At 61.1% G+C, this 115,343-nt stretch carries 100 protein-coding genes, 1 tRNA gene and 8 pseudogenes (2 of these 109 only partly in view); 36 read left to right on the forward strand and 73 right to left on the reverse strand.

Going from position 1 to position 115,343, the window contains the following annotated elements; translation table 11 throughout:
• Positions 1-322, reverse strand: the 5' end (the start) of a protein-coding gene (locus FFI97_RS22735) for an ABC transporter ATP-binding protein (protein ID WP_139701201.1). Its footprint begins 695 nt before the window's first position; 322 of the gene's 1,017 nt are visible here — the first part of the coding sequence; it begins with the start codon at positions 320-322; the stop codon falls past the left edge of the window.
• Positions 315-1,301: an ABC transporter ATP-binding protein gene (locus FFI97_RS22740; protein WP_139701200.1), complete on the reverse strand. Its 987-nt coding sequence runs from the start codon at positions 1,299-1,301 to the stop codon at positions 315-317. Before FFI97_RS22740 ends, FFI97_RS22735 begins: the two co-directional genes overlap by 8 nt.
• 332 nt (positions 1,302-1,633) lie before the next feature.
• On the opposite strand from FFI97_RS22740, the gene FFI97_RS22745 reads away from it, so the two are divergent.
• Together FFI97_RS22745 and FFI97_RS34455 are read left to right on the forward strand one after the other, a co-directional pair.
• Positions 1,634-2,020, forward strand: coding sequence for a transposase (locus FFI97_RS22745; RefSeq protein WP_185993687.1), 387 nt, complete (start codon positions 1,634-1,636; stop codon positions 2,018-2,020).
• A 36-nt stretch (positions 2,021-2,056) separates the two neighbouring features.
• Positions 2,057-2,200, forward strand: a pseudogene (locus tag FFI97_RS34455) (IS66 family transposase); the annotation flags it as partial.
• A 292-nt stretch (positions 2,201-2,492) separates the two neighbouring features.
• On the opposite strand, the gene FFI97_RS22755 reads toward FFI97_RS34455, so the two are convergent.
• The 4 genes from FFI97_RS22755 to FFI97_RS22770 form a co-directional block, all read right to left on the reverse strand.
• Positions 2,493-3,365: a MurR/RpiR family transcriptional regulator gene (locus FFI97_RS22755; RefSeq protein ID WP_139701198.1), complete on the reverse strand. Its 873-nt coding sequence runs from the start codon at positions 3,363-3,365 to the stop codon at positions 2,493-2,495.
• A 260-nt stretch (positions 3,366-3,625) separates the two neighbouring features.
• Complete coding sequence (locus FFI97_RS22760) at positions 3,626-4,216, reverse strand: enoyl-CoA hydratase-related protein (protein WP_313906289.1); 591 nt, start codon at positions 4,214-4,216, stop codon at positions 3,626-3,628.
• An 81-nt stretch (positions 4,217-4,297) separates the two neighbouring features.
• Positions 4,298-6,487 carry an acetate--CoA ligase family protein gene (locus FFI97_RS22765; protein WP_139701197.1) on the reverse strand — a complete coding sequence of 730 codons (2,190 nt, stop codon included), beginning with the start codon at positions 6,485-6,487 and terminating at the stop codon, positions 4,298-4,300.
• 1 nt (position 6,488) lies between these two features.
• Positions 6,489-7,268, reverse strand: a complete 780-nt coding sequence (locus FFI97_RS22770) for an enoyl-CoA hydratase/isomerase family protein (RefSeq protein WP_139701196.1) — start codon at positions 7,266-7,268, stop codon at positions 6,489-6,491.
• Between the two features lie 407 nt (positions 7,269-7,675).
• Between FFI97_RS22770 and FFI97_RS22775 the strand changes: the two genes are divergently transcribed.
• Both FFI97_RS22775 and FFI97_RS22780 read left to right on the forward strand, forming a co-directional pair.
• A complete protein-coding gene (locus FFI97_RS22775; protein WP_139701387.1) occupies positions 7,676-8,788 on the forward strand; it encodes a porin in 1,113 nt (370 codons plus the stop codon).
• Positions 8,788-10,485: a gamma-glutamyltransferase gene (locus FFI97_RS22780; RefSeq protein WP_139701195.1), complete on the forward strand. Its 1,698-nt coding sequence runs from the start codon at positions 8,788-8,790 to the stop codon at positions 10,483-10,485. The genes FFI97_RS22775 and FFI97_RS22780 overlap by 1 nt, the downstream gene beginning before the upstream one ends.
• Before the next feature lie 305 nt (positions 10,486-10,790).
• Here the strand turns inward: FFI97_RS22780 and FFI97_RS22785 are convergent, their stop codons facing one another.
• Positions 10,791-11,066, reverse strand: coding sequence for an enolase C-terminal domain-like protein (locus FFI97_RS22785; RefSeq protein ID WP_139701194.1), 276 nt, complete (start codon positions 11,064-11,066; stop codon positions 10,791-10,793).
• Between the two features lie 449 nt (positions 11,067-11,515).
• Here FFI97_RS22785 and FFI97_RS22790 point away from each other — a divergent pair, with 449 nt between their 5' ends.
• The 10 genes from FFI97_RS22790 to FFI97_RS22835 all read left to right on the forward strand — a co-directional run bounded on the left by FFI97_RS22790 (position 11,516) and on the right by FFI97_RS22835 (position 20,479).
• On the forward strand, positions 11,516-12,259 hold the full coding sequence (locus FFI97_RS22790) for a GntR family transcriptional regulator (protein ID WP_139701193.1): 744 nt from the start codon (positions 11,516-11,518) through the stop codon (positions 12,257-12,259).
• On the forward strand, positions 12,256-13,014 hold the full coding sequence (locus tag FFI97_RS22795) for an ABC transporter ATP-binding protein (protein ID WP_139701192.1): 759 nt from the start codon (positions 12,256-12,258) through the stop codon (positions 13,012-13,014). The genes FFI97_RS22790 and FFI97_RS22795 overlap by 4 nt, the downstream gene beginning before the upstream one ends.
• A complete protein-coding gene (locus FFI97_RS22800; RefSeq protein ID WP_139701191.1) occupies positions 13,011-13,859 on the forward strand; it encodes an ABC transporter permease in 849 nt (282 codons plus the stop codon). The genes FFI97_RS22795 and FFI97_RS22800 overlap by 4 nt, the downstream gene beginning before the upstream one ends.
• 5 nt (positions 13,860-13,864) lie before the next feature.
• Entirely contained in the window at positions 13,865-14,848 is a 984-nt protein-coding gene (locus FFI97_RS22805) for an ABC transporter substrate-binding protein (protein WP_139701190.1), read from the forward strand.
• 71 nt (positions 14,849-14,919) lie between these two features.
• Positions 14,920-15,924 (forward strand): zinc-binding dehydrogenase, encoded by a 1,005-nt coding sequence (locus FFI97_RS22810; protein WP_221937718.1) that lies wholly within the window; start codon positions 14,920-14,922, stop codon positions 15,922-15,924.
• A gap of 46 nt (positions 15,925-15,970) precedes the next feature.
• Positions 15,971-16,405, forward strand: coding sequence for a PaaI family thioesterase (locus FFI97_RS22815; RefSeq protein ID WP_139701188.1), 435 nt, complete (start codon positions 15,971-15,973; stop codon positions 16,403-16,405).
• Positions 16,406-16,412: 7 nt separating this feature from the next.
• On the forward strand, positions 16,413-17,204 hold the full coding sequence (locus tag FFI97_RS22820; RefSeq protein ID WP_139701187.1) for a VOC family protein: 792 nt from the start codon (positions 16,413-16,415) through the stop codon (positions 17,202-17,204).
• Positions 17,201-18,769: a class I adenylate-forming enzyme family protein gene (locus FFI97_RS22825; RefSeq protein ID WP_139701186.1), complete on the forward strand. Its 1,569-nt coding sequence runs from the start codon at positions 17,201-17,203 to the stop codon at positions 18,767-18,769. The genes FFI97_RS22820 and FFI97_RS22825 overlap by 4 nt, the downstream gene beginning before the upstream one ends.
• Entirely contained in the window at positions 18,766-18,957 is a 192-nt protein-coding gene (locus FFI97_RS22830) for a hypothetical protein (RefSeq protein ID WP_139701185.1), read from the forward strand. Before FFI97_RS22825 ends, FFI97_RS22830 begins: the two co-directional genes overlap by 4 nt.
• A gap of 874 nt (positions 18,958-19,831) precedes the next feature.
• Positions 19,832-20,479 (forward strand): ABC transporter substrate-binding protein, encoded by a 648-nt coding sequence (locus FFI97_RS22835; RefSeq protein ID WP_260685115.1) that lies wholly within the window; start codon positions 19,832-19,834, stop codon positions 20,477-20,479.
• A 36-nt stretch (positions 20,480-20,515) separates the two neighbouring features.
• Here FFI97_RS22835 and FFI97_RS22840 read toward each other — a convergent pair whose 3' ends face one another.
• Complete coding sequence (locus FFI97_RS22840; protein ID WP_139701184.1) at positions 20,516-21,313, reverse strand: IclR family transcriptional regulator; 798 nt, start codon at positions 21,311-21,313, stop codon at positions 20,516-20,518.
• A gap of 221 nt (positions 21,314-21,534) precedes the next feature.
• Between FFI97_RS22840 and FFI97_RS22845 the strand changes: the two genes are divergently transcribed.
• Together FFI97_RS22845 and FFI97_RS22850 are read left to right on the forward strand one after the other, a co-directional pair.
• Positions 21,535-22,833: an NAD(P)/FAD-dependent oxidoreductase gene (locus FFI97_RS22845; RefSeq protein ID WP_139701183.1), complete on the forward strand. Its 1,299-nt coding sequence runs from the start codon at positions 21,535-21,537 to the stop codon at positions 22,831-22,833.
• A gap of 73 nt (positions 22,834-22,906) precedes the next feature.
• On the forward strand, positions 22,907-23,866 hold the full coding sequence (locus tag FFI97_RS22850; RefSeq protein WP_139701182.1) for an alpha/beta hydrolase: 960 nt from the start codon (positions 22,907-22,909) through the stop codon (positions 23,864-23,866).
• Between the two features lie 120 nt (positions 23,867-23,986).
• Here the strand turns inward: FFI97_RS22850 and FFI97_RS34460 are convergent, their stop codons facing one another.
• Positions 23,987-24,274, reverse strand: a complete 288-nt coding sequence (locus tag FFI97_RS34460) for a transposase (RefSeq protein WP_369632823.1) — start codon at positions 24,272-24,274, stop codon at positions 23,987-23,989.
• A 59-nt stretch (positions 24,275-24,333) separates the two neighbouring features.
• Here FFI97_RS34460 and FFI97_RS22860 point away from each other — a divergent pair, with 59 nt between their 5' ends.
• Together FFI97_RS22860 and FFI97_RS22865 are read left to right on the forward strand one after the other, a co-directional pair.
• Complete coding sequence (locus FFI97_RS22860; protein ID WP_185993689.1) at positions 24,334-25,485, forward strand: porin; 1,152 nt, start codon at positions 24,334-24,336, stop codon at positions 25,483-25,485.
• A gap of 186 nt (positions 25,486-25,671) precedes the next feature.
• Positions 25,672-26,511 (forward strand): tripartite tricarboxylate transporter substrate binding protein, encoded by an 840-nt coding sequence (locus tag FFI97_RS22865; protein ID WP_185993690.1) that lies wholly within the window; start codon positions 25,672-25,674, stop codon positions 26,509-26,511.
• 471 nt (positions 26,512-26,982) lie between these two features.
• On the opposite strand, the pseudogene FFI97_RS22875 reads toward FFI97_RS22865, so the two are convergent.
• A pseudogene (locus FFI97_RS22875) lies at positions 26,983-28,484 on the reverse strand (IS3 family transposase); the annotation flags it as partial.
• Between the two features lie 228 nt (positions 28,485-28,712).
• Between FFI97_RS22875 and FFI97_RS22880 the strand changes: the two are divergent.
• The gene (locus FFI97_RS22880) at positions 28,713-28,934 is read left to right on the forward strand and encodes a hypothetical protein (RefSeq protein WP_139701178.1); all 222 of its coding nucleotides are present in this window, start codon (positions 28,713-28,715) and stop codon (positions 28,932-28,934) included.
• A 25-nt stretch (positions 28,935-28,959) separates the two neighbouring features.
• On the opposite strand, the gene FFI97_RS22885 is transcribed toward FFI97_RS22880, so the two are convergent.
• The 6 genes from FFI97_RS22885 to FFI97_RS22910 form a co-directional block, all read right to left on the reverse strand.
• Positions 28,960-30,264, reverse strand: coding sequence for a CitMHS family transporter (locus FFI97_RS22885; RefSeq protein WP_139701177.1), 1,305 nt, complete (start codon positions 30,262-30,264; stop codon positions 28,960-28,962).
• Between the two features lie 155 nt (positions 30,265-30,419).
• Positions 30,420-31,271, reverse strand: coding sequence for a citryl-CoA lyase (locus FFI97_RS22890; RefSeq protein ID WP_139701176.1), 852 nt, complete (start codon positions 31,269-31,271; stop codon positions 30,420-30,422).
• Positions 31,268-32,470 carry a CaiB/BaiF CoA transferase family protein gene (locus tag FFI97_RS22895; RefSeq protein WP_139701175.1) on the reverse strand — a complete coding sequence of 401 codons (1,203 nt, stop codon included), beginning with the start codon at positions 32,468-32,470 and terminating at the stop codon, positions 31,268-31,270. The genes FFI97_RS22890 and FFI97_RS22895 overlap by 4 nt, the downstream gene beginning before the upstream one ends.
• A 13-nt stretch (positions 32,471-32,483) precedes the next feature.
• The gene (locus FFI97_RS22900) at positions 32,484-33,449 is read right to left on the reverse strand and encodes a tripartite tricarboxylate transporter substrate binding protein (protein ID WP_139701174.1); all 966 of its coding nucleotides are present in this window, start codon (positions 33,447-33,449) and stop codon (positions 32,484-32,486) included.
• 18 nt (positions 33,450-33,467) lie between these two features.
• Positions 33,468-34,490, reverse strand: coding sequence for a Bug family tripartite tricarboxylate transporter substrate binding protein (locus tag FFI97_RS22905; RefSeq protein ID WP_139701173.1), 1,023 nt, complete (start codon positions 34,488-34,490; stop codon positions 33,468-33,470).
• A gap of 41 nt (positions 34,491-34,531) precedes the next feature.
• A complete protein-coding gene (locus FFI97_RS22910) occupies positions 34,532-35,545 on the reverse strand; it encodes an amidohydrolase family protein (RefSeq protein ID WP_139701172.1) in 1,014 nt (337 codons plus the stop codon).
• A gap of 221 nt (positions 35,546-35,766) precedes the next feature.
• On the opposite strand from FFI97_RS22910, the gene FFI97_RS22915 reads away from it, so the two are divergent.
• Positions 35,767-36,555 carry an IclR family transcriptional regulator gene (locus FFI97_RS22915; protein WP_139701386.1) on the forward strand — a complete coding sequence of 263 codons (789 nt, stop codon included), beginning with the start codon at positions 35,767-35,769 and terminating at the stop codon, positions 36,553-36,555.
• Between the two features lie 133 nt (positions 36,556-36,688).
• Here FFI97_RS22915 and FFI97_RS22920 read toward each other — a convergent pair whose 3' ends face one another.
• Both FFI97_RS22920 and FFI97_RS22925 read right to left on the reverse strand, forming a co-directional pair.
• Complete coding sequence (locus FFI97_RS22920) at positions 36,689-37,492, reverse strand: 3-hydroxybutyrate dehydrogenase (RefSeq protein ID WP_139701171.1); 804 nt, start codon at positions 37,490-37,492, stop codon at positions 36,689-36,691.
• Positions 37,489-38,490: an NADPH:quinone reductase gene (locus FFI97_RS22925; protein ID WP_139701170.1), complete on the reverse strand. Its 1,002-nt coding sequence runs from the start codon at positions 38,488-38,490 to the stop codon at positions 37,489-37,491. Before FFI97_RS22925 ends, FFI97_RS22920 begins: the two co-directional genes overlap by 4 nt.
• Before the next feature lie 113 nt (positions 38,491-38,603).
• Here FFI97_RS22925 and FFI97_RS22930 point away from each other — a divergent pair, with 113 nt between their 5' ends.
• On the forward strand, positions 38,604-39,449 hold the full coding sequence (locus FFI97_RS22930) for a LysR family transcriptional regulator (RefSeq protein ID WP_139701169.1): 846 nt from the start codon (positions 38,604-38,606) through the stop codon (positions 39,447-39,449).
• An 82-nt stretch (positions 39,450-39,531) separates the two neighbouring features.
• On the opposite strand, the gene FFI97_RS22935 is transcribed toward FFI97_RS22930, so the two are convergent.
• The 13 genes and pseudogenes from FFI97_RS22935 to argH form a co-directional block, all read right to left on the reverse strand.
• Positions 39,532-40,584 (reverse strand): ABC transporter substrate-binding protein, encoded by a 1,053-nt coding sequence (locus tag FFI97_RS22935; protein ID WP_313906290.1) that lies wholly within the window; start codon positions 40,582-40,584, stop codon positions 39,532-39,534.
• 649 nt (positions 40,585-41,233) lie between these two features.
• Positions 41,234-42,229: an IclR family transcriptional regulator gene (locus FFI97_RS22940; protein ID WP_139701168.1), complete on the reverse strand. Its 996-nt coding sequence runs from the start codon at positions 42,227-42,229 to the stop codon at positions 41,234-41,236.
• A 164-nt stretch (positions 42,230-42,393) separates the two neighbouring features.
• A complete protein-coding gene (locus tag FFI97_RS22945) occupies positions 42,394-44,316 on the reverse strand; it encodes an acyl CoA:acetate/3-ketoacid CoA transferase (RefSeq protein ID WP_139701167.1) in 1,923 nt (640 codons plus the stop codon).
• Between the two features lie 10 nt (positions 44,317-44,326).
• A complete protein-coding gene (locus FFI97_RS22950) occupies positions 44,327-45,109 on the reverse strand; it encodes a 3-hydroxybutyrate dehydrogenase (RefSeq protein WP_139701166.1) in 783 nt (260 codons plus the stop codon).
• Between the two features lie 686 nt (positions 45,110-45,795).
• On the reverse strand, positions 45,796-46,794 hold the full coding sequence (locus FFI97_RS22955; RefSeq protein ID WP_185993691.1) for a branched-chain amino acid ABC transporter permease: 999 nt from the start codon (positions 46,792-46,794) through the stop codon (positions 45,796-45,798).
• Between the two features lie 10 nt (positions 46,795-46,804).
• Entirely contained in the window at positions 46,805-47,680 is an 876-nt protein-coding gene (locus tag FFI97_RS22960) for a branched-chain amino acid ABC transporter permease (protein ID WP_062474069.1), read from the reverse strand.
• Between the two features lie 111 nt (positions 47,681-47,791).
• Positions 47,792-48,988: an ABC transporter substrate-binding protein gene (locus tag FFI97_RS22965; protein ID WP_139701165.1), complete on the reverse strand. Its 1,197-nt coding sequence runs from the start codon at positions 48,986-48,988 to the stop codon at positions 47,792-47,794.
• Positions 48,989-49,028: 40 nt separating this feature from the next.
• Complete coding sequence (locus tag FFI97_RS22970) at positions 49,029-49,736, reverse strand: ABC transporter ATP-binding protein (RefSeq protein WP_062474075.1); 708 nt, start codon at positions 49,734-49,736, stop codon at positions 49,029-49,031.
• A complete protein-coding gene (locus tag FFI97_RS22975) occupies positions 49,736-50,509 on the reverse strand; it encodes an ABC transporter ATP-binding protein (protein WP_139701164.1) in 774 nt (257 codons plus the stop codon). The genes FFI97_RS22970 and FFI97_RS22975 overlap by 1 nt, the downstream gene beginning before the upstream one ends.
• 945 nt (positions 50,510-51,454) lie before the next feature.
• A pseudogene (locus FFI97_RS22980) lies at positions 51,455-52,338 on the reverse strand (IS5 family transposase); the annotation flags it as partial.
• A gap of 138 nt (positions 52,339-52,476) precedes the next feature.
• On the reverse strand, positions 52,477-53,445 hold the full coding sequence (locus FFI97_RS22990) for a Bug family tripartite tricarboxylate transporter substrate binding protein (RefSeq protein WP_139706862.1): 969 nt from the start codon (positions 53,443-53,445) through the stop codon (positions 52,477-52,479).
• A gap of 23 nt (positions 53,446-53,468) precedes the next feature.
• Positions 53,469-54,512, reverse strand: coding sequence for an asparaginase (locus FFI97_RS22995; protein WP_139706865.1), 1,044 nt, complete (start codon positions 54,510-54,512; stop codon positions 53,469-53,471).
• A 144-nt stretch (positions 54,513-54,656) separates the two neighbouring features.
• Positions 54,657-56,189, reverse strand: a complete 1,533-nt coding sequence (gene argH / locus FFI97_RS23000) for an argininosuccinate lyase (protein WP_260685116.1) — start codon at positions 56,187-56,189, stop codon at positions 54,657-54,659.
• Positions 56,190-56,378: 189 nt separating this feature from the next.
• Between argH and FFI97_RS23005 the strand changes: the two genes are divergently transcribed.
• Together FFI97_RS23005 and FFI97_RS23015 are read left to right on the forward strand one after the other, a co-directional pair.
• A complete protein-coding gene (locus FFI97_RS23005; protein ID WP_139706869.1) occupies positions 56,379-57,305 on the forward strand; it encodes a LysR substrate-binding domain-containing protein in 927 nt (308 codons plus the stop codon).
• A 257-nt stretch (positions 57,306-57,562) separates the two neighbouring features.
• A pseudogene (locus FFI97_RS23015) lies at positions 57,563-58,307 on the forward strand (IS3 family transposase); the annotation flags it as partial.
• A gap of 66 nt (positions 58,308-58,373) precedes the next feature.
• On the opposite strand, the pseudogene FFI97_RS23020 reads toward FFI97_RS23015, so the two are convergent.
• From FFI97_RS23020 to FFI97_RS34095, 9 genes and pseudogenes are all read right to left on the reverse strand, one after another.
• Positions 58,374-58,685, reverse strand: a pseudogene (locus tag FFI97_RS23020) (IS3 family transposase); the annotation flags it as partial.
• 71 nt (positions 58,686-58,756) lie between these two features.
• The gene (locus tag FFI97_RS23025; RefSeq protein WP_139706871.1) at positions 58,757-59,212 is read right to left on the reverse strand and encodes an OsmC family protein; all 456 of its coding nucleotides are present in this window, start codon (positions 59,210-59,212) and stop codon (positions 58,757-58,759) included.
• Positions 59,209-60,594, reverse strand: coding sequence for an LLM class flavin-dependent oxidoreductase (locus FFI97_RS23030; RefSeq protein WP_139706873.1), 1,386 nt, complete (start codon positions 60,592-60,594; stop codon positions 59,209-59,211). Before FFI97_RS23030 ends, FFI97_RS23025 begins: the two co-directional genes overlap by 4 nt.
• Positions 60,595-60,597: 3 nt before the next feature.
• A complete protein-coding gene (locus FFI97_RS23035) occupies positions 60,598-61,749 on the reverse strand; it encodes an ABC transporter substrate-binding protein (protein ID WP_144004514.1) in 1,152 nt (383 codons plus the stop codon).
• A gap of 58 nt (positions 61,750-61,807) precedes the next feature.
• Complete coding sequence (locus FFI97_RS23040; RefSeq protein ID WP_139704976.1) at positions 61,808-62,548, reverse strand: ABC transporter ATP-binding protein; 741 nt, start codon at positions 62,546-62,548, stop codon at positions 61,808-61,810.
• On the reverse strand, positions 62,545-63,456 hold the full coding sequence (locus FFI97_RS23045; RefSeq protein WP_185993692.1) for an ABC transporter permease subunit: 912 nt from the start codon (positions 63,454-63,456) through the stop codon (positions 62,545-62,547). The genes FFI97_RS23040 and FFI97_RS23045 overlap by 4 nt, the downstream gene beginning before the upstream one ends.
• Before the next feature lie 572 nt (positions 63,457-64,028).
• Positions 64,029-65,567: an IS3 family transposase gene (locus FFI97_RS23050; protein WP_139704977.1), complete on the reverse strand. Its 1,539-nt coding sequence runs from the start codon at positions 65,565-65,567 to the stop codon at positions 64,029-64,031.
• A 589-nt stretch (positions 65,568-66,156) separates the two neighbouring features.
• A complete protein-coding gene (locus FFI97_RS23055; RefSeq protein ID WP_139704978.1) occupies positions 66,157-66,507 on the reverse strand; it encodes an H-NS family nucleoid-associated regulatory protein in 351 nt (116 codons plus the stop codon).
• An 841-nt stretch (positions 66,508-67,348) separates the two neighbouring features.
• Positions 67,349-67,491 (reverse strand): annotated as a pseudogene (locus tag FFI97_RS34095) (IS701 family transposase); the annotation flags it as partial.
• A 285-nt stretch (positions 67,492-67,776) separates the two neighbouring features.
• On the opposite strand from FFI97_RS34095, the gene FFI97_RS23060 reads away from it, so the two are divergent.
• Complete coding sequence (locus FFI97_RS23060; protein WP_255221068.1) at positions 67,777-68,661, forward strand: JmjC domain-containing protein; 885 nt, start codon at positions 67,777-67,779, stop codon at positions 68,659-68,661.
• 202 nt (positions 68,662-68,863) lie between these two features.
• Here the strand turns inward: FFI97_RS23060 and FFI97_RS23065 are convergent, their stop codons facing one another.
• The 9 genes and pseudogenes from FFI97_RS23065 to FFI97_RS23105 all read right to left on the reverse strand — a co-directional run bounded on the left by FFI97_RS23065 (position 68,864) and on the right by FFI97_RS23105 (position 77,357).
• Positions 68,864-69,304, reverse strand: coding sequence for a hypothetical protein (locus tag FFI97_RS23065; protein ID WP_139704979.1), 441 nt, complete (start codon positions 69,302-69,304; stop codon positions 68,864-68,866).
• Positions 69,305-69,751: 447 nt separating this feature from the next.
• A complete protein-coding gene (locus tag FFI97_RS23070; RefSeq protein WP_185993693.1) occupies positions 69,752-71,212 on the reverse strand; it encodes a restriction endonuclease in 1,461 nt (486 codons plus the stop codon).
• Positions 71,213-71,293: 81 nt separating this feature from the next.
• Positions 71,294-71,377 (reverse strand): annotated as a pseudogene (locus FFI97_RS23075) (SEC-C metal-binding domain-containing protein); the annotation flags it as partial.
• 449 nt (positions 71,378-71,826) lie between these two features.
• Positions 71,827-72,057: a hypothetical protein gene (locus FFI97_RS23080; protein WP_139704981.1), complete on the reverse strand. Its 231-nt coding sequence runs from the start codon at positions 72,055-72,057 to the stop codon at positions 71,827-71,829.
• Between the two features lie 413 nt (positions 72,058-72,470).
• On the reverse strand, positions 72,471-73,694 hold the full coding sequence (locus FFI97_RS23085; protein WP_139704982.1) for an MFS transporter: 1,224 nt from the start codon (positions 73,692-73,694) through the stop codon (positions 72,471-72,473).
• 21 nt (positions 73,695-73,715) lie between these two features.
• A complete protein-coding gene (locus tag FFI97_RS23090) occupies positions 73,716-74,579 on the reverse strand; it encodes an NAD(P)-dependent oxidoreductase (protein WP_139704984.1) in 864 nt (287 codons plus the stop codon).
• A gap of 113 nt (positions 74,580-74,692) precedes the next feature.
• The gene (locus FFI97_RS23095; protein WP_139704986.1) at positions 74,693-75,274 is read right to left on the reverse strand and encodes a TetR/AcrR family transcriptional regulator; all 582 of its coding nucleotides are present in this window, start codon (positions 75,272-75,274) and stop codon (positions 74,693-74,695) included.
• Positions 75,275-75,522: 248 nt separating this feature from the next.
• Positions 75,523-76,122 (reverse strand): UbiX family flavin prenyltransferase, encoded by a 600-nt coding sequence (locus FFI97_RS23100; protein WP_139704988.1) that lies wholly within the window; start codon positions 76,120-76,122, stop codon positions 75,523-75,525.
• Positions 76,119-77,357: a UbiD family decarboxylase gene (locus FFI97_RS23105; RefSeq protein WP_185993694.1), complete on the reverse strand. Its 1,239-nt coding sequence runs from the start codon at positions 77,355-77,357 to the stop codon at positions 76,119-76,121. The genes FFI97_RS23100 and FFI97_RS23105 overlap by 4 nt, the downstream gene beginning before the upstream one ends.
• Before the next feature lie 837 nt (positions 77,358-78,194).
• Here FFI97_RS23105 and FFI97_RS23110 point away from each other — a divergent pair.
• Positions 78,195-78,452 (forward strand): annotated as a pseudogene (locus FFI97_RS23110) (helix-turn-helix domain-containing protein); the annotation flags it as partial.
• 94 nt (positions 78,453-78,546) lie between these two features.
• Here the strand turns inward: FFI97_RS23110 and FFI97_RS23115 are convergent.
• From FFI97_RS23115 to FFI97_RS23155, 9 genes are all read right to left on the reverse strand, one after another.
• Positions 78,547-79,290 (reverse strand): aspartate/glutamate racemase family protein, encoded by a 744-nt coding sequence (locus FFI97_RS23115; protein ID WP_260685118.1) that lies wholly within the window; start codon positions 79,288-79,290, stop codon positions 78,547-78,549.
• The gene (locus FFI97_RS23120; RefSeq protein WP_139704992.1) at positions 79,287-79,964 is read right to left on the reverse strand and encodes an aspartate/glutamate racemase family protein; all 678 of its coding nucleotides are present in this window, start codon (positions 79,962-79,964) and stop codon (positions 79,287-79,289) included. Before FFI97_RS23120 ends, FFI97_RS23115 begins: the two co-directional genes overlap by 4 nt.
• The gene (gene hydA / locus FFI97_RS23125; protein ID WP_260685119.1) at positions 79,961-81,475 is read right to left on the reverse strand and encodes a dihydropyrimidinase; all 1,515 of its coding nucleotides are present in this window, start codon (positions 81,473-81,475) and stop codon (positions 79,961-79,963) included. Before hydA ends, FFI97_RS23120 begins: the two co-directional genes overlap by 4 nt.
• A gap of 19 nt (positions 81,476-81,494) precedes the next feature.
• On the reverse strand, positions 81,495-82,430 hold the full coding sequence (locus FFI97_RS23130; RefSeq protein ID WP_139704994.1) for an N-carbamoyl-D-amino-acid hydrolase: 936 nt from the start codon (positions 82,428-82,430) through the stop codon (positions 81,495-81,497).
• A 61-nt stretch (positions 82,431-82,491) separates the two neighbouring features.
• On the reverse strand, positions 82,492-83,178 hold the full coding sequence (locus FFI97_RS23135) for an amino acid ABC transporter permease (RefSeq protein WP_139704996.1): 687 nt from the start codon (positions 83,176-83,178) through the stop codon (positions 82,492-82,494).
• Positions 83,179-83,195: 17 nt separating this feature from the next.
• On the reverse strand, positions 83,196-83,876 hold the full coding sequence (locus tag FFI97_RS23140; RefSeq protein ID WP_260685120.1) for an amino acid ABC transporter permease: 681 nt from the start codon (positions 83,874-83,876) through the stop codon (positions 83,196-83,198).
• A gap of 16 nt (positions 83,877-83,892) precedes the next feature.
• Positions 83,893-84,651, reverse strand: a complete 759-nt coding sequence (locus FFI97_RS23145; RefSeq protein ID WP_313906291.1) for an amino acid ABC transporter ATP-binding protein — start codon at positions 84,649-84,651, stop codon at positions 83,893-83,895.
• Between the two features lie 50 nt (positions 84,652-84,701).
• Positions 84,702-85,547, reverse strand: a complete 846-nt coding sequence (locus tag FFI97_RS23150; protein WP_139704998.1) for a transporter substrate-binding domain-containing protein — start codon at positions 85,545-85,547, stop codon at positions 84,702-84,704.
• Positions 85,548-85,762: 215 nt separating this feature from the next.
• Complete coding sequence (locus FFI97_RS23155; RefSeq protein WP_139704999.1) at positions 85,763-86,731, reverse strand: LysR family transcriptional regulator; 969 nt, start codon at positions 86,729-86,731, stop codon at positions 85,763-85,765.
• Positions 86,732-87,385: 654 nt separating this feature from the next.
• On the opposite strand from FFI97_RS23155, the gene FFI97_RS23160 reads away from it, so the two are divergent.
• Positions 87,386-88,930, forward strand: a complete 1,545-nt coding sequence (locus FFI97_RS23160; protein WP_139705001.1) for an IS3 family transposase — start codon at positions 87,386-87,388, stop codon at positions 88,928-88,930.
• Positions 88,931-89,040: 110 nt separating this feature from the next.
• Here the strand turns inward: FFI97_RS23160 and FFI97_RS23165 are convergent, their stop codons facing one another.
• Both FFI97_RS23165 and FFI97_RS23170 read right to left on the reverse strand, forming a co-directional pair.
• A complete protein-coding gene (locus FFI97_RS23165) occupies positions 89,041-90,027 on the reverse strand; it encodes a Bug family tripartite tricarboxylate transporter substrate binding protein (RefSeq protein ID WP_139705003.1) in 987 nt (328 codons plus the stop codon).
• Positions 90,028-90,284: 257 nt separating this feature from the next.
• Positions 90,285-91,238 (reverse strand): LysR family transcriptional regulator, encoded by a 954-nt coding sequence (locus FFI97_RS23170; protein WP_139705005.1) that lies wholly within the window; start codon positions 91,236-91,238, stop codon positions 90,285-90,287.
• Positions 91,239-91,493: 255 nt separating this feature from the next.
• Between FFI97_RS23170 and FFI97_RS23175 the strand changes: the two genes are divergently transcribed.
• The 7 genes from FFI97_RS23175 to FFI97_RS23205 all read left to right on the forward strand — a co-directional run bounded on the left by FFI97_RS23175 (position 91,494) and on the right by FFI97_RS23205 (position 98,620).
• Positions 91,494-92,711 carry a M20 aminoacylase family protein gene (locus FFI97_RS23175; RefSeq protein ID WP_139705007.1) on the forward strand — a complete coding sequence of 406 codons (1,218 nt, stop codon included), beginning with the start codon at positions 91,494-91,496 and terminating at the stop codon, positions 92,709-92,711.
• 433 nt (positions 92,712-93,144) lie between these two features.
• Positions 93,145-94,308, forward strand: coding sequence for an aminotransferase class V-fold PLP-dependent enzyme (locus FFI97_RS23180; RefSeq protein ID WP_185993695.1), 1,164 nt, complete (start codon positions 93,145-93,147; stop codon positions 94,306-94,308).
• Positions 94,309-94,487: 179 nt separating this feature from the next.
• Positions 94,488-95,342, forward strand: coding sequence for an ABC transporter substrate-binding protein (locus FFI97_RS23185; RefSeq protein WP_139705012.1), 855 nt, complete (start codon positions 94,488-94,490; stop codon positions 95,340-95,342).
• 122 nt (positions 95,343-95,464) lie between these two features.
• Positions 95,465-96,409 (forward strand): amino acid ABC transporter permease, encoded by a 945-nt coding sequence (locus tag FFI97_RS23190; protein ID WP_095949219.1) that lies wholly within the window; start codon positions 95,465-95,467, stop codon positions 96,407-96,409.
• Positions 96,406-97,209 carry an amino acid ABC transporter ATP-binding protein gene (locus tag FFI97_RS23195; RefSeq protein WP_139705014.1) on the forward strand — a complete coding sequence of 268 codons (804 nt, stop codon included), beginning with the start codon at positions 96,406-96,408 and terminating at the stop codon, positions 97,207-97,209. The genes FFI97_RS23190 and FFI97_RS23195 overlap by 4 nt, the downstream gene beginning before the upstream one ends.
• 65 nt (positions 97,210-97,274) lie before the next feature.
• Complete coding sequence (locus tag FFI97_RS23200) at positions 97,275-98,171, forward strand: DMT family transporter (RefSeq protein ID WP_185993696.1); 897 nt, start codon at positions 97,275-97,277, stop codon at positions 98,169-98,171.
• 68 nt (positions 98,172-98,239) lie between these two features.
• Complete coding sequence (locus tag FFI97_RS23205) at positions 98,240-98,620, forward strand: Rid family detoxifying hydrolase (RefSeq protein WP_139705018.1); 381 nt, start codon at positions 98,240-98,242, stop codon at positions 98,618-98,620.
• 403 nt (positions 98,621-99,023) lie between these two features.
• Here the strand turns inward: FFI97_RS23205 and FFI97_RS23210 are convergent, their stop codons facing one another.
• Genes FFI97_RS23210 through FFI97_RS23250 form a run of 9 tightly spaced genes read right to left on the reverse strand, consistent with a single transcriptional unit; the run spans position 99,024 to position 108,879 of the window.
• Positions 99,024-100,439 carry an enolase C-terminal domain-like protein gene (locus FFI97_RS23210; RefSeq protein ID WP_139705020.1) on the reverse strand — a complete coding sequence of 472 codons (1,416 nt, stop codon included), beginning with the start codon at positions 100,437-100,439 and terminating at the stop codon, positions 99,024-99,026.
• Positions 100,440-100,443: 4 nt separating this feature from the next.
• Entirely contained in the window at positions 100,444-101,427 is a 984-nt protein-coding gene (locus FFI97_RS23215) for an ABC transporter substrate-binding protein (RefSeq protein WP_139705022.1), read from the reverse strand.
• Between the two features lie 30 nt (positions 101,428-101,457).
• The gene (locus FFI97_RS23220; RefSeq protein WP_139705023.1) at positions 101,458-102,222 is read right to left on the reverse strand and encodes an ABC transporter ATP-binding protein; all 765 of its coding nucleotides are present in this window, start codon (positions 102,220-102,222) and stop codon (positions 101,458-101,460) included.
• 2 nt (positions 102,223-102,224) lie between these two features.
• Positions 102,225-103,031, reverse strand: coding sequence for an ABC transporter permease (locus FFI97_RS23225; RefSeq protein WP_221937711.1), 807 nt, complete (start codon positions 103,029-103,031; stop codon positions 102,225-102,227).
• Between the two features lies 1 nt (position 103,032).
• A complete protein-coding gene (locus tag FFI97_RS23230) occupies positions 103,033-104,076 on the reverse strand; it encodes an NAD-dependent epimerase/dehydratase family protein (protein WP_139705025.1) in 1,044 nt (347 codons plus the stop codon).
• A 28-nt stretch (positions 104,077-104,104) separates the two neighbouring features.
• Positions 104,105-105,160: a dihydrodipicolinate synthase family protein gene (locus FFI97_RS23235; RefSeq protein WP_139705027.1), complete on the reverse strand. Its 1,056-nt coding sequence runs from the start codon at positions 105,158-105,160 to the stop codon at positions 104,105-104,107.
• Positions 105,157-106,794 carry an acyl CoA:acetate/3-ketoacid CoA transferase gene (locus FFI97_RS23240; RefSeq protein ID WP_139705029.1) on the reverse strand — a complete coding sequence of 546 codons (1,638 nt, stop codon included), beginning with the start codon at positions 106,792-106,794 and terminating at the stop codon, positions 105,157-105,159. Before FFI97_RS23240 ends, FFI97_RS23235 begins: the two co-directional genes overlap by 4 nt.
• A complete protein-coding gene (locus FFI97_RS23245; protein WP_139705031.1) occupies positions 106,791-107,537 on the reverse strand; it encodes an enoyl-CoA hydratase/isomerase family protein in 747 nt (248 codons plus the stop codon). Before FFI97_RS23245 ends, FFI97_RS23240 begins: the two co-directional genes overlap by 4 nt.
• Position 107,538: 1 nt before the next feature.
• Positions 107,539-108,879: an FAD-dependent oxidoreductase gene (locus tag FFI97_RS23250; protein WP_139705033.1), complete on the reverse strand. Its 1,341-nt coding sequence runs from the start codon at positions 108,877-108,879 to the stop codon at positions 107,539-107,541.
• Between the two features lie 152 nt (positions 108,880-109,031).
• Here FFI97_RS23250 and FFI97_RS23255 point away from each other — a divergent pair, with 152 nt between their 5' ends.
• The gene (locus FFI97_RS23255; RefSeq protein WP_185993697.1) at positions 109,032-109,721 is read left to right on the forward strand and encodes a GntR family transcriptional regulator; all 690 of its coding nucleotides are present in this window, start codon (positions 109,032-109,034) and stop codon (positions 109,719-109,721) included.
• A gap of 311 nt (positions 109,722-110,032) precedes the next feature.
• On the forward strand, positions 110,033-110,173 hold the full coding sequence (locus tag FFI97_RS23260; RefSeq protein WP_221937712.1) for a LysR family transcriptional regulator: 141 nt from the start codon (positions 110,033-110,035) through the stop codon (positions 110,171-110,173).
• A 30-nt stretch (positions 110,174-110,203) separates the two neighbouring features.
• Here FFI97_RS23260 and FFI97_RS23265 read toward each other — a convergent pair whose 3' ends face one another.
• From FFI97_RS23265 to FFI97_RS23280, 4 genes are all read right to left on the reverse strand, one after another.
• Complete coding sequence (locus FFI97_RS23265; RefSeq protein WP_139705036.1) at positions 110,204-112,282, reverse strand: hypothetical protein; 2,079 nt, start codon at positions 112,280-112,282, stop codon at positions 110,204-110,206.
• Complete coding sequence (locus FFI97_RS23270; RefSeq protein ID WP_139705038.1) at positions 112,167-113,381, reverse strand: hypothetical protein; 1,215 nt, start codon at positions 113,379-113,381, stop codon at positions 112,167-112,169. The genes FFI97_RS23265 and FFI97_RS23270 overlap by 116 nt, the downstream gene beginning before the upstream one ends.
• An 864-nt stretch (positions 113,382-114,245) precedes the next feature.
• Positions 114,246-114,320: transfer RNA gene (locus tag FFI97_RS23275), tRNA-Arg, on the reverse strand.
• A gap of 42 nt (positions 114,321-114,362) precedes the next feature.
• Complete coding sequence (locus FFI97_RS23280) at positions 114,363-115,031, reverse strand: TetR family transcriptional regulator (protein WP_139705040.1); 669 nt, start codon at positions 115,029-115,031, stop codon at positions 114,363-114,365.
• A 179-nt stretch (positions 115,032-115,210) separates the two neighbouring features.
• Between FFI97_RS23280 and FFI97_RS23285 the strand changes: the two genes are divergently transcribed.
• On the forward strand, positions 115,211-115,343 hold the 5' portion of the coding sequence (locus FFI97_RS23285; protein ID WP_062481754.1) for an efflux RND transporter periplasmic adaptor subunit. Its footprint extends 1,163 nt past the window's final position; only the first 133 of its 1,296 coding nucleotides appear in the window; the start codon lies at positions 115,211-115,213; its stop codon lies beyond the right edge, outside the window.

Here is a 115,343-nt window from a genome sequence, read left to right on the forward strand (position 1 = left end):
ATGGATCCTGAAGAACAATCTGCATCTGCTTTCGCAGCTCGCGCATGTCTCTGGCGCTTGCGCTGCCCAGATCGCTTCCGTCAAAGCGCACGTGGCCAGAGGTCGGCGTATAGAGCTGAAGGATGCTTCGGGCAAGCGTGGACTTTCCACACCCCGACTCGCCGACGATACCGAGCGTTTCCCCGCTCGCAAGTGTGAAGGAAACGTTTTCGACCGCGTGGAGCCATCGCGTCGGGCGTCCGAGAGCATTTGTTTCGATGGGAAAGCGCTGCGTGAGACTCTCGACTTGAAGGATTTCGCTTTGTGTTGATACGTCAAGCATGGAGCCAGCACCTCACGGAGTCGGTGCCGATCCGCACCAAGGGTGGAGTTTCGCTGCAGCGGTCGTGGACCTGGTCGCAACGATCACGGAACGGGCAGCCCGCTGGGACATGCCGCATCGAAGGCGCACTGCCCGACATCGAAGGCAGGGGCTCGTCAGTGCGCGGAACGTCGACCCGTGGAACCGATCTGAGGAGCCCTTGTGTGTACGGGTGCCTTGGATGGGCAAAGAGTTGAGCCGTCGGTGCCTCCTCGACAATTCTTCCGGCGTACATCACCGCGATTCGGTCTGCCGTTTCGGCCACGACACCGATGTCATGCGTGATCAAGACGACCGCCGTCCCCAGATCACGCTGCAAGTCCGCGATCAAGTCGAGTATTTGAGCCTGCACCGTAACGTCCAGGGCCGTTGTGGGTTCATCGGCGACTAGCACCGCCGGATTGCAGGACAGCGCCATGGCGATCATGACGCGCTGTCGCATACCGCCCGACAGTTCGTGGGGGTATTGCCTCAGCCTGCGCTCAGCATCCGAAATGCCGACCTTGGATAGCATGAGAACTGCATGCTGCGTTGCTTCGCGCCGACCTAAGCTCGTGTGCAGCCGTATCGCTTCCGTCAGCTGGTACCCCACCGTCAGCACAGGGTTCAGCGAGGTCATCGGCTCCTGGAAAATCATCGCGATGCGATGCCCGCGGATCTTCGACAACGCCGCACGCCCCAGGGCGGCAATGCTTTGTCCGTCGAGTCGTATGTCACCTGCCGTGACTGGTGCCATCCCCAACAGCGAAAGAGCGAGCGTGGATTTTCCGGAGCCGGACTCACCCACGATGGCAAATGTCTCGCCAGGCTCGAGATCGAAAGAAACCTCGACGACCGCCTGGATCTGTCCATCCTCGAGGTCATAGCGCACCGACAGATCGCGCACGCTGAGGACGGGGACCGATGGGTCGATGCGTGACGCGTCCTCGCCTGTGGGCATCACAGGTTTCCCTGCTGCTGAGCTGCCTAAGTCGACGCCTGACGCAAGTGCGGTTGAGCGATTCATTTCACACGTGAACATTGGATTTACGGGCCATGTTGTCTCTTCGTTACGGCGAGCATCAAGACTCGCTCACCATTTAACTTAATCCTAGCGCAAAAGAAGCGAATGATTCATTGGTGGAAACCATGAAACAAATGAACCGAGATTCGAGCTGCCGTGGCCCGGTCGGGCGGCAGTGTTGCGGCTGAGCGTGGTGGACTGTTGCGGGTGGTGAGCCAACACTGACAGTCGAGCAGCTGCACTGGCTGCTCGATGGCATCGACCTGGCGGTGGCGCACAAGCATTCGCAGCGCCTGCACATCGCCAGGGCCGGTGGGCTCGCGCACCTGGGGCCTTGGGTTCACGCGCGCCGACCGTTCCTCAAGGCCGAAGACGCCATCCTGAATGCCGCACGTTCACAGGACCGGGTCGCCAGGCAATGCGTGCAGCTCATTGGCAAGCTGTATGTACCGCGCCGAGGCGCTGGCCAAGGACTGGGCCCGGAACGCCGGTTGCGGCTGCGCTCGCGCTATAGCCGCGCGGTCGTGCGCGAGATCGAACGGCTGCTGCTCACGCACCTGCACCGTGTCGCGCCGTCCAGCCTGCTGGGTGAGGCGCTGCACTACCTGCACGAGCAGTGGCCCAAGCTCGTGCGCTTCCTGGACACTGACACCTGACCGCTGAACTCCAACCCGGTGGAGAACACCAGTCAGCCGTTCGTCGGCAGACGCAGCTGGCTATTCGCCGACACCGTGGGCGGCGCAAACGCAAGCGCCAACCTGTACTCGTTGATCGAGATCGCCAAGGCCAACAACATCGAGCCCTACCGCTACCTCGTCGCGCTCTTCAAGAAGCTGCGCTGGCCCAGACGGTGGACGACTACGAGGCTCTGTTGCCCTGGAACATCGTGCTCGGCGAGCTGTAGAACGCGGCTTGCGGATCGGCACCAGCGCCGCGCGCGAGGGTATGGTTGATAGACCGCTTACGCTATGACCACAAGGACGCCAACTTCATGGCCTTCCTCTGCCTGGCAGCTCCTCTGACTTGGGTGCCAGGCCGAATGTCGATTCACCCTAGTGACCTGCCGGAATGCTTCTCAGCCGCCCATTCGGTCGAGGTAAGCGCCAGAAGGCATCTGCAGGGCGCGCTTCACGCGCGCGCGCGCTTGGTCGCCGACGCCTGCACATACGCTCCTGACTCGAAGAGTTGGCGCTCGACGCGTTCGATTTGTTCAACGACTTGAGGGCCAGAGTCTGCGACGAGCTGCTCCAGCAATGCTTCCGTCAGTGCGACGCCCGCCGCAACGGATGGAAAGAACGACGAGCTGTGCACGGCAAAGAGCAAGGTGATGTCAGCCTGAAGCGCCAGAGGTGACGCACTGCTATCAGTCATCGCTATCAGCGTCGCTCCAGCCCTTTTCGCATGGTTGGCGATCTCCAGCGACTCCCGCGAGTACGGCGCAAAACTGGTCACGACGACGGCGTCGCCCTTCTCGATGGGCCTCAGCTGCAGTTCAAGGCCGGAACTCGAGCCGTCAATCAAATGAACGGAATTTCGGAATAGTCGATAGCCATAGAAAAGGGTGTAGGCCACGGGAAAACTGGCCCGAAGACCAGCGATGTGCACGCTCTTGGCCTTCCTCAGTGCCTTCACCGCGTTCCTCAGCTGCGGGCTGGCTCCTTTTTCAGTGGCGTCAATGTTGCCGTGGTGGACAGCAAACAATTCGCTGACAAGATCGTGCGTGCGGCCGCGCCGGGCGACGGTCTTGGCGCGCTGCCCATAAGAGTCATCGTGTAACCCAAGGTCTTCTGCAAACGCTGACTTGAGTTCGGACCAGCCTTCATATCCCAGTTGCTGCGCAAGTCGCACCAAGGTTGTCGGCTGTGCCCCCGCCTTCTCAGCGATGTTTCGCATCGAATTGATGACGACTTCATTGGGGTAGTCGACAATGAATCGCGCTGCGGCCTGCAGGCGCGGCGTTAGGGCTTCAAACTGCTCCAGTAGCTTTTCTCGGGCGCTCATATTCAGGGCGTTCTCCTCGTGTGAATGGAACGAATGCTACACCCACCGACGCGAAGAGTTCATCGGTTCCAGAACGGACCTCACAGCGCGACCAAAGCGCTGAGGCGACCGCTGCAGCTACCGCCCGAAGAATTGGGGGCGCCGCTTCTCGAGCATTGCGCCAACCGCTTCCAAGTGATCCTGGGTGTTGTGGCACATCCCCTGAAAGGCGGCGCACATGTCCAGGAACTCCGGAAACTCCATGCCCTGCGCACTCTTCATCAAGCGCTTCGTGAGACGCAGGCCTGTGGCGGCTTCGCCGCGATCGAATGGGCCAACTCGATAGCACGAGTCATCAGTTTTTCCGGACTCATCACGTCGAGAACGAGCCCAAGCGCCAAAGCCTCTGATGCGCTCACGGATCGCCCCGTGAAACAGAGTTCGGCGGCGCGCTGCTGTCCCACCAATCGTTGCAGGAACCAGGCGCCGCCATCGCCAGGCACGATCCCGATGTTGACGAAGCTCTCGGCCATGACTGCGACGTCGGAGGCCAGCCGGATGTCACACATGCAGGCCAGATCGAAGCCGGCGCCAATGGCTGGTCCATTGATTGCGGCTATTGTCGGCACATCGATGCGACTGAGTGCCAGGGGAATGCGTTGGATGCCGGACCGATAACGCGTCTGAACCTCGTGGACGTCACCAGCAAAGCTGCTTTGCCGGGCGAGCATGTGCTTGATGTTGCCGCCGGCTGAAAAGGCCTTCCCATTGCCCGTGATCACGAGCACTGAAACGCTCTCATCGCGATTGGTCCAGCGAACGTTCTCTTCGATGTCATCAATGAGTCGGGTTCCCGTCAGTTCGTTTCGCACGTCATCCCGATTCAGGGTGAGCGTTGCGACGCGATTGTCAATTGTGAGAAGTGCGTCGTGAAGCGTCGGTAGCTGGTTTACTTAGTTCTCCCGTGAGGTCAACGGCGGTTTCGGATCGAGCAGGATTCGTACATCAAGAACCCTGATCCCCTCTGGGTAAGCCATGACAGGGTTCAGATCCAATTCAGCGATCTCAGGAAACGCTGTGCACAGGCGGGATACGCCAAGCATCAACTGAACCAGTGCGTCCTTGTCAACGGGGCGTGAGCCTCGCACGCCATCGAGAATCTGCGAGGCACGAATTTCCCCAAGCATAGACCGCGCGTCTGTTTCGGTGAGCGGAAGCGATCGAAAGACCACATCGCGCAACACTTCCACCAACACGCCTCCCAGACCGAACATCAGGACGGGGCCGTATAACGGGTCTCGCACGACGCCGATGATGACTTCAACGCCACCAGAGGGGGCCATCGGGGTAACGAGCACACCTGCCACGTTAGGGTTCTCCTGGCCGTGCGCGCGTGCGTACGTCGTCGAATTCGCGAGGATCGTGGCATACGCACCCCGAACCGAGGACGTGTTGCTGATGTTCAGCTTGACGCCACCTGCTTCCGTCTTGTGAACGATGTCACAGGAAACGATCTTCATGGCCACGGGGACTCGACCCATCGATTCGAATGCAACGACCGCATCGTCTGCAGATGAGGCGAGCCGCGCGGCCGTAAACATCTTGACGCCGGCATCTTCCAGCGCTTGGCGCGCCTCGTGCTCCAGGACGACGTGGCGACCCTCGCGCCGGCAGTTCTCGATGACGCCTTGAAAGCTCCCGGACCGGGGCGAGACATCGTTCGCTCCAAGATTCGGGCGACGGCGAGCTTCCCCCCAAGCGGCGAGCGCCTCGAGGCACCGCACCGACAGTTCCAATGAGTCGTGCACAGGGACACCGAGTTCACGGATTATCGACAACGGTCGGGGCCGCTGGTCCGCACCGAGGCTACCGTACAAGCTGTGCACGATCACTGGCTTGCCAGACTCCGTGCAAATGCTCGCCACACGCCTGGACGTCTCGAGCTCCACCTCCGTCAGCGTGTGAGAAAAACGCACGCCATAGCCCCCAAACAATCCTGTAATCAGGAGTGCATCGACGGCTGGATCGGCCATCAGGATGGCCGCGCACTCCGCGAAGAGTGCTGGGTTTGAATCAGTTCCGCCAGCGACATCTACTGGGTTTGCGATAGTCGCAGAGGACGGCAGGATCGCACTCAGGCGCGCCTTTGTGGCATCACTCAGCGTCGCAATCTGCAGGTTCTGTTCCGAGAGGGCGTCAGCTGCGATCGTGGCATGACCGCCACCATCCGCGAGCACGGCAACCCGCCGCCCCGCCATCGGGGGCAAAAGCGACAACGTCTCGGCGAGCGAGAGGATTTCGTCCGACTTGCGCGCCAGCACGGCGCCTGCCTGCTTCAGCACTCCTTCGCTAACGGCGTAGTTACCCGCGAGTGCGCCCGTGTGAGATTGAGCTGACTTGCGCCCGGCGTTGGTGCGGCCTGACTTGTAGATGACGACAGGCTTCTCTCGCGTGATGCGTTGCAGGCTCTCGAGAAATGTCCGACCGTCTTTCAAACCCTCGATGTACGCAACGACTACCTGCGTGTTTTCATCGACACGCAGGAACTCGAGATACTCGTGGAACTGAATGTCCGACTCATTTCCGATGCCGACGTAGATCGATAAGCCGATATAGCCGTTGGCCTGGGCTTCAGTAACGAGTGACAGCGCCATATTCCCGGATTGCGACACCAAGGCTATGCCACCCCGCTTCAGATCCGAGAAGCCGACAATATTCGCCTGCGCATGAGTGTTGAAAATGCCGGACGTATTCGGACCAACAATTCGGACCCCGCATCGCACGGCTTCTTCGACCATCCGCGCCTGAAGTTCCGCGCCTCCCTCACCCGCTTCAGCAAAGCCACCGGCGAGAACGACGGCACCCTTCACACCTCTTGCTCCGCATTGAGCGATGACGTCCGGTAGCGTTCGCGCCGGCGTGCAGATGAGTGCCAAATCAATCGAATCTGGAACGTGCGCCAGAGTGGGGTATGCAATTCTGCCGAGGATCGATACTTCCCGCGGATTGACCGGGTAAATCTCCCCGGGAAATCCGTCGTCGATCAATTTCTGGATTGACCGAAAACCGCGCTTCGTAGGATCTTTTGAAGCACCGACTACCGCAATGGACTTGGGATAGAAAACTGGATACAAGGTGTTCATGTCAGTCTCCGTGGAACACAGGTGCTCGCTTTTCTGCGAACGCGTCGACCCCTTCTTGCCAGTCACGCGTTGTGCTGACAAAGGTCATGCCCTCCAGCTCTGCGCGTAAGGCCGCATCCAACGTTGACTCCGAAGCAAAGTTCAATTGCTCCTTCGCGAGTTGCATTGAGCGCGGCGCCTTAGTGGCCAGTTGACGGCAGAACTGGAGCGCAGATTCGATGAACACCTCATCGTCGAACACGCGATTCGCCAATCCGATCCGTACCGCTTCTTCGCCTCCGATACGCTCACCCAGGAAAACCAGCTCCCGCGCCTTGGCAAGGCCCACAAGCCGCGGCAGCAGCCAGGTGACGCCTCCGCCGAGAAAGTTGCCGATGCTTATCTCCGGAAGACCGATCTGCGCAGTTCTGGACATCACGATGAAGTCCGAAGCGAGCGCGATCTCAGCACCAGCGCCGAGTGCATAGCCATTGACCGCCGAGACAACTGGCTTCTTGAGTTGCAGAAGGCGCTTGCAGAGTAACTGTTCACCTTGCAGGTACTGTCGCCGGTCATACGGCGTACGACCTGCCTTGTGCTCCTTCAGGTCCGCTCCAACGCAAAAGGCGCGGCCGGCTCCGGTGAGCAGGACAACCCGCACTTCGGAATCCCGCTCGGCTTCAACGAGTGCCTCGCCGAGCTCATCGTAGAGCTGCTGCGTGACAGCGTTGAGCCGATGAGGGCGATTGAATCGGATCTGCGCGATCCCGTCGGCAACTGAAAACATGACTGTCTCGTACATCCAAACCTCCGTGTACGTCCCAGTATATGGATCAAATGCTCTGAATGCAACATTCGCGGATCAATTGGTTGATGCGCAGTTTGGGCGCGGGTCATCTGCGCACTGGAAGTGTTGCATCGCGTGATCTAGGTAGAACCACCATGCATCATACGTTTCATAACTCCATAACATGGCGCAAACGTTTGAATCAAAACATTAGTTTTTGGCTCATTTGCTTCACGCGTTCAAGCGCGCCAGAGGGGCACCTTCGCCTGTCTCTCAGGAGCGTTCCGTTAGCCAGCCATCAACTCAACATGAAAGCGCAACCAGTGGACATGAAATTGACGGACCACACGACCACGAACATCAATTCGACGAGAACATCCACCGCCACCGGCCTCGCGAGGTCGGGTTTCAAATGGAATCGTATGCACAAGTCCCTGATCGCGGTGGCGGCCATGACTTTTGCCGGCGCAGCCTTCGCTCAATCGTCGGTGACGATTTTCGGAGTCGTGGACACCAGGGTGGCGTACGGCTCGGGCAGCGTGGCGAACAAAACCCAGTTGGCCAGCTCCGGCATGAATGCCTCGCGTCTGGGCTTTCGCGGCGTAGAAGACTTGGGCGATGGCATGTCGGCTTCATTCTGGCTGGAATCGGCCGTGAACGCCGACGATGGCTCGTTTGGCACAACCAACACTAACAACCAATCCAGCGGTTCCGCTGGTGGCGGCGCAATGGTCTTCGGCAGACGCTCGACGGTGAGCTTGTCCGGCAATTGGGGGGAATTGCGTCTGGGGCGGGACTTCACTCCGCAGTTCTGGAATTTGAGCGAGTTTGATCCCTTCGGGACTACAGGCAACGGCACGACCCAGACACTCAACTCCATCATCACCGGCACAACGCAGGTCCGCGCTTCGAACAGCATCGGCTACTTCCTGCCCAAAGAGACCCTGAATGGCTTTTACGGCCAGGGCATGTACTACCTGGGTGAGAACAACAGCAATGCCGTCAACGTCGTTTGTACCTCGCCTAGAGTTCCCGCTGGCTGTGGTGTCAGCACCAAGAACGACGGCAGCGGCTGGGGCGTGCGACTCGGATTCAAAAGCGGTCCATTCGACGTCGCCGCTGCAACCAGTCGCACCACGAACGCCGCAGGCAGTCCGCGTCAGAGCAATATCGGAGGGCAATGGGACGCGGGAGTGGCGACGATCATGGCCCACTACTCACGGGACAAGGGCGTTGTGAACGGCTCGATGCGCAACGCCAAGGGTTGGCTGGTCGGCGGCTTGGTACCCGTGGGCGCCGGCGACATCCGCATCTCCTACTCTCAGTACGCGGTCAATCTGGCGCCCGCGCCCGATCGAATCACCAAGAAGTGGGCGCTGGGCTACGCATACAACCTGTCTAAGCGCACGGCTCTCTACGTCACGTACGCGCGCCTGAGCAACGGCGGCGGTGCAACACAGGCACTAAACGGCGCGACGACGGCGGCCAACGGCTCTTCGACCGGGTACGACATGGGCATTCGCCACAGGTTCTAATGAAAATGAAAATGGCTGAAGGCAATTGGGATCCCATGGAATCCAACAGTTTCGTAGACGGCGTCCGCGCAGGACTCACTCGTCGTGAACTGGCGGGGGCGCTCGCCATGTTGGCCTCCGCTATCTCCACGGGTGGATGCGCGCAATCGGGAGCATCGACCCAAGGGGCGAGCGCATCCACCACGGCGCCGTTGCACGGCATCGTCGCAGCGGGGGCGAAGCCAGCTGCCGACGCAGGCGCGGCCATACTTTCGGCAGGCGGGAATGCAGTCGATGCCATCGTCGCGACGGCAATTGCAATGGCCGTGGTCGATCCTTCGAACACTAGCATCATGGGGCGGACCCATCTCCTGGTTTTGAATGCGTCCGGTGAGTGTGACGCGATCGACGGCCGCTCCATGGTCCCGGCAGCGTGGCACGCCGGGGACAAAGCGACCGACAGGGCGGGCGTTGTTCCGGTGGGAGGCAACCCACGGAGCTTTGAACATGCCCTGCAGCGATTTGGCCGTCTGACGATGGAACAAGTTTGCGCGCCGGCCATCCGTTTGGCGCGCGATGGCTTCGAGGTGCCTTCGAACTTGGCACGGGTCTGGTCTCGCCGGGTTCCGGTCCTGCAGCGCAACCCCGTGGCGGCGAAGCTCTTCCTCAAAGAGGGCGGCCTGCCGTACAGAGAGGGGGAAGTCTTCCGACAACCGGAATTGGCTGCATCCCTGTCTCTCTATGCGAAGGGTGGCGCGGATCGATTTCTGAATCAGGCACTGACTCGCGACTTAGCACTGTTGCAGGCAGCGGGAAGCAAGCTGACCACGGAAGACTTTCTGGCGTATCGTCCCATCGACGCCGAATACATCCACACTCGGTACCGCGGATGGGATGTCTGGACCATCGGCAGACAAGGCTACGGTTTCCTTGTGGCGCAGACGCTGGAACTTCTTCAGGCGTACGACCTCCGATTGATGAGTGCCGCCGATCGGTGGGCAACCATGCTCGTGGCTCAACAAGTGGCCTTCAAGGGCCAGCGCGATGAAGCTTTGGGATCGAACGCTTCGTCACTTCTGGATCGCAATCGCATCCAAATGCTCGCCCAACGTGTTCGGGCGATTTTGCAGTCGAGCAATGCTTCGGGCCTGTTCGAGCTTCCACCAACCAAACCTGGCATACCTCAGGACACGACTCACATCTCTGTCGTGGACGCGCAAGGCATGGTCGCTTCGATGACGGAATCCATCGGACCGCACTTCGGAACGGGATTCGCGTCGCCTAACGGCTACTTGTTCGCACACAGCTACCAAATGGCAAGTGGCCAGCCCGACCCGGACGGCCGTGACGTCACATCGATGCTGCCGACCATTCTGCGATCGCCCGATGGGACGCTGGTTGCCTTGGGAGCCGCAGGGGCCGACAAGATCCGCGGGGCGGTCTTGCGCGCCATTGTCAACACCGTCGATCTCGGCATGACCGCGCAGCAAGCCGTTGCCGAACCCGCCTGCGTCATCCACAACGGCTATGTGCAGGCTTCGCGGGAACTCGACCCATCAGTGCGGATGCACTTGCAACGAATAGGTGTCACTCCTCGAATGGTAGGACGAAGCGACGGTGATCATTTCGGCGTCCTGCACGTCGCGAAGCGCCATGCCGACGGAAGCTTTTCGGGGGGGGCGGACACCTACTGGGATGGTGGAACAGCGCTCGTTTGATCCCACCACTGCAGCCGCAGCTTCACGGCCCTGGTTAAGAGCTACGGACCGCGCCAGGAGTTCATCACGCCGGAACGTCTATTGATTCCGACGCGAGCTGATTCGTTTTCACATCTGCCGCAGGCGCAGCGGCGATTGAATCTTCTGCTCTTTCGTAGATTGCGACCGGCGCTTGCGTGCCGCCAGCTTGCGGCGATGGCGACCACCTTGCCCTTGAAACTGTCATGCGATCCGATATCGATCAACAACGGCAGGATCCGGATCGATTCCAAGCCCAGGCGCGGAGGGAACAGGCACATGGCCGTTTACCGGCACTGTCGCTCCTCCAAAAGATCTTCCTCGAAATCGCAGTAGAGCCTTTCAAAGATCGGTGTCGAGCGCGTAGCTGCATTGAGATGCAATGTCGCAAGCTGCCCCGGCCCAAAAAGCGCGAAATGAGGGAAAAACTCGATACCCTCGGCTTCACACAGCGCCCGCACCTTCACCAGTTCAGTATTGGTGCGCCCCCCCCGCAGGGTGATGCAACAACGCCGTGCAGGTCCAATGCCTTGCAAAGACGCCGACCAATGCAATGGCTTCAAGCACCGCTCCACCATCGAATCAACGACAGTCCCGGAGAAAGGCCGTCCCAGCGGCTCAAGGCTGAGCAGGCAGCACACGCAGGGACTCAGTCGCCCAGCATGAGATGGTCGCGGTCGGACTTGAACGTCACATCAGTCGGCAACCGATGAAGCTCACGCGCTGCCCTACGCGCAAGTCCTGCTTCCAGTTGATCTCCTGCGGCGGTATCAGCAGCTCCGCAGACAGTGCCTGCGGAATTGGCCACCGGTGACTGCAGCGCCTCCGGAGATCCATCACCAATAGGGCTTCCACGCCGGCCATCGCGTGAGCTGCTCACAGAATGAATTTTCCACATAAGAACGAACGGATTCGTTCGTTAGATTTCAACGAGGCGGCTACTACGCTCTGAGCCCTCTTGTGGTGAACGCAGAACTTCTCTGTGAGCCGCTCACGGAGAAGTTCTGAGCCCATGCCCTCGCCCTTCACCCTTCCATTGCGCTCCGAGCCCGCCCCTTCCCAGGAAGGAGACAGCCAGGGCGCAGCCGCCTACGCGCTGATCCGCCGCGACATCCTGTCCTGCCGGCTGATGCCGGGCGTGACCGTGACGGAAGCCGAGCTGATGGACAGCTACACATTGGGCAAGAACAGCTGCCGCATCGCGCTCACGCGGTTGACCCACGAGCGACTAGTCCGTTCGCGACCCCGCAAAGGCTTCCAGATCGCCCCGATCACGGTGAAGGATGTCGAGGAGGTCTTCGCCCTGCGAGCGCAGCTCGAACCGATGGCCGCAAGGCTCGCCGTGGGCCGCGTCGACACGCAGTTGCTCCACCGACTCGAAGCCGCCTGCCGCGTCGAGCATGTGGCACCGCTGCACGAACGCATCGACGTGTTCATGGACGCCAACAAGCAGTTCCACCTGGCCATCGCCGCCGCCGCCGGCAACGACCGCCTGCTGCGCACGCTGTCCTCTCTGATGGACGAGATGTCTCGGCTGGTGGCCTTGGGCTTCAATGTACAGCGCGTCAAGCCCGAGATTAAGCACGACCACAACGCAATGATCCAGGCCTTCGACGAAGGTGACGGCAAGCGGGCCGAGCTCATCGCGCGCAGGCACATCGAGACCTTCCAGGCGCAGACGCTGGAGAAGGTGTATGCCAGTCTGTCGCAGGCGGGCGCCTACCTTCCCTTTCAGGCCGCGAGGAAGGCGCCGTGAGCGCGCTTGTACGGGACGAGGCCCCGGCGCTGGAAGCCAGGGGCATCGGCAAGCGCTACGGCCGCCTCGACGTGCTCGCCGGTATCGACCTCGCGGTGTATCCGGGCGAAGTGCTCGCGCTGGTCGGACCTTCGGGCTGCGGCAAGAGCTCGCTGCTCAACATCCTCTCCGGCCTCCTGCCACCCGACGCTGGCACCCTGGCCATCGCGGGTGTTCCTGCCAAGAGTTTCAGGCACTGGGAGCGCATCGCCTACATGTTCCAGGAAGACCGGTTGCTGCCCTGGCGCAGCGTACGCGACAACGTCGCCTTCGGCCTCGAGGCCACGCAAGCGAACGGCGCCGAGCGCCTGCGCCGCGCCAGCGAGGCCCTGCGCAAGGTCGGTCTGGAAGCGGTGGCCGATGCCTGGCCACACGAACTGTCCGGCGGCATGCGCAGCCGAGTGGCGCTCGCGCGCAGCCTGGCGGTGCAGCCCTCGGTGCTACTGATGGATGAACCCTTCTCGAAGCTCGATCCGCAAACCCGCTCGCAGATGCACTCGGAATTGCTTCGCCTCCAACGTGGCAGCGGCGCGACGGTCGTCTTCGTCACCCACGACATGGAAGAAGCTGTGGTGCTGGCGGACCGCATCGTGCGGCTCGCGCCGAACCCTGGCCGTATCGTGGAGGTCGTGGACCTCACCGGGCTGACGCGTCCGCGCGTGCCGGTCGACCCCGCAGTCACGGAGCAGATCCGGCTGCTGAGGATGCGGGGATGAGCTCTACCTTCCCTAGGCGCTTCCTGACGCTGCTCGCACAGCGCCTGCTGCTGGCTGGCGTGATCCTGCTGGCCTGGTGGTGGGGCGCGCAGCACCTGCCCTCCTTCGTGCTTCCAGGGCCGGACAAGGTAACGCAGGCGCTGTTCGCGCTCTGGAACAGCGAGACCTTCGGCCGGGACGTCGTCGCCACCTGCCGGCGCGTGCTGCTGGGCTTTGGCATCGCAACGGTCGTCGGCACGCTGCTGGGCCTAGCCCTCGGCGCAAGCCGGGCGCTGGCGCGCTTCTTCGAGCCCTTGCTGGCCGTCTTCAACACGGTGTCCTCCGCCATCTGGGCGATCTTCGCAATCATCTGGTTCGGCATCTCGGACGCGACCACCGTTTTCGTGGTGTTCATGACGGCGATGCCCTTGATCCTTACCAGCGTCTGGCAAGGTGCGCAGACAGTGGAGCCGCAGTACGTGGACCTGGCGCGCAGCTTCCGCATGTCGCGCGCGCAGGTGCTGCGCAAGATCTACGGGCCGAGCATCTTGCCGCACTTCTTTTCCGGCGCGCGCTTGGCCTTCGGTTTCGGTTGGCGCGTCTCCCTCGTGGCCGAGACCATCGGCTCCTCGGACGGCATCGGCTACCGGCTGCGCCAGGCCGCCGACCTGGTGCAGACCGATCAGGTCTTCGCGTGGACCGTGCTGCTGGTCGCGCTGATGCTGGTGATTGAAGGCGGGCTGCTCAAGCCCGCCGAACGCTGGCTGTTCCGCTGGAAATCCGCCTCGAAGGGGTCGCGCTCCGCCGTGCCTTCGCCTTCTTCTCCTGCTTCCTCCCCCTCCCCGGTCCCAAGTTCTCAAGGATGAATCCCATGCGCAAGCTCTTCGCCGCGACCCTGCTCGCGGCGGCCACACTCACCTCCTTCGCGGCCCAGGCCGCCGACAAGGTCCGCATCGGCTACTGGACCAGTGGCGTCAGCCTCGGCTACGGTGCGGTGCTGGAGTCGAAGGATTTCCTCGCCAGGCGCGGCATCGATGCCGAGTTCGTACATTTCCCAGACGTCAACGCGCCGCTGCGCGCGCTCGCCTCGGGCTCCATCGACCTCGCCTTTGGCGCGCCGCTGGCCGGCGTGTTCGGCACGGCCGCGACTGGAGTGCCCGTGCGCATCTTTGCGGCCACGCAGCCGGCCGACGTGCAGTTCGTGGTGCCGGAGGACTCGCCCATCCGCTCCATCGCCGAATTCAAGGGCAAGAAGATCGGCATGTCGCCCGCGGGTTCGTCGGTGGCGGTGATCGCCGGCGCGGTGCTGGCCGGCAACTACCAGATCAAGCCCAACGAGTTCTCGCTGGTCGGCGGCAACGAGTCGCGGCTCGCCCAGTTCCTGGCGCAAAAGCAGGTCGACGGCGCGGCACTGCGCTCGGTCACCGTGGCGCAGCTGGGTGGCGAGCTCAAGCTGCGGCGCCTCGGCAGCTTCGCGGATGAGTGGAAGAAGCTCACGCGCTCGGACGCCCTGCCCTACATCGGCGTCGGCGCCGTGCGCGCGGAACTGGTGGACAAGCAGCCCGAGGTGGTCGCACGCGTCATCGCCGCCTTGCGCGACACCCTGGCCTGGGGCAACACGCACCGCGACGAGGTGGTGCAGATCCTCCAGAAGAAGGCCAACCTCCCGGCCGAAGACGCGCGGGCCTACGTCGCACTTTGGAACGCGATGAACCGCGTCGGCCTCGAGCCGGAGGACATCGCGACCCTGCGACGCGAGCATGCCGTCTTCGTCGAGTCCGGCCTGGTGAAGGGCGAACTCAAGGACGAGCTTTTCATCACCGCGCCCTATGAACAGTCGAAGACGCTGAAGTAAGCGACCTCGTCAGCCACCTCGCCCGACACAGCCATTCAACCAAGGAACCTTTCATGAGCAACCCCACCACCATGCGTGCTCTCGTGCTCGACGCGCACGGCGCCCTCGACCAACTGCGCGTCGTCACCGACAGACCGGTACCCCGCGCCCAGGCCGGCCACGTGGTCGTGCGCGTCGGTGCCTCGTCCTTCAACTACCACGACGTCTTCACCGTTCAGGGCATGCCCGGCATCAAGGTGCCGCTGCCGGTGGTCATCGGCCTGGACCTGGCAGGCACGATCACCGAGGTGGGCGACGGCGTCTCCGACTGGGCGCCTGGCGATCGCGTGCTGGTCAACCCGCTCAAGCCCGGCGTCGGCCTGATGGGCGAGATGATCGATGGCGGCATGGCCGAGTACGCGCTAGCCGATGCATCGCAGCTGATCGCGCTGCCCGACGAGGTGAGCTTCGAGCAGGCCGCGGCACTGCCGGTGGCCTACGGCACAGCGCATCGCATGCTGTTCACCCACCGCACCGTCAAGGCCGGGGACAAGGTGCTGGTGCTGGGCGCAAGCGGCGGCGTTGGCACAGCCACCGTGCTGCTGGCCAAGCTGCTCGGCGCGGAGGTGATCGCCGCCGCCGGCAGCGATGAGAAGGCGCAGCGCCTGCTCGCGCTGGGCGCGGACCACGTCGTCAACTACCGCGAGACCGATTTCTCCAAGTGGGTCATCGCGAAGTACGGCAAGCCGCAGCGGCGCACCCACGAAGGCGGTGTCGACGTGGTCGTCAATTTCACCGGCGGCGACACCTGGCTGCCCTCCATCAAGAGCCTGAAGCGTGGCGGCACCCTGCTCGTGTGCGGTGCCACCGCGGGCCACGACCCGCGCGAGGACCTGCGCTATGTCTGGAGCTTCGAACTCAATATCAAGGGCTCGAACAGCTTCTACGAAGACAACCTCAAGGCCCTGCTCGCGCTGGTGGCCGAAGGCCGGCTCGACCCCGTCATCGACCGGGTGCTGCCGCTGGAGCGGGCTGCCGAAGGCCTGGCTCTGATCCGCGATCGCGCTGTGCTCGGCAAGGTCGTCGTCGCGCCATGAGTCACCCCAATTGCGGCTTCCTTTCCCTCTTTCTCCGGACCCAACAATGACCGACACCGCATCCCCCGCGCTCCCCAGTGCCGAAGACATTCAGGCCCGTCTACAGCGCGGCCCCTACCACCAATGGCTGGGCCTTCAGGTCCAGTCCGTTGCGCATGGCGAAATCGCCCTGACAGCGAAGTTCCGCGACGAATGGGTGGTCAATCCCGAAGGCGGCTACATCCATGGCGGCATCCTCGCCGCGCTGGTGGACCTGACGGCCGACTGGGCACTGGTCTCGCACACCGGCAAGGGCGTGCCGACCATCGATCTGCGCGTCGACTACCACCGCGCCGCGCGCGGCGACCTGCGCGCGACCGGCAAGGTGATCAAGCTTGGCCGGCAGTTCTCGGTGGCCGAGGCCCAGGTGTTCGACGGCGAAGGCCAACTGGTGGCGAGCGGGCGCGGTGTGTATGCGACGCCGGCGCCGGCCAAGACCTGAGCCGCGCATGCCAGGGAGCTCCCTCGACCACCTGGTCGTCAACACCCGCTTCGAGACCAACGCCGCGCAGGCCCTGTTCGCAGACTTGGGCTTCACGCTGACGCCACGCGGCCACCACACCCTGGGCTCGATCAACCACCTCGTGGTCTTTCCCCAGGCCTACCTGGAACTGATCGGACTGCCGCAAGGCGGCGGCCGGCTGCGACAGGAGATCCTCGACAGCCCGGTTGGCATCGACGGTCTCGTGCTGGCCAGCCGCGATGCCGAGGCCTCGCACGCGGCGCTGGCCGCCGCCGGCTTCGCCGTGTCGCCTGTGCAGCACTTCTCGCGGCCGGTGGAGATCGACGGCCAGACGCACGACGCACGCTTCTCGACCGTGCGCCTGCTGCCGGGGCAGTTGCCCGCCGGCCGCGTCTACGTCTGCCAGCACCATACGCCGGAGCTCTTGTGGCGGCCCGAATGGACCGCTCATGCCAACGGTGTGCGCGGCATCGCCGGCCTGGCCATCGTCGGGCCCGCGCCGCTGCGGCTGCGCGGCGACTACGCCCGGCTCGGACCGTTGACGCCGGACTTCTCGACGGATTTCCTGGACCGCGCCGAGTTCGACGCGCGCTACGGCGCGCTGGCGTCGTTCTTGCCAGCGCGCGAAGACTTCTTCGGCGCGATTCGCCTCGCGGGTGGGGACCCGGCTGCGATGGCGGCCCGGGCCACGGCGATGGCGCTGCCGGCCGCGCAGACCCGCGACGGCCTGGCCATCGCGCTACCCCGCTTTCACACCGTGCTGGAGTTCAGCGCGTGAGCATCGAAGAAAGCCTCAACCTCGGCTGCGTGATCGACAGCGCCGCCGACCCGGAACGCGTGGCCTTCATCGGGCTCGACGCGGCCGGCCGCGCCACCGAGCACCGCTTCGGCGACATCGACGACCGCGCCAATGCCGTCGCCCGCGCCTTGCTAGCGCAGGGCCATGCGCCACAGGAGCGCATCGCGCTGTTGGCGGCCAACTCGGTCGACTACGTGGTCTCGCTCCTGGGCATCCTGCGGGCCGGGCTGGTCGCGGTGCCGGTCAATTTCAAGCTGCCGGCCCCGCTGATCACCTTCGTGCTACGGGACAGCGGCGCACAGCTGGTGCTGTGCGATGCCGAACGCAGGGCCCAGGTGCCCGAGGGACTGCCGGCGCTGGTCTTCGGCACGCAGGCCTTCGACGCGTGGCGCGCTCCCGGCGCACTAGCGCCGCACGTGTCGGTACCGCATGTCCCGGCGCCCGAAGATCTGGCCCTGCTGCTCTACACCTCTGGCTCCACCGGACAGCCCAAGGGGGTGCGGCTGAGCCACGCGAGCCATCGCTGGGTGGTGCGGACGCGCCGCGCGGCGACGCCACTGGCCGGCGAGCGCGTGCTCGTCGCGGCGCCGCTGTATCACATGAACGCGCTCGCGCTGGTGCTGCTCACCATGGCATCCCATACCACGAGCGTGCTGCTGCCGCAGTTCAACACGACAGCCTACATCGGCGCCATCGACCGCTACCACTGCACCTGGCTCACAGCAGTGCCGCCGATGATCGCGATGATGCTGCGCGAACGGAGCGCTCTCGCGGCGGCCGACCTGTCCTCGGTGCGCGTCGTGCGCATGGGGTCCGCGCCAATCAGTCCCGGTCTGCTGGAGCAGATCCGCAGCCTTCTGCCCAACGCGCGCATCATCAACGCCTACGGCACCACCGAAGGCGGCCCGGTCGTCTTCGGCCCACATCCCCTGGGCCTGCCCACGCCACCACTCGCGGTCGGCTTTCCGCATCCGCAGGTGGAGGTACGGCTGGCCGACGACGCGGGGGCAGAACGCGACGAGGGCGTGCTGGAGATCCGCAGCCCCGGCCTGATGCAGGGCTACCACCAGCGGTTCGATCTCTCGCCCTTCACCGCGGACGGCTTCTACATCACCGGCGACGTTTTCCGGCGCGACGACGAGGGCTTCTACACCTTCGTCGGGCGGCGCGACGACATGTTCGTGAGCGGCGGCGAGAACCTCTACCCCGGAGAGATAGAGAAGGTGCTGGAACGCCATCCGGCCGTGCAGCAAGCCAGCATCGTTGCGCTGCCGGACGAGATCAAGGGCACCAAGCCGGTCGCCTTCGTCGTGCCGCGCGCGGGCGTTGCGGCGGTGAACGAGGAGACGCTCAAAGCGTTCTCGCTGCAGCACCTCGCGGCCTACCAGCACCCGCGCCGTATCTGGTTCACGGAGAGCCTGCCGCTGGCCGCTACCCAGAAGATCGACCGCGCCGCGCTGGTGCGGGAGGCTCTGCGCCGCAGCAGCGCCACGCAAGCGGCGCCCATCGATATGCCATTCGCATCCGACCATGGGAAACCATGACGCATCCATCCATCCGCTCCTCGGCCCTGCCAGCCACGCTCTTCGCCGGCATGCTGCTGGCCGCCACACCGAGCCACGCGCTCGACGAGGTCACCGTCGCCCTCGCGATCCCGTCCACCATGCATGACGACGCGTCCTACGCCGCGGCCCAAGCCTGGGCTCCTACAAGGAGCCCAATCTGGCGGTGACGATCATCGTAGTCTAGGGCGCTGGCGCGCGGCCCCGTAGATCGCCGACAAGCGCAGGCCTTCGGCTATCCGACCTGCGAGCCCGTAATGGCTGGCTATTTCTCCGGCAAGGCGCCTTGCCGCTGCGCTATTTCTACAACGGCGTGCCAGCGACCACAATGGAGTTCAGCTGAGCAGCGGCTTCCAGGCGCTTCGCACCGGCCGCGTCGATGCACTCAACTTCCATCGCAGTTTGGACTAGTCACAGGAACGCAGGCTGTAGTTGCGTTTCACCACGCTCAGTCAACCCTCCAGTCGTTCCGACCGAATACCAACAGGCAACTGCTGTCAAAGAGTGAGAGGCTTGGTGGCGGCACGCCGGTCCCGCCACCTGCGCCGTGCCCGTGCCCGTGCCGTTGATACGCGGTAGCGCGTTGAACTGGAAAGACCCGGCCGGCACTTGGCCGCATTACTAGCGGATGGTTGCAGCGGAGTTCGCGAAAGCATGTCAGGCCGTCCTTGCGGTTGCCGTTGACCCGGAGCCCGTAGGGGCGAATGCGCTGGAATCCCTTCGGCTGGTCGTGTTGGATCCTTGTTTTTCGGGATGGCGACCTATCCAGCGTCGAGCATCACCAAGTCGGCATGGTGACCGACCTTGAGCACGCTGCAGCCGCACATATCGAAGCTGCGTGTTGCGAGGCCCATTCTGTATCGCCTTCTTGCCGATTCAGGCTCTTCCCCGATGCCTAATTTTTAGCGCGCCCGGCGCGAAAAACGATGCTTGGAAGCAACGCGGTGGGCTCCTAACATTCGCTCCCGCTGGCCCTTCAACGTGACGAAGACAACACGCAGGGTCACGCTCTCCGCTCCCAATTCTTCTACAAGGGAATCCGCCATGGCCAATCTCCGGGACCCCGGTCGCCGAAGCCTTCTCAAGACCTCGCTCGTTGCCGGGGGCCTCTCGTTCGGCAGCATGCTGTCGTTCGACACCTTCGCGCAGGGCAAGGCGCGCATCAACATGCAGCTCGGCTGGATCCCCAGCATCAACCAGATCGGCGAGGTAGTGGCCAAGCGGCTGGGCTTCTACGACCAGGAAGGCATCGAGTTCGCCATCCAGCCCGGTGGACCGAACATCGATGGCGTGGCCATCGTGGCTTCTGGCCGCTATGAGGTGGGCCAGGTTTCGTCCAGCCCCTCGGTAATGTTGGCCGTCTCGCAGGGCCTGCCGATCAAGTGCTTCGCTGTCGGCGCCCAGAAGCATCCGTTCACCTTCTTCTCACTGGCCAAGAATCCCGTGCACAAACCCGCCGACCTGATCGGCAAGAAGGTCGGCATCCCCTCAACCGCGGCCATCCTGCTGCGCGCCCTGCTGGCGAAGAACAAGATCGCCGAGAAGGACGTCACCATCATCACGGTCGGCTCCGACATGGTGCCGCTGCTGACCGGCGAAGTCGACGTCGGATGCTGCAGGCAGGCGTGCTCAATAGCACCGCGACGGGGCCCTGCTTGGGCAATGCACGCGCAATTGTCTGGACGCTTATAGGGCGAGGGGCCTTGGAATGAAAATAGACGAACGCCCTCAGCCTAGGGCACGCACAGAATTGCTCAGGGTGCGCGCACAAGCCAGCAGCGAGGGCCCCAAGCGGCTCTCAGCCTCCTCGCGCGTCCAGCGGCTGGTGGGGGCCACGATATGCACGGCAGCCACAGGCCGGCCGTGGCTGTCGATCACAGGAGCACCCAGCGTCATGTCACCCAGGAACAGTTCTTCGCGATTGATGGCGTAGCCACGCTCGCGCGCCTGGGTCAACTCGGCCAGAATGGCCGACTCATCGGTGATCGTGAAGCGCGTGTGAACGGCACGCTCGCTCGCGCGCAACAGCGCCAAGGCCTCCGCATCGGGCAGCGCGCTGAGCCAGGCCCGGCCCGATGCCGTGCAGTACATGGGGATGCGGCTACCGATGGGCATGTGCACCGGTACAAACTGGGCGCTGACGAAGCGCGCCACATAGACCATCTCCAGCCCGTCGGGCTCGGTGAGGCAGGTGGTCTCGGTCGTCACGGTGGCGAGCTCCGAGAGATAGGGATTGGCCAGATCAATCAGCGTGTTGGCTGCCAGGTAGTTGTAGCCGATGCGCATCACGCGCGGTGCGAGCAAGTAGCGACGCGTCTGCGGATGCTTTCGCACAAAACCTAGTTGTTCCAGGGTGAAGACCATCCGTTGCGCCGAGCTCTTGCTGATGCCCGCCGCCGCCGCCACGTCAGCCAGCGTCATGCTGCGCCGCTGCGCACTGAAGGCGCAGAGCACGGCCAGCCCCTTTTCTAGCGACTGATTGAACAAGGGGTTCGCGTCTTCTTCGGGCGATTGCGGCGTGCTCATGTGAGAAGCATAGCAGACGCCATTTTAAATATCGCATATCGATATTATTGAATCTTTTAGTGGTTTTTACGTATTTTTATCAGCCTCGCATGTAGTGATGATTGATTCATGCGATTTGAATTTTTGACTGATGAGGCAACGAAGCACTCACCCAGCAACGAGCCCATGGACATGCCTGTGCAACCGGCCTTCCTGCGTCATGCGCCGGACGGAGATACGGCATGAGTGCCCCCTCCATCGGCTCGCACCCCGACGCCCCCTCGCTGTGGGCCGCCACAGCACCCCAAGCCCCCAACACACCCGCGCTCAGTGCCCCCTCGTCAACCGACGTGCTTGTGATTGGCGCGGGGTACACGGGCCTATCCGCCGCATTGCACCTGGCTGAGGACGGAGCCAGCGTGTGCGTTCTAGATGCGCACGAGCCCGGCTGGGGCGCCTCAGGGCGCAACGGCGGGCAAGTAAACCCCACGCTCAAGCACGACCCCGACGACTTGGTGCGCGTCTACGGTGCTGCGCGCGCCGAGCCGCTGATTGACGCCGTCTCCCACTCGGCCGACCTCGTATACAAGCTGATCGAGCGCCACGCCATCGACTGCGCCCCCGTGCGAGCCGGCTGGCTACAGGTGGGCTACACCCAGCAGGCGATAGACGGTATGCACGCTCGCGCCCAGCAATGGGAGCGGCGTGGCGTGCGCGTGGAGACGTTGGGCCGCTCGGCCGTGGCCGCACGCATCGGCACTCCGGCCTTCGCGGGTGGCTGGCTCGACGGACGCGCCGGCAGCATTCAGCCATTGGCCTATGTGCGCGGCCTGGTGCGCGCGGCACAGGCGCAGGGTGTGCAAGTGCACGGAGGCTCGCCCGTGGTGGCACTGCAGCGCCAGGGCACCGGCTGGGTCGCCACCACGGCCCAAGGCCACCGCGTGCAGGCGCAACAGGTGGTGTTGGGCACCAACGGCTATACCGACGGACTATGGCCGGGGCTGGCCCGCACAGTGCTCGCCGCCAACAGCTTCATCGTGGCCACACGGCCGCTCGGCAAGGCGGGTGAGCACATCCTGCCCGGCGGCGAAACGGGCTCGACCTCGCAGCGACTGCTGCTGTACTTCCGCAAGGATGCGCAGGGCCGGCTGCTGATGGGCGGACGCGGTCACTTCAACGACCCGCGGGGCCCCGGCGACTTCGCGCACCTGGAGCGCGCGGTAGCGCTGATGTTCCCCGGCCTCGGGCCTCTGCAGTACGAGTATCGCTGGGCCGGGCGCGTTGCCATCACACGCGATTTCATGCCGCACCTGCACCAGCCCGCGCCGGGCATCACCATGGCACTGGGCTACAACGGGCGCGGCATCGCCCTCGCCACGAGCCTAGGCCGGCACGTGGCAGCCTTGGCAGCGGGCGGCGGCGCGGCGGCCTGCCCCTTCCCGATCACGCCCGTGCAGCCCCTTCCGCTGCACGGGCTGCAGCGCTTCTACATCGCTGCCGGGGTGGCCTGCTACAGCCTGCTGGACCGCATCTGGACGTGAGTGAACTCCGGTCTTGGAAGAGCCCGGGATCTATCTTCCCCTACACAAGAAACGACCTCAACTGGAGCTTTGAATGTACGAATATGCAGGACTAGACCTCGCTCTTGGCTATGCGGCCCATCTGGATCGAATGCAACAGCTAGCACGAGACAATCCACTGCAGGGCCTACCCGGCGTCCGTCTTCGGTACGACATGCTTGGAGAGCGCTATGTCTACCCAAGGCCCGCAGGCATGCGGGTGCGCAATACATTCATTGTGCTGAAAGGCAGGGAGATTCCACTTCGAGTCTATTGGCCTGCCACCGAAGAACCACCGCCTGTCATCCTCTATATGCATGGAGGCGGCTTCGTCGCAGGGAGCCACGATTCGCACGACATGATCGTGGCGCAGCTTGCTCAGGCAACAGGCGCGGCGATCGTTAGTGTGCATTACCGGCGAACGCCCGAGAACCCCTTCCCAGCGGCTCATGAAGATTGCTGGGAAGCTTTGAATTGGACGCACGCCCAAGGAACAACACTTGGATGGGATTCATCGCGGATGGCCGTTGCCGGCGACAGCGCGGGCGGACTGCTTTCCACTGCCATGTGCATGCTCGCAAAGAGAAAGGGAGGACCGCGCCTCCGCTGCCAAGCACTGGTCTATGGCGTCTTTGACATGAATACGGAGCGCCCGTACTACCGTACCGCCAAGGACACTTCGCTCTTCTACGATTCAATATGCACGCTAGTTCCTGCGTACCTCGGTTCGCAGCCTGGAGTCGCAACTGATTCTCTTGCAGTACCGCTGCGCGCGTCTATCGACGAGTTGCGAGGATTACCACCGGCATATTTCCTGAACGCTCAATACGACCCTCTGCTGGAGGAGGAAGGTGAATACGCGGCATTGCTTAAGCAGGCCGATGTCCTCACCACAGTAGAAATAGTCCCCGGAACTATGCACGGCATGTTACGGGCGATGGACGTGTGCCCCAGGGTAAGGGATGCGTTTGACCGTCTGGCGCTGGCGCTACGTCAGCATCTGGGAACAGCATAGCCCCCGCATTACAGCGGCTGACTGAGCCAAGTACTCATAGACGCTCCAAAGCCTTGGAACACCGAGGCGCCACCTTTCTTCGCTTCAGTTCAAAACACACGGTGCCATTGCGCGGTGTGCTTATTGATCGGTACCACGACAATGACATTGACACTGCGCAGCTTGCATCCAGAGCTTCTGGATGCTTTTGAGCCTATCACGCGCTGTCGCGCGCAGCTCGCCGAAGTCGGCGAGACAGCAGTTGGCCAGGACATGCGGCTTGAGCCATGCCCACAGGTATTCCACCGGATTGAGGTCAGACGCGTACGGCTGCAAGAGCACGATCTGGATATGGACACCCAGACAGCCAAAGTAGTCGTACCCCAGCCGACTGCGGTGCGCCTTCAAGACGTCCCAAATGATAAGCACTGGCTGCTTCAAGCATGACCTGTCAGATTACTCGCCCTAAAAAAACCAGGAGACATTCAATGAAAGACACGCCGATGAGACACCATCCCCCCCTTTCTGCGGCCAGCTTTGCAGTTGCAGCGATATGTCTTTCGCCTGCCGCAAATGCACAATCAAGCGTGGCGCTATATGGCATCTTAGATGCAGGGTTCGTCGTCGCCGATCGTGGTCACGGCGTCAAAATCACCCAAGTCAGCTCCGGCATTCTCTCAGGCTCTCGTTGGGGCGTACGAGGGGTCGAAGATCTAGGTGCGGGACTGAAAGCGCTGTTCACGCTCGAAACGGGACTTGACCTAGATACCGGCACCCTTAAAGCCTTCAGTCCACAGCCTTCCAGCGCCACTCCAACCGCACCAAACGGCGCTGTCTTTACTGGGGGCTTCAATCGTCGCTCATTTGTCGGGCTCGACACACCTATCGGCGAGTTTCATTTCGGCCGTGACTATGCGCCGTTCTTTCATGCCGTACTAAAGGCTGACACGATGTCGCTTGGACTGTTCGGCAACCTACAAAGCAGCGTCAGCATCACTGGGTCATCGGAGCGATGGGTACGTTTTAGCAATGGGGTGAATTACCTCAGCCCGAACCTTGGCGGTTTGCGCGTCCGGGCCGCATACAGTTTTGGGGAAAACACTGGCGCACCCGGAACAGCACCAAAGGGCGCAAGCAATGCGTGGGGCCTCGGAGCTGAGTACTCAATGGGGGATCTTGAACTCGTTGGATCATATCAAGCGCTGCAACTCGCCAACACCGCCGGAATGCCCGTCGCATTCACAGGGAACACAACGACTGTGCGGAATTGGCTCCTCGGCGCTCGTTACACGAACGGCGATTTCGCGGCTACGACTGGGCACTGGCGTGGTTCTTCGCCGTGGAATGGCCGCACTAGCTGGATAGGAGTTGCCTACTCAATGGGAAACCACACCGTATCGACACAGGTTCAGAGCCTGAGCCAAGCCAATCCCGCAGGATCTAAGCGAGAGGCCACCGTGATCGGTCTAGGCTACACCTATAGTCTCAGCCGCCGAACCACGCTCTATGCAACTTGGGGGCGTAGCATAAACAACGCAACGGCCTCCGTAGCCGTGCTTGCAGCAGATGTGTCCATCGCTCCAACAGCGGCCGGAGCGGATCCCAAAGCAACGGCCATCGGCGTTCGCCATACTTTTTGAATGGCTCAGACTTTCAAATTACCTCTAGAGACAAGAATGAACTCTGTTCGCAGAAGAACCATGTTACGCATGAGCGCGGCACTAGTAGCTCCAGTGACTATCTTTGTGTCATCCGCAAATGCGCAGAGCTCTACCAACTATCCAAACCGCCCAATAAGGGTCGTTGTTGGATTTACCGCGGGTGGGATGACCGACCTTGTAGCGCGCACAATCGCACTAAAGTGGGGCGAGCGGCTGGGGCAGCCTATGGTCATCGATAACCGTCCCGGCGCCAACAACGTCATCGCAACCACTTCGGTCGCAAATGCCCCCGCGGACGGCTACACCCTCCAGTTTGTAGGTGCCGGTCATGCACTCAATGCCGCCTTGTACAAAAATCTCCCTTACAACTCCGTTACCAGTTTTGAGCCAATCGGTACTGCAACAGTAACGAGCCCCATTCTGGTCGTTAGTCCGACTCTGAAAGTGAATAGCGTGCAAGAACTGGTCGCATTGATCAAGGCACACCCAGGAAAATTCAACTACGCATCCGCGAGTACCTCTGCTCAACTAACGATGGAGTTGTTCAAACAGGTCACAGGGACCGATATCGTGCATGTGCCGTATAAAGGGACTGCCGAGACGGTACCAGAGCTCGTAGCTGGACGTGTGCACATTGCCATTGATAGCATAGTTGGTCTATTGCCTACCATCCGGGAAAAGCGCTTGCGCCCGCTCGCTGTAGGAACGCCGACCCGATCGCCGCTCTTGCCTGAGGTTCCGACCTTTGCGGAGATCGGCCTTGGTGGATTTATTGCGCCAGCTTGGACGGGCTTTCTCGCCCCAGCAAAAACGCCATCGGCCATCGTTGCCAAGCTCAACTCTACGCTGAATTCCGCTTTGCAGGATCCCGAAGTGCAGGGCATGCTGGCACAACAAGCGTCCGTAGTGAAGGCCAGCACACCCGAGGAGTTTCGTCAACTGATCGCTGCGGATGCAGTTCGGTGGAATAAGGTGGTGGAAGAGGCAAATATTCCCAGAATATAGTGCGTGCAGTTTCGGTGTCGGCAATGAAATCTGCACAAGTGGTCTTGTTGCGCGCCATCAACACGCAGATGCCTCATGCGACGCGGGAAGAACCGGCCGTACCGGCGTGCAGTGCGGTGGGCGCGGCAACCATTCGTAGAACCTTGCGCGCTCAGGACATCGTGCGTGTGATGCCCGAGCGTAGAGTGTTCCAAACGCCTGTATCCAGTCAGTCCAATCACAAGCGCTACAGCTACACAGCCGCCCATCGGCGCGAAGCAGACCCGCAATACAGTAACCTGACCAACGCCGAATGGGCACTGGTCGCCGATCTCTTCGAGCGTCCAGCGAGAAAGCTTGGAACCGCCGGCTCGCTACGAGCGCCGGCACATGGTCGACGCCTGCTGCTACGTCCTGCATGCAGGCTACGCTCGGCGCCTGTTGCCATTGAGTTTTGCACTGTGGCAGGCAGTCTGCAAGGCATTTGTGCGCTGGATCCAGAGAGCCGAGAGAGATCTTGATTCGCTGTTCGTTGTACCAACGGATGTAGGAGTCCACCGCCTGTATGAACTGTTCGATGGTTGTGGACTGCCAGTTGCGAGGATAGAACAGCTCAGTCTTCAGCCTGCCGAAGAAGCCTTCGCACGCCGCGTTATCTGGCGAGTATCCCTTGCGCCACATCGAGCGAATCAGCTTCGCATCGGCGATGCGCGAGAGCCAGCCTGGCCAGCGATAGTGGGCGCCACGATCGGAGTGAACGACGGGCCGGTCTTCGGTATCGACCACCGTCTCGATGGCCGCGTCCAGCATCGTGTTGACGAGTTCAGCGTCCGGGCGTGTACCGAGCGACCAGCTGACGACCATGCCGTCAAAGCAGTCGATCATGGGGGACAGATACACCTTGCCGGCCGGGATCTGGAACTCCGTGATGTCGGTGAGCCACTTCTCGTTGGGCGCTGCAGCCCCGAAGTCTCGGTTCAGAAGGTTGTCTGGCGCCGGACTGATCTCTCCCAGGTATGAGCCGTACCTGCGCCGCTTCAGTCGGGCAACGACCAGGCTCTCTTGCTTCATCAGCCGCTGCACAACCTTCTCCGAGATGTTCGCGCGCTGCCTGTTCAGGGAAGCCTGCAGCCGACGGTAACCATAGCAGCAGTGGTTGCGCTCGAAGATGTCGGTGAGGGTTCGTCGCACCTCGGCGTACTTGTCCGCTGCATCGAGCCGAGCTCGATGGTAGAAGTAGGAACTGCGGGCCAAGCCCACTTCGTTGAGCAGTTCCCCAAGGGAATACGTCTGCCTCAGGGCATCAACCAGCAGCGTCTTCTCCCGATTGGTCAGGAGCTGCCGGTTGATGCCCAGGTCTTTTTTGAGATTTCATTCGCCTTCTTCAAGAGGTCTTGCTCAAGCTTCAAACGTCGGATATCGCGTCGCAGGGCCTCGAGCTGGTGCTCCAGGTCCTCCCGTTCTGGGTCTGGCGGTAAATCGTTTTGACGCTTCATGGATGCAGGAGCCTCGCGACCGAGTAGCTGATTTTTCCAGTTGTACAGCGTCGGCCTGCACACGCCCAGCTCTGGGGCCACGGCTTGTGCACTCTCCTGGCGCGTGCACAACGCGATGACAGCCGCATGCTTCATCGCTGGCGGCCGCGCTGTCGCGTTAGATCGACCGACGATGCGCACGTGCAGTTCGGGGTGTGATTCGTGGATCCAGGAACGCAGAGAATCGCGTCCCGGATAGCCCAACGACCTGATGGTGAATGCGATGCAGCTCCCATGATCAAGGTAGTGCCTGACAGCCACCTCTTTCTGCTCCTGAGAATACTTGGGCTTGGAGCGCGCGTAGCCCTTTGGCAAGTCGGACCGCTGCTCGTAATCCCGATACCAACTTCTCAATGCATTCTTGGTTGGGTATCCCAATTGGCGAATGGTCGCCTTGACCCGTTTGCCGAGCTTGACGTACAGCTCGACCGCTCGAATCCTGTCTTCGTATGAATACATGAACTACCTCCTGGTAGTCCAAGTTTTCGTCCGCACCCCCACTGGCTCAGTTTCCGGTCGGCGCCAACATTGCCGCCGAGCGGTTGAAAGAAGTTGTCTGTGGGAGTCATATCGCGTGGCCTTTGGGGAATACTAGGCACGGGCGGAGTTCGGGGATCTCATAAATTTCAGCTTCCGCAGTTAGTTTTTTTGCTGCGGCCCCGGCCCCACCCACCTAGGATTTGGCGGATGAGCATTGCCCGTCCTGTCGTCTTTTTTTCCAGCTCGCTCGATTCACCCGACGCCTGGCATCGGGCCCTGAGCTCGGAACTGGGAGAGTTCGAGTTCGTGGTTGGTCCAGATTGCGGGGATCCCGCGCAGGTGGATGTTGCCCTCGTCTACAGCGTTCCCAAGGGCGGGCTTCGTCGCTTTGAAAACCTGAAGGCCTCAAGTGCCAAGGCGGGTTCGTGATTTTCTGCGGCTCGCGTTCGCCAAGCTATGGAATCGCGATCAACGGAATTACACCCAAAAGTAGCGCTGCTGCCAGCATCGCCAGCACCAGCCCGAAAACCCAAAGCAGTGACGCGCGTTGGTTGTCCCCATACTCGATATCGAGCATAGCAACCAAAAGATAGGTGGACGCGACCAGCGGGCTTAGCAGATGAATCGGCTGACCGAGAAGTGACGCACGAGCCATTTCTGCAGCCGTGATGCCATAGGTGCTGGCGGTGTTAGTCAGAATCGGAAGCACACCGAAGTAGAAGGCGTCATTCGTCAGCACGTAGGTCGCTGGCGCACTTAGCAGCGCAGTCGCTGGCGCCATGTACGGCCCTAGCCAGGTCGGCATCACATTGAGAAGGCCGTCCGACATTTCCTTGAGCATTCCAGTTCCCGCAAGGATGCCCGTGAAGATTCCTGCAGCAAAGATGAGGGAAACAACGGCCAACACATTTGAAGCATGCGCGGCGAGGCGCGCCTGCTGATCTTTCAGCTTGGGATAGTTCAGTAAGAGCGCGATTGCCGTAGCCACCAAGAACAACGCAGGCAATGGCAGCAAGCCCTTGATCAAGGCGATCAGAAGAAGCGCCGTCAACAGCAGGTTGGGAATCAACATGAATGGCCGTCGTGTGTCTACGGATCCGTCGACTGGAGGCTCTCGACTGTGATCTAACGAGAGCATGGCTAGAGCGCCAAGACGTCGACGCTCTTTGACGCCAAAGAATGCAGCGACACCCATTTGATAGATGAAACCCAACAGCATCACAGGGATCAGCGGAACGAACACCTCCGTAACGTCGATGTGCATGGCCGAAGCAGCGCGCGCTGTGGGTCCACCCCACGGCACGATGTTCATGATCCCGATAGACATGAGCAGAACTGTCGCCATGTACTGCAGGCGAACTCCGAGGCGACGGTAGATAGGCAAAAGTGCAGTGATGCAAATCACGTAGGTCGTTGCACCATCTCCATCGAGCGCCACTAGCGTTCCCATGATCGCAGTACCCAGCAGCAACTTTAGAGGGTCGTGGCCGACAACTCTCACGATCATTCGAATCAACGGGTCGAACAACCCTGCGTCTGTCATCACGCTGAAATACAGGATTCCGAACGTGAGCATGACTCCGGTGGGAGCGAGCTTGGTGATGCCTTCGATCATCATCTTTCCGATCGCGTCCGGCGAAGCGACCAGAAGACCAAATGCGATGGGCACCAGCGCCAGTGCAACAAGTGCTGACATGCGCTTGGTCATGATGAGCACCATGAAGGTCAAGACCATGCCGTACCCGAGGGCGAGTAACATTGAATTTTCTCCTGAGGCCGGCCCTGGGGAGTGAGATGTGTGACGACGCGACGCGAGGTCTAGCCATCTTTGGGATAGCACCATCTAGCCATTGACAAGAATGGCTGCCGGAAATTTTTTGATCGCCGCGAACTAGAGCAATCCGCGACTCGAGATCAGCGGGGCATGTCGCTAGCAGGCACCGGACGCGGAGAGGGTCCGTCGTAGCTCCAGATGTACTCGCGTGGAATCGGGCCCTTGTTTCTTCCGCCTTGCTGCGTTTGCTCCCATGCGTGAGCCAGAATTCCGACCGAACGCGACAAGCAGAACAATCCTCGCGCGAGTGGCGCAGGAAATCCTAGTTCCGCATAGATGACGGCAGTTGCACCATCGATGTTCATCGGAATGCGCCTGCCCCCCTTTCTAGACATGAGTTCCGCTTCCACGGCGCGTCCAATTTTTGCGAATCGTCCGCTGACATGACCAGCTTCGGCTGCCTGATTGACAAGTTCGAGTAGCCGCGGCGCCCTCGGATCGATCGGATGAAATCTGTGACCGAAACCAGAAACGAACTTCCCGTGAATGGCAATCGCGTCATCCAGTCCGCGTTGAACGGCAGCGATCTCATCTTCTCCACGCTCGATGCGAGCAGCGATGTTCTGGTACAACTGCACGGCTTGCTCGCCAGCGCCACCATGAACATCTCCCAAGACATTCACGGCCGAAGCCATCGCGTTGTTCAGGCCAATCCCACACGTCGCGGCCATCCTAGCAATGCCGATGCTTGGCGCCTGAGGGCCATGATCCACGGCAGACATCAGCGCAGCATCTAACAAGTTCCCCTGGCCCACGCTGGGGAGTTCGCCGCGGGTCATGAGCCAGATCATCTGTGCGAAGCTCACACGGCCTATTAGTTCCTCAATGGGATAGCCACGGTAGCGGATCACTCCTGGCTCCATTTCGATGATGGAGGTGCGCCACCAATCGCGCACGTCTTGTCGAACCTCTTCGCCCGTCTTTGCATTCATACTGCTTGCACCTCTTTCAGAGTTTCGATCTCGTGGACTCCGTAGCCCAGTTCAGCCAAGAGAGAGTCCGTATGCTCACCCAACTGCGGTGGCGGCGCCACGACGGAAGGTGCCTCACCATTGAGCTTGAAGCCCGTACGCAACACGCGTACATCGCGACCCACGCCCGGGACACTTTTATAGGTCGCGATCATGTCGCGCGTCGCAATCTGCGGGATTTCCAGCACTTGCGGCACGGAGTAAACGGGGCCCGCAGGTACTCCGACCTCATTAAGCGCCCGCCACCATTCATCCATGGAACGGCTTTGCATCGCTTGTTCGATCAGCAATTTGAGCGTTTCGCGGTTCTTGAGACGGGCAGCGCGATCGCTAAATCGCTCGTCGCTGATCCACTCTGGGTGCCCCATCACTTTGCAAACCGCTTCGAACTGCTCTTGCTTGTTCGCCGCAATATTGATGAGTCCATCACCGGTCTTGAAAGCGCCAGAAGGACTTGCTGTGACGTTGTCATTGCCCATCGGAGTCGGAACACGTCCAGCAACCAAATAGTTCGACACCGCCCATCCCATCGTTGCCATCGTTGCTTCAAGCATCGATACGTCGATAAATACCCCATCCGTGCGCTGCTTGTTCGCCAGAGCCGCCGCTACAGCAAAGGCGGCGGTTAGGCCTCCGATGGTGTCGGCGACAGGGTACCCTGCCCTCAGAGGCGCACAGTTTTCGTCGCCGGTGATGCTCATCGCACCTGACATGCCCTGGATGATTTGGTCATATGCCGGCAAATCACGCAGTGGACCGGTTTGACCAAACCCGGAGATGGCGCAATAGATGAGCTTCGGATTTTCTTTCAGCAACGATTCATAGCCAACGCCGAGACGATCCATCACACCGGGCCGGAAGTTTTCGACCACAACATCTGCGGTCTGCACTAGCCTGAGGAAAACTTCCTTCGCGCTGGCATTTTTCAGATTTAGGGTGATGGAACGCTTGCCCGGGTTCTGCGCCAAAAAGGACACTCCCATGTTGCAGCGATTTAGCTCCGCATCGGCGCCGAGTTGCCGAGCCAGATCTCCATTGCCGCGAGCTTCCACCTTGATCACGTCGGCGCCCATATGCGCCAGTTGATGACAGCAGAATGGACCGGCAAGAACGTTGGTGAGGTCGAGGACCCGAATGCCCTTCAGAGGGGTGAGTGCCATGATGTACTTTCAACTACTCGGGTTTGATGCCAGCTTGCTTGATGACGGCGCTCCAACGCTGGATTTCGCTTCTGACAAATTCGTTCGCTTGCGCGGGCGAATTTGTCACTACCGTCATCCCCATTTCTGCAAACCTCTTTCTAGCCTCGGGCTGCGCAAGCGCTGCACCGATTTCCTTGTTCAGCTTGTCGATGATGGGTTGCGGCGTGCCAGCTGGCGCACCAAGGCCGATCCAATAGTCGATATCCATCTTGGGAACACCAGCCTCCTTGGCAGTGGGCACGTCGGGGATCATCACGTTCCGTTCTGATCCGGTCACCATCAACGCCTTGAGTTTTCCGCTCTTGATATGAGGCAATGCCGTTGGCACGGAAGTGATAAGGGCCTGGACCTGGTTGCCCATCAGGTCGGTCAGTACGGCGCCGGCACCCTTGTAGGGCACGTGGACGATGTCAGTCCCCGTGGTGTTCTTGAAAAGTTCGCCTGCCAGATGCGTGTTGGTGCCGTTGCCACCAGATCCGTAGTTCAGTTTTCCCGGCTGCGCCTTGGCCAGGGCGATGAACTCCTGAACGGTTTTCGCAGGCACAGCTGGGTTGATGACCAGGACATGCGGCACCTTGACCGCGGTCGTGATTTGCGCGAAGGCTTTGCGGGCATCGAAGGGAATATTCGGCAGCAGCCCCGCTGCGATGGCGTACGACAGTTCGACAGTCAGCAGAGTATTACCATCCGGCGCAGCACGCGAAGCTGCCCCCCATCCAACCAAACCTCCACCACCGGTCCGGTTGTCCACCACCATGGGCGAGCCTACGCCTGGAGCTGCGAACTGGGCAATCACGCGGGTTGCGAGATCGGCACTCCCACCTGGGGCGTAAGGCACGATGATCGTGATTGGCCTGTTCTGCGCAAGCGCGGAGTTTGCGAACAGACAGGCGGTGCCGACAAGCATAAGGCTGCGGCGAGTCATATTGGCTTTCATTTGGTCTCCAACGTTTAATCAAATTGAATCTCGGTCAAGCTTGGCACCCGAGTCCCGTACGGCAAGGCCCCAACGGGATTGCTCGTTCTTCATGAATGCGCCTAGCTCCGCCGCAGTGCCTCCTCGCGGCACACTGCCGTCGCCCCTCAGTCGCTCGACCACCGCTGGATGCATCAGTGCAGCATTCATGACCTTGTTGATGGTCGCGATGGCCTCAGGCGGCGTTCCCGCCGGGGCCACAACAGCCTTCCAGTCCTCTGCCACAAACCCTGGGTAACCAGCCTCGGCTGCCGTGGGTACGTTGGGCAAAACATCGAGTCGCGTGGACGAGGTCACGGCCAAGGCGCGCAGCTTTCCGCTCTTGACAAGAGAGATGACGCTTGGGGGAGTCGCGAAGTAGAAGTCGGTGATCCCTCTTAACAGGTCACTCGCAGCTGGACCGGCGCCCTTGTAGGGCATATGCATCATGTTGATGCCAACACGTTTCGCAAACATCTCGCCGGTGATATGCCCCACGCTGCCGACCCCTACCGAGGCCATGGAGAGCGGCCTTCTCTTGGACAGAGCCTGGAGATCTGCGAGCTGTTTGATCGGCGATGCGGCGCACACGACAAGCACCATCGGCTGCGACGCCAGGAGAACGACGGGGGAAAAATCGCTCTCCACGTCATACGAGACCTTGCTGTGGAGGCTTGGATTGATGGCTAGATTTGCGGTCTGCTCCACGCCAAGGGTGTAACCGTCCTTACTTGCTCTTGCGACAGCGTCGAGCCCGCTATTGCTGCCGACGCCCGACCTGTTGTCGATGACGAACGTCCACCTATCTTTGCGTTCCACCTCATTGACCACCAAGCGCATCAGCACATCTGCTTCACTCGCGGGAGGAAACGGCACAACGAGCTTGATGGGAGCATTGGGGTATGCGCTTTGAGCGAATGCACCTGTTTCTGCGACCAGGTACACCAAACCGGGGGCCACTATGACCAGGTGCGCCAGACTCAGAGCCACTATGCCGCAGGTCAAGAGTCTTCTTGCTAGCATGAAGTGCGCCTTCTTTGGGGTGTGGAGTTGCGAGGGGCAAGTCAGTGCAATCGGTAAACTTGGCTGGCTGTACCTTCGAACAGGTCTTGCCGTTCTTGATTGCTGGCCCTCTTGGTCAGTCGCTTGAAGGCGTTCCAGAGCGTTCTGTACGAGTACGATCCCTTGTCGACCGGAAAATTGCTCTCGAACATGCACCGGTGCGCCCCGAATGCTTCGATGCAGAGTTCGATCCATGGCCTCCACGCCTGAGCAAGCATCTCCGACCCGGGGGGGACATCGCCCTTTTCAAAGTCGAAGCCGTTAATACGCATGCCCAGTCCGCCCAGCTTGACGAAAACATTGGGCAGTTGAGCGAGCTGGCGCATCGATTGAGCCCAGAGCCTGAAGACTTCTGGACCACGCTCTTGATAGGAACCAATACGAACGATGCCACCGCAGTGATTAATGACAATCGTGGTGTCCGGGAACGCTTTAGCGAGATCAAATAGCTCCAGTAGCTGGGGGAAGAACACCCAGGCGTCGTACGAAAGACCGAGCGGGGCCAATTGAGCGAAGCCCTCACGGTAGTTGCGATCCAAGAGGAGTCCACGTGGCGCCGCCGAGAGGGGATTCACTAAAGTGGAGTCAGCATCCCAGGTCGCCAGATGCCTGATTCCGCGAAATCGCCCTTCGCCGGCGTCAATGTGCGCATCAAGCACCTCTCGGACTCCGGCGCCGACTCGGAGGTCCGCGTGCCCCACGATGCCTAGCGCTACTTGGGGCACATCTCTTGCCATTGCTCTAGTGGACTCAACGACAAAAGCCGTCTCGCCAACCGGTTTAAGCACATCTGGACCATCCAGGCGATATCGCGTCATTGCCTGCATGTACACAGACGCGCGCACGTCATGACCCGATCGCGCATCAGCGATGTATTGCTCTTGGAGATAGTGCCAACCGGGTCGATCGTAGAAATGGTGGTGCGCGTCGACGATCTTCAACTCTGGCTCAAGGACCTCTTCCTGCGACAGGGACAACCAGTCTTCACGGACCGCTAGGTAGTTGCTCGCGCTCATGTTTGCTCCTGCGAACCTCGGGATGGCTAGGAATTCCAATCCGAAGTTCTACTGAATAGAACTAAAATCCATCTGGCAGAACTATACAGGCGAGCCATCGTCGGGAATAAAGGGTTTTCCCTATATCGAAAGAGCGGAGATTCCGTTTGCGCGCTAGCTTGACCACTGTGCCAAACTTCGAGGTCACCGGCTGGCAGGCCGACCTACTCGACAAACCCGACATGGCAGAAACATTGGCCCTCACCGAATCCCAGACCATTTCGCTCGACTCGAGTGGTGTCGCAGTACTGGATCGTGCATTCGCGCTGCTCGCGGCCTTTGGGCCGACAGACGACATGCTCACGCTCACTGAGTTGTCTCGGCGGACAGGCCTATACAAGAGCACTGTGTTGCGATTGCTCGCGGCACTCGAGCACGGTGGCTTCGTGCGAAAGCTCTCAAACGGCCAGTACTCCGTCGGGCCCCAACCGCTGCGCCTCGCCGCCATCTATCAGCGATCGTTTCATGTAGAACATGTCATCGAACCATTGCTGAAAAATCTGAGCAGCGCGAGCGGCGAGACCGCATCGTTCTACGTACGACATGGTGAGGCTCGGATCGCAATATTCCGCATCGAACCCGTCCGCGCAGTTCGGGCCGCAGTTGCCATTGGGCAGGAATATCCCATCGGCCAAGGCGCCTCCGGGAAAGTGCTTCAGGCATTTACTCAGCCGCCGACGCCAGCCACGCATCCTATTCGCGGCCGCCTTTGGGCAGTCTCCTACGGTGAGCGGGAGCCGGACACCGCGTCGGTCTCCGCCCCTGTTTTCGGCGTCATGGGCGAACTGCAGGGTGCGCTTGCCCTGTCCGGACCAAGGCAACGCCTGTCCCCTCCAGACGCCATGCTCGCAGCATGTCGGAGTGTTCTGAGGTCAGCTAGTGATGCGACCCGTAGCCTCGGCGGGGATGCCGCCCCCTATGAGCTCAGCCTGAATGCCTTGCAACAAGACATGTTCTCTTTGCCGAAGTGATGGGGCAGAAGGACAGGCCTGCAACCTCTGACGCCCTGACACGACCGGCCCTTCCGTTTTCGGAGCCTCCTGAACTCACGTCCGCCTAAGCCATGTCACGCTGCTTGCAGCAGACCACTTGCCGATGCGCCACCTACTGCGCGGTCCATGCACCATCCATCGCAAGGCTGATACCAGTGATATTGCTTCCCGCCTCGCTGATGAGAAATGCAACTGCTGAAGCAATGTGCTCAGTCGTGGTGAAACGCTGAGAGGGCTCCTTCTCTGCAAGCAGAGTCCTCTCGGCGGCGTCATGATCAAGCCCCATGGCAGACATCCTGTGATGAACTTGCGCCTCGACAAGCGGCGTCCTGACCCACCCTGGACATATCGCATTGCAGGTGATATTCGATCTGGCGTTCTCTAGCGCGATGGTCTTTGTCAGCCCCACTACGCCATGCTTGGCAGATACATAGGCAGCCTTCTCCGCAGAAGCCACCAAGCCGTGGATGGACGCGATATTGACGATTCTCCCAAAGTTGCGCCGCTTCATCCCAGGCAACGCTGCTGCACAAGCGTGAAACACAGCGGACAGGTTGATCGCCATGATCTCGTCCCATTTCGAGGTCGGGAAATCCTCGACTCGCGAGGTGTGCTGTATCCCGGCATTGTTCACTAGCAGATCCACGCGCCCCAACTTGGACTCAACCTCAGACACCAGTCCACGCGCCTGTTCGGGCGACCTGAGATCGGCATGGAAATGGCGTGGCATGTTGGAAAATCCCACTTGCGAGGCGACTTGCATCAGCACGCTGTCGATCTCCTGCGCGGCTCCAAGACCGTGGAGGGCAACCATCCATCCATCAAGAATCAGCGCTTGAGCAATTGCCAGTCCAATTCCGCTGGTCGATCCCGTCACCAGGGCCACTCTTTCGTAGCGGTTCCGACGATCGCTCATGCAGCCTCCGCCATCCTTAGTACCACAGCACCTTTTCGACCGGAATCTTCGATCAATTCATGCGCCACAGTGCAGTCGACGAGGCCCAACTCTGAGTGGATTGGCACATCGAGTTGACCGTTCTCGAGCAAGGCGATAACACGATTTGCAGCCTCGAAACGCTCACTTTGAGTCAACAGATATACCAGCAGGAACTGCAGTCGGATGCCCTTGAAGAGGAACTTGTAGAAGGGGAGATCCGGACGCAACACCCGCGCGGATCCATATGTGACGACCGTTGCACGCTCAGATAAAAGTTCAGAGAGATGCTCTGCATTTGCCCCAAATTCGACTTCAACCGCGTGATCAATGTGTCGGCCATGGGTTGCCGCCAGCACATCGCCAACAAAGGAGGTACTGGTGAAATCGACAAAGGCGTTTGCCCCCGCACTGGCGATATGCTCTTTGTCAGCCGCCCCGCGGCCTGAAGCAATGACAAAGGCCCCCGCGCGTCTGGCAAACTGAATAGCCAGCCTCCCGACATTGCCCGCGCCGCCACTGATCAACACAGCGCGCCCCGCTAGATCCCCGTATCCCGTCGTAGCATGGCACGCTGTAAGCGCGGGGATACCCAGCGCAGCCCCTGTGGCGAAGCTCACCGAATCTGGCAGGTGAAAGCAGTAGTTTTCGTCAATCGCGATGTATTCGGCAGCTGTCCCGTACTGCCGACGCCATTGACCGTTGCAGATCCAGACGCGGTTGCCAGGCGTGACCCGGCGGCACCCGCCCCCCACCTCGACAACAACACCCGCACCGTCGCTGTGGGGCACCACAAAGGGATAGGGCAATTCACTTTTCCCACCTCGAGTTCCAGCTCTAGCCTTGACGTCCGAAGGATTGACACCCGACGCATGAAGCCGCACCAGGACCTCGCCGACTCCCGGGACCGGGATCTGTCGCTCGCCGCATTTCAGAACGCTGCGCGCAGCGCCCACTTCCTCGTACCAAACTGCCTTCATCTTCAACTCCAAAAATCAATGAAGAGAAGTCTAGGCAGCGGGGATCAATCCGAAAAACGCATAATTCGAATCGCTTCCATCGGAATCAAGGATTGATCTTGCAGGATCTAGATATGGACCTCATTCGGTGCTTTGTCACCGTCGCAGACGCGCGCAGCTTCACCGCGGCGGCCAAACGCCTATGCAGGTCTCAGTCCGCAGTCAGCACGCGCATTCAGCGCCTCGAACAGATGCTGGACGTCGAGCTTCTTCAGCGAAGCAGTCGACTCGTAGAACTTACTACTGCTGGAGAGCAGTTTCTTCACCACGCCAACGGTCTGCTACGGCTGAACGACGAAGCGATCGGCTCGATGGGACGCAACCGACTGCGAGGGCAGTTGCGACTCGGCGTGGTGGAGTACCTCGCACCTCATCGATTGCCTGAGTTTCTGAGTCGTATCCGCCGGCTGCTGCCCGGAGTTGACCTTAGCGTCCGAGTCGCCATGAGTGGCGTTCTGCTTCAAGAGTTCGATGCCGGAGACCTGGACATAGCGCTCGTCATGGAACAGAAGGGGCGCGGCTCCCCACAGAGCTTTTCCGAAGAGAAGCTGGTCTGGGTTAGCAGCCAGCACATGGCCGCGCCATCGGACCTCACCGACCTATGTCTTCTACCAGCCCCTTGCGCCTTTCGCACAGCCGCTGTGTCTGCACTTAGCAACCGGGGCCATCCATGGAGGGAGGCCGTGTCGTTGAGTGGTGTATTGGGTGTTCAAGGCTGTGTCCGGCAGGGATTGGGCGTTTCGGTCCTATGTGAGTCCGCCCTCGACAACGGATTGATTTGCTTGCCCCAGGGCGATAAGGCCTGGCCAGAACTACCGTCGATGCGATTGGTCACCTATGACCGAAGCTCAAGCCCAATCAGTCGCGCACTGCTGGAGTTACTCAAGAACTCAGGAAGCCCCAATGGGCTGCGAGATTGACCGCCGGACCGCGGCGAGCCCTGCGTTCGAGAGGAATCAGAGTCCAGAGTCACCTCGCCGAGAGGCTCTTCCTGCGAATACTCTATTTGAGTAGCTTCCCGCTGCTGCCAATCAGCGTCACCTCCACATAGCGGGATCCCACTCTTTGATCTTGTGCATAGTGGATTTCTATGCCTCCGAGATCATAGGCTTGCATGGATTCGAGTGCAGCGACAACACGCGATCGTGTAGGCCGTGGCCCGGCTCGACGCAATCCTTCCACCAGCACTTTTGCCCCGAGAAATTGCTCGAAGCTTGTGTAGTTCACAGCTTCACCGGGCGCATATTTTTTCAGCAACTCGTGATATTCACGAATCACTGAGAGGTTCGCAGTGTAGGGATAGGGAACGACTTGACTGATGCCCAACCCCTGCGCGTTCTTGAGTCCTGCAAGCGCCACCAGTTCATTCGGGTCAACCACCGAGATGTTGTAAAGCTGCGCCCGCCCGCCTGCCTCCCGATAGCGTTTGATAAAGGCAGCCGTCGGCCTATTGATAGATATCATGACGACTGCTTGCGCATCAGAATGACGAATGGCGTTCACCGCCGCACTCACTTCATCGGTATTGCGTGCATAGCTTGCTGAGACCGCCAGTTCGAGGTTTCGCTTAGTGAGGGCCGCCTCAACGCCCATGCGCCCTGCGTGCCCGAAGGCGTCATCCTGATGCATCACACCGATGCGCTTCACGCCCAGCGTGACGAGATGCTGCACTAAGTGTTCGGCCTCATCAGCGTAGCCCGCTCGCACATGGAAAATCCACGGATTGAATGGACTCCGCAACGGCTCCCCTCCTGTATATGGAGCCACCAGCGCCGCGCCACCTTGAGCTAGAACTCCCTCACTCAAGAGCCGCGCCACATTTGCTGTTCCGGCAAAGCCAAACAGGGCAACCACATCCGGCTGAGCCAACAAGCTGCGTGTCTGCTGGACAGATTTTTCGACCTCGTAGCCGTCGTCCATCACAACCTGGCGTAACTTGGCTCCATGCACGCCACCACGATCATTGATCCAGTCGAAGTAGATCCTTCCGCCCACGACCATCTGCCGCCCTGTGCTTGCGAGCACACCCGACAAGGGGGCTACTTGACCGATCACCAGATCAGGCGCGGTCGACCCACCTAGAGCCGTGCTCGTTCCAGACAGAAACCAGATAGCTAATGCCACACACCAACGCGACACTCCACATGCGCATATCTTCACGACTTGTCTCCTCGTTCTTTTTGAAAATTGATGTCTTGATGGAAAACAGCGTTGACCTACATCGATAGGAAGAAAGTCGCCCGGGCATCCGATGCAAGTGATCGAGCAGCCGTCGCCATGTCCAGAAGCTGACGTCCACCAGTTGCTAGGAAGCTAGCAGTTGCTAGTACCCCTCAACCCTTGGATTCGGATCGTTGCCGACTAGATCCTCGGAGCCGAAACGGAGGACGAGCGATCCCTTTGCTTTGCAAAGTTCCCGATGCAACTTGCGTAGACGTCCCCATTTTTCTACGCGAGCTACGGTTAGTGCTTTGAATTCGGCACTCAATCTCTCAGAGAGAGGCGCTCATCTCACACAGAAACCTATCGCTCGGAGATTCATTTTTCTGGACAAGGAGTGACGAACTACAGATCGACGCTCTTTCCCACTCAATCCAGGCGTACCAATCCACTCTAATTTGCACACGAGGCTTCTGAGACTTCTAAGTCTCGGGAAGCCCTCAACTTATCCAACCCCCAACATCGGAGGAAACGCTGCCGACGCTCAATTTCGTTTGCGGGTTTTCAGCGGCGCGGCGGCCAAGGCCTTGCGCGGACTATGAACGTCGCGCGAATCATGAGTCTCAGTCGCGAAGCCGATAGGCACTTCGCCCCCGAGTCGATGCGACAGCCGACGTGCAACACTCAGTGCCTCCTCATGGTATCGCCGACCGCGGTCAGAACCGAGTCCGGCCTTGTTGACGCACACCGCGATGCCAGCCACTACACGACCAGTAGCATCAAATACTGGGGCACCAACCGAGTAGACGCCCTCGCGTACAGTCTCATCGTCAATGCTGTATCCGCGCTTGCGTGTTTGGGCGAGTTCTTTGAGCAAGTCGTCGATATCACTCGGGGCTTTGTTCGTAAGGTGCGTCACCAGACCATCTGCATAGAGTCGACGCACTTCCTCTGGATCGCGAAATGCGAGGATCGCCTTGCCGCTGCCCGAAAGATAGGCCGGCAACCGAGTGCCGATGTTGAAGGCAAGACCCAACGGCCGTGTCCCCTTGCGCGCAGCAAGGTAAAGAGCATCGCTCTCATCAAGCACGGAGAGCACAATGGTCTCCTCGGGCTGAGGACTGCCGTCCGCCCAGAGTGCATTGAACTCTTGTGCCTCGTCCGTGTCAGCGAGAAAAGCCCCAGCCAACCCCATTACGCGTGGCCCAACCAGGAAAAAACCACCAGGCTGACGACGCAAGTAGCCGAATGCAAGCAACGTATTGCACAGACCATGCACGCTGCTCTTCGGCAATGCGAGCTCGCTCGTGAGTTGCGTCAGACTCATCGGCTCTCGGCGCTGTGCGAGCAGGTTGAGCAGAGTCAGTGCACGCGCGACAGCCGGCACCAATGGTGCGGCCGCAGCTTGGGGCACGGTGGATTCGTTGGACGAGAGGGAGGGCGGCATTTTGCTGATGAAGAGCGCGACACCCATTGCAACTGTGCCACGCAGGATGTCTCGGGAGCTGTAAAGTTCATTGAATCGAACTGCGTTCAGCAAACTGGATTTAGTCTATCGACACAGGCACAGGGATCGCAAGATTCGAGCCATCGAACACGGGTAAACACCGAGCTTAAACCGCATTGGCTAGTAGATCACTAGCTCCTCTCCCCACCGACTCCTTGGCAGCCGCCTACGCGCGCGAACAGAGAACGCACGCATCCTTACAGCTTGGACCTCCCAGCTTCGCTTTGGCTTTCATACACATGCGCGGCGACTCCTCGGCGTTCAAGCGCCTCACCGAGCTTCAACCTCATGAATGCACTGGTCGTATAGCGGGACACCGTGGTGTAGTAGCGCTCACTCAGATCACGCACCATCTCTGCGTAGTCATCCAGTACGCCTTCATCGATTCGAAAATCGTCATAGTTGACGATCAGTTGGACCTTCTTGCCAATCGGCTGGAGCAATTTCTCAGCGGTGCCGCGGACTGCATCGACATCCATCCTTGTCTGAATCTTCAACCCTTGAAAGTTGTAGAAAGCTGTTTCCTTTTCTGAAACATAGCTCATTCGGTCAGCAAGGCTGATTGATAGCAATGCGTCTTTCAAATGCATCGGTTCATCGTGAAAGATGCGCTCATCCATCAACGTGGGGTTGATGACAATGGGAGAAAAATCCATCTGCGCAATGATGTCCCGCTCGACATCAATGCCAGGCGCGACCTCGATCAACTCAATGCCTTCTTCACCGAGCTTGAACACACAACGTTCGGTCACATAGAGCACGCGCAAGCCACGCTTGAGCGCGTACGCCCCGCTGAACGTCACCTGATCAAGTTGCCGGACGAACTTCTGGGCTCTGCCTTCCTTTCGGATGAGTAGCCTCCCATCTTCCACTGCGATATCCAACCCGCCGGCGGTAAAAGTCCCGACAAAGACGACGACACGGCTGTTCTGAGTAATATTGATGAATCCTCCGGCTCCCGCCAGCTTGGAGCCAAAGCGGCTGACATTGATGTTTCCGTCCGCGTCGCACTGAGCCATTCCAAGACACGCCAGGTCCAATCCCCCACCGTCGTAGAAGTCGAACTGCTGGTTCATATCGATCACTGCATCAGCATTTACAGCAGCACCGAAGTTCAGTCCCCCTTGAGGCACGCCGCCGATCAACCCCGACTCCGCGGTCAGTGTCATGTAGCGAAGAATCTTCTCCTCCGCAGCCACGAGAGCCACGCCTTCGGGCATGCCTATCCCAAGATTGACAACCGCATTGGGCATCAGTTCGAGCGCAGCGCGACGGGCAATAATTTTGCGCTCGTCAAACGGCATCGCGCCCAACGCTTCCATCGGCACGCGCACCTCGGATGAGTACGCCGCGTTGTACAAGGAACCAAAGGTCTGCATATGATTCTCAGGATCCGCGACGACCACACAGTCAACCAGAATTCCAGGAACCCGCACACTGCGCGGATTGAGAGAACCATACTCCGCGATGCGTTCGACTTGCGCGATCACAAGACCACCTGCATTCCTTGTCGCGGTTGCGATGGCCAAAGTATCTTGCGTCAGACTCTCTCGTTCACACGTCAAGTTTCCCTCGGGATCTGCAGTGGTCGCGCGGATGAACGCCACGTTGATGGGGATTGCCTTGTAGAAAAGAAACTCCTGCCCCTCAATTTCCATGAGCCTGACCAAGTCCCCTTGCGTGCGTGTGTTGACTTTCGCACCTTCTAACCGCGGATCAACAAAAGTGCCCAGCCCAACTCGCGAGAAGATTCCCGGCAATCCACAAGCCATGTCTCGATAGAGATGCGAAATAACCCCCAACGGCAAGTTCCAGCCATCGACTTTGTTTTCCATCACCAGCTTGCCGACCTCCGGGACCAAGCCGTAATGCCCTCCAATTACGCATCTAAGGAGTCCCTCGTGCGCAAGATGGTTCACGCCTCCACTCGCGCCATCGCCGGGCCCTCCGCCAAAAAGCAGAGTGAGGTCGCGTGGCGCCCCAGTCTCTAGAAAACGCTTCTCAAGTGCGGTGATGAGTTCGACGGGAACGCCGTTGGAACCGAATCCTGAGCAACAAAGTGTGTCTCCATCGCGCATGATCGCAATGGCCTCGGCGGCAGAAACGATCTTTGTTCTCATTGAAGCCCCCTCATTGGGCAGTCCACCCGCCGTCGACGCTGAATGTTGCACCTCGTATCTGATCTGCCGGTGCAGAGCTTAGGAACACAGCAATCCCACCAACCTGTTCAGGCGTCGCAAACTCCAAAGAGGGCTGCTTATCGGCGAGCAGTGACGCTCGAGCCTCTTCTCGCGAGACGCCCTGATGCTCCGCCTTATCATCGATCTGCTTCTGTACCAGTGGTGTCAGAACCCAGCCGGGGCAGACCGCATTGCATGTTATTCCGCTGCGAGCGGTCTCCAGTGCGATCACCTTGGTCAGCCCAACCACACCGTGCTTCGCCGCGACATAGGCCGACTTTGAGGCCGAGCCGACCAGCCCATGAACTGATGCCACGTTGATGATTCGCCCCCAGTTTCGGCTTCGCATGTGTGGCAATGCGGCCTTACAGGCATAGAAGTTCGAAGACAAGTTGGTCGCGATCACTTTCTCCCACACGTCGTCCGGAAAATCCTCAACAGCAGCTGTATGCTGAATCCCGGCGTTATTGACAAGGATATCTACGCTGCCTAATTCGGAGATGCACTGGGACACCATTTCGGCTACCTGCGCCGGAACGGAGATGTCTGCGCCGTTGTACGCCACACGCACGCCCCAGCGCCCGGAAATTTCTTCCTTCAGCTTCTGAATTTGCGCTGTATCGCCAAACCCGTTGAGCAGGATGTTTGCCCCCTTTTCGGCCAATGCCTTTGCAATTCCCAGACCGATGCCCCCCGTGGATCCGGTGACGAGTGCAACTTTACCTTTAAGCATATATGGAGCTTTTCAAATCTAAGCGAGGAGTAATTCGAGCGAAGACTGGTCGAGGAGAAGCATCGCGCTGAGGGAAAGGCCGAGCACGTGTCATCTATCAGCTGCGCGTGCAGACATCCTCTCCCTCCAAGCGTTTTCGAATCACACATGCGATCAGTACCACCGCACAAAGCGCTGACGTAGATCAAGCCAGCCAGCATCCCTCGCGACGCCCCTCGCCAGTGAAATAGCTCCTCTCGGGCGCAACACTTCTCTTCCGCCCTCAGGCCGATCTGGGCTCCGATTCCCTTGAACTATGTGCTCTGCTTCAGACTGCGGGATCGAACAACCTCGCACCTGATGCATAAGCACACGGCGTTCAGACACCACTGAAACGTTGATCACACGATCTCTAGTGGATCGAGCGTTCTCATCTACTTTCGCGCTGCGCGACCGCGACGCGTGGACCAGGGCTCAGAAGCAGATCTTGCGCACCGCTTCGCCCGGTTGTTTCGACCGAGCAATTTCAAACGTTGCGCAGGCCATTGACTTCCACGCCTTCAGCGCCAACCTAGACAAGAGCGTTTTCTATTACCTAGCCCTGAGAGTTGATCCCCCAGGGCCACGCCTTCAGAAGCGAGAAGAGCCTTTTCCAAGGTGAGGTACTCGATATCACATCAGATGATGTTCCGAGACGAACCGATCCTCTATCGTCTTGTTGGCGCGTCCCATACACGATTCACAAAGTCGATGATCTTTCCCATGATGCCCTTACGGAAGGCCAGCACGCAGATCACGAAGATCAGGCCCGTGACCATGGTGACCGACTCGCCCAGCGTATTGAACCAGTCGACGGTCGTGATGCGCGCCAGGAAGTTGCCGAGTTCGCCGATCTTGTTCTCAAGCAGCACGACCACCGCCGAACCCACGATGGGACCCGACAGCGTGCCCAGGCCCCCCACCAGTGTCATCAGGATGACCTGGCCCGAGGCGGTCCAGTGCACGTCGGACAGCGTGGCGAAGCCCAGCACCAGCGTCTTGAGCGAGCCGGCCAGGCCCGACAGCGCGGCCGAGATCACGAAGGCCAGCAGCTTGAAGCGGCTCACGTCGTAGCCCAGCGAGAGCGCGCGCGGCTCGTTTTCCTTGATGCCCTTGAGCACCTGCCCGAACGGCGAGTGGATGGTGCGCACGATCAGCAGGAAGGCCGCGACCACGATCACCAGCGCCACGTAGTACATGGTGAGGTCGTTGGACAGGTCGACGATGCCGAAGAGCTTGCCGCGCGGCACGCCCTGCAGGCCGTCTTCGCCACCCGTGAACTTGGCCTGCAGCGCGACGAAGAACATCATCTGCGCGAGCGCCAGCGTGATCATCGCGAAGTAGATGCCCTGGCGGCGGATGGCCAGCACGCCGAACAGCCAGCCCAGCAGCGCGCCGGTGAGCGTGCCCGCGATCAGGCCCAGCTCGGGCGTGAGGCCCCAGACCTTGATCGCATGGCCCGCCACGTACGCGGAGCCGCCCAGGAAGGCCGCGTGGCCGAAGGACAGCAGGCCGGTGTAGCCCAGCAGCAGGTTGAAGGCCGCGGCGAACAGCGCGAAGCACATGAGCTTCATCACGAACACCGGGTAGGCGCCGAAGAACGGCGCGAGCACCAGGGCGACCAGCAGCAGCGCGTAGACGACGGTGGAGATTTTTTTCATGTTCATGCCGCTCGCCTTATTTCTCTTTGCCGAACAGGCCGGCGGGGCGGATGAGCAGCACGATGACCATGATCACGAACACAACCGTCGAAGAAGCCTCGGGATAGAAAACCTTGGTGAGCCCTTCGATCACGCCCAGGCCCAGGCCCGTGAGGATGGCGCCCATGATGGAGCCCATGCCGCCGATCACGACCACCGCGAACACCACGATGATGAGGTTCTGCCCCATCAGCGGCGACACCTGCATCACCGGTGCGGCCAGCACGCCGGCGAAGGCGGCGAGCGCACAGCCGAAGGCGTAGGTCAGCGTGATCATCAGCGGCACGTTGACGCCGAAGGCTTCCACCAGGCGCGGGTTCTCGGTGCCGGCGCGCAGGTAGGCGCCCAGGCGCGTCTTCTCGATCACGTACCAGGTCGCAAAGCAGATCACGAGCGACGCCACGACCACCCAGGCGCGGTAGTTGGGCAGCACCATGAAGCCCAGGTCGGTGGCACTGGACAGCAGCTCGGGCGCATCGTAGGGCAGCCCCGACACGCCGTAGACCGAGCGGAACACGCCTTCGATCAGCAACGTGAGGCCCAGCGTGAGCAGCAGGCCGTAGAGGTGGTCGAGCTTGTAGATCCAGCGCAGCAGCAATCGTTCGATGACCACGCCGAACAGGCCGATGAGGACCGGCGCGGCGATCAGCATCACCCAGTAGTTGACGCCCAGGTACTCCATCGCCATCCAGGTGAGGACGGCCCCGAGCATGAACAGCGCGCCGTGCGCGAAGTTGATGACGTTGAGCAAACCGAAGATCACCGCCAGCCCGAGACTCAGGATGGCGTAGAACGAGCCGTTGACCAGCCCCAGAAGGAGCTGGCTCAACAAGGCGGGAAGGGAAATGTTCATAAGCGTTTCAGAAAACCAACAGCTCTTGCGTTACGTGGAGTCACCGCACGCATCTTTCCCTTTAAAGGGAAAGATGCGCACGACACACGAAATGCGCAAAGCCTTGATGGGTTATTTCCAGAGCGCGCACTTGCTCTCTGCTTTAGTCGTGAAGAGCTGGTCTCCCGGCAGTGTCTTTAGGACCTTCAAGTAGTCCCAAGGCTTCTTCGATTCAGAGGGTGATTTCGCTTCGACGAGATACATGTCGTGGATGAAGCTACCGTCCGCACGAATCTGACCCTTGCCGTAGAAGTCATCAATCTTCATGCTCTTGAGTTGCGCCATCACCTTGTCGGCATCAGTGGTCTTGACCGCTTCGACCGCCTTCAAGTAGGTCATGGTGGCTGAATAGTCCGCAGCCTGAATGTCGGTGGGCATGCGCTTAGTCTTCTCCAAGAATCGGTTGGCGAACTTGCGCGAGCCGTCATTCAGATCCCAGTACCAGCTGGTGGTATGCAAAAGGCCTTCGGTGTTCTTCAACCCCAAGCTGTGAATGTCACTCAGAAAGACCAGCAGGCCGGCGGTCTTCATAGACTTGTTGATACCAAACTCCTTGGCGGCCTTGATTGCGTTGACCGTATCCCCGCCCGCATTGGCCAGACCCAGGATTTGCGCTTTCGAGTTCTGCGCTTGCAGCAGGAACGACGAGAAGTCCGATGCATTGAGGGGATGCTTAACACGCCCCACCACCGTGCCGCCCTTGTCATTGACCACCTTGGTGGTGTCCGCCTCAAGGGCGTGGCCGAAGGCGTAGTCTGCCGTCAAGAAGAACCAGCTCTTGCCCCCCCGCTCCACGACCGCCGAGCCAGTGCCCTTGGCCAGCGCCACAGTGTCGTAGGCATAGTGCACGGTATAGGGCGAGCACTGTTCATTGGTGAGTGCGGAGCTGCCGGCTCCGTTGTTGAAGTACACACGTTTTTTCTCCTGCGCGACCTTCGCAGTGGCCAACGCGGTACCGGAGTTGGTACCACCGAAGACCATGGTCACGCCAGCAGTGTCAATCCATTCGCGCGCCTTCGATGCGGCGATGTCGGCCTTGTTCTGGTGATCAGCCACTACGAGCTCGATGGGTTGGCCCAGCACCTTGCCGCCGAAATCGTCGATGGCCATTTGGATGGCGGTGGCGCCACCCTTGCCTTCAAGGTCGGCGTACAGGCTCGACAGGTCGGTGATGAAGCCGATCTTCACTTTTTCCTGCGCCTGCGCTGCGCCAATGCCCAGCACAAGCGTAGCGACTGCGGCGGCGATAAGACTGGATTTCGTTTTCATGACGATGTGTCTCCTCAGAGGTGTTGGTGAGTATTGGATTTCAGACGCCGAGCAGTTCGGTCAGCACGGGCATCTTGGCTTCGAGCTCGGCGGCGCCGAATTTTTCGACGATGCGGCCGTGCTCCATCACGTAGAAACGGTCGGCCAGCGGCGCGGCGAAGCGGAAGTTCTGCTCGACCATGACGATGGTGTAGCCCTTGGCGCGCAGCGTGGTGATCATGCGGGCCAGCGCCTGCACGATCACGGGCGCCAGGCCTTCGGAAATTTCGTCGAGCAGCAGCAGCTTGGCGCCGGTGCGCAGGATGCGCGCCACGGCCAGCATCTGCTGCTCGCCACCCGACAGGCGCGTGCCCTGGCTGTGGCGGCGCTCGGCCAGGTTGGGGAACATGGCGTAGATCTCGTCGACCGACATGCCCTGCCCCGCGCCCTTGAGTTCGGGCGGCAGCATCAGGTTTTCTTCGCACGAGAGGCTGGCGAAGATGCCGCGCTCTTCGGGGCAGTAGCCGATGCCCAGGTGGGCGATGCGGTGCGTCGCCATCGAGACGGTCTCGACGCCGTTGACCTTGATGCTGCCCTTGCGGGCGCCGGTGAGCCCCATCACGGCGCGCATCGTCGTCGTGCGGCCCGCACCATTGCGGCCCAGCAAGGTGACGACTTCGCCCGGCTGCACGACCATGTCGACGCCGTGCAGCACGTGCGATTCGCCGTACCAGGCCTGCAGGCCCTTGATCTCCAATGCAGCGGTCATCAGTGCGCCCCCTGCATTTCGCCGTCGGTGGTGCCCATGTAGGCTTCCATCACCTGCGGGTTCTTCGAGACTTCGGCGTACGGGCCTTCGGCCAGCACGGCGCCGCGCTGCAGCACCGTGATGGTGTCGGCAATGGTCGAGACCACGCTCATGTTGTGTTCGACCATCAGGATGGTGCGTCCGGCCGACACGCGCTTGATGAGCTCGGCCACGCGGTGCACGTCTTCGTGGCCCATGCCTTGCGTGGGTTCGTCCAGCAGCATCAGCTCGGGCTCCATGGCCAGCGTGGTGGCGATCTCGAGCGCGCGCTTGCGGCCGTAGGGCAGGTTCACGGTCTGTTCGTCGGCCAGCTCTTCGAGGCCCACCTCGGCGAGCAGTTCGCGGGCGCGCGCATCGAGCGGCTTGAGCGACTTCTCGCTCTTCCAGAAGTGGTACGAGGTGCCGAGCTTGCGCTGCAGGCCCAGGCGCACGTTCTCGAGCAGCGTGAGGTGCGGGAACACGGCGGAGATCTGGAACGAGCGGATCACGCCGCGCCGCGCAATCTGCGCCGGGCGTTCGCCCGTGATGTCGTGGCCGTTGAACAGGATCGTGCCGGCCGTGGGCTCGAGGAATTTGGTGAGCAGGTTGAAGCAGGTCGTCTTGCCGGCACCGTTGGGGCCGATGAGCGCGTGGATCGAACCGCGCTTCACCGAGAGGTCGACCTTGCTGACCGCGGTGAATCCCTTGAATTCCTTGGTGAGCTGGCGTGTTTCGAGGATGAGTTCCTCACTCATGTTGTCTTCCAATTCTTGGATTGCAGATTCGCAGCCGTGGCTCGCAACGACAAGCCTCCCGATCGAGCAACCCCAACACCAAAGCGACGCACAGGCTCATGCGAAGCAATGACAGGTCTGTCCGAACGGTGGCTGCATATTTGGGATACAGGGTGCATGACTTGGCGGCGCTATTCCATGGAGCATGGGCGCCAGTACGCCACTCGCCCTCGAATGTTCAGCATACTGAACTGCATTCAGCTTACCGATCTCCAGTCTAAATGTCCGTCCGCCCTTCCGACAAGAGGCAACAGCGCGACTACGGGAAAACACCAACCTGGCAATATGCGTGGCGCGGCGAGCCACAACAACGCGATCGTCACAAGCGCAGCCAATGCGATCGATCAACCAAAAAAGGCGCGTTGTGACTCCAATCTGCGGAGGGCGTGCCCGGTACGGTCTGCGGCCTGTACGAAGCGAGCGATACAGGCACTGGCGCGAAGCAAGTCGCACGTGGTTTTGCAAAGAGCTTCGTTCGCGCCTTAAGCGAGCGCGGAGATTTGGGTCCGCTGCTCAAGTACGGCAAGACCTGGATTCATGTTTATGACCCGCTGGTCTGGTGCGAAGTGGCGGGCGCGATGCTGCGAAACGTAGACTACCTCACAAGATGTTCCGGACAAGAAAACTCCTCACGGCTACTGCGTTCGGCTGGAGACAGGAAGGATCTACATCTTCCGTCATCGCGCGCCACGGGCCATCATGACTCGGATGCATCTGAGTTCTCTGATTTCAAGGCCAAGGATAGTCTGCAGAACGCGATCTGGAGGGTGGGTGAACAAGGTGATGGCGAGCCGTTCAGGCGATCAGATCGCGCAGCCCCAAGCATCGATCTGCTACGCCAAGCCTCGTTGCGTGAGCTTGGCGAGCCCAATTCACGCGCCGCAGACGCCCCCCCCCCCCGGGCTGTATCAACCGCCTGCGCGCCATCCATTGGTCCGACAGCGAAAACAGCGTGACGAGCTGTGCCGAGTTCTTCGCCAAGCCTCGATAGCAAACCTTCGCGAACCCGAACTGCTGCTTAATCATTCGGAACGGATGCTCGACCTTGGCCCGGATGCTGGTCTTCAGCTTCTCCACTCGCTCGGCATCGAACCCGGGTCGATGAATAGATTCAGCCTCCTGCGTTTGCCCGGACGCATCGCCACGTCCTAGGTCGGCCCCACGGCCTCCGCTCGCTTGTGCACACCCCGGTAGTCCAAGTCACCGAAGGCCGTGTGTCCTTACCGTGCAAGAGCGCGCCGGCGACGTTGATGTCGCTGACGTTCGCCGCTGTGCCCGCCACCGCGTGCGGCAGGCCCAATGCGGCATCTACGCCGATGCGCGTCTTCATCGCGTAGCACCCCTGACGCATTTCCAGATAGCACCAGCCATCGGCGTTCTTGGTCGAACTGGACGCCACGATCGGTGTAGCGTCCACGACCGTGCCCGTGCGCGCATCAGGCCCTTGGCCTGCAGGATGTCGTTGACCACGCGCAGCATGCCGACGGCCAGGTCATGGGCTTCCAGCAGATGACGAAACAGCAAGATGGTGGTCTCTTCGGGCAGGCGACTAGCGCCGTCACCCAGACCAGCGAACTCCCGGTACAGCGGGGCCGTCGTGCAGCGCTTCTTCCATGGCCGGGCCGCTCAGCCCGAACCATTGCAGCAAGTATTGAATGCGCAGCATCGCCTTTGGCTCGCGGGCTGTGCGGCCCAACGATTTGCACCACTGCGCTCCATGGAACCACCCGGTCGATCTCATCGAGGAACTCGCGCTTGCGCGCCTTCTTCGTCGACGGGTTCAGGCCCAGGCCAAGTTGACTCGGCGGCGTTTGGCGTTTGGCGTTTGGCGTTTGGCGTTTGGCGTTTGGCGTTTGGCGTTTGGCGTTTGGCGTTTGGCGTTTGGCGTTTGGCGTTTGGCAACAGATGGCAGGCTAGTTTGCGGCTATTCAATCGACCCTGGCGCCAGCATCGCGCACGATCTTGGCCCACTTTTCAGCGTCAGAACGGATTCGATCGGCGAACTCGGTTGGAGTCGAGAGTAATGGCGTAGCTCCTTGTTCAGCCAACTTGCGCTGAATTTCCTTATTACGCGCAAATCCGGCGATCTCTCCTGAGAGCCGAGTCAGCACATTGCCAGGCAGCCCCTTGGGCGCAACCACGCCGAACCATACATCTACAACATAGCCACGCACTCCCGCTTCGGCCATGGTAGGGACTTCCGGCAGCAGAGGGGATCTCGCAGCGCTGGTCACGGCCAGCGCGCGCAGCTTGCCCGCTTTAACATGTGGCAGCGAGCCTGGCAAATTGTCGAACATTAGCTGAACTTGGTTTGCCAAAAGATCGGCCATAGCCGGTCCACTTCCCTTATATGGGATATGAACAATCGGGGCATGAGTCATCGCCTTGAACAATTCGCCGGAAAGATGATTCGTGGTACCGTTGCCAGCCGATCCCATATTCACTCGGCCGGGATCCCTCCCGGCATAGGCGACCAGCTCTGACACGGACCGGACCGGCACCTGAGGGTTGACAACCAGGATGTTCGGAACACTCGCAAGAAGTCCAATCGGCGTGAAATCTTTTTCGGGATCGTAGGGCAGGTGCTTGTAGAGCGCACTATTAATTGATTGTGTGCTGATACCAGCAAGCATCAGCGTATATCCGTCCGCAGCGGACTTCGCGACGATGTCGGACCCTATGGTGCCGCCGGCACCCGCCCGGTTGTCGACGATCACGCGCTGTCCCAACGCCTCGGAAAGATGCGCAGCAAGCATCCGCCCCAGAAGGTCGGTGGTGCCACCCGGTGGAAACGGAACGATCAGGCGAATCGGCTTGCTGGGATAATCTTGCGCACAAACTACAGTGGCGGCAAGCGCGAGGAGAATCATTGCAAATAGATTTCGTAGACGCTTCATCATGTATCTCCTTGCGTTTTTAATTACTCGTGAAAATAAGTTCGAATGGTTGGGACGTCTGCGCCCTGGGCTAGGGCCAGCATGAGCAGAATGCGAGACTTTTGCGGGTTGAAGATTCCCGAGGCAATCCCCTCAACACTCCTCGTGGAGAAGCCGCCGCCAGTACGGGTCGATAGCACGATTGGAAATCCCTGACTCGTCAGTTCAATCAGTCGCTTCCTGACGCTCAAAGGAGTGGCCCCATTCCCGCTTCCAGCAATCACGATTCCCTTGGCGCCTGCGCGAAGGGCCGCGTCGATCTGATCTGCATCCTGATCCTCGTACGAGTAGATGATGGGGACCTTGGGAAACGAATTCACGCCATTCACGTTGAAGGTCAATTTGCCGCGTGGAATTGCAGGCGAGTAGTAGAAGCGGGGCTTCACACCAATGAACATGCCTAGATAGCCTTGCTCCGTCGCTCGAAAAGCATCCAGAGATGTTGTGTTCGTCTTCGTGGTGTAGAAAGCTGAGCCGATCCTGTCGTTCAGAACGATCATGGCGCCTCTGTTGTCTGCATCTCTGCTGGCGGCCAGCGTGATCGCCTGGAGCAGATTCATCGGACCATCCGCGCTGATGGCCGTAGTGGGTCGCATCGCCCCGACAATCACGACCGGTTTTGTACCTGCGGTGGTCAGATCCAGGAAGAATGCCGTCTCTTCCAATGTGTCGGTCCCATGTGTCACCACAACGCCATGAACACCTGGATCGGCCAGGGATCGATTGATTTCTCGAGCAAGCCGCAGCAGGATCGACTGGTCAACGTCGGGACTGCCGACATTGGAGATCTGCTCACCCGTTACGGTCGCGACTTCCCGGATCTCGGGCACAGCATCGATCAGGCTTTGGACCTCGAGCGTCGAGGACCGGTATGTCGTTGTATCGATGCTGCTCTTGGCTGTGCCGGCGATAGTCCCCCCGGTGGCGAAGATGACGACCCCCGGCTTGACCTGCTGCTGTGCATGCACGGCGCCGTTCGCCAGAAGACCGGCGGCGAGGAAGGCGATGATGGTTCTAAAAGCGAGCACGAAATGATCTCCGCTATGCGTGGAAGAGGTGTGTCGAACCAACGGCCGATCTGACGACTGGGGGCCAGCAGTGGCGCATCGGCTGCGCCCCTACAGGATCGAATGCCATGTCCAGCTCGTGCACCCATGCAGCAAATTCGTTCGTCATGCGACTTCAGCGGCAGCGGTAACCTGATCGACGGCTCGGTTCAGTTGGTTCTGCGCGCGTGCGAGGCGAACACGTGTCCTTTCCATCCACCCGCGGTCGGCTTCGAGCTCTGCCTGGGCATGGACCAGCAGACGTTCCACCTGTTGTGGCGCCACGCTGCCGTCAGTTACGCGCGTCTCGACAAAGCGTCGGGGGTCCAGTGCATCTCGCACGGCCTGATCATCAAAGCCCAATTCCAGGCCAGTGGTTTCCAGCGCCGCCTGGTCGAGCATCGCACCACTGAGATCGCCAGGACCAACCTGCTGCGCTAGGCAGTTGCGCACCAAGCGCGCCACAATGTGGTGGACTTGGCGGAACGAGAGCCCGCGTTCTCGCACGATCACGTCGGCCAAGTTGCTTGCCGTGCACCAACTGCCACGTAACAACGCCGCCATACGGTCTTCGTGCACGACTAGCGTCTCCAATATGCCGGTAAACAAGTCCAGCATGCCCTCGGTGGTGGAAAGCGCCTCGTCAATCAGCGGCAAATCGCGCATGGCTTGGTCGCCGGTGCCTTCAGCGCGGAAAGTAGCCAAGGAAGTGGCCAGCCAGGTCACCGCCGAGCCGGCAGCCTTCTTGATGGTCTCCAGCCCTGCGGGGTTCTTCTTCTGCGGGAAAATGCTACTGGTTCCGCAGTAGCTGTCGTCACTTTCGACCAGACCGAACTCGGTGCTGGACCACACGTGCAGGTCCGTGGCCAAATCGTTCAGGTCGGCCATCACAAAAGCCAACGCGGCTATCGCCTCCGCAGCGTAATATGCCTCTCGCCCCAGCTTGGAGTTCTCTACAAGCCCGTCGAAGCCGAGCAACTCCATCGTGCGCAGGCGGTTTAGCGGCCACGAAGTGCCGGCCAGCCCTACCGTGCCAAGCGGATTGCGGTTGACACGCCCCCACGCTTCGGTCAGGCGCTGGAAACTGTCGTGCAGGCGCGAACTGAAACTAAGGAGGTAATGACCAAATACCCAAGGCTGCGCGTGCTGCATGTGGGTGTAGCCGGGCATGATGGTTCGCGCGTGGCGGCGTGCCTGCTGGTCAATGACTTCGCGTAGGTTATTCAGGTGGTCCATCACATCCAGCATGCGGTTTCGCTTGTACAGGCGTCGGACCGTGGCACCTTGGTCGATTCGGCTTCGGCCGGTGTGCATCTGCCCTCCTAGATCCTCGCCAATAGCTGCGAACATGTACGACTCAACCTGCAGAAGGAAACTACCTCTGCGCACGTCGATCGGGAAATCTGAAGGTTTGAGGTGCCGCATCACTTGCAATTGCTGCAGGATGGCACGCCCGGTATCTACCGAAATGATGTGCTCCTCGACGAGCATGACGGTATGCGCCATGTCGACAGCGATGAACTCATGAAACTGCCGCTTCTCGCGGTCCAGTCCGGGCAGATCGTGATACTTAATGAGCCGGGCGGCTGGCGGCGCGCTCAGTCGCGCCTCAACGAGCAGAGTTTCCGAGACGAGATGGGATGTCATTGTGATGGTCAATGCAAGGGGCTTAGTGCGTTTAGCTGCCCGAAGTCAAACGTGTGGCCGTCGTCATCGCTGTCTTCGGTTTGGCCACAAAATGATGATGGCGATATCTGCCCAGCACAACGCCATATGGAGTTGGACGCACATAAGGAAATGTTATGCTGACGACGTACGGCATGTGCAGCGCCAACAGAAGGCAACTTGATGCAACTGAATCCCCGACAGCTAGAAGCTTTTCGGAAGGTCATGCTTTCCGGCAGCATGACCACGGCCGCCGAACTTCTCAAGATCAGCCAACCTGCTGTAAGCAGGCTAATCAAGGACTTGGAGAAAACGCTTGATCTCCGGTTGTTCCGACGCGAAGGCAACAAAATCATTGCTGGCGCTGAAGCGCAGCAACTGTTTCGCGAGGTAGATCGCTACTATCGCGGACTTGAGCAGGTCGAACGTGTCGCTGCTGATTTGAAATCAGCACGCATCGGAACGTTGCGTATCGCCTCGATGCACACCTTAGGCCTGAGCTTGCTGAGCGAAGGAGTGCGACGGTTCGCACTGGCGCGACCTGGGCTGGCAATATCGCTAGATGTCCGGAATTCGCTTGGCATCCTCGAACTCACTGCAGCGCATCAGATCGACATTGGATTTGTCCAAATGGTTGGCACTGATTACCCAGGCGTGGAAATCCTTGCATTGCCTAGCGTTGCGAGCGTTTGCGCCCTCCCACGTGGCCATCGCCTTGCACGAAAGAAGATGGTGAACATTTCCGACCTGCAAGGTGAATCATTTATCTCATTGAGCCGAAACAGTCCGTTCCGTATGCGGCTGGAACTGGCAATGGAAACGGCCGCAGTCACGTGCAATCGCTCCGTCGAAACCACCCTCGCACATGTGGCCTGTGGCATGGTCACTGGTGGACTCGGCATCACAGTAGTGGATCCCTTCACCGCCGCGAGATTTCGGGACGCCGCAATCGTGTTTCGCCCCTTAGTACCCACTGTACCGTTCGAACTTTGCATGGTCTTTCCTTCGCACCAACCGCGATCCAACGTGGTCAACGACTTCATTCACGTGATGAAAGAACTGATTGACGCCAACTACGCATGCGCAAAGGCGACTGGAGGCATACGTTAACGCTTGATATGCAGGAGTGGGCCGACGTCAAACTCGTCTTGGTCTTGCCCTGTTCTGTAGTCAAGGCCAGACCGGATCTACAGGCAACTGATACGACTCGATCAATGATGCAGGCGGGGAGTTACTTTCCGTAGCCATCGACGACCACGCCTCACTACGAACTTGGCGTAGACATCTCCAACGGTGCGCACGGCACTCCATGCCGGTGCGCGGCATCAGCGGCGAGCCGATTGCCAACACCCGCACGGACGCGTGGCAATCGGACGAAGACGGCCTGTATGACGTGCAGCATGGCGCCGGTGGCCGAGCAGCTTGTCTCAGTGAGCCTTGATCACCGCTCGTACTTCTACCATCGTGCTCGGCTTAAGGCAGGAGAGAAGTACGCCGAGGTGCGTCGTACGATCACCGATATCTTTGAGCGCAACCACTGCTGCTACGGCTACCGCCGGATCCAGGCCTCATTGGTCAGGCAGTGCTTGTGCGTCTCGGAGCGGGTGGTTCGACGCCTGATCAAGCAAGAGAGCCTTTTGGCTGCAGTACCAAAACGACGTCATTACGGCTCCTACCTGGGCGAGATCAGCCCTGCGAGAAACTGCTGAACCGCGACTTCGGCGCCACGGCGCCGAACCAGAAGTGGCTCACCGACATCTCGGAGTTCCAACTGCCCGCGGGCAAGGTCTACCTCTCGCCATAGTCGATTGCTTCGACGGGACGGTGGTGAACTGGCCAATCGGCACATGACCAGATGCAGAGCTCGTCAACACGATGCTGGACGCGGCAATTGCTTCAGTGGGCAACACAGGCGCACGATCTGTTTTTCATTCCGACCGCGGCGCCTACTACCGTTGGCCAGGATGGCTGTCACGCATCGCCCAGGCCAAGCTGGTACGTTGGATGTCACGCAAGAGCTACTCGCCAGACAATGCAGCCTATGAGGGTTTCTTCGGCCGGCTCAAGACCGAGCCGTTCTACGTTCGTGACTGGCGGGCGACGACCATCGAATAGTTCACGCAGGTTCTGGATGCCTACATCAGGGGATGCGAACAAAAAATTGGACTGGTTTTGTGTAGCAAGTCCGAGACTTTTTCGGTAGTCGATAGGGCTGAGAGAACCAAGGGGGATTTTGATCCGCTTCTCGTTGTACCAGCGGGTGTAGGAATCAGTTACCTCAACGAACTGCTCAATGGTCGCGATCTTCGAGACCCGAGAGTACAACGACTTCGTTTTCAGCCGGTCGAAGAATCCTTTGCACACCGCGTTGTCAGGTGAGCGACCCTTGCGAGACATCGAGCGAATGAGCTTCGCACCTTCGATTCGCAAGGTCCGCCCTAGCCAGCGATAGTGAACACTGTGGTCGGAGTGGACGACAAACCGCGAGTCGGGGACGCTGGGCGAAGCAGCCGCTCGACTCCTGTTTCTCACGATCTTGCCCCTTCATTCGCTGCAGCTGCTCAGCGAATTGCGACAGTGGCCTCGATCGGACCACCCCTTCTCAAGGTGTTGTAGATAGGACAGGCGCCAGTGAACGCATCTACTAGCGATTGCGCGGTGGCCAGATCGACCCCTTCAAACAAGAAGTTCAGCCGAATAGCCGCGTAGCGCGTGCCATCTTCCGGGTCGCGCTCGAAGGAAACACCGACTTCGGCCTCCTTCAGGGGTACATCGCGCTCACGCGCCGCCTTCTGCACCAACCCCAGACCGCACGAGGCGAGCGAAGCCAAGAGCAGTTCGCCCGCCTGCACTGCGTCCCCGGGCCCGCCAGCCGTAGCCTTCGTGTCCGATACGAAGTGGTGCTGGCGCGCGCTCACCAGGAAGCGGCCGAAAATGTCGACGGCACGAGCGCGCACGGTCACGATCTCGCCAGGCGCCACCGGGGCTTCGAGCGGTTGATCGGCGCTCGTGCTCATGCAGTCCTCCTTGCGGACGCAGCGGCTCCCGATGCAGCACGCTCCTTCCATGCGCCGGCAGCCGGCCGCTCCAGGCCCAGGTTCTCGCGCAGGGTCGCGCCTTCGTACGCCGTGCGGTAGAGCCCACGCCGCTGCAGTTCAGGCACCACCAGCCGCACAAAGTCTTCGAACCCGCCCGGCTGGTAGGGCGCGCTGATCATGAAGCCATCGCAGGCACCTTCCCGAAACCAGCGCTCCATGCCGTCCGCCACCTTGTCGGGCGTACCGATCAGGTCGCCTTCGTAGCGGCTGCCATAGCGCTTGCCCAAATCACGCAGGGTCAGCTTGTCGCGTTCGGTGGCTTCGCGCACTTCCTGGTAGTGGCCCTGCACTCCCGGCACGTCGATGTCGGGCAACGCCGAGTCGAGCGGGTATTTCGAGAGGTCCACGTCCAGGTGATAGGACAGCGTGGACAAGCCGGCATGAGGATCGACCAGCGCACGCAGCGCGCGGTCTTTCTCATCGGCGATGGCTTGCGTCTCCCCGACCAGCGGCGTCGCAGCGGGAAGCACCTTAAGCGAGTCGGGGTCACGGCCATGTGATCGCACGCGGTCCTTGATCTCCTTGTAGAAGGCCTTGGCGCTGTCCAGCGAATCGTGGCTCACGAAGATGGCGTCGGCCCATTGCGCCGCGAAGTCCCGGCCGCGGTCTGACGCGCCGGCCTGCAGGATCACCGGGTAGCCCTGCGGGGGTCGGGAGACGTTCAGCGGCCCCTTGACGCTGAACCACTCGCCCTCGTGGTCGACGTAGTGGACCTTCGACGGATCGGCAAACAGCGGTGTCTGGCGGTCCTGCACCAGCGCGTCGTCCTGCCAGCTGTCCCAGAGCTTGAAGACCACCTCGAGAAACTCGTCGGCCCGGTCGTATCGCTTGTTGCGCGGCACTTGCTCTTTCTTCGAGAAGTTGCGGGCTTCTGCGTCCTGGAACGACGTGACGACGTTCCAGGCGGCGCGGCCCGCGCTCAGATGGTCCAGCGTCGCGAAGGAGCGCGCCACCTCGAAGGGCTCGTAGTGGCTGGTCGAGCGCGTCGACGCCAGTCCGAGGTGCCGGGTCGCAGCCGCCATGATCGACAGCACCACCACCGGATCGAGCCGCAGCGAGCCGAGTGCGCCGTAGCGCAGCTGCGTATCGTTGCTGCCCTGGTAGCGGTCGGGCACCGCGAGGATGTCGGCGAAGAAGGCCAGGTCGAACAGCCCCTTCTCGAGCGTGCGCGCGATGCCCTGGTAGTAGTCGGCATCGAGCCAGCCGCTCTCCGATGCCGGATAGCGCCAGCCGCCGGGGCGGCCCGGGCCCGCAGTGACAAAGGCCGCGAGGTGGATCTTCTTGTCTTTGGCGTGGGTCATGGTTCAGGCGCCGAGTTCGGCGGCAACGAGTTTCTTGATGGCGTCGAAACGGGCGTCGAGCAGGAAGCTGCGCACGTCGACCTTGTTCGGCAGGACGCCCAGCGACTGGAAGTTGTCGGCCAGATCCTGCGTCGAATCGGCGGCGGCGCTGTCGATCGGCTTGAGCGCGACTGCCCCCGAGTCGGACAAACGGGCGTCAACGATCAATTGCCGATACACCTTCTGCTCGACGCTGCCGGCTTCGAAGCCTCCGAGCTTGGCCCAGGACGCGACGGTCTCGTCCGGATGCGAGACGGCATACTGCTGTGCCTCCCGGATCAGCCGCACGAGCTTGGCCGCCGCCTGCGGGTTCTTGTCGGCGAAGTCGGCGCGTGCGACGTAGAAGGCATAGTCATAGGTCTTCACCTCCGGCAACGTGCGCGCCTTGTCGCCGAGCTTGGCCAGGGCCAAAGCACTGGCGGGCTGCCAGTGGATCCACGCGTCCACGCTGCCCTGGGTAAAGGCCGTGTAGGCATCGGCACCGCTCAGGCTGACCGCCTGCACATCGCTTAGCCGCAGTCCAGCGCTCTCCAGGTACTTGATCAGGCTGTAAGTGCCGGTGGTGCCGTTCTGGTGGGCGATCTTCTTGCCCTTCAGATCGGCCGCGGACCGGATCGGCGAATCCTTCGCCACCAGCACGTCGACCTCGGTTGCCGGTAGCGGATATGCCGCCAACGGCACGATCGGTACGCCCGCCGCGACTGCGTTGACGATCGCGGTGGCGGTCGCGAAGCTGAAGTCGACGCCGCCAGCCTTGATGCCCTCCATGACCGGCAGCGAGGCGGTGAAGCCGGGCTGCCAGACCACCTTGGCGGCAATGTCGTTCTCGAGCTTGCTGCCGCCGTCCCCAGCGCGCAGCGACGCGAATACGCCCGTGCGGCCGTCACCGATGATGGCGATCGTGATCTGCGAAAGTGCGGCCGCTGAGGTCTCGGCCACAGCGGCCGCGTTGCCAACCGCCTTGGCGGGTGCTGCCGGCGGAGTGTCGCCCTTGCCGCAACCGATCAGTGGCAGCGCGCCGGCACCGCCGGCCAGCGCCAGGCCGCTCAGACGCAGGAAATGCCGCCGTGCGGCCGAAGCCGTGGAGACAGGATGAGAAAGCTTGTCGATCGACATGGTCGAGAGTCCTGGTGTAAGTCAAGAAAACGAGAGTGGATGGCGTGCCTGTCGGCGTTCAACGGATGGCCTGCGCGGCTTGCGCAGACACGAGTCCTTCAAGCAGCTCTTCTTTGAGGGCGGCCAGTTCGGGGTCGCCGCGATGGCGCGGGCGCTCGTGGTCGATGAACAGGTCGCGGGCGACGCGCCCGTCGCGCATCAGCAGTACGCGGTCGGCCAGCACCAGCGCCTCTTCGACGTCGTGCGTGACCAGCAGCACGGTGCGCGGCCTGCGTGCGAGAAGGCCTTCGAGCAGCAGCTGCATCGACGTCCGCGTGATCGCGTCGAGCGCACCGAAAGGCTCATCAAGCAGCAGCAGTTCGGGCTCGTGGATCAGGGCCCGCGCGAGTGCGACCCGCTGGCGCTGCCCACCCGACAGAACGACCGGATAGTCCTTGTCGCGGCCGGCCAGCCCCACCGCCGCGAGCAGCGCGCGGGCATCGTCGTCACGTCCACGCAGGCCCAGCGTCACGTTGCGCAGCACCGTGCGCCAAGGCATCAGCCGGTCTTCCTGAAACATCATCCGGATGTCCGGCGACGGGTGGTTCGAGCGCAACTCGACACGCCCCGAAGTCGGCGGCTCCAGCCCCGCGACGATGCGCAACAGGGTCGACTTGCCGACACCGCTGGCACCGATGAGTGCGATGAATTGGCCGGCCGGGATCTCCAGGTCGACCTCGTGTAGCACGGTGCGCTCGCCGAAGGCCTTGCCGACACCGCGCAGGCTCAGCCCATCGCCGCTGTACGATGGTCCGGTCATCGCGCCGCCCCTTTTGCATAGTTCGGATGCCAACGCAGCAAGCGCCGCTCGACCACCCGGGTGATCGAGTCGGCCAGCCACCCGGCGATGGCGTACAACACGATCGCCAGCAGGATGACATCGGTGCGCAGCAGCTCGCGGGCGTTCTGCACCATGTAGCCGATGCCGTCGCGCGATGCGATGGTTTCACCGACCACCAACGTGAGCCAAGCCACGCCAAGGGCGTATCGAATGCCGGTCAGGATCGGTGGCAATGCACCTGGCAGCACCACGCTGACGATCAGCCCGATGGGCCCAAGACCATACGAGCGCCCCAGCTCGATCAGCTTCGGATCCACATTGCGGATGCCGCTCATCGTGTTGATGTAGACCGGGAACAGCGACCCCATTGCCACCAGCAGCACGCGCGGCTCCTCGCCGATGCCGAACCAGAGAATCATTAGCGGCACCAGGGCCAGATGCGGGATGGTGCGAACCATCTGCAGCGATCGGTCGAGCAGGCCGTGCGCCAGGCTCGACAGCCCGACCAGGAAACCCAACACCAGGCCGGTCGCCGCGCCGGTCACGAAGCCGATCGCGACGCGACGCAAGCTCACCAGCACGTCTCGCTGCAACTCGCCTCGCTCAGCGAGTTGCCACGCTGCGCGCAGCACATCGGAAGGCGCCGGGAGAATACCTGCAGGCAACCGACCGATTGCCGAGAAGTACTGCCACAGCGCAATCAGCGCGATCGGCAGAAGCCACGGAACGAAGATGCTCCATCGACCCGGCTCTCTGCGTGTCGAAGATCCCTGCTTCCGATCAGCAGCCGCATCAGCGATGATGGTAATGCGACTCGCGGAGGGAGGGAGCGTAAAGATCGGAGGTATCGATGGGTCGGGAACCAAGTGAGGAAGAACGGCACTCATGGACGAAGACGCAAGGCTCTCGGCGGCATTGGCGGCACGAGAGCCTGCTGAGTTGGCATGCAGGGGAAAGGTGGGAGCGTATCGGCGATAGTCCAATGCACAAACTTACATTTATGCATGTCGATATGTGCTCGGCGAGTAACCACCTGCAGGCGATCGCGGCCACGCGAAACACTCCTTCGTTCGCCTCAACAAACTGGAGCTTTGCCACTGCCTCTCAAGACTTCGCCTAAGCAATTCACCGCCGACGCAGTGCGTCGACCCCAGAGTTTCTGAGGGACTACATCTGCAAAGGCAGTTTTTTGGTCCAGCTGAAGCTCTCGACGCGAAAGTACTGGTGCATACCCGCGGATGTCAAATAGCAAGGATCAGAGACGACGATGGCTTAACAACCGCACGTGCCTGCAAGGCCGCACTGGTCACGGAGCCAGCCTGCATGACGGCATGGAAGACCTCGAGATGACGCAGGTTCATTGAAATTCCTCGGTCGACGTCCCATCATTCAATGTGATGAGGCATCGAAAAATAGTCATTGGAAGCAAAGGGGGTGCCGATAAAAACTTGGACTGGTTTTATGCCGCAAGCTCAAGGCTCACCCGGTATTCGATAGGGCAGAGAGAGCCAAGAGAGATCTTGATCCGCTTCTCGTTGTACCAGCGGATGTACGAGTCGACCGCCGCGATGAATTGCTCAATGGTGGCGCTCTTCCAGTCCCGAGGATAGAACAGCTCGTTCTTCAGCCGACCGAAGAAGCCTTCGCAAGCTGTGTTGTCAGGTGAGCATGCCTTGCGAGACATCGAGCGGGTGAAGTTCGCGTCGTTCATTCTTGATAGCCAACCTGGCCAGCGGTCGTGGCCGCCTCGATCGGAGTGAACCACAGGCCGGTCAGTCGTTTCGGCCACTGTCTCGATGGCTGCATCCAGCATCGTGTTGACCAACTCAGCGTCCGGACTGGTCCCAATGGTCCAGATGACGACCATTCCATCGAAGCAGTCGATGATGGGCGAGAGGTACACCTTGCCAGCCGGGATCTGGAACTCCGTGATGTCCGTGAGCCATTTCTCGTTGGGGACCGCGGCCTGGAAGTCGCGGTTGATGAGGTTCTCAGGCGCTGGACTGATCTCGCCTAGATACGACGCATACCTGCGCTTCCTCGGCTTTGGAACAACCAGGCATTCCTGCTTCATCAACCGCTGCACGACCTTCTCGGAGATCGCGACGTCCTGCCTGGTGAGCGAAGCTTGCAGCCTGCGGTAGCCATAGCAGCGGTGGTTCGACTCAAAGATGTTGGTGATGGATTGCAGCACCTCCAGGTACTTGTCGCCCACCGCTGCACGAGCCCGATGGTAGAAGTACGAACTACGCGCAAGATCCAACTGTGCAAGGAGCTCTGGCAGGCCATAGTGCTCCCTGAGGGTGTCAATCAGCAGCGTCTTCTCCCGGTTGGACAGGAGCTGCAGGTCCACGCCCAGGCCTTTTTTTAACAGTTCGTTGGCCTTGCTCAAGAGGTCCTGCTCGAGGCGCAGTTGCCTGACTTCGCGGCGCGGCGACTCAACTTGGCGCTCGAGCTCGTCGCGCTCTTGCGACGGCGGAGATGGATTGGTGCGTTTCATGGATGCGGGTGCCTCACGTCCCAGAAGTTGGTTCTTCCAGTTGTACAGCGTTGGTCGGCACACGCCGAACTTGTCGGCTACAGCCTGCGCACTTTCCTCACGCGTGCAAAGCTCCATGACTCCCGCTTGCATCAGCTTCCCGGAATACCTTCGTCGGCCCACACTGCCAACGACGGCCCCTCTGGCCTCAGGGAGGGCCTCGCGAACCCAGGCGGTCGGTGTCCCTCTGCTGGGGTAGTTCAGTGCCCTCATGGTGGCTGCGATGCAGCGGTCGTGAGTGAGGTAGTGCTCGATAGCTGCCGCTTTTTGCTCCTGCGAGAACTTGGGTCGCCGGCCCGCATAGCCCGCTGGCAAGTCGAGCTTCTGCTGGTATTCGTTGTACCAGCCCTTCAGAGAATTCTTTGTTGGGTAGCCCAGCTGACGGATAGTGGGTCTGACGCGTTTGCCGAGCTTGATGTAGAGCTCAACGGCTCGAATCCGATCTTCGTAGGAATACATGAACTACCTCCAAAGGTAGTCCAAGATTTCCGCCGCCCCCCCAGGGCCAGCGATCGGCGGAATCCAACAGTGCAAGACCGACTCCTGCACTTGGGCATAGCGCCCGGCACCATGACGGCGGGCGAGCTCAATCGAATGGTGAGGGTAGACTACGAGGCGGCTGGCGCCTTGGTGAAATTGACCGGCGTGCGCATCAAATGAGAAGTCGCACTATGTCGATCAATATCCCGTGATCCAGACTTCATTCTGGCCCTTGCGCACCGTGATCAGGTACTCGCAAGGGATGCGCCGCGCATCCCTACAGGATGCATCAGATTCGCACCACCGTAAGTTATCCAATGGCCGCCGTTGGTATTGCGAATCTATGCATTACCAACTGGAATGGGCTGTCATCTGGCCGCAAGGCCGGGAGCCTCCCAGCACTACTGTAGATTGGCCGCTCCCGAACTAGCTTGCGCTACACCGCAGTCAAGAAACGTAGTTGATCTGGCCCAACAAAACTCCGCCACTGGCCCAGCCGCAGCAGATCGTCAAAACTCCTCTTACCACCTTCGCTGAAGTGCCGTGGCAGTACCGACTGGAGCCAATACTACTTGGCTAGCAACTCGTCGGTTGACTTTCCGCCTTCCAGGGCAGCTTTGAACCAGGCGGGACGAGGACCACGGCCACTCCACGTGTTGCCCTGCTCATCTCTGAACTTCGGCGCACGAAGTTCGCTTGATTTTTTGGTCTTGACGGCCCTATTTTTTACACTGTTCTTTGGCACAGATACGCGGCCATCCGTCTTTCCAAACCCCAGGTCCGCGGCACTGAAGCCATACACAGCGATCGCCTCCTTGATGCGACTGAGCACACCGTCCGCTTCTTTCTTACGCAGCTGTTCGGCCTCACGTTGCAATTGCGCAATCTGATTCTGAACCTGGAGAAATGTCTTTGCCATAGGAGCTTTCAATTGAGAAGGGCTCGAGCTTAAACCCTGAGGACCTGCTGCTTATGTCGGTATTCTTCCATACTCGCGGAGAACTTTTGCACTCATGGCTCTCCTTGTGCGATAGAACGATCCTCACAAGCAAGGGCGAACCTCTGCGCTGCGTAAGCATGACTTCGCTAGCCGCATACGAATGCCCCTCCTCAGAGAGAAAAAGGACACCTTGGGAGGCGTCCGACTTCGTAACTGGCCCGGCTGCCTATCCGGCTGGAGAAGGGTCATGAAACATCGACAGCCCCTCTCACCACGATTCGGTGATCGAGTGCCTCCGGTGACTGCAAAGGGCCCATGGCAGACACCAAGCCTTCCCAAAAGCGGTCACTTAAACGGAGCGGCCGAAATGGGCCCCAAAGCGGTTTGACGGCAACACCAGCCCTGGCGATCCAGCCGAGGTGCGATTACTAGGCAGAGATTCGGGGCTGATCGTGGAACCATCGGTCAAGGGGCTGTGACGTTGGCATGTCACAGGACGCCTCGCCTACTCGCCGAACCAGAGCACGAGCCACGCGCCGACAAAGGCGAGTGCCACCAGCATGTCGAAAGTCTCGCGCGACCACAAAGAGACGCGCACACCCAATGAGCGAATAGCAGACAACATTTTTCCCCTTCATCTTCTCCGCGAACGCCCCCTCGGTTGAGCTTGCCTTACCCTCCCCTGGGCAGTCAATACGAAGATGGTCTCACCTCCACGGCTGCATCACGCTCGCTGTTTTGGAGAAGGTTCTGAGCCAGGTCGTTCAGACGGCGAAATGCAGTAGGCGCAACGTCCGCGGTCAGGTGTGCGGCACTCGCAGGACATGGGCGCCACGGTCCTGCTCGACAGGGGGAGCATCAGACCCGTGCAGTAACCACGAAGGCCCGCGCACCGGTCCGTGCGCCCCCAAGACCTTCGCTCAGGTGCCCAAGATGGAGATCGAGCCGCTCGACTGCACTCACTGATCCTCCAGCACAAAGACCCCAACGTCCTTCGCTGAGGCTGGTCTCAAGGAGACGTCGCTCTGTAGTCAGGAAGTATTCAGAATTTCACCCCAATATCGATCCTGAAAGTACTGCTTTTGCCCCCGGACTTCACCCCGACCCCATTCAAGGGGGCGGGAGTCCGAAAGCGATCTGGAGGGTGCGATGCACGCAACCAGCATGAGTTCTGTCGGGACCTCGGAAACGACATACCGTGTGTGGATGGACGATCCCGGGAACTTCTCTACCCAGAGGATCACGCCGATGCACCACAACTTTCACGAGCACCCGTTGTTTCAAGTGCCCGAACTTGTGAAGCTCGGGATTGAACTCTCGAAGACGGACCAATGCAGGTTCATGAGTCCGGACAGAACGGTCTCGTCCTCGCTCGCGCACGACAACCGGCATCCCGACGGGCGCAGCATCGAGGAATTCTTCCAACGCATGGAAGAGCCGGGTTCGTCGGTTGCCTTCTACAACATCGAGGTCATCCCCCGCTATCAAGCGCTCCTGATGCTGGTGGTGAACTCCATGCGCTCCCTCGTGGAGCGCGAGCAACCGAACATCTTCAGGGTGAATGGATTCGTCTTCTTCTCTGCCCCGCCTTCCGTCACGCCCTTTCACATCGATCGCGAGAACAACTTCTGGCTGCAGTTGCATGGGCACAAGCTCCTCAACGTATGGGATCACCGTGATCGCAGCATCGTGCCGGCCGATGCCGTGGAGGACTTCATCGTCACGCAGTCGCTCAAGAAAGTGCGCTTCGATGAATCCTTCCTGCCGCGCGGACAGGAGTTCGATGCACACCCGGGGGATGCCGTGTACTTCCCGAGCACCTCGCCCCACATGACGAGATCCTTGGTTGACCGAACCACCGCTGGCAATCGCCTGTCGATCTCGATCGGGGTGACCTTCTACACCGCAGTCACGCGCGAGGTGGCCCGCATTCATCAGGTGAACCGGCTGATGCGAAAGTGCGGCCTGTCACCCTCGTACCCGGGAGAGTCGCCGACCGCGGACGCAGTCAAATCGACCGTTGGCGGCGTGGTCGGCGCCGGGCGCGCGCGGCTCGGTGTCGCGCGCGCCCGATTCATCAGCCTGACCACGACCCGACGCTTGAAGCACATTCCGCCTCCGGGCTCCTACTGAAGAACGGGCCTGCAGGAGCGGGCCAAATACCATCCAGCGTCTTGCGACGGCGCTGCGAACGTCCGCTGTGCGGTGAATCAGAGCTCGGTGACGAAGGACTGGTTCTGGCCGGATGCCGTCAACGTATCTGAGGCTCCATCGGTACAAAGCCGAAGTTCAATACCCCGCAAAGTCGTCGTCGGTCAGATGATCCGAGAGGCGTTCATAAGCTACCCCATAGATACAGCGACTTCTGTTCAGCAATCGCCTGTTTAGCGAGTCTTTGAAGATCCAGCACCACAGGTCGCAGTTCCGCCACATCCACTTGAAGCTCCTCGGTGTCGGCCCATCGGGGGAGTGCAGCATCAAGCGCCGAGTGTTCGACGTGAGCAAGAAGTTGGACTAGCCGATCTGGGAACCGGAAGAGCCAGGAGTCCCCTTCATCGCCGCCCTCGTCACTTTCCAACTCGTGCAGGTCAGCATCCCATTCCTTCCCTTCTAGGATTGCCCACAAAGTGCCTACTTCAAGGTCGGTGAAGCCTTTGTACTCAGCCAGGCGCAATTGCAATGCAATGGCCTTGCCCTGGTCATCTTCGCTCATCCGGTCCGCGTAGCGCGCGGCTTCTCCTTCATTTGCGACGAAGAAGTCGGAAAGTAATCCCATTGCATTCCTCCTATGTTTCTATGCTGCCACTGAGCGGCGTAACGCGGATTTAGATGACTAGACCGCTTCCGAGGGTGTCTGGCTCCGACGCCAAGTGACCGGTCCTGGCCGATAGTACCCATTCGCGCGAGGCCGAGGGACGTCGGCAATCGCTGCATGGCAGCCGTCGGGTATAACTGCTTCAGACTGATCTCGGTCATCCGCGGCGCTCTGTGGAACATCAGCTGACGCGCCCAAAGCAGACGTTGCGGCAGGGCTTTGAAGACTAGCCGAGGTGAACCTGGGCGTTGTGTATCAAGTGAGGACCGTAGTCGAGAGGGGATCTTGGCTCAAGGTGCGCGAGACAGAAATGCCGATTCGCTGGCGACTGTCATCCATGGATGCACAACCGATCGAGGGCGAAGTGGCGTTGCAAGAATGGTGTCGCTTCTGAGAGCTTCCGTGGATTCAGGAACCACGTCTTCGGCGTGGTTGCAAAAGCGGCGTTGCCTTCATCCCAGACTGGGCGAATGCGGCAGCTGCCACGCGTTCACAGTAGATGCTTGCCAGATCACCATGGTCAAGCTCGCGCAACCGGGCGATGTCGGGCGCACCAGCCATGAACTCCAGCAGCTTGGCCTTAGGTGTTTTCGTATACGTCGCCATCAAGAAATCGTAGAGGTCAAGGGCCGTGTCGCACTTGCCTTCACGGGAGACTTCGCCAAAGAAGGTCTCAGGATGTTGACGCCACGCAGCCATTTCTGCATCGGACAGAGGGCAGCTCACGATGAACGAGCGCCCGTCGTCCAACTGGACAGCACATGTGGCCGACATTTCTTGCTCTACCACCACGCCGGATGTCAGAACGCCCTCAACTTCTTCACCGTCAGGACCCGGTACGAGCAATCTGCTTCCGATCATCAAACTGCGTTCGACCGTCGAAAAAGCGAAGTCTGGTATGTCGCCGTCGAAGGTTGCGGGAATCGTTGAATGTTGACGCATCGAGCGAAGGAGGGCGTGCATCTCGAGATGCGTGCGCCTCGCTTCAATCGCGGCGCGCAATGAATGGTACTGGTGGTCGTTCTTAAACTCTTCGATATGCAAACTATCGCCCAATGTGATGCAACGCCATTTCGTTTCATTCAGATGGTGCTCCCAGGGCGTGTTGGTGAGGAATACGTAGGCCGGCGGGAGGCGTTGAGCTTCTGGATCGAACTCCTCGAAGCGACGAAGAAGCTCAAATCCGCGCTGCGCATAGAGCGGTATGGCTTCTTCAGTCGAGGGATCTGGGGCATTGAGGTCAATGAAGACGATACGCGGATGGTCAGCTGACTTGCGAAGCGCCCGAACGAGTTGACGTTGCACGCGCCCGCTCTCGGACCTCTTTGCTTCCACCGAGAAGCGCCTACCCGTGCTGGCGTAGGTTGCAACGAACTCGCAATGCGACGATGTGCGGTCGTCTTCGTTCTCAAATTCAAGCGTAAAGCCGGCACGAGCGAGCAGTGCTGCGACCCGCACTTCGTACCGCGCCCCGGGAAACATCTGCTTGCTGCGAAGGCGCTGGATCAGCTTGCTTTGAAGTTCGGCATTGTGGTCGAGGGCATACAGGTCATACGCCAAGTGCAGGTAGGCGGCGAAAGCCCCTGTGGCCGATGCCGTGGCAACTGTGCCTGGCTCCTTAATGAACTGCCGTTGCTGGTCGCACAGGAGGTGATACCAAACTAGGATGGGATGGCGCTCGTCCATCGGCCTTTTCAGTTCGGCGTTGCCCCACTCTGACCCAAGCGCGTCCCTCAGGTAGTCCACCAGAAAATCGTGAAAGGTTTTCCACTTCGTGGATGCAAGAATGCGATTGCGCACGGCGACCACTTGGTGTCCGCTGTCAGTCCTGGTGGCAACGATGGGCCTCCCAAGACCTTGCTGAATCATGCGCTGGTGCTCGTTTGCCTCGTGCCTGGCTCGGAGTTGCGGCACTATCGTCATGGCCGCCTGAAGGCGATCTAGGCTACCCAGTGCGCCGTGGCACCGTTTGTATTTCTTCCCGCTGCCGCAGGGGCACGGATCGTTTCGCCCAACCTTCGGCATAAGCGCTCCTAGAAAGCATCACGCCGCGCCATGCGACGCATGCACGCACGCGGCGAGTTAGGAGCCTGCTCGCGGCGCGGCAGATAGATTCACATCATGCCTTAGGGGTGAAACAACCGGCAGCGGTTCAGCACTGGGGCTTAGTCTGTCACAGCAGATCAGCTATGTGCGGCTGACCGGAAGTGGTCGTGAGGCTTGAGGCGATCTGCACACCCAACTGGTTGCTTTGCTGCACCTCAGCTTCCCGCCTTCAGCGGCCATTCGCAGGTTGAACTCGAACGGCAGCAATCGCTGCATAGCTGCCGCTCGCAAGGACGAGCTGCCGGCTTGCGCCCAGCACGCTTCCACCACTTGCTGCGCGTTCAAGAGCCGATAACTGGGAATTTCCGTGACTTTGATTACCGTCGGTCAGGTCCGCGGCGTTCGACTTCGGGTTGCACGGTGCAAGTGAATGATCATCAGCGTGCCTGCCAGAATCGCCACCAACGAGATCGCGCGGCCCTCATCTCAAGCGGCCGCATATCGAGGGTGCCATAGTTGGTGAAAGGCGCGCCGGCACGCCTTCTCAATTCAGTTTCGAGTTCGTAGGCTATCCCGCGAGCGTGAAGCTCTCCCGCGAGCGCCTTCCTGCGCCACTCAATCGCCATCGCACTTAATGCCTCGTCGGTCCATTCTTGCTTTGTGGTCATAAGTAGATTCTGCCGCTGCTGCTTATCTTTCTTACCCCGACCGTGCACGCGATGTCGCGCGCAAGCCAGCACTCAACACGGTGCCTCCGCATCATTCCGCTTTCATCCACGCCTGCCTTGGCCAAGCGGCCATTGAAGAGTGACAGCGGTCGGCATCGAGGCATCTCCCTGAGCAATTTCCTTCTTCCCCTTACCTCTACCAGCGCCGAACCGCTGTCGAGAGCCAGTGTGCGTGGCGCAAGTGAAGCCAGGGTGAAGTCTATGCAGGAGTCCCGTGAAACGATACCCGCCGTCTTGTGACTCGCCACCCTCGACAGCACTTGGCATGCGCTTGTGCGCGGCGTAAGCGGCCAGTGTCAAATTCTTCTGACCTCATGGACCACACCGGGCAGACAGTGACAAAGTCCATTCGATCAAGACGCCGCCGGAATGCGACGACCTGGCCGGAAACCATGCCCACTGGCGGACCAGACCACTGCCAGACCCAGCAGTGCCAACACTGCCATCGTCCGGGGGAACGACGCTGGTCCCAGACGTTCGAGTAGTACACCGCCTGCGACACCGCCACCGGCTACGGCGAGATTGAAGATCGACACCAGCATGGATTGCGCCACGTCGGCACCATCACCCGCGGTATCTGCCAGTGCGGTCTGCAGCAAGGTCGGCGCACCGCCGAAGGTCAACCCCCAGGTCGCGACGCCCAGCAGCACGACCAGTGTTGAGCCGCCTGAACAACCCAGCACCAGTGCCGCCACGGTGAACACCGTCAGGCTCAGGAGAGTGAGCGTGCGCAGCCAGCGATCCACCATCAGGCCGGTGATCCAGATCCCTGCGATGGAAGCCACCCCGAACAGCAGCAGCACGGCATCCACCCGCTGCCCCAGCCCCACCGACACGAGGAACGGCGCGATGTAGGTGTAGAGAATGTTGTGCGCCAGTATCCAGGCGAAAAGTGCCAGCAGTATCGAGCGGATACCGGGCATCAGGAAGATGCGCCGAATCGGCATGCGCTGCCTGGCCGACTGCCCCACGAAATCCGGCATCGCCAGCCGCACCCAGATGAACAGCAGCAGCGACAGCGCCGACATGATCCAGAACACGCCGCGCCAGTCGAACAAGGTGCCCAGCCAGGTTCCCAACGGTACGCCGATGGACAGGGCGATGGGCTGACCAACCCCGGCCACCGCCAGCGCGCGACCCTGCAGGTGTGAGGGCACCATGCGCCGGGCATAGCCGGCGAGCAGCCCCCAGACCACGCCGGCCGCCATGCCCGCGACGAAGCGCGCGACCAAGGTCAACCCGTAGTGAGTGGACAAGGCCGTGATGGTGTTGAACGCGAGCAGGCCGCCGATGGCCAGCAGGAAAAGTGGCCGGCGGTTCCAACTGCGCGTGACGGCAATGACCGGGATCGCCGCCAGCACCGACCCCAGGGCATAGAGCGTGACTAACTGGCCCGCCAGGGCCTGGGATACGCCCAGCCCCTGGCCGATCTGTGGCAGCAAGCCGGCCGGCATGGTCTCGGTCATGATGGCGAGGAAGCCAGCCATCGTGAATGCCAGCAGCTTCCCGATGGGAAGTCTCTTGGCGATTGCTGCAAGTGCTGCCGCTGCGGATTCTTCGTTTTCTCGGGTTCTCATACGCTCTCGTACCCCTGAACGTCAGGCCAGATAAGACGCTGCCATGTCCTTGTCGCCGTGTCCGGCTTCAAACGCGCGCTCGAAGCGCCGGAGGCCAGCCTGAGCTGCATCTACCTGCAACCCCGCCTGGACGGCCGCATCGACCACCAATCGAGCGTCCTTCACCGCATTGGCGATGGAGAAGCTGGCGGTGTAGTTCTCGGCCAAGATGGCCGCGACCTTAGCTTGGAAGTAGCCGCTGTCCATCGGTCCACCCGTGACCACATCCAGTACCAACGCCGGATCGACACCCAGCCCCTTGGCCAGCACCAGGCTCTCGGCCAGGCCATGGGTTAGTGCAAAGGCCCAGTTGTTGAGCGCTAGCTTCAGGCGGCTGCTGGCGCCTGTTTGCTCCGACACCCACAGCGTGCGCTTGCCGATGGCATCGAAGACAGGTTGCACGGCTGCGCGTTGCTCGAGCGGACCGGATGCCAGGATGACCAGTTGCGCCAATTCGGCCGGCTGGCGAGTGCCCTGCACCGGAGCGTCATAGAGGACCAAGCCATGTTGTTCCGCCAATGCTGCCAAGGCATCGATGCCCTCGATGCCGACCGTGCTCAGTTGCAGCCAGACGGTTCCCTTGCTCAAGGCGGGTGCCGCTGCCTGTATGGCCTGCTGGACGCTGGGACCGTCCTTGAGCACGGTCACGATGATGTTGGCGCCATGCACCGCATCGGCCGGGCTGTTGAATACCTGGATGCCGTCACTCGCCAAGGCTTGTGCTTTTGCGGCGGTGCGATTCCAGGCACGCACCATGAAACCTCGCTTGTGGAGATTGCGCGCAACTGGGGCGCCGATCAGGCCGGTGCCGAGGACGGCGATAGTGGTCTTGTTGTCAGTGCTCATGGAAACTCCTTTTGATGGTGGATGAAAATCTCTTAAAGGAACGATCGTTCCAATTTGGAGAAAAAAATGAGCCCGGCATCTGGCGCACGATGCGCCAGGATGGCGGGCGGGGACTAAAGCGTACCGAGCGCCACGTCGATCACATCCAGCAGGCACTGGCGACGCTGTTGTGTTGGGCTGCCTTTGCTCAGAACCCGCAGCCCCTGCATGGTGTTGACGAAGAAGCGGGCCATCGCACGCGGACTCTTGCCGATGGCAAGCTCACCCGATTGCAGTCCACGTTGGAGAAGCTTTTCCAACGCTTTCTGCAGACGCTGGAAGTTGTGCGCGACCAGCGCGGCAACCGCTTCGTCATGGGCTGCCAACTCCAGTGTGGCATTGGCAACGAGACAGCCCCGCTGCTGCGGATCACCCAACTCGTCCGCCACGATGCGCATCAACAGTTGTCGGATCAGATCCTTGGGTGAACCAGGGCCAGCCAGCAATTCCACATTGGCCGTCGTCACAGCCTCGTAGCGTTGCAGAGCCTTCTGATAGAGCCCCTGCTTGTTCTCGAAAGTGCTGTAGAGGCTGCTACGCGACAGCCCGGTGCCCTCGACCAGATCCTGTATCGAGGTCGCAGCATAGCCTCTCTGCCAGAACACATTCATGGCGGCATCGGCAATCTCGTCGGGCTCGAACTCCTTAGTGCGCATGGAAATTCATTTAAATAGAATGATCGTTCCTGTAAATGTACGTTGTAGCTTTCTGAACAGTCAAGAACAATTGGATCGGAACTTGGCTGCGTACCCGGTGACCGAACGAACAGGCTGGAAAGTCGAAAAGAGCGTTGCGCCAGCCGAGGACGGACCTCTCTGTCGATACACCGTGGTAAAGGACAGAGGCGATGGGCCGGTGCGCTCTCCTTGGGTAGGAACGGTGTGCGGCCTGCGGCGCATGTGCATCAAGGAGATGCCGTATCAGCCTCACGCCAGCGATGCGTTCCGCCGAAATCGATGTCGAACAGGTCAAGCACTCGTCCGACCGTGTGACTCACGACGTCGTCAAGCGACTGCGGCCGGGTATAGAACGCCGGCACGGGCGGGCAGATGATCGCGCCTGCCTCGGTCACGGCCGCCATGCTGCGGATGTGGCCGATGTGCAGGGGTGTCTCGCGCACCATGAGGACCAGCCGGCGCCGCTCCTTGAGCATGACGTCCGCCGCGCGCGCCAGCAGCGTGCCCGTGCAACCCGTCGCGATCTCCGACAGGGTCTTGACCGAGCAGGGAAACACGATCATCCCGTCGACACGGAAGGAGCCGCTGGAGATGGACGCGCCGACGTCGCTGTTGGCGTGCCAGACATCGGCCAGCGCCTTGATGTCGGCGGTCTTGAGATCGGTTTCGTACGCCAGCGTGAGTTGCGCGGAGCGGCTCATCACCAGGTGGGTTTCGACGCCGCAGTCGCGCAGTATCTCGAGCAGGCGGATGCCAAAGACAACGCCGGAAGCGCCGCTGATGCCGATCACGATCCGGCGCCGACGCGCCGGGGCCGCTGTATTCATTCCAGTGCCTCCCGGCGCGCGGCGACGCGCTGCATCACCTCGGGCGGCGGCAAGGCGCGCGTCCAGTCGGGGCGGTCGGCCTGCCGCCTCGTGGCGTCCATGCCCATCTTCGCGATCACCCCATCCTGCTTGATGGGTTCCGACCGGTCGGTGCGTGCCCCGGGGACTATCAGCAGGTCGCGATCGGCGCGCATGCGCTTGGCAACCGCCCACGCCACCTGAGCGGCATCCCACGGGTCGACATCCTCGTCGACCACCGTGATGTTCTTGATGAGGTTCACGTGGCCCCAGATCGCAAACATCGCCTTGCGCGGCTCTCCCGGCCGGTGCGCGCCCAGGCTCACGACCGCGTCGAGCCGGCCGCAGCCGCCGTGTCCGACAGCGACCTCGCGCACCGGCACCGCAGCCGCGCGCAGGGTCTGCGCCAGACCCGCGGCGATCGCCACGCCGCCGATCAAGGTGTGCTCGGGGTAGTAGCCCGGCTGGATGACCTGGAACAGGGCGTCGCTGCGGCGGGTGAGGCGCGTGAAGCGGGCGACCGGTCCGCTGCCGTAGGGCTCGTATATGCCGTGGTACTCGGAAACCAATTGCTCCTCGTGCTGCTCGTCGAGGTCCAGGGTGCCCTCGAGCACGATCTCGCAGTGCGCCGGCACATCGAGCGACACGGTCTGGCAACGCACCGTCTCGAGCGCCTCGCCCAGCAATGCGCCCGCGGTCTCGAGTTCATCGTCGCCCAGCCGCAGGTACAGCGTGGCGGCAATGAGCACGGCGGGGTGGTTGCCGATCGTGACGGCGATCTCGAGTTTGTCGCCACGCGCATGCGCGGCGCGCGCCAGCACGGCCAGGTGGTGGTTGGGAGCGATGCCCACCATGGCCCGGTCGCCGCCCAGCAGCTTCAGGCGCGCATAGGAGGCGTTGCCGCGGCCCGTGACACGGTCCAGCGCCACGATCACGCCGGCCGTGATGTAGGCCCCCGTTTCCTGAGGGAAGAAATGCGGTGCAGGCAGTTCGCGCACTAGGTCGGGCGCATCCACCCCGATCTCCTGGCAGGGACCGGTGGCCACCCGACGGGGCTGCAGGCCCTGGGCAATCGCGTTGATGGTGCGCTGCTGCAGCGCCCCGGTGGGCAGGCCAAGCCCTGCGGCGATGCGCTCGCGCGAGTTGAGCAGGTTGCCGACGGCACGCAGCGCGTGGCCCTTCACGGCATCGAACTGCACCGCGGGACCGGTGGCCAACTGGTCCAGCCAGGCGGGCTTTTGGTTGCCTGCGTGGGGGCAATATTTACTGCCGCTCTGGTCCCCTTGAGTCGACAACCTATCCGGCTACAGTCGGCCAATAGCTGGCGGTCGCCGTAGCTGGCCCAGCTTCGACTAATGTGTAAGCGACCATCTCTGCCGCAAGCGGCTTGATTGCCTAGGACATCAGACATAACACGCAGGGGGAATTGAATGGGTCTAGATATCAAACTGGTCGTTGAGTCGTCTGATTCCGGCTCGTTCTCTAGTCCGAGCGGGATTGCGTTCTTTTCCCCCCACGTGACACTGAGACGTTCATTGCGTTGGCAGGGATGTGGGAGAAACCCTGCTTTATCCCCGCAAGAGGTTTCCCGGACCCGGCTTCATCAATGGCGGTGGCGCACTATGGACGGGTCATTGTGGATACTGTCGAGGATGCCGATGGTTGGGGCACTGCGACGATTTCACGGGAGCTGGCTAATGAATGCCTTGAGTCGAAGCGGAGTCATGCATTGGACTACATCGGGGAATGGATATCAGCTCCACAGTATGCATATCCTGGCTGGCTTTTCCTCCATGAGTTGAAGAGTGCGCTCGAGTTCTCGGGATTGAGACATCCCGGCTATCCAACGACTTTCAATTTGCAATCGACCTAATGAAAGGCATCGAGATACGTGGAAGATTTTCTCGAATGGTATTTTGGTTTAATTACTAACAACCGTGACTGAGGCTGTTGATTTCCACCGAAAAATGACCCTCTTAACGCAGTAATTTCCGTCTAAGACTGACCCACGTAAAACCCTACCCTGCTGATTTTTAGAGCAGGGGATCCTAGGAGTGATAGACGTGGCGACATTGAGTGTCATCAGACGCTGGGCCCTGCGTGAGCAGATGTCCATTCGCGAGATAGCCAGGCGTACAGGCCTGTCTCGCAACACCGTAAAGAAGTACCTGCGAGCCGGCGATGAAGAGCCGCGCTACGCCAAGCGGGCGAGTTCAAGCAAGCTCGATCCCTATGCCGAGAAGCTCGCGACCTGGCTCGCGATCGAGGCAACCAAATCGCGCAAACAGCGGCGCAATCTGCGGCAGATCCACACATCGAGCTAAACAGTCATCGTGTCATCGCTTGGAGGTGAGCGGCGAGAAACGGCCATGCCTGCTACTCAGCGTCTCTTGCCGCGGGCCAGGGTCAGGCGGCGAGCGCCTGCTCTCTACGCACGTGGCGGATGGCTTGCAGTGCCAGCGCGTCGATGGAATCCGACAGCAGTACGTCGAACTCGGCGCGCCGCGCCGTCGGCATGGCCAGGGGCAGCTCGGTGCAACCCAGCACCACGGCCTGCGCCCCCCGGGCGGCCAGTCGCCGGATGCCGTCGGCGCAGGGCGCGAAGCCGTCCTCAGGTCGGTTGGCCTTGACAGCAGCGATGGCGGGCACGCAGAACTGCGCCACCTCCTCCTCGATGGGCTCGACCACGTCGAAGCCGGCTCTGCGCAGGCCCTTCTGATAGAGGCCCAGCGCGATTGTGGCCGGGGTTCCCAGAATGCCGATCGGGCCGCCGCGCACGCCGCGCCGCTGCAGATCCTCGATCACCGCGTCGACGATGTGTAGCATTGGCTTGCTGCTGGCGGCCTGCATATCGTCGAACCAGAGGTGTGCCGTATTGCACGGAGTGGCAATGCAGTCGGCGCCGGCGGCGATGAGCGTGCCGATGCCGCGAAGCATGGCCGGCAGCGGACTGGGGCCGCCGGCCATGTAGGCCGAAGAGCGGTCGGGCACGCTCGGGTCGTTGTACAGCATCACGGGAATGTGTTCCTGGTCCCGCTGGGCCGGCGTGAGCTGCACCACGCGCAGCGCGAACGCGGCGCCGGCCAGCGGCCCCATGCCGCCCAACACGCCCAGGCGCCTAGCCGGCGCGTCGGCAACGGGCGCCGTCACAGCGCGCTCCTCATGAGGCGGGCCGCCGCACGGGCCGCGGCCTGGCACGGGTCCACTACTGGAACGCCGACTTCCGCCTCCAACGGCGCGCGCAGGTCGGCCATGCCGGCACAACCCATCAGCAGCGCGTTGGCACCGTCCTCGTCGACCAGCTGGCGCGCAACGTTCACCATGCGGGCGAGGGCGTGCTCCGCCACGCCCGACAGGTGCACCGGCAGATCGAGCGGACGCTCGTTGACCACGTTGGCCCGCAGGCCCAGTGCGTCCCAATGGCGCAGGTGACGGGCAATGGCTGCGCCGGCGATCGCGATCACGCCCACCCTGTTGCCTTGCTCGATGGCATCGCGCAGGCCGGCCTCGCCCAGGCCGATGACGGGCTTGGCCGTGGCGCCGCGCGAGCCGGCCGCGCCAGGGTCGCTGAAGCACGCAACCACGAAGGCATCGGCCTGCGCCTCGTGCTGGGCGAAGTCGGCCACCACCAGTTGGGTGGCCAGCGCATAGTCGTCTTGCGTCACGATGCCGGGCGGGCCTTCGGCGCTGGTGTGGCAGTCGAAGTGGCACACCGACTCGTGCACCGTGGCGCGCATAGCGCGCGCCACGCTGTCGGTGACCGAGCGGCTGCTGTTCGGGTTGAGCACCCGTACTAGCGGGATGCGCGCGGCGGCGGTGCTCATTGCCCCTCCTTGTCCAGGCCGATCAGCGCCTTGAGCACGCGGCCTTGTGGTCGCTCGACGGCGCGTTGCGGCAGGTGCCCCTGCAGCGCTGGCGCGCCGCGGCGCAGGAACTGGCCGCTGCCGCGCTCGACCTGCAGCTGGTCGTTTTCAACCACCACGCGGCCCCGGCTGATCACGACCTCGGGCCAGCCGCGGATAGTGCGGCCTTCGTAGGGCGTGTAGCCGGTGTTGTCGTGCAGCATGGAGGCGGTGACGGTGGTTTCGCGCTCCGCGTTCCAGATCGCGATGTCCGCATCTGCGCCCAGCACGATCGCGCCCTTGCGCGGCGACATGCCGTACAGCTGCGCATGGTTGGTGCTGGCCAGCGCGACGAACTGGTGGATGTCCATGCGGCCCTTGAGAAACCCTTCGCTGAACAGCAGGGGCAGGCGCAGCTCGATGCCCGGCACGCCGTTGGCCATTTCCTTGAAGGTGGTGGCATCGCCATTGGGCAGCTTGCCGCTCTCGTCGAAGCGATAGGGTGCGTGGTCCGACGAGTAGGTGGAGAGCGTGCCGTCGATCAGGCCCTGCCACACCGCTTCCTGCGATGCCTCGTCGCGCGCCGGCGGTGAGCAGCAGAACATCGAGCCTTCCAGGCCCGGTCGGTCCATGTCCTCGGCCTTGAGGAACATGTATTGCGGGCAGCTTTCGGCCAGCACGTTGGCGCCGAGCTGACGCGCCTGGCGGATCACCTCGATGGTGTCGCGCCCGGCCACGTGCACCAGCAGCACCGGCGTGTCCACCAGCTGCGCCAGTGCGATGGCGCGGTAGGCAGCCTCGGTCTCGGCCAGCGGGTCGTGGGCCACGCTGTGGTACTTGGGCGCGGTGAGTTTGCGTTCGATGAGTCGCTGGGCGATCCAGCGGATCATGTCGTTGCTCTCGGCATGGATCATCACCAGCGCCTGCTCCTGGCGTGCCAGCGCCATCACGTCCAGCAACTGGTAGTCGTCCAGCTTCATCTTGTCGTAGGTCATGTAGACCTTGATGGAGTTGATGCCGTCGCGAATGGCCTGGGGCAGGTCGACGCCCAGCGCCTGCTCGTCGGGGTTGGCCAGGATCAGGTGGAAGCCGTAGTCGATCACGGCCTTCTCGGCCGCGCGCTGGCTGTAGTCGGCCAGCACCTCGGGAATGGACATGCCGCGATGCTGCGCGGCAAAGGGAACGATGGTGGTGGTGCCGCCGAAGGCCGCCGACACCGTGGCCGAGTAGAAGTCGTCCGCGCACATCATGCCCATGCCCGAGCGCTGCTCCACGTGGCAGTGGCTGTCGATACCACCGGGCAGCACCCAGCGGCCGGTGGCGTCGATGTCGCGCTTGCCCGGAGGCAGCGAGCCCCCGATGGCCGCAATGCAGCCATTGCGCACGCCAAGGTCACCCTCGACGACGCGGCCGTCGGTGACGATGCGCCCGCCCCGGATGGTCAGGTCGAAACGCTCATTGCCGTGCAGGTCCGAAGATGAAGGCAGCATCATGCTCAGGCTCCTTGCGCGCTCAGACCAGGGGCTCGCCCGCGCCGGTGCGCTCGACGATCAGCTTGTAGTGCTCGGGGCGGCGGTGCTTGGCGAAGTTGAAGACGTGCTGGCGGAAGTACTCGCCGATGGACAGGTCCGCGTTCACGCAAATCACCTCGTCCTCCTCGGTCAGGCTGCGCGCCACGATCTCGCCCGTGGGCGCGACGATGACCGAGCTGCCGATCATGTGGTGGCCATCCTCGGAGCCGCACTTGCCGGCCGCCGCCACCCACATGCCGTTCTGATAGGCATTGGCCTGCAGCGACACCAGGTGGGTGGTGGTGCGCAGGTGCGCCGGCTCGTTCCAATGGATGTTCTGCGACGGCGTGTTGTAGCCCAGCACGACCACTTCGGCGCTCTGCAGCGCCATCACGCGATAGGTTTCGGGCCAGCGGCGGTCGTTGCACAGGCACATGCCGAAGCGCACGTCCATGGCGTTGAACACGCGAAAGCCCAGGTCGCCCACTTCGAAGAACTTCTTCTCCAGGTGCTGGAAGGGTGCATCGGGCTTGTGGTCCGAGTGGCCGGGCAGGTGGATCTTGCGGTACTTGCCCACGATGGCGCCGCCGCGGTCCACGATGATCGCGGTGTTGAAGCGGCGGCCTTCGGGCGTCAGCTCGGCATAGCCCAGGTAGAAGCCCATCTGCAGTTCGCGCGCGGTATTGAACAGCGGCTGCACGTCGGCGTTGGGCATGGTCTTCTCGTAGAAGCGCTCGTCGGCCTCTTTCTCATCCATCCAGTAGCGCGGGAAGAAGGTGGTCAGCGCCAGTTCGGGAAAGACCACCATCTCGGCGCCGCGGCTCTTGGCTTCGCGCATCATCTCGACCAGGCGGCGCACGACCGCCGCACGGGTATCAGACAGGTGCACGGGTCCCATTTGGGCAACAGCCAGGCCCAGCGTGCGTTTGCTCGTCATCTTTCTCTTTCCTCAGGTTTTGACAGTCGGTTTTTCGGGGGGGCGGGGCGCGCGGGCGCCCTCAGACAGCGTCGGCGGAAGCGCCGCGCTGGCGGGCTTCGAGGCGATTGAGCAGAACCACCAGTGGCCACAGCAATGCCAGATAGATGGCGGCGGCCAGCACGATCGGCGTCGGGTTGTAGAGCATCGACTGCGCGGTGCGCGCGGCATACAGCATGTCGGGCACGGACACCACGCTGGCGATGGTCGTGAGCTTGACCACTTCGATCATGTTGCTCACCAGGTCGGGGAAGACATTGCGCACCGCCTGCGGGATCTCGATGTGGATCAGGCTTTGCAGGCGGCTCAGGCCGGTGGAGCGCGCCGCCTCGTGCTGGCCGCGCGACACGCTTTCTAGGCCCGCGCGGAAGATCTCGCCGAAGTAGCTGGAGTTGTTGAGCATGAAGCCCACCGCCACGCAGCCCATGGGCGACAGCTCCACGCCCAGGTAGGGCAGGCCGGTGTACAGGAAGATCAGCAACACCAGCGGCGGGAAAGCGCGGAACAGGTCGATGTAGACCACCAGCAGCGCACGCACCAGGCGGTTGCGCACCAGGAAGCCCGCCAGCGCCACCGCCAGGCCCGCCAGCAGGCCCAGCGGAATCACCCAGATCGAAATCTTGAGGCTGGTCCACAGGCCGGCCAGCACGTAGGGTGCGACTTCCCTGAGGACCTCGAGGTTGAAGAAGTAGTGAAGGATCTGTTCCATGGCTTCGTCCCTGGCCTTTAGTGCCGGCCGACGCCGTGGCGGCGCTCGATGTAGCGCCCGACGATCACCACGGGCAGGAAGATCACGAGGTAGCCGATGGCACCCAGCATCAACGGTGTGGGGTTGCCCGCGAAGCTGGTGGCCGAGGTTGCCTCGTTGAGAATTTCGTTGAGTGCCGCCACCGAGCCGTAGGCCGTGCCCTTGGTGATGGCGATCACGCGGTTGGTCAGCGGCGCGATCATGAGGCGGCAAGCCTGCGGCAGGATCACGTACGCCATAGCCTGCGTGTGCGTGAGGCCGGTAGAGCGCGCGGCCTCCATCACGCCGCGCGGCTGGCTTTCGATGCCGGCCCAGAACACCTCTTCCGAGAATGCCGCCAGCACCAGCGTGAGGGCCAGCCAGGTGGCCGCGAAGGCGCTGAGCGAGAAGTCCAGGAAGGGCAGCGCGTAGTAAAAGAGGATGATCAGCACCAGCGGCGGCAGCGCGCGGAAGATGTCGACCCAGGTCTTGATGACTCCGCGCAGTGCGCGAGAAGGCAGGCTGCGCAGGTAGGCCAGCAGCAGCCCCAGCGCCAGGCCCGCCACGATGATCGCCAGGCCCAGCTCGATGGTGACCACCGCACCCTTGAGAATCTGCGGCAGGTAGCGCGCCGCCACTTCACTGTTGAAGAAGGTGAAGACCAGTTGTTGCAGTTGCATGGGGCGTTCCGTCGCCTCAGACCGTGCGGTTGCCAATGCCGGCAATGAACGCCGCGGTGCGCGCCTGCGAAGGCTGCTCGAAGACCTGGGCTGGCGTGCCCTGCTCGACGATGACGCCCCCGTCCATGAACACCACGCGGTCCGACGCGGCCTTGGCAAAGCCCATCTCGTGCGTGACGACCGCCATGGTCATGCCGCCGCTGCGCAGCTCACGCATCACTTCCAGCACGCCGCCCACCATCTCGGGGTCCAGCGCGCTGGTCGGTTCATCGAACAGCACCAGCGCGGGCTGCAGCGCGATGGAGCGCGCAATGCCCACGCGCTGCTGCTGCCCGCCCGAGAGCTGGCCGGGGCGCGACTTGGCCTTGTGGTCCATGCCCACGCGCTTGAGCGCTTCCATGGCCACGGACTCGGCCTGCGCGCGCGCCATCTTCTTGACTTTGTGCAGGGCCAGCGTGACGTTGCCCAGCACGTCCAGGTGCGGGTACAGGTTGAAGGCCTGAAACACCATGCCCACCCGCTCGCGCAGGTGATTGAGGTTGGCGCCCGCGGCGTAGATGTCCTTGCCCTCGACCAGCACCGCGCCGCTGCTGGCGTCTTCCATGCGGTTGCAGCAGCGCAGGAAGGTGCTCTTGCCCGAGCCCGAGGGCCCGATGACCGAGACCAGCTCGCCCGCCTTGATCTCCAGATCGATGCCCTTGAGCACATGGGTCGAACCATAGTATTTCTGCAGGTTCTTGACCTGAAGCAGGGCGGGGGGGGCGGTAGCAGTCATCGACGGGGTGAGGGCAGGAATCAGCGGGCCGGAGCGGTTGCGCGAGCGTTTCAGCTGCTGCAGCGGGGCGTGACTGGGGCGGCTTCGTAGCCGAAGTGGTCGGGCACGCCGTGGCCGGCGGGCGAGACGACGGTGGCCGAATCGGGCTCGGGCGAGCCGCCGAACCACTTGGTGTAGAGCTTGGTGAGCGAGCCGTCCTTCTTCATGCACTTGAGCACGTTGCTGACTTCGTCGCGGCCGACCTTGTCGTCGATGCGAAAGGGAATGGCCCACACCGAGCCGGTCTTGATGACCGACACCGTCTTGATGGTGGGGTTGCTCTTCACCGCCCAGGCCGAAGGCGTGAGGCCGGCCAGGTTGGCGTCGGCGCGGCCCGAGATCACGGCCTGCACAGCGTCGGCGTTGGTGCCGTACACGGCGATCTCGTAGCCATACTGGGCCTGGTTGTTGCGCGCCCATTCCTCGGGGCCCGAGCCCTTGTTGACGGCGACGGTCTTGCCCTTGAAGTCCTTGATGTCCTTCACGTCGTCGCGACTCTTCTTCACCACGAGCGTGAAGTTGTTGTCCAGGTAGCCTTCGGTCAGAAGCACCGACTTCGCGCGCTCTTGCGAGACCGTGGTGGGCGCCATCAGGAAGTCGAACTTCTTGGCGTTGAGCGCGGGGATCAGCGCCGAGTACTGCGCGCCTTCGATCTCCAGCGGACGGCCCAGGCGTCGGGCGATTTCCTCGCCTAGTTCCACGTTGAAGCCCTGATAGCCTCCGCTGAGCTTGGGAAAGGCGTGCGGCGGGAAGTTGGGGTCGACGCCCGTGCGCAGCGGTGTGGTTGCTGCAGCGGCGCTGCCGATCAGCAGGGTCAGTCCGACCGGGACCGCAAGGGCTTGGATGAATCGCAACATGGTGAGGGCTCCAGATGAATACGTCTCCGGACGTACATCCGGCGCGTCCCTCGGTGCAAGGACCTTGTCGAGGGTGAAGCCAATTATTCGAATCGGCCCGCCAGCCGTCGATTCACGATTCGTCGCCAGCCCTTAATCTTTGGTTAAGGGGGGTGAACCCTGATGCACCGCCGCGGGGAGCCGCCGTGCGGGGCGCACAGGTTTCGGGCGCAGGGCTAGGCGCCCGAGGTGGGCGGCAGTGCGCCCTGATCCAGCATCTCGAGCTCCGAGGACAACTGTTCGGAGCGCGGCACGGCCATGCCGCGCTGCAGGAGCACGCTTCGAAAGCAGCGCACGAAGGCCTCGGTGGCCGGCGACAAGGGGTCGGTGCGCAGGTACACCAGGTGCGCGACCACCGGCTCAACCTCTTCCACTGGCAAGGTGCGCAGGCGCGACTCGGACCAGGCCAGCATGGTGAACTCGTCCACCAGGGCCACGCCCACGCCGAGCTGCACCAGCGCGCAGGCGTTCTGCGGCGAGCCCACTTCCACCGGCATTCGCGGCAATTCCTCGAGGCCGGCGAACAGGTTGCGCACGCGCTCGCCCAGCGGCGTGCCGCGCGGGTAGCCGATGAAGTCGAAGGGCAGCAGGTCGTTCACGCCCACCGCCGTGCGGCTGGCTAGCGGGTGATCGCGCGGGCAGATGCAGACGATGCGACAGCGTGCGATGGGCACCGACACCAGGCTCGGGTGGTCCACCGCGTCGAGCGAGATGCCCAGGTCCGCCTGCCGGCCCAGCAGGCGCTCGATCAGCAGGGCCTGCGTCATGGTGCGAAAGCGCACGTGGATCTCGGGATTGGCCTGGTGCAACTGCGCGATCGACATTGGAACGAGCACGTGGCCCACGCCGGGGCTGGAGACCACGCTCACCAGGCCGGTGCGCTGAGCCACAAGGTCCTGGGTGAGATCTCGGATGCGCTGCACGCCCAGGTAGACGTCGGCCACCTCGCGATACAGCCGGCGCGCCTCGTCCGTGGGAACGAGCCGGCCCTTCACGCGCGTGAACAGCGGGAACCTGAGTTGCGATTCGGTGTGAGAGAGCACTCGGCTAATGGCCGGCACCGACACATGCAGCAGGCGCGCAGCGTCGCTGGCAGTGCCGGTGGTCATGATGGCTCGAAAGACCTCGATTTGCCGGAGGTTCATGGAAGGCAGGTATTGAGTTCGCTAGCGTGTGATGAAGGGAAGTCCGGCTCTTGCTTGATCCAGGTCAACAAGGCGGCGCACCGCCGTGTGCGACCTTCGATCGCCATTGCAGAGCGGTGCCTCAGTTGTACACGGGTTGCAGGGCATTCCATGACCCACATGGTCTGGTCCAAGAACCTGAGCGTGCGCATCGATGCTATTTTCAGGCAGCATATGCGCATCCGGGCAGCATCAACGACGACGCGATCAACGCCTTAGCTGCGGACAGGATTGTCGCCAGCGCTTCATGAGCGTGGTCAAGGACACGATCGCGTCCGTGAGCACAATCAAGCATGTGGGAAAACGCTCGTTCGTCGCTCAGGCCAGGTCGGGCCGTTCGCGGAACTGGCGGCCGCGGGAAAGCGGCCATTCGGGGCGACAGTCGTTTTCGGGTACTTACTGGCCCTGGCCGGCTAGCATGTCGAAGACCGCAGCGCAGCGTGGGACTAAACCGCTCGCGCGGTAGCCCGCCGCACAGTCTGTGATTTAACAAGCATCGCGCCCCTGTCTATGTTGGGAACCGAGGCAATCGGCCTCGTTCTTCTGTTGGCGCCGACCGGAAACTGAGCCAGTTTTGGGGGGCGGCGGAAAACTTGGACTACCAGGAGGTAGTTCATGTATTCATACGAAGACCGCATCCGAGCGGTCACGCTCTACATCAAGCTGGGCAAGCGCACCGGGGCGACTATCCGCCAGTTGGGCTACCCGACGAAGAACTCTTTGAAGAGCTGGCATGAGGAGTACGAGCGGCGCCTGGACCTGTCGTCCGGCTACGTGCGCTCGAAGCCGAAGTATTCTCAAATTCAGAAGGAGCAGGCTGTCAAACACTACGCCGAGCACGGGCGCTGCATCGCCTCCACGGTCAAGGCGTTGGGCTATCCGTGCCGCGATTTGCTGCGTGCCTGGATTGATGAACTGGACCCCAACCCCCGGCAGCGCGTTGTCGGCAGGGCCGTCAGTGCACCTCGGCCGCCGCAACTGAAGAAGCTGGCGGTCCTCGAACTGTGCACTCGTGAGGGAAGTGCGCAGGTGGTTGCTCAGAAGCTTGGTGTGAGCAGGCCGACGTTGTACAACTGGAAGAACCAGCTTCTGGGACGTGAGGCACCCGCATCCATGAAACACACCAATCAGTCTCCACGGGCTCAAGAGCGCGACGAGCTCGAGCTCGAGCGCGAGGTTGAGGCGTTGCGCCGCGAAGTCAGGCAACTGCGCCTTGAGCAGGACCTCTTGAACAAGGCCAATGAACTGTTAAAAAAAGGCCTGGGCGTCGATCTGCAGCTCCTGTCCGACCGGGAGAAGACACTGCTGATTGACGCCCTCAAGGAGCATTACGGCTTGCCAGAGCTCCTTGCACAGTTGGGCATTGCACGTAGCTCGTACTTCTACCATCGGGCCCGCGCAGTGGTGGGCGACAAGTACCTCCAAGTGCGGCAGTCCATCACCGAGATCTTTGAGTCGAACCACCGTTGTTACGGCTACCGCAGGCTGCAGGCCTCGTTGACCAGGCAGCAGGTCAACATCTCGGAGAAGGTGGTGCAGCGGCTGATGAAGCAGGAGCGCCTGGTTGTTCCAATGCACAAGAAGCGCAGATACGCCTCGTACCTGGGGGAGATCAGTCCAGCACCAGAGAACATCATCAACCGCGACTTCCAGGCTGCGGCACCCAATGAGAAGTGGCTCACGGACATCACAGAGTTCCAGATCCCCGCCGGCAAGGTTTACCTGTCGCCGATCATCGATTGCTTCGACGGCATGGTGGTGAGCTGGGCCATTGGCACGAGCCCTGACGCTGAGTTGGTCAATACCATGCTGGATGCAGCCATCGAGACGGTGACGGACACCGCTGACCGGCCTGTGGTCCACTCCGACCGCGGCGGCCACTATCGCTGGCCAGGCTGGCTATCAAGAATGAGCGATGCCAATCTCATCCGCTCGATGTCCCGCAAGGCCTGCTCTCCGGACAATGCGGCTTGCGAAGGCTTCTTCGGTCGCCTCAAAAACGAACTGTTCTATCCTCGGGACTGGAAGGGCACGACCATCGAACAGTTCATTGAAGTGGTCGACTCGTACATCCGTTGGTACAACGAGAAGCGGATCAAGATCTCCCTTGGCTCTCTCAGCCCCATCGAATACCGGGTGAGCCTTGGACTTGCGGCATAAAACCAGTCCAAGTTTTCCGCCGCACCCCCCAAGAAAAATGACTCTCCGCCGCGTCTTCGCCGCAGGTGAAGAGATGGGCTTCAATCGGGTCTGTGTGCTGAGGTGGACTCTCAATCTACGGTCGCGCCCGAGCGCTTTACGACTTCATTCCAGCGGGGAATTTCGGTAGTCATGAGTTTGGCGAAGTCGTCCTGACTTTGAGTGCTTAGAACGATGCCAACTTGCTCCATCCTGTTCTTCAACTCGGGGCGGGACTGAGCCTCCTTGAACGCACGATGAAGTTTGGTCACAACGTCCGGAGGCGTGCCCTTCGGGACGAAGACGCCATACCAGGGCGCGACCTCATAGTCGGGCAAGATCTCCCGGATTGACGGCACGCCAGGCATGCTCGCGATCCGAGGGCCGGTCATCCCAAGCGCCCGCAGCCGACCGCTTTGAAACATACCAGTCGTCGATGCAGGGGCCAGGATTGCGAAGTCGACCTGCCCGGCGGCCAGCGCATTGCTTGCCGCGGGGGCGCCGCCGAAGGGAATGTGCTGAAACTTGACGCCTGCGGCTTGCGCCAGCATGGCCGTCGCGAGGTGATTCACGCTGCCATTTCCTGGTGTGGCGTAAGTCAGCGGCGCGGAAGCCTTGCGTGCAGCCTCGAGGAAGGACTTCAGATCTTTGATTGGCGAGTCTCCACGCACGGCAAGCACGATGTTCCCCGTGCCAAGGATCACGACAGGCACAAAATCGCTCGCGACGTCATAGCCCGGCTTGCTGTAGAGGGCCGGATTGATCACATGATTCAGCGAGTTCATCACGATCGTGTATCCGTCGGGCTTCGCTCGTGCTACGAGCGCCGTCCCGATGTTTCCGCCGGCGCCTGGGCGGTTGTCGATCACGATCGGCTGTTTGAGGAGCGCGCTGGCATCGTTTGCCACCGCCCGTGCAATCACGTCACTTCCGCTTCCCGCCGCGACGGGTATGACCATCGTGATCGGGCGGGAGGGAAAAACTTGGGCGTGCGCCACCGAGGCGAGTGCCCAGGCAGCAATGGCAAGGCACGCAGTGACCTGGCCGAACAGAGAGTGTCTTGGGAGAGCGTATGTCATGTGAAGCTCTTGCTGAGTTGGGGGCGAGATGCGCCCCGGTGGAAATCAGCTTAAGCACTGCCGGTAAATGACACAAATTCAAAACGCTCATCAGAAGAATGAGCGCGGCTCATGCGCTCTCTGAGAGTACATATCGCGGTGGAGCCTCGAGGCATGAAGACGCGATCAACTGCAGCTGCGACGCACGATGCAGAGATCTTCGCGCTCATCTCGCAGGCAACACGATTGGCTTGCAACTGTTACAAGGCTGCGCTTGGCTAGTAAACGAATGGACTTTCGGCCCAGGCCGATTTCTTGGACGCCTGCCACTCTTCGAAGATGCGCTCAATGATCCCGCGAAACCAGGTGGTGGCCGGGTCGGTCGCCATCTGTCGGTGCAATACGAGGGAGATGGTCAATGGGGGAAGCGGCAAAGGCGGTGGAGCCAGCATCACTTCGCTCTTCTCGTCCAGAAGTGGCAGGATGCTGTCGCCGCAGTGCGTGATGAGATCCGTGCCGCGCAGAACCCATGGAATGATGAGGTAGTTGGGAATGGTCGCTGCGACTTTGCGACGCAGCCCCCGTTCCTTGAGCGCTCGGTCGGCAAGGCTTTCCGACATGCCATCGGCGGAGATCTGGACGTGTGTCGCCGCAAGGTATGACTCGAGCGTGAGAGGGTGCTGCAGGAGCGAGCTGCCGCGCCACATGGCGCACACCAATCTGTCCTGCCCCAACTCCAGCTTGAGCAAGCCCGGATCCTCGACGTCGAAGTTCCCCATGATGGCGCAGTCCAGTTGATGCGAGTGAATCAATGGGGCTACTTCATCGCGCGCGGCAGGAATGACGTTCAGCGTGGCATTCGGTGCCTTCTCCGCCAACTCCTTGATCAAGTTGGGCAGGAAGATCATGGCGTGGTAGTCGATCAGGCCAACCCGGAAGTTCGCCCGCGTTTGCGAAGGATCAAAACGCTGGTGACGGTCGACTGTGGCCCGGATGCTGGACAGAGCCGTGGAGATGTCGACTGCCAACTCGATAGCTCGCGGGGTGGGCTTCATCGTGCCGCCATCGCGCACGAACAGCTCATCGTTGAACAACGACCGCAACTTCGCCAATGAGTGGCTGATCGCCGATTGCGTACGGCACAGCCGGTCCGCTGTCACGGTGACGTTGCGCTCTCGCATAAGCACATCGAACACTCGAAGCAGATTCAGGTCGATGGAGTCGAAGTTCATGCAATGTCCGAAGCAAACACCATCAGCGGCACCTTGGAAGCGGCACGTCACCAAGCAAAGGCTGCGTGCTTTCCGCTAGAGATTTTCGAGGCGAAAGTGAGGTGTTCCAGTATGACTCACACTCATTCCAATCATTAAAACACGGAATTTGCTTCATGAACTGCCGAGGCCTAGACTGCCGTGAAACGCCGTGACAGTCCGCCCATCGGTTCGGACGTGCAGGGCGCCAGACACCGAAAATGCCCACGTAAATCCATGAAGCTGATTCCCGAAATCGTCGCCTCCGCCGACATGATTCGTGCCTTTCGCAGGCACCTGCATGCTCGGCCCGAGCTGGGTTATGACGTCCACGGCACGTCTCAGTTTGTCGCAGAGCGCTTGTCCGAGTGGGGTATCGAGGTGACTCGCGGCATCGGAAAGACGGGCGTGGTGGGAACGCTTCGCCGGGGTAGGAGCACGCGTGCAATCGGCCTTCGAGCCGACATGGATGCGCTCCCCATTGAGGAGGCGAACACCTTCGAGCATCGCTCGCAGCACGCTGGAATGATGCACGCCTGTGGTCATGATGGACACACGAGCATGCTTCTGGGCGCTGCTCGCCACTTGGCGCTGGAGGGCGACTTCGATGGGGTCGTGCACTTCATCTTTCAGCCGGCCGAAGAGGGGCTGGCTGGGGGGCGTGCGATGGTTCAGGATGGTCTGTTCGACCGATTCCCGTGCGAGGCGATCTTCGGAGTTCACAACTGGCCTGGCTTGCCGGTCGGCCATATCGGTTCCCGACCCGGCCCGCTGATGGCCGCAAGCGCGACCTTCGAAGTGATTGTGACGGGCATTGGCAGTCATGCTGCAATGCCACATGCTTCTGCCGATGCGCTGCTTGCGGCCAGCCAGATTGTCGTTGCGCTGCAAAGCATCGTCAGCCGTAATGTGGACCCGATCGATTCGGCAGTGCTCTCGGTGTGCAAGATCAACGGAGGTCGTGCCGACAACGTGATCGCCAAGGACTGCAGGCTTTCTGGCGCTGTACGGACCTTTGATGACAGTTTGCTGCGCAACATCGGAAAGCGGATCGAAGAAGTTGCGCAATCCGTTGCCAAGGCCTTCGGTTGCGATGCCCTGGTCGAGTTCCGGCTTGCCTACCCCGCAACGGTGAATGATCCCGATATGGCTGCCTTCGCCATGGACGTCGCCCAGAGCGTCGTAGGGCGCGACAACGTATCTCGTGCCATCAGGCAGACCATGGCCGGCGAAGACTTCGCCTTCATGCTGAAAGAGTGCCGCGGGTGCTATGCATTCATTGGTAACGGCGATGGTTCTCATCGCGAGCCAGGCTCAGGCATGGGGCCGTGTGAACTCCACAACGATAGCTACGATTTCAATGACGAGTTGCTGCCGATTGGGGCGACCTACTTCGTCCAGCTCGCGAATCGATATCTCAAAGATGGTGCTCGTTCGAGTTCGGACGCGTCCTGACCTCGAGGCTAAGCGGCGCTTGTCTCGCTGGAAGACCGAGCCGTCACGGTGAATGGGTCGACCAGCACCAGAAGTGGAGCACCGCCCAAGTGAATTTCCACAGAGGCGGTGCAACGAGATCTTGAGAACTGCCGTGCCAAGCATGCCGATCTGATAGATCCGGCCGATGCGCGCACACCCGAGAGTTAGAAGTCAGATTGCGCGAGTCGCCGACTAGCGCTGTCTTTTGCCACCTTCATGAGTAAAAAAACAAGGCATTGCCTTGGGTCGTCGCGCGGGCGACTAGTCAACGCATTCGAAGACTAGAGAAATTGCCACTCACAAATGAGCCGAGTTCATTTGAATTATTAGAACTTCGAATTTGCCGTGGAAGAGTCCGATTTCTAAACTTCCAGCACAAATTTCAACCGAGAAATCGGATCAAGGACCAACTGTGCAGACCTCCACGCTTTCGAACGATCAGATTGAGAAATCTCGTCGCGATATCCCGTATCTCCAGGACATCGTCTATGTCGACAACGCTGCCGTGTCGCCGGTGCCCTCCAGGGTTGAAAAAGCCTCCAATCGATACACGGAGCTGACGGTGCGCAATCTGCGCGAAGTCACTGAAATAGCGATCGATGAGTTCGACCGCGGTCGAGCGCTTGCGGCGATGTTGGTGGGGAGCTCACCGAGCAGCATTGCGTACGTTCAGAACACATCGCATGGTCTCTCGCAGGTCGCAATGGGAATTGAGTGGCGCGAGGGCGACAACCTGGTCGTTCCAGCTCAGGAGTTCCCCTCGAACTATCTTTGCTGGCTCCAGCTTCAAAAGCTCGGCGTCGAAGTTCGCAGGGTGGAGTCGACAAATGGTCGAATCGAGCCGGAAGATCTGATGCCTCACGTCGATCGCCGCACGCGGCTCGTATCCATCAGCCACGTTCAGTTCTACAGCGGTTTCCGCGTGGATCTCGGAAAGATCGCCGAAGTCTGTGCGAAGCATCACGCATTGCTCGTCGTCGACGGAACCCAATCGATCGGCGCAATGTCCCTCTCAGTTGAAGCAAGTGGCGTCGACGTCCTGGTAGTCAGCGGCCACAAATGGATGCTCGCACCCCGGGGTATTGGTTTCATGGCCATGTCCGACCGAGCTCTGGAGGTAGTTCAGCCAAGAATCGTTGGGTGGCTGAGCGTGAACGAGCCCTTTGCTTTCAAGAGAACGCTCGACCTGCTGCCCGATGCAAGGCGCTTCGAGTCGGGCACGCCCAACGGTTCAGGGATCTACGGTCTGACCGAGCGCCTGAGGCAAATTTATGAGCTCGGGCCACAGGCAATACATCGCCGTGTCCTGCATCTGCACGAGTACATGAAGCAGCGTTGCTTGCAGGCCGGTCTGGAGGTTGTCTTTGACTTCGAGGAGTGCTCCCGTTCGGGGATCCTTCTGGTGCGCAAGCCCGGCACGCCGGCAGAAACGCTGCATGCAGCACTGAACGCGGCTGGAATCTATGCGAGCGTTCGCAGTAACGCCATTCGTCTTTCGCCGCATTACTACAACACCGACGAAGAGATGGACCGAATCGTGAACACGATGTCGGAGGTTTCATCATTGACAGTCTGATCCTGAATTCGCACGGCCCTGAGGCTCAGTCCATGGGCGGTATCGCCGTGCCTTTCCGAATTGAATGGCGAGGTCACTATGACTTTCGCTCACATCGAACATGATGAATAACAATTTCATTTGTCGATGTCTCACTGCTAAATTTTCAACTTTCTAGCAATACTCAAACGGAGACAAAGATGGCCCTCAACAGATTTCATTTGATTGCGACAACAGTCACTCTTTCCTGCGTATCGACATTGGCGATGTCGCAGGCTCTCCCCAAGAACTCCGAAGTCAAGTCCACGGGAAAGCTTCGGATCACAAACACCCTGTCCTATGCGCCCTTCGAATTTGCTGACGAGGCAGGAAACCCCGCAGGTCTGAACATCGAACTCGCAAAGGCCGCCGCCAATGCGTTGGGTGTTGAGCTGGAAGTTTCGCGTCAACCTTTCCCCTCGCAGATCCCGGGGCTGGCTGCCGGGCGAACCAAGGTGGCTTGGGCCAGCTTCACAGTGACCTCCGAGCGCCTGAAGCAGGTGGACTTTGTGACCTTCCTGCGAGCTGGAACCGTATTGCTGGTGCCCACGGAGAAGGCCGTGAACTTCAAGACCAAGGACGACCTGTGCGGTGCGCAAGTCGCAGTCCAGTCGGGGGCGGCTGCTGACTTTGCTGCTGACAAGATCAGCGCAGAGTGCAAGTCCAAGGGGAAGGAGGCGATCAAGAAGGCCATCTATCCCGACCAGAAGGAAGCCATCCAAGCTGTTGTGACCGGACGCGTGGTGGGGCGGCTGGACGATGCGACGGCAGGTTCGTACTACGCGTCGCGCAGCGCAGGGAAGATGGTTGTTGTTCCAGGCGAGTATTCGCCCTTGCCGCTCGGTGTGGCCGTAGCCAAGGGCGATACCGAGTCGGCCGAGATGATGCGTGCAGTGCTGCAACGGCTGATGGACGACGGCAGCTACAAGGCGATCATCAACAAGTACGGCATGGGACTCGCCGCCATCGACAAGTCTGTGGTGGTCACAAGCGCAGAACAACTCCCGAAGCAATAAGCACGGCCTCAGGCGAAAGAGATTCCCTGTTTGACGACAGGGCGGACCTCTGACGCCCGTTCCATCGCGTTGTCTACGCGCTTCATTGGCCTCGCCGATTCGCTTTCTCTCCAGATTCCATCATGTCAAATCAAAAAATTCGAGACCCTCGGGAGTCTTCCTTTCTTCGTCCGGAAGAGCTGGAAGTCGTCCCTCTGCGCCATCCGTGGCTGTATGTCGCCATTGGCCTCTTGCTCGTCGGGCTGGTCGCAATTGGGCACGCGGTCGTTACCAACCGCGAGTTCCAGTGGCCAGTCGTCGGGCAGTACCTCTTCCACCCTCTCATCCTGCAGGGGCTGTGGACGACGATCCTGCTGACAATTGTCATCATGGTGCTTGCGGTAGCGATCGGCACCGTCGTTGCCCTGATGATGCTCTCCACGAGCAAGATGCTCTCCACGTCGGCCACGACATTCGTCTGGTTGTTTCGCGGAGCGCCGGCACTTGTCCAGCTCATACTCTGGTACAACCTTTCGCTGGTCTTCAAGACCGTGACCCTTTGGTTGCCGGGCATCGGAACCGTCTTCTCGGTATCGATGAACGACATCATGACGCCGTTCGTGGCGGCAATCATCGCGCTGTCATTGCATGAAGCCGGGTACATGGCCGAGATCGTCCGTGGCGGATTGAAGGCCGTCGCAAAGGGGCAGACGGAGGCTGCGGTTTCACTCGGAATGAAGCCAAGCCAGCTGCTGCGCCGCATCGTCATCCCGCAAGCGATGCGCATGATCATCCCTCCGACCGGCAATGAGACGATCAATCTGCTGAAGATGACCTCCCTGGTCAGCACGATCGCAGTGGGTGACCTGCTGTACTCCGCACAGGCGATCTATGCCCGCACCTTCGAGACCATCCCCTTGCTTCTGGTGGTCACCATCTGGTACCTGATCGCCGTGTCGGTGATGTCCATTGGCCAGTATCACCTGGAGCGCCACTTCTCTCGCGAAGAGCACGCAGCCAAGCCGAGCCTCTACAAGGACGTCTTCTCCCGCATGTTCACTTTTCAACGTAAGGGGGTATCGGCATGAACGCCACCGTCTCACACAGAGCCAAATTCGGCGTTTCTGAGAACGTCGCTGTTCACGCCAAGGGCGTCCGCAAATCGTTCGGCGCTCTCGAGGTGCTCAAGGGCGTGGACTTGCAGGTGGCAGAAGGAACGGTTGCCTGCATCATCGGACCCTCCGGCTCGGGAAAGAGCACATTTTTGCGCTGCATCAACCACCTGGAAGAGATCAACGGCGGGTTGTTGTTGGTGCAAGGTGATTTCGTCGGCTACCGCTTGGTTGGCAGCAAGTTGCACAAGCTCTCAGCCTCTGAGATTTGCGAACGGCGTGCGGAAGTGGGGATGGTGTTCCAACAGTTCAACTTGTTCCCACACATGACGGTGCTGGAGAACGTGATTGAGGCACCGATCCAGGTGAGGCACGAAGACTCTGCGAGTGCGAAGCGCTTTGCGCTGGAGTTGCTTCAACGGGTCGGTCTCACACACAAGAAGGACGACTATCCGCGCAATCTTTCAGGCGGGCAGCAGCAACGCGTGGCCATCGCGCGCGCATTGGCCATGAAGCCCAAGGTCCTGCTATTCGATGAGCCGACGTCTGCGCTCGACCCGGAACTGGTGGGCGAAGTCTTGACGGTGATGAAAGACCTCGCGAACAGCGGGATGACGATGGTCGTGGTGACCCACGAGATTGGTTTTGCGCGAGAAGTTGCCGACGAGCTCGTCTTCATGGACGGCGGGGTCGTCGTCGAGAAAGGGGATCCGCGGGAAATGATCGCGAACCCACAGTCAGCGCGCACTCGAGAGTTCCTCGCGAGGGTGCTCTGAGTGTTTCATAGCAAGAAGCTGGACGGGCCGCCGATCTCATGAGGAAGGGCAGCTTCGGGATACTCATGTCGCTTCTGGTCGTTCTCGCGCTCTGCCGAGGAAGCTCGTACGGCTTCACAAAGCTGGCGCTGGGAACGATGACATCGTCTGACGTTCTCTTCCTGAGAATGGCGGTTGGCGCCGTGGCTTTGACCCTATGGGCCTGCCTCTCTGTGAGAAGCCTCGGATGGGTCGCAAGCGATTGGCGCTGCGCCATGGCCTACGCCATCCTGGGCAACGCACTACCGCTGGCGCTCATCACGGTTGCGCAGAAGTGGGTGGCCAGTGGTCTGGCCGCCGTGACGATGGCGGCAACTCCCTTGGTCTGCGCAGTGCTTGCGCACCTCATGTTGCCAAACGAACGCCTGACGCTCCGGGGAGTGTTTGGTCTGCTTCTGGGGCTCGCAGGAGTCCTGGGAATCGTGCTCGTACGAGGCGGGGTGCAGCTTGGCCCGGATGCGCTGATCGGTCTCGCGGCTCTTTTTGGCGCAGCGGTCGCTTTTGCCGGAAACGTTGTGCTCGCGCGTGCCTGGCAGCCGACTCAGCAAATGGGAACGGGTGCCCTCAGCCTGATTCTGGCCACAGTCACTGTCTACCCGTTCTGCGACGTGGATGCGGGATTGGTCGCGCACAGCGGGGATGCGTTGATGGCTTGCGTGCTGCTCGGGGTGATTTCCACGGCCATGGCAGTGGTGGCAATGCTGGAGTTGGCCAAGCGCGCAAGCGCATCCTTCATCTCAACAGTCAACTACATGATTCCGGTGATTGGCCTTGCAATTGGATGGATGTTCTTCGGGGAGCCTCTCTTCTGGTCCGACCTGGCAGCGCTGATCGTGATCGTCCTGGGAACGAGCATGGTGCAGAACAGAAATGGTACGGAGCGCAAACCGTGGATCCTGCGAGCGATCGAGCGCAGGACTTAGGTTGGACGCTTCAAGAAAGTAAGCGGCACTTCGAGTGCCGTTCAATATAGAAGGAAAGGTATACGCAGATGTCAGTTGTCGAAACAAAAAATGCTCCGAAGGCCGTGGGTCCCTATTCTCAGGGACGGATCCATGGAGACCTCTTGTTCATTTCCGGTCAGCTACCGATCAACCCGGAGACCGGAAAGATCGAGAGCGACGATGACGCTGAGCAAGTCCGGCAATGCTTGCGCAACGTCTCCGCGATCGCAGAGGCCTTGGGTGCTTCGCTTTCGAATGTGATGAAGACAACCGTGCTTGTGCGGCGACTTTCCGAGTTCGGAAAGATGAACGCGGCTTACGCCGAATTCTTCTCTGCGCCGTTTCCGGCACGCGCGACATTCGAGGTTTCTGCGCTCCCCATGGGGGCACTCGTTGAGATCGAGGCCATCGTCGCGCTGCCACGCTAGCCGGCGATGCAGCGGCTCAGACTATAGATGAGGAACGAGACTCCTTGCCGAGGCGGACTTCCGGTCTAACTTTGAACGAACTCACTCACTTGAGTTCCTCCAAGGTTGTCGCACCTTGGAACACAGCAAAATCAACAACTGGCAGGCGACGATTTCAAATTTAGACCCCTTGGTTTTTCAAAGTTAGACCGGGGCGTCCGGAATGGCCGTTCGGGGCACCGTGGACGTCAGCTGGGCGGCTCCTTCGCGCCCTGAGCAGCTCCGGAGGGATGGCTACGCGCATTCAGCGCTCCTTCGCCCCCGTTCCCCTCCGCTGACCTCTCTTGGACTGATCAGCTTGTCCTCGAGCGCTCAAGACCTGCGCGGTCCTTAAGGATTGAGACCCGAGGCCAGATGGACGCTGTCACCGAACCTCAAGTTCGTGCACTTCGGCCATCCGATCCAGTTCCGGGACGACGAGGGTTCCGAACCCCGCGCAACGGTTTATTGAACTTGCCGAGAGCCGTCCTTCCGCAACTCTCAGGCGAGCCGATGAATCAGTCATGCCATACAAGTCAGCGTGCGCCTCCATGAACTTCGAAGTAATACCATCTGAGAGACCTGCGAATGACGCGACGTATTGATGTCCGTTTTTTTCAGCATGACTAGCTCCCGTGAGTGCCGCCAGGGACAAATCCTGCTGCAACGCCCAGCCTGGCTGCGTGCAGAGATCCTCAGGAGTCACGAAGCATTTGAGTGAGTCACCGCGATTTGCATGCAAGCAACGCACAACGTTGACGAGCGAGCGAATGACGCCCTTGCATGCCTTGGAACTAACACCACGGTAGCCGCGTTGTCGTGCCCGCACGAAAGCGTCGTCCTCGTCGTCAGATTCGTCAATGGCGACCGCCATGGGTAGATCTCCCAAGCGCACTGTTGCGTCCAGTGCCTTCTCGCGAGGCAACGGCTGCTCGAGGAAAAGGCATTTCTTGCCCAGTCGTTCACCCTTCAACGCAGGGATGCGCGAAAGCTGGGCACAAAGATTATGAAGGCCTTCGACGCCTGCATACTGTTCGTTCCCATCCAACGAGAAGAAAGGCAGTTCAGCCGGCGCAAACTGCGCGCAGATCTCCTCCACCCGCCTCGCATCGGCGTCAGGCGAACCCGAAAGCTTGATCTTCAGGAAGCGCAGGCCCTGATCGCGGACCGCAGAGGCAAGTTCCGACAAGGCAGAAGGCTCAGCTGAGCCGTCACGGGACACAGGAAATCCAACGGTGTGGCGCAACCACATTTTGTCGCGCGGCACGAGCGATTGAAGTACGGCTGAGGCGTCCACACCCAGCAAGTCGGGTGCGCAGGCTTCGCTGAAGCCAATGCCCCATAGGTTGGCGCGTGTTGCTTGGGCGAAGCTCGTCGAGGCCAGACGACAAACGGCGTCGATGAGCGCCTTCTCGATCTGGGCCTGGCCGAAGGATCGAACTAGGGCCGGGAGCGTCGGCGCATCTTGCAGAACCGTCGAGTTGACGATGTTGTGCAACTCGAAGACGGTGCGCGCGCCGTCCGCGGTCAAATAGCCATTCCTAGCCGCGAAGAGTGCCGCAAACAGATCGTCGACGTTCCGCTCTGCACTAAGGTGGGGCCTCTTGTCGAACCATCTGGGCACAGCGAGTTCGGCACTGAAACCTTCGCCGACGCATTCGCCAGCTTGAACGACGACCCGTGTAAACACCTGTGGGCATTCCGAGAGACTGTAGGCGCCGAATCGAAAGGGCTTCTTGAACGCCATGGGCAGTTGGAAGAACTGCACCTCGAGAACCCTCAGTTTGAGAGCGTCCACCATCGACTCACTTCACCTTTTGCGTCTTGTCCAGGAAGTCGTTGGTGTAGAAATCCGTTACTGGAAAGTCCTTCATGTCCTTGTAGGCACTCTTCGCCAGCTGGTAGTCCGCGGTCATGCGCTTGGGATCGAACGACCCGAAGGTAATCTTGGAGTTCGCGTCAATCAGGAGCGGCTTCGTGTCTCTCCAGCTAGCCTCCACGTCCTCGGATTTCTGGCTTGCGGCCTCGGAGACCGCAGCGATGCAAGGCGCAGGCGTCTCGATGCAAGCGACGTAGGCGCGCTGGGTGACCGAGATGAATTTCTTGACCGCCGCGGCCTGGTCCTTCGCGGCCTTGGGATTCACAAAGATCGCGTTGCTGTACGGGTTGAAACCGACATCGCGCATCGCCACGAAACCCAGGTCAGGCCCGAAGGTGCGCTCATAGACGTAGTTGACGCTGTAGAAGTGCTGGGTGATATCGATCGCGCCGGTCTGAAGGGCGGCAATCTTTCCCTCGGGCGCGACATTGACCCACTTAACGCTGTCCTCGGGCACACCAAGCGATTTGGATATGGCGCTCCAGACCGTTCTCGCGGCGTCGCCCGGCGGCGTGCCGATCCTCTTACCGGCGAAATCCTTCGGCGACTTGATTCCCGAACTCTTCTTCCAGTAGAAGCCGAACGGCGAGTTGGCGTAGATTGCCATGACCGCGGTCATTTCCGCGCCCTTGCCGCGGAAATCGAACGCCGTCATCATGTCGATGATTCCGAGCTGGCTCTCGCCAGTGGAGATCTTCTGGGCGGCAAAGCTCGACCCCTTGCCGTTTTCGATCTTAAGATCGACCCCGGCCTGCTTGTACCAGCCCTGCTGCTGGGCATAGAAGATCGGTGCGTGGTCGGCTCCCGGCAGCCAGTTCAACACCAAGCTGAGCTTGTCCTGTGCTTGGCACGCCCCAGTAGCAATCAGGGCCAGGGCGGCGGCGCAGAGCTTCATTTCGAGTCGGTTCATGGTTGTCTCCTGACGTTGGCAGTTGGAAGATCAGTGCATGCCCAGGAGCTTGTAGATGCGGCGCGTGTACTCGCCGAAAGCTTCATGGGTCTTTAGTTCAAGGTTGCGTGGGTAAGGCAGGTCGACCGAGAAGTGATCCACCATCCGAGCGGGTCTGGCAGAGAGGACGACGACCTTGCTTCCGACGAATACGGCTTCCTGGATTCCGTGCGTCACGAAGATGATCGTCTTCCTCGATTCGCCCCAGATCCGAAGCAGTTCGAGATTCATCTTCTCCCGCGTCAGCGCGTCTAGTGCACCGAACGGCTCGTCCATCAACACCAGCTTGGGGTCATGCACCAGAGATCGGGCGATCGCTGCGCGTTGCTGCATGCCCCCCGACAGTTCGTACGGAAACTTGTTCTCGAAGCCCGACAGCCCCACCATGTGCAACAGTTCCCTCGCACGCTCGTAGGTCTCCTTTTTGGGAAGACCGATGATTTCCGCCGGCAGCACGACGTTGTCGATGATGCGGCGCCACTTCAGGAGCAAAGGCTGCTGGAACACCATGCCGATGTCACGGCCGGGCGTGAATGGGTTCTCGAGACTGCCAATGTCGACTGTGCCGCTGTCGAATCCGTGGAGCCCTGCGAGGATCTTCAGCAGCGTCGACTTGCCGCAGCCAGAGGGGCCCACCAGCGATACGAGTTCGCCTTCCTGAATATCGAGCGTGACATCGGAAACCGCCAGGAACTCTTGGTCGTGCGTCCGGTAGGTCTTTCGGATCTTGTCGAGATGGATGAATGGTTGTGACATGGCTACTCCACGCGAGCGTCTCTGACGACCAGCCAACGCTCAAGAGCGAAAACGACGCCGTAGAGGAGGATGCCGATCAGTGTGATCAGCGTGACCGCCATGAACATGGCAGCGGTGTCCAAGGTTGCCTGGACCGACAGCATCAAGTTGCCCAGTCCTTTTTCCGATCCGATGAACTCGCCGACGATGGCTCCCGCTACCGCGAACACCGTGGCAACCTTCATGCCGGAAAAGAGGTACGGCAACGAGCTGGGAAACTGAATCTTCGAGAAGATCTGCCAGCGAGTCGCCCTGACCGCTTTGGCCAGATCGATCAGGTCCGGCTCGACCTCCTTGAGACCGCGCGCCGTGGTCAGCACGATGGGGAAGAAGCAAATGGTGAAGGTGATGATGATGTTGGGTATGACCCCATAGTTGAGCCAGACGATGAACAACGGAGCCATCGCTATCTTCGGAACCATATTCAACGTCACCAGAAGCGGCATCACCGCCATGGCGAACCATTTGAACCAGGATGTCAACAGCGCCAGCGCCACGCCGACGACGACCGCCAGCAGGTAGCCGCCCACGACTTCAACCGCCGTGACGCTGAAATGAGTTGCCCATTTGTAGTGAGGCTGGGCGAGCGTCGCCAACATGTCGATCGGCGAAGGAAGGATGAACTTCGGCACGACGCCCGACGTGGTGGCCCACTGCCAAAGCAGCAGCAGCGCCAGGTGGATGCCGATCGGCCACCCAAGTCGCTTGAATCGGTCGGATGTCATCCGCGAGCCCCCAGGAATGGCGAACCGTTTGATGGCGACTTGCACTTCAGAACTTCCCGGAGTGCACTTCGAACTTGCTGGGCTTGCCGATCAACGGTTTCTCGTTGAGCGCCCAATCAGCGACCCAGTGCACCATCCGGCGCAATGGCACCATCGGGTAGCCGAACAGATCCGCCGAGAGATCGCCATTGACCACAATGGTGTCTTGCTCCATCCCACGAAAGCGCGGCGTTTTGCCGAAGATGCGGCCGAACTGCATGGCAATGTCGTAGACACTGACCACCTCGGGACCGGTGATGTTGATCGGGGCACTTGGCGATTCGCAGTGGTTCAGGCAACGCAGGATCTGCGAATTGGCATCGCCCTGCCAGATCACGTTGACATGGCCGGTGGTCAGGTCGATCTCTTCGTCCTTGAGCACCCAGTTGGCGATTTCCTGGAGCGCGCCATAGCGCATGTCGATCGAGTACGACAGGCGGATGATCCGCCCCGGCGTGCCATGCAGCTTGGAGAAGTGGCGAAAGATCCTTTCCCGGCCGACGACCGAGTTGGCATACTCGCCGGGGCGCGCCATCGGCGGATCTGCCTCGAGCGATCCGCGATGCAGCACGCTGACGCCCGGATAGATGTGGATGGTCGAGAACGCAACGATGCGGCTGCCGTTGAATGCTTCGGCGACAATGGCTGGCACCAGCGCGTTCATGGCCCATGTCATCTCCTGGTCGCCCTCGGTACCGAATTTGCGCCCCGCCATGAAGATCACGTTTGGCAGCTTTGGCAGCTTGTCGACTGCCGCGCGGTCTAGCAGGTCACACGTGATGGTCTCGACGCCCCACTCTTCGAGTTTTTGCTTCTCGTGCGGATCGGAGAACCGTGCCACACCGACCACGCGCTTGTCAGGGGCGGCTCGCTTGGCCATGCGGGCAAGCGTTACGCCCATCTTGCCGGCGACGCCGAGAATGATGATGTCGCCTTCGAGACGGCGCAGGTCATCGACCAGCGCCTGCGACGGCATGGACATGAAATCCTCGAGATGCTCCACGCTCTCGAAGCGCTCGGGGAACGATGCGGGTGTCAGAAGTTGGTTCATGGTGTCTCCGGGGATAGAAAAATTGGGTTCAAGCGAGCCAGCGGTCAAGGTTTTCGCGCACAAATGCGTCGTCGTTCATCTCGGGATAGTCGCGATACACCTGGTCGATCAGTTCCAGTTGCCCCGGGCTCAATACCTCCTGCGGGTCCAGGCAGCGCGTCTGGACCATCAAGCCCTGTCGGCGCAAGACTTCGTGGCATCCGGGCACGCAACCGCGGAAGTCGTTCTGCGAGTCGTAGATGGCACGGTTGCAGTCGGTGACGATGGAGTCGAGCGCGAGCAGCTCGCTGCTCACGCTGTCGCTTTCCTGCGCCGCCCTCAGGCGTCGGTAGAGCTCGACGGCGCTGAGCGTCCAGACGGCCCAATGGCCCAGGAGACCCCCGCGAATGCGCACGGTGACGCGTTCTTCGCCGCGCGGCACGATGAAAGGGACGAGGAGATCCAGCACGATGTGGTCGTCATTTCCGGTGTAGAGGGTCACACGACCTTCTGCCCTCGCCTCCACCAGGCCATGCACGACGTCGAGCGTTCGATAGCGGTTGAACGGCGCAATCTTGATCCCGATGACGTTGTCGATCTCGCAGAAGCGACGCCAGAAGTCCCGGGAAAGAACGATGCCTCCCACCTCGGTCAGCAGATAGAAGCCGATCAGCGGCATCAACTCGGCGACGGCGCGGCAATGGGCAATGATCTCGTCTTCAGAGGCGCCTTTGAAAGCGGCGACGTTCAGCAGCGCCGCGTCGTAGCCCAGGGCCGCGGCGATGTCGGCCTCGCCCTTGGCTTGGGCCGTCGGCCCGGTGACGCCCGCCACCTTGAAGGCGTCCGCCGAATCCCAATCAGCGATCGTCTCGGCCACGAGGCTGAGGACCGGCTCGTACAGGCCGTGGGAGCGAATGGCGAACTGGGTGGTGTGCACCCCGACCGCTACGCCGCCGGCGCCGGCGTCGAGGTAGTAGCGGGTCAAGGCGCGCATGCGGCCCCGATCCAGCTTCAGGCCGTCGGTCAAGGCGAGCAAATGTGCAGGCAGCACCGTGCCTTGGTGGAAGGCTTGCAGCCGGGACGCTGGAGAAGCGGAGGGAGTCATGGGGCGGTTTCGGTCAAAAGGCCTTCGGCCACAAGATGCGTCTGGCGCGCGAACAGTGCGAGGTCCATCCGCCTGAGGTCCGGCGCGATGCGCACCGGGCGGAAATCCATCTGATCAAGGACCTGCGTCTGGATGTCGATGCCGGGGGCAATCTCGGTGAGGGTGAGTCCATCGCTGTCGACGCGGAATACCGCGCGCTCGGTGATGATCGTCGCCTCCTGGGCTCGATCGGCGACTCCGTCAGTGACGCGGTAGGTAATGTGCGAGGCCTGGGCGACGAACTTGCGCTGGCGGCCTTCCCGGACGATCTGTAGTTGGCCGTCCTCGATTCGCACCTCGAGTCCTCCGGTGGTGAAGGTGCCGCAGAACACGAGGCGTTTCGCGTTCTCCGCGATGTCGATGAATCCGCCCGCACCCGGGTTCGCGGTTCCGAAGCGGCTGACATTCACCACCCCATTGCTGTCGAACTCGGCAAAAGCCAATGCGGCAAACTCGCACAGCCCGGCATCGATCAGATCGAACTGGCTCAAGCCGTCCAGAATCGCCTCGGGGTTGACGTTGGCTGAAAACTGCCAGCCGCTCATCACCACGCCGCCATACGAGCCGTGTTCGGTGGTGAACCAATAGTCGCGCACGGTCTGCGCATTGAGCTGGCCCGTCTCGGCCATCACCAGCGGCATATCGGACGAGGCACCGAACCCCAGGATGCTGAGCTCGTGGGTGCGCGTTTCCTGCGCCGCCCGCCATGCGACGATCTTGTCGGCGGCGAAAGGCATTCTTGGCAGGCGGCCGATCACCGGGCCCATGGGCTGGCCACCCAGGTAGCTGGCATCGAAAGGCGTCTGCGTCACCATCATCTGCTCTTCGTCGATGACGACCGCGTCGACCAGGACGCCAGGCAGCGGCACCTGCGTTGCTTGGCGGCTGCCGCGAGGTACGACACGACGCACCTGTGCGATCACACGCCCGCCGCAAGCCTTGACCGCCAGCGCCAGGGCGACGCTCGACGAGACCAGCGCTTCGTCCTCCCAACTGAGGTTGCCGAACTCGTCGGCGGTGGACGCGCGAATGAATGCGACGTCGATCTTCCACGTCGGGTAGAACAGGTAGCGTTGGCCCTCGAAGGTGACGGCTCGAACCAGGTCATCCTTCGCGCGCTCGGTGAACTTGCCACCGCCGTGCTCCGGGTCGATGTAGGTCCCCTGCCCGACGCTGGTCAAGTAGCCGGGAGACTTTCGCGCCACCTCGCGCAGCCAATGCATGGAGGCGCCGATCGGCCAGCTGTACGCTTCAATCTTGTTTTCGCGGATCAGCCGCATCAGCTCCGGGCGCTGGCCGGTCTTCGGATTCACTGGATTGATGTAAGAGCCCGAAACGATGCGCTTGAGCATACCCTCCTGCGCCAAGTGGTCCATGCCCTTGATCTCCATGGCGTCGCCGGTGCCCACGGGAAGGTAAAGCGTCAGGTTCGACGGTGCGCCCGTGTCGCGGTGGCGCTGCCCAAGGGCTGCGAGGCATCGGTCGGGTGTCACCCAGCCGATTACGCCAACGCTTGCAATGGTGGCGCCCGTTGCAATCTCGGCAACGGCCGCTTCAGCGGTCATCACCTTGCCCGTCTTGATGGTAGCTTTCATGCCTTGACTCCGAAGCGCGACAACGTCGCTTGTGCGGCCGAAGTCGCGCAGTGCGTTACGAACAGTTCTGACGCCGCGGCGTCCGCGTCGGCCGGTGTGGACAAATGGTGCTCTCGCAGGAATCGCTTGATGGACCTTCGCGCGGGAGGCGGAAGCGATGCCCAAGCCTCGGCCAGCGCCTCCGCAGAAGTGATTGCCTCGCCGTCTTCGCAAACGGTGTCAACCAGGCCAATCGAACGCGCTTGTGGCGCTGTCATGGCGGAAGCGCCCAGTAGAACATTGCGGGCGCGTACGGCGCCGCATCGGTCGATCACCGGCTGGATACCCCATGGAGGAATCCAGCCGTTCAAGACCTCGGGCATGTGCCACTTGGCCGAGATTTCCGAGACTACGTGGTCGCAGGCTGCGGCGAGCGACACCCCTCCGCCGAGCGCGAACCCTCGTACCGCCGCGATGACGGGTAGGTCGATCTCGTAGATCGTTCGGGCCAGCGCAGCCTTCGCATGTTCGATCTGCGCCATGCGCGCGCCCGTCTGTCCGGCCAGCTCCTTGAGGTCACTGCCCGCGCAGAACCAGTCGGCCTCGCCGTACAGCAGTGCGACCGCGCAACGCGGATCCTCATCGGCTTCTCGGAGAGCGGCGGCGATCTCGACCGCGGTCTTGCTATCGATCGCATTGCGCCGGGAAGGTCGTTCGATGCGGAAGTGCCAGACCCCCGAGCCGGTTTGGATATGTGCACCCATGTCAGTCGTCCAATCGTGCGTTGTGTTGATTCAGGATGGTTCGAAGGTCCCGCCCCTCAATGAGGTGCGGGGCGATGTTTTCTTTTACGGAGACTGCAGCCGCGTGGCCAACCGCGTGGCCGTACGAAAAGCACTGGGCCGTCACCCGTGCGGACGCCACTGCTTCATGCTCGGCAGACAGGCAGCGGCCGGCAAACAGCAGACCCACGCCGCTCTCGGGCACGAAGCAGCCATAGGGCACCTCGTACCAGTCGTCCAGCAGCCAGTTGACGACCGGCTTCTGGCCGGTGTGAAGCTCGATCGGCCAGGGCGACCGGGCGATGCCGTCCACGTGCTTTGTGCCGCTGAGGATGTCCGCGTTGCGCAGGAGCGCACGACCCGCGCCTTGCCGTGTCTGGCGCACGCCGACCTGCACGCCGGTGTCATTGATGAAACTGTTCTCGCATCCCACCAGGTTTTCGCGGAAGAACTTTGCGTACTCTCGTGCCTGCAGGCGCCCTTCCACTTCTGCCTCCGAAAGGTCCCGAGCGAAGGTGGCGCTCAGTTCTCGACCATCTGCGCCGAGCACACGAGTGCAGTTGCACAGCAGTTCGCCAGGGCGTGTTGTTGTGAATAGCCAGATCTTGTGACGGGGCAGTTTGTAGCGCCCCATCGCGTTGGCACTGGCTATCAGTGCTGACACAGCAGGCGGCATGATGGTGTCTTCGCCATAGGCCTGAAGGAAGCTCGCCGTATCGACGCCTTGAATCCGAAAAATCATCGTCGGGTTCTGCACGCGCCCTCCGTCGCCCATGAATGTCCGAAAGCCGGACATCGCCAGCAGGTCGGCGTCGCCGCTTGCATCGATGGTGATGTTGGCCCGAACCGTTAAGGGCCCCTCTTTGGTATAGGCAACGGCCCCTTCGATTCGTTCGCCGCCTTCCACCAGGGCTGCCGTCACAACGCTGTGAAGGATGACGCGGACGCCGGCACGCTGAAGCAACGCATCGGCCGCTTCGCGCCACACCAGGGGGTCGTGGACATGCGTCCAGGTCTTCCCGTACTTGAGCGCCGGCCCAAGACCGCCACGTTCCCTCAAAGCACTCACGAATCGTTCGGCGAAGCCATGAACAACCTGCCGCGGCCGGACACCGGGCTGGTCGGTTGCCTCGTAGAGGCCGCACACTGTGCCGGACAGTCCTGCGACCGCCCCCCCGCCGCAGAATCCATATCGCTCAAGGAGAACGACGTCCAGCCCTTGCTCCGCCGCGGTCACTGCCGCGGCCACTCCGGCCGCCCCACCGCCGACGACGAGGACGTCGCAGCGGAGCTGCGAAGGCGGACGGAGGTCTGTGGCTGTCATATCCAAGTGATATATTAGTCTGGCTGGAACGGACTTTAGTTGTGACCACCGAGTCTGTGAATAAGGGTTTTCACGAGCCTGTGCAGCAAGCGGCCTTGAGCCGTCCTTCGACATACGAGTAAGATATCAGCGTGAAAGATCCCAATCGAACTTTGAGCAAGTCCCAGCACGGCTTGGATCCCGCGGCGAACGATGCGTCGCAGACGGACGTCGCCTACGAGCGTCTGCGCGAGGCGATCATTAGTTTGGAACTGCGTCCGGGTGAGATGTATTCAGAGGCAGATCTGGCTGAGTTCGCGGGCATCGGGCGTACGCCAGTGCGTGAAGCCTTGCATCGATTGACCCGGGAAGAGCTTGTCGTTGCCCGGAGAAACCGAGGCATCTTCGTCACCCCGATTGACGTCATTCGGCAGTTGCAGCTGCTGGATGTTCGACGGGCGCTTGAGCAGTTGCTGGCGGCGCGCGCCTGCGAACAGGCAACTGAGGACGAACGCCGCCAAATGCTCCATTTGGCGCAAGCCTGCGAATCGGCGGCGGCAACCGGCGACGCCGCGGAGTTTCTTAGAGTGAACCGCGAGGTCCAGGACCTCAAGGCCAGAGCCGCTCACAACGAGACGCTCAAGAACACGATGGATCTGTTTTACGGCCTGTCACGCCGTTTCTGGGTGGCGTACCACGCACGTTTGCCTGACAGCCTGAAAACGGCGGGCGGCATCCACGCGCGAATTCTTCGTGCGATAGCGACATCGAACGTCGAGCAAGCAGTGGCTGCCTCCAACGAGCTTCTCGACTATCTGGAGCATTTCACCAAGCTTACTGTGGATCTCAGGGCTACTTATTAAGTCCAGGGTCGACCTCCCGGAAGCCAGGTCTGACGGAGATACGGCTGGATCGGCTGGCCATAGGCTGTCGGCACCATGCCCTGGCCCGTGCGCACGAAGTCCCCAGCGGGTCAGACATGGCGGATGGATGGTAGGCAGCGACCACCGTGCGGGCGCAGTGCGGTACAGCGGCGTAGCGCCGCTTGTGACCGCTACAAGCACGCCGGCATGGCGCGCAGCGCCGGCCGTCCCTAAGCTGTCGTCCATCGCAACCCAGCATTGGACGTCCCGAGCGACTTCGTTCGGAGCAGCCCACCAATTTTTGGCTAGTCATGATCGAGAAGCTGGAACTCAACCATCCCCGGATGCTCAGCGCCCTCTACAAGCAGCGGACCGTGTCGGCGGCGGCCGAGGCACTCGATGTCTCGCAGCAAGCCGTGAGCCTTCAGCTCAAACGCATCAGGGATTCTTGACGATCCCTTGTTCGACATACGCGCACGAAGCTAGTCAACCCCGCAGGTCGCCCAGCACACGACAAGATCATGGATGCGCATCACTTCGAGAAGGTGCTCTCTACGCACGAGGAAAGCTGACGGACCGCGAACGTTCACGCTGGGGTCAAAGGCCAGCACCATGCCGGCTTTTGTCTTGTCGACATAGGTCGCAGAGATCCCGCTCCAGGTGGCGCCAAGCAACTCAAGCATCTGCATTGAGGGCATCCGGAGCTTGATCGATTCGGACGTCAAGGAGCAGTCGAACGTCCCGCGCTCGCGCATGTATCCCTGCGACGCGGTGATCACGCTGATTCCCTCGCGTTCTGCGTCCCGTGTCCACCCCAGGCTCCCGTAGTAGGGGTCCAGGAAGTGCCTGGAGGCCTCCGACCAGCCGACCTCCCCGAGGTAGATGGAGTGATTGTCGTTACTGTTGATGTCACTCTGGGCGATCCGTTTGGCGACTGCCTTTGAACTGAGCTTGGTGACGTCGAACCGCTTCACCAGAGCGCCTTCGACGTTCATCCAGATCTCTCGACGGCCATCCTTGTACGAAGCCTCGTAGGCCGGCCGCGGCATGGTCCATTTGAAGTCCGCATAGAAGTTCACCCAGTCGCTTTGCGACGGTGCGTCCCTGCAAAGCAGGAGATCTGCTGGCAGCGGCACGTCATCGGTCCTCTGTACCCAGACCTCGGGAGTCGCAGCTACGCTCCAATCCTTGACACGGGCACCCCTCCAGAACGCCGCCGTTCCCGCGGGCTCCTCATCACTTTCGGCAAGTGGCTGCATGACGTTTGAAGGATCGATGTCCCGGAAGCTGTCCTGCCAGCTCCCCTGGTAGACGGCCCCGATCTCCTTCGTGCTGGTGCCGCCTGCGTACTGATAGTGATCGGCCATGAACGCGAGCATCTCGTAGTAAGCAATCCACTGGTACTTCTTGCCCATGCGCTCGGCCTTTGCCTCCTCTCGGCCGCTCGACTTGATCTCGCTGTCGAACTTCTCGAAGCGCTCAGCGGTCCACCCGAGATCGAAAACACGGCCCACGACGTAGCGTTGAACCAGCTTGAGATCAAACAAGGGCGCGTGGCGCATCCCGGTGCCCGCGATGATCTGATTCATGAGTGGCGCGAACTCCTCGGCCCGGCTGGGGCCCAGCATCTCGAGCAGAAGGTCCCGAATCTTGAACAGGACTTCGTCGACGGCATGGCGCGCAGGCGCTTCACCGCGGCCCTTCTGGCCGGTGCTTGCGCCGACTGTGGGCAAGCGCCTGTTCAGCCGAGCAATGCCAGCGCTTTGCGCGGCTTGCTCGAAGATCTCCCAGGCGCGACGCTCGTTCGCTGACAACTTCGCGAGAGCTTGCTCGACCCGCCGCTCGAGGGACATCCATTGCGGCTCGTTCAACCGAAGCGAAAGCCAGCTTGTCGACCAGGAATTCGTGCCGATGATGTATCGGCCGAAGTCATCGGCCATCACCGAGTTGCGGATGCGGTTCTGTCCCCATGAGCTTGACCGCGTCCCGCCACTCGAGCGGTCAGGCACGATGGCGTCGATTGCGGCTTGGTCAGGAATGGTGGGCCAATCGCTCGCGTAGGGTGGGTCCACACCCTTCCAGAGCGACCCGTTTGACGCAAGCAGATGTTCGGCCCGCTTGATGATGCCTCGCGCGTACTCGCGCAGAAGCAGATGCGAGCGAGGGCGGACGCCCGCAAACACCGCTAGATGCGTGGCGTCGGCCACGATCTTGGCACCCGCCGCGTCGGCCGTGAGCATGGAGGCGCCGTAGGAAGCCGCAAGCACCCGCTCGGCCACATAGGCATCGTCCAACCCCGAAAACCTCTGGACGAGATCAGCGATGAGCTCAGGTCGCCATGTCAGAACCCGCACCAGCGACTTGCTCGCGTGGTCCCGGAGATAGCGATTGGACGATGTGAGCAACCATGCGATGGCCGTCGCGGTGAGTCCCGCCGCTTCGTCGTCAAGAACGCTGTGGGGCCACAGGCGGCTGCTCCATTGAACCAGTCGATCGACGGCGCTCCCATTCTCCCAAAGGGCATGGAGCCCCGTGCTCCACCAGGCATCGCGATCGGCCATGCCTGACTTGCGAAGCTCCTGGTCGAGGAAGTTGGCGTTCAGTGGGTGATCCGGGATCGTGGCCGCAGTTATCAGCGTCTCGATGACCTTTGCGCTTCTCGTCCTCTTCAGTTGAAGCAGGACTCGAACTGCCTCCTCCTTCACTGCCGCGGGATCTCGCCAGACGATGCTGTTCAGAAAAGCAGCCGCCGTGTGGTGGTACGTTGCTAGAGCGGGGATGTTCCAGGAGCACCTGTTGCGTTGCCTCAACCGCTTCGCCCAAGGACGTCTGGATCGCGGCGAGGGGACTTTCGACGGTCGGGTCGTCGGACAACGTCTTGAACTTGTCGAGCGCCTGGTCGCATGCCAAGCGCGCCGCAGCGATCAACGGATCCAGCACCGCATTCGGGCCTTTGGCAACGCTGAAGGCGTGGCTACGCACCTGCTCCCGAATACTGCTCGCAACCGAACGGATGCGGTCGAAGAACGCGGAAGTCCTTCCGAAGGCCTCAAACTGCTCGCCGATGGACAGCTTGACGTTAAGTTCAGCCGTGTACCGAGGTCCGGCAGACTCGTGAGCCTCGACCAGACGGGCGCGGAACCAGGCGTCATCGAGGTATCGGGTGTCGAAAAAGAACTTGGCCAGACCGTCGTTTTCGGGCTTCGCGAGCTCCGCCAGCAGTTCGTGGCTGCCTTGCCAGACGAACTCGACCTCCATACCTTTGTCGCTGGCCCACCGCGTCCAGGTAACGACGCGATCGGTCCAGCGTTGCTGCGCCGACTTGCCGCGTCCGGACCGCCCATCGGGAAGATCCAGAGGAACGCACGCGATGTAGCAGGTCAGCTTGGGGTGCCCGTCGAGCGCGGCTCTCACGGATTCGTCGAGCTGCGACCACTGAGAGTCGCCGAGGGTGTGAAAGTATTTCGATTGCCAAGCCAACTCCGTGGAGTCCGGCAGCACCGCATAGGCTTCCACGCCGGAGTCGGGTCGCCCCTTGCGGTGGAAAGTTGAGCCCGCCGGCCGTCCGGCGCGGGCGAGTTGCGTGCACAGCTCTTCAAAGCTGGCGTGCTTCGACCCACCCAGGGGTCGGATCGAGGTCCAGTCTAGATCCAGCGACATCTATGCGAGGTCCTTGCTCGGTGGGTCGAAAGGGTGTCCGGCGGGCTGTCGAAGCACTGCCTACCAACATTCTCAGTGTGGATGACAGAAAGTCTGCTCGGTTTCCATCTGAGCGCATGTGCGACACGCGGCTAGGTGACTGCAATGCTCGCGGACTCTTCTACTCAGTTCTGTGTTGACCAGGAGCCTTGATCCCTACGCACCGCGAGGGCATGTGCGGGCCCCTCATGCTGCCGGTGACCAGCGGCGGTTGACGGCCGAGATCGGCTAGCACGGCTGTGAGAAGCGAACAATCAAACGGTTCACGCCTTGGCCGTCCACTTCGAGCACGACCAGTCATCCAGTGCTCGCCAGCTGAGCAGCGGCGTTCAGTCTGAAGCAGCCGTCGCTAGGGCGTACAACGCGGAGGCACTAACCATCCCGAGATGCGGTGCGAAAGAAATTGGGTCGCACCGCACTCATTGGCCCCATGCAGGTCGCCACGCACGACCACTTCTGAAGGGGTGCAGGGGTTCTTCTAGTCCCGTACTTCAGTAGCGTCGACATCCAGAGCCTTTCAGATCAACTCGGCAAGCGCCTGCGCGGGCCTCAATACCAATGCGTACTCCCCTCTAGAGGCGCATCGACTGATCACCTCGGGGCACTCGCACGTGAAAAATACGGCTGCCCGTGCCGCTCTCACCAAGGGGCACCTGAGCCGGTTTTCGGATACCCCCAATCCAGAGTTTCAGTACCCCTTTGGATACCCCAAAGATGCGCTGGATTCAGGCATACTTCCTCGGAATCAATCGGACGATAGAACGGCCCTCTCCAGAGGAGAAAACAAAAAAGCCGGACACCTTTGGAAGTGTCCGGCTTTGTAGCTGGTCCCGCCGCCAGGAATCGAACCTGGATCTCAGCCTTCGGAGGGCCGAATTCTATCCGTTGAAATACAGCGAGAGAGGTGCTCCGCAAAGCACCGGAGCCACACATTATGGCCTATCAGGCCGCGGTGGTTTCCGCGTCGTGCGCCGTCGGGACGCCACCGGCCGGCGTGCGCGAGAAACCGAGCCCGGCCAGGTAGACGCGGAAGGTGCGCCGCCCGGTCGACACGAGGTCGAAGGCCGTGGGGTCGAGCAGCCAGTTCTGGATCAGCCCACCCATCAGGGCGTGCATGCCCTGCGCCGCGACCGCACCCGGCAACGGCAGCCGGATGCGGGCGCGCCGCGCGGCCAGCCGCAGGGCCTTTTCGAAATCGACCACGCAGGCGTTGCGCGCGTCCAGGTGGCGCTGCTGCACCGAGGCCATGTCGTGCGTGTACTCGACCTTGTGGGTCGCGATGTCGAACACGCGCCGCACCTGCGGGTCGGCGACCATGAGCGTCAGCGCATGGATCAGGCCTTCCTCGATCTCGACCAGCGGGTCATCGCCGGGGATGTCGCTCTTGGGCGGCGTCTCCAGCGGCAGGATCACGCGCTCCATCATGGCGTTGAACAGATCGGCCTTGTCCTTGAAGTGCCAGTAGATGGCGCCCCGGGTCGCGCCGGCCTGCTGCGCGATCTGCTGCAGCGTGGTCTGCGAAACACCTTGCGCCTGAAACAGCAGTTCCGCGGCATCGAGCAATCGATTCCGCGTCGCCAGTGCTTCTTCCTTCGTACGACGTGCCACCAAGTCTCCTGATTTGTAAAGCGAACGCCCTTTGCGTATCGTGGGGCCATTGCATGGCTGTCACTATACATCCATGAATGTATGTAAACTAGCGCGCTTCTCGGATGGCCCACCTGCCCGTGCTGGTTTACGGATCTCTCCCGCAAACGCGCCATCTCCCGTCTTCGCATCAAAGGAATCACATGCCTCTTCTGCATGTCTCGCGTCAACCGTCCTTGTCGTTTTCGCCGCGTCTCGCGACCGTGGCCCTCGTCTCCCTCCTGTTCCTGGCCGCCTGCGGCAAGGGCGAGGCCCCGGCCGGTCCGGGCGGCGGTG

The sequence above is a fragment of the Variovorax sp. KBS0712 genome, from assembly GCF_006323185.2.
Taxonomy (GTDB): domain Bacteria; phylum Pseudomonadota; class Gammaproteobacteria; order Burkholderiales; family Burkholderiaceae_C; genus Variovorax; species Variovorax boronicumulans.

Coding starts and splice junctions, on each gene's coding strand:
- FFI97_RS23035 (WP_144004514.1), bottom strand. CDS start 61,749: ATGTCGATCGACAAGCTTTCTCATCCTGTCTCCACGGCTTCGGCCGCA.
- FFI97_RS23215 (WP_139705022.1), bottom strand. CDS start 101,427: ATGAACCGACTCGAAATGAAGCTCTGCGCCGCCGCCCTGGCCCTGATT.
- FFI97_RS23065 (WP_139704979.1), bottom strand. CDS start 69,304: ATGGGATTACTTTCCGACTTCTTCGTCGCAAATGAAGGAGAAGCCGCG.
- FFI97_RS23220 (WP_139705023.1), bottom strand. CDS start 102,222: ATGTCACAACCATTCATCCATCTCGACAAGATCCGAAAGACCTACCGG.
- FFI97_RS22925 (WP_139701170.1), bottom strand. CDS start 38,490: ATGAAGGCAGTTTGGTACGAGGAAGTGGGCGCTGCGCGCAGCGTTCTG.
- FFI97_RS22915 (WP_139701386.1), top strand. CDS start 35,767: ATGGCAGAAACATTGGCCCTCACCGAATCCCAGACCATTTCGCTCGAC.
- FFI97_RS23200 (WP_185993696.1), top strand. CDS start 97,275: ATGTCGCTTCTGGTCGTTCTCGCGCTCTGCCGAGGAAGCTCGTACGGC.
- FFI97_RS22910 (WP_139701172.1), bottom strand. CDS start 35,545: ATGAGCGCGAGCAACTACCTAGCGGTCCGTGAAGACTGGTTGTCCCTG.
- FFI97_RS23270 (WP_139705038.1), bottom strand. CDS start 113,381: ATGTCGCTGGATCTAGACTGGACCTCGATCCGACCCCTGGGTGGGTCG.
- FFI97_RS23265 (WP_139705036.1), bottom strand. CDS start 112,282: ATGGCCGATCGCGATGCCTGGTGGAGCACGGGGCTCCATGCCCTTTGG.
- FFI97_RS22990 (WP_139706862.1), bottom strand. CDS start 53,445: ATGAAGCGTCTACGAAATCTATTTGCAATGATTCTCCTCGCGCTTGCC.
- FFI97_RS22775 (WP_139701387.1), top strand. CDS start 7,676: ATGCACAAGTCCCTGATCGCGGTGGCGGCCATGACTTTTGCCGGCGCA.
- FFI97_RS23130 (WP_139704994.1), bottom strand. CDS start 82,430: ATGACGAGCAAACGCACGCTGGGCCTGGCTGTTGCCCAAATGGGACCC.
- FFI97_RS22835 (WP_260685115.1), top strand. CDS start 19,832: ATGGCCAATCTCCGGGACCCCGGTCGCCGAAGCCTTCTCAAGACCTCG.
- hydA (WP_260685119.1), bottom strand. CDS start 81,475: ATGATGCTGCCTTCATCTTCGGACCTGCACGGCAATGAGCGTTTCGAC.
- FFI97_RS22830 (WP_139701185.1), top strand. CDS start 18,766: ATGACGCATCCATCCATCCGCTCCTCGGCCCTGCCAGCCACGCTCTTC.
- FFI97_RS23230 (WP_139705025.1), bottom strand. CDS start 104,076: ATGAACCAACTTCTGACACCCGCATCGTTCCCCGAGCGCTTCGAGAGC.
- FFI97_RS22900 (WP_139701174.1), bottom strand. CDS start 33,449: ATGAAAGCCAATATGACTCGCCGCAGCCTTATGCTTGTCGGCACCGCC.
- FFI97_RS22970 (WP_062474075.1), bottom strand. CDS start 49,736: ATGACCGCTGCATTGGAGATCAAGGGCCTGCAGGCCTGGTACGGCGAA.
- FFI97_RS22865 (WP_185993690.1), top strand. CDS start 25,672: ATGACCGACCTTGTAGCGCGCACAATCGCACTAAAGTGGGGCGAGCGG.
- FFI97_RS22770 (WP_139701196.1), bottom strand. CDS start 7,268: ATGTACGAGACAGTCATGTTTTCAGTTGCCGACGGGATCGCGCAGATC.
- FFI97_RS22945 (WP_139701167.1), bottom strand. CDS start 44,316: ATGAGAACAAAGATCGTTTCTGCCGCCGAGGCCATTGCGATCATGCGC.
- FFI97_RS23165 (WP_139705003.1), bottom strand. CDS start 90,027: ATGACATACGCTCTCCCAAGACACTCTCTGTTCGGCCAGGTCACTGCG.
- FFI97_RS22975 (WP_139701164.1), bottom strand. CDS start 50,509: ATGAGTGAGGAACTCATCCTCGAAACACGCCAGCTCACCAAGGAATTC.
- FFI97_RS23195 (WP_139705014.1), top strand. CDS start 96,406: ATGAACGCCACCGTCTCACACAGAGCCAAATTCGGCGTTTCTGAGAAC.
- FFI97_RS23145 (WP_313906291.1), bottom strand. CDS start 84,651: ATGACTGCTACCGCCCCCCCCGCCCTGCTTCAGGTCAAGAACCTGCAG.
- FFI97_RS23205 (WP_139705018.1), top strand. CDS start 98,240: ATGTCAGTTGTCGAAACAAAAAATGCTCCGAAGGCCGTGGGTCCCTAT.
- FFI97_RS23175 (WP_139705007.1), top strand. CDS start 91,494: ATGAAGCTGATTCCCGAAATCGTCGCCTCCGCCGACATGATTCGTGCC.
- FFI97_RS23040 (WP_139704976.1), bottom strand. CDS start 62,548: ATGACCGGACCATCGTACAGCGGCGATGGGCTGAGCCTGCGCGGTGTC.
- FFI97_RS22765 (WP_139701197.1), bottom strand. CDS start 6,487: ATGAACACCTTGTATCCAGTTTTCTATCCCAAGTCCATTGCGGTAGTC.
- FFI97_RS22890 (WP_139701176.1), bottom strand. CDS start 31,271: ATGAATGCAAAGACGGGCGAAGAGGTTCGACAAGACGTGCGCGATTGG.
- FFI97_RS23100 (WP_139704988.1), bottom strand. CDS start 76,122: ATGAATACAGCGGCCCCGGCGCGTCGGCGCCGGATCGTGATCGGCATC.
- FFI97_RS22820 (WP_139701187.1), top strand. CDS start 16,413: ATGCCAGGGAGCTCCCTCGACCACCTGGTCGTCAACACCCGCTTCGAG.
- FFI97_RS22880 (WP_139701178.1), top strand. CDS start 28,713: ATGAGCATTGCCCGTCCTGTCGTCTTTTTTTCCAGCTCGCTCGATTCA.
- FFI97_RS23060 (WP_255221068.1), top strand. CDS start 67,777: ATGCACCACAACTTTCACGAGCACCCGTTGTTTCAAGTGCCCGAACTT.
- FFI97_RS23235 (WP_139705027.1), bottom strand. CDS start 105,160: ATGACTCCCTCCGCTTCTCCAGCGTCCCGGCTGCAAGCCTTCCACCAA.
- FFI97_RS22740 (WP_139701200.1), bottom strand. CDS start 1,301: ATGCCCACAGGCGAGGACGCGTCACGCATCGACCCATCGGTCCCCGTC.
- FFI97_RS23090 (WP_139704984.1), bottom strand. CDS start 74,579: ATGAGCACTGACAACAAGACCACTATCGCCGTCCTCGGCACCGGCCTG.
- FFI97_RS22815 (WP_139701188.1), top strand. CDS start 15,971: ATGACCGACACCGCATCCCCCGCGCTCCCCAGTGCCGAAGACATTCAG.
- FFI97_RS22905 (WP_139701173.1), bottom strand. CDS start 34,490: ATGCTAGCAAGAAGACTCTTGACCTGCGGCATAGTGGCTCTGAGTCTG.
- FFI97_RS22800 (WP_139701191.1), top strand. CDS start 13,011: ATGAGCTCTACCTTCCCTAGGCGCTTCCTGACGCTGCTCGCACAGCGC.
- FFI97_RS22965 (WP_139701165.1), bottom strand. CDS start 48,988: ATGAAAACGAAATCCAGTCTTATCGCCGCCGCAGTCGCTACGCTTGTG.
- FFI97_RS23045 (WP_185993692.1), bottom strand. CDS start 63,456: ATGAGTGCCGTTCTTCCTCACTTGGTTCCCGACCCATCGATACCTCCG.
- FFI97_RS23135 (WP_139704996.1), bottom strand. CDS start 83,178: ATGGAACAGATCCTTCACTACTTCTTCAACCTCGAGGTCCTCAGGGAA.
- FFI97_RS22950 (WP_139701166.1), bottom strand. CDS start 45,109: ATGCTTAAAGGTAAAGTTGCACTCGTCACCGGATCCACGGGGGGCATC.
- FFI97_RS23120 (WP_139704992.1), bottom strand. CDS start 79,964: ATGAGCACCGCCGCCGCGCGCATCCCGCTAGTACGGGTGCTCAACCCG.
- FFI97_RS22930 (WP_139701169.1), top strand. CDS start 38,604: ATGGACCTCATTCGGTGCTTTGTCACCGTCGCAGACGCGCGCAGCTTC.
- FFI97_RS23160 (WP_139705001.1), top strand. CDS start 87,386: ATGTATTCATACGAAGACCGCATCCGAGCGGTCACGCTCTACATCAAG.
- FFI97_RS23170 (WP_139705005.1), bottom strand. CDS start 91,238: ATGAACTTCGACTCCATCGACCTGAATCTGCTTCGAGTGTTCGATGTG.
- FFI97_RS23070 (WP_185993693.1), bottom strand. CDS start 71,212: ATGATTCAGCAAGGTCTTGGGAGGCCCATCGTTGCCACCAGGACTGAC.
- FFI97_RS23210 (WP_139705020.1), bottom strand. CDS start 100,439: ATGGTGGACGCTCTCAAACTGAGGGTTCTCGAGGTGCAGTTCTTCCAA.
- FFI97_RS22755 (WP_139701198.1), bottom strand. CDS start 3,365: ATGAGCGCCCGAGAAAAGCTACTGGAGCAGTTTGAAGCCCTAACGCCG.
- FFI97_RS23240 (WP_139705029.1), bottom strand. CDS start 106,794: ATGAAAGCTACCATCAAGACGGGCAAGGTGATGACCGCTGAAGCGGCC.
- FFI97_RS22840 (WP_139701184.1), bottom strand. CDS start 21,313: ATGAGCACGCCGCAATCGCCCGAAGAAGACGCGAACCCCTTGTTCAAT.
- FFI97_RS23005 (WP_139706869.1), top strand. CDS start 56,379: ATGCAACTGAATCCCCGACAGCTAGAAGCTTTTCGGAAGGTCATGCTT.
- FFI97_RS23250 (WP_139705033.1), bottom strand. CDS start 108,879: ATGACAGCCACAGACCTCCGTCCGCCTTCGCAGCTCCGCTGCGACGTC.
- FFI97_RS23055 (WP_139704978.1), bottom strand. CDS start 66,507: ATGGCAAAGACATTTCTCCAGGTTCAGAATCAGATTGCGCAATTGCAA.
- FFI97_RS22860 (WP_185993689.1), top strand. CDS start 24,334: ATGAAAGACACGCCGATGAGACACCATCCCCCCCTTTCTGCGGCCAGC.
- FFI97_RS23245 (WP_139705031.1), bottom strand. CDS start 107,537: ATGGGTGCACATATCCAAACCGGCTCGGGGGTCTGGCACTTCCGCATC.
- FFI97_RS23025 (WP_139706871.1), bottom strand. CDS start 59,212: ATGAGCACGAGCGCCGATCAACCGCTCGAAGCCCCGGTGGCGCCTGGC.
- FFI97_RS23260 (WP_221937712.1), top strand. CDS start 110,033: ATGATCGAGAAGCTGGAACTCAACCATCCCCGGATGCTCAGCGCCCTC.
- FFI97_RS23050 (WP_139704977.1), bottom strand. CDS start 65,567: ATGTATTCCTACGAAGATCGGATTCGAGCCGTTGAGCTCTACATCAAG.
- FFI97_RS23155 (WP_139704999.1), bottom strand. CDS start 86,731: ATGAACCTCCGGCAAATCGAGGTCTTTCGAGCCATCATGACCACCGGC.
- FFI97_RS23185 (WP_139705012.1), top strand. CDS start 94,488: ATGGCCCTCAACAGATTTCATTTGATTGCGACAACAGTCACTCTTTCC.
- FFI97_RS22810 (WP_221937718.1), top strand. CDS start 14,920: ATGCGTGCTCTCGTGCTCGACGCGCACGGCGCCCTCGACCAACTGCGC.
- FFI97_RS22885 (WP_139701177.1), bottom strand. CDS start 30,264: ATGTTACTCGCCCTCGGGTACGGCATGGTCTTGACCTTCATGGTGCTC.
- FFI97_RS23080 (WP_139704981.1), bottom strand. CDS start 72,057: ATGACCACAAAGCAAGAATGGACCGACGAGGCATTAAGTGCGATGGCG.
- FFI97_RS22845 (WP_139701183.1), top strand. CDS start 21,535: ATGAGTGCCCCCTCCATCGGCTCGCACCCCGACGCCCCCTCGCTGTGG.
- FFI97_RS23190 (WP_095949219.1), top strand. CDS start 95,465: ATGTCAAATCAAAAAATTCGAGACCCTCGGGAGTCTTCCTTTCTTCGT.
- FFI97_RS23140 (WP_260685120.1), bottom strand. CDS start 83,876: ATGCAACTGCAACAACTGGTCTTCACCTTCTTCAACAGTGAAGTGGCG.
- FFI97_RS23085 (WP_139704982.1), bottom strand. CDS start 73,694: ATGAGAACCCGAGAAAACGAAGAATCCGCAGCGGCAGCACTTGCAGCA.
- FFI97_RS23030 (WP_139706873.1), bottom strand. CDS start 60,594: ATGACCCACGCCAAAGACAAGAAGATCCACCTCGCGGCCTTTGTCACT.
- FFI97_RS23150 (WP_139704998.1), bottom strand. CDS start 85,547: ATGTTGCGATTCATCCAAGCCCTTGCGGTCCCGGTCGGACTGACCCTG.
- FFI97_RS22805 (WP_139701190.1), top strand. CDS start 13,865: ATGCGCAAGCTCTTCGCCGCGACCCTGCTCGCGGCGGCCACACTCACC.
- FFI97_RS23095 (WP_139704986.1), bottom strand. CDS start 75,274: ATGCGCACTAAGGAGTTCGAGCCCGACGAGATTGCCGATGCCGCCATG.
- FFI97_RS22790 (WP_139701193.1), top strand. CDS start 11,516: ATGCCCTCGCCCTTCACCCTTCCATTGCGCTCCGAGCCCGCCCCTTCC.
- FFI97_RS22850 (WP_139701182.1), top strand. CDS start 22,907: ATGTACGAATATGCAGGACTAGACCTCGCTCTTGGCTATGCGGCCCAT.
- FFI97_RS22895 (WP_139701175.1), bottom strand. CDS start 32,470: ATGGCACTCACCCCTCTGAAGGGCATTCGGGTCCTCGACCTCACCAAC.
- FFI97_RS22955 (WP_185993691.1), bottom strand. CDS start 46,794: ATGAACATGAAAAAAATCTCCACCGTCGTCTACGCGCTGCTGCTGGTC.
- FFI97_RS22780 (WP_139701195.1), top strand. CDS start 8,788: ATGAAAATGAAAATGGCTGAAGGCAATTGGGATCCCATGGAATCCAAC.
- FFI97_RS22960 (WP_062474069.1), bottom strand. CDS start 47,680: ATGAACATTTCCCTTCCCGCCTTGTTGAGCCAGCTCCTTCTGGGGCTG.
- FFI97_RS22920 (WP_139701171.1), bottom strand. CDS start 37,492: ATGAGCGATCGTCGGAACCGCTACGAAAGAGTGGCCCTGGTGACGGGA.